This is a genomic window from Rhizobium sp. 1399 (assembly GCF_031455475.1).
Taxonomy (GTDB): Bacteria; Pseudomonadota; Alphaproteobacteria; order Rhizobiales; family Rhizobiaceae; genus Rhizobium.
Map to the genome: position 1 here is coordinate 833,931 of NZ_JAVDSU010000001.1, position 111,162 is coordinate 945,092.

The 111,162-nt window shown below is 60.7% G+C and carries 118 protein-coding genes (1 of these 118 cut by a window edge); 79 read left to right on the forward strand and 39 right to left on the reverse strand.

Going from position 1 to position 111,162, the window contains the following annotated elements; translation table 11 throughout:
• Positions 1 to 115: 115 nt before the first annotated feature.
• The 16 genes from J2X71_RS04310 (at position 116) to J2X71_RS04385 (ending at position 14,014) form a co-directional block, all read left to right on the forward strand.
• Positions 116 to 520 carry a VOC family protein gene (locus tag J2X71_RS04310; RefSeq protein ID WP_310379439.1) on the forward strand — a complete coding sequence of 135 codons (405 nt, stop codon included), beginning with the start codon at positions 116 to 118 and terminating at the stop codon, positions 518 to 520.
• Between the two features lie 91 nt (positions 521 to 611).
• On the forward strand, positions 612 to 1,676 hold the full coding sequence (trpS, locus tag J2X71_RS04315) for a tryptophan--tRNA ligase (protein ID WP_310379440.1): 1,065 nt from the start codon (positions 612 to 614) through the stop codon (positions 1,674 to 1,676).
• A gap of 75 nt (positions 1,677 to 1,751) precedes the next feature.
• Complete coding sequence (locus tag J2X71_RS04320; RefSeq protein ID WP_007814929.1) at positions 1,752 to 2,243, forward strand: universal stress protein; 492 nt, start codon at positions 1,752 to 1,754, stop codon at positions 2,241 to 2,243.
• Positions 2,244 to 2,350: 107 nt separating this feature from the next.
• Positions 2,351 to 2,917 (forward strand): NifU family protein, encoded by a 567-nt coding sequence (locus J2X71_RS04325; RefSeq protein ID WP_007814928.1) that lies wholly within the window; start codon positions 2,351 to 2,353, stop codon positions 2,915 to 2,917.
• Positions 2,918 to 3,004: 87 nt separating this feature from the next.
• Positions 3,005 to 3,664 carry a tRNA (adenosine(37)-N6)-threonylcarbamoyltransferase complex dimerization subunit type 1 TsaB gene (gene tsaB, locus J2X71_RS04330; protein WP_007814925.1) on the forward strand — a complete coding sequence of 220 codons (660 nt, stop codon included), beginning with the start codon at positions 3,005 to 3,007 and terminating at the stop codon, positions 3,662 to 3,664.
• The gene (locus J2X71_RS04335) at positions 3,661 to 4,161 is read left to right on the forward strand and encodes an N-acetyltransferase (RefSeq protein ID WP_310379445.1); all 501 of its coding nucleotides are present in this window, start codon (positions 3,661 to 3,663) and stop codon (positions 4,159 to 4,161) included. The genes tsaB and J2X71_RS04335 overlap by 4 nt, the downstream gene beginning before the upstream one ends.
• A 34-nt stretch (positions 4,162 to 4,195) precedes the next feature.
• Positions 4,196 to 4,624 carry a Fur family transcriptional regulator gene (locus J2X71_RS04340; protein ID WP_007814920.1) on the forward strand — a complete coding sequence of 143 codons (429 nt, stop codon included), beginning with the start codon at positions 4,196 to 4,198 and terminating at the stop codon, positions 4,622 to 4,624.
• 27 nt (positions 4,625 to 4,651) lie between these two features.
• Positions 4,652 to 5,449, forward strand: coding sequence for a lysophospholipid acyltransferase family protein (locus J2X71_RS04345; RefSeq protein ID WP_310379448.1), 798 nt, complete (start codon positions 4,652 to 4,654; stop codon positions 5,447 to 5,449).
• A 48-nt stretch (positions 5,450 to 5,497) separates the two neighbouring features.
• A complete protein-coding gene (gene miaB, locus J2X71_RS04350) occupies positions 5,498 to 6,907 on the forward strand; it encodes a tRNA (N6-isopentenyl adenosine(37)-C2)-methylthiotransferase MiaB (protein WP_310379451.1) in 1,410 nt (469 codons plus the stop codon).
• An 18-nt stretch (positions 6,908 to 6,925) separates the two neighbouring features.
• Positions 6,926 to 7,978 carry a PhoH family protein gene (locus J2X71_RS04355; protein WP_310379454.1) on the forward strand — a complete coding sequence of 351 codons (1,053 nt, stop codon included), beginning with the start codon at positions 6,926 to 6,928 and terminating at the stop codon, positions 7,976 to 7,978.
• Positions 7,978 to 8,493, forward strand: coding sequence for an rRNA maturation RNase YbeY (gene ybeY, locus J2X71_RS04360; protein WP_113323563.1), 516 nt, complete (start codon positions 7,978 to 7,980; stop codon positions 8,491 to 8,493). Before J2X71_RS04355 ends, ybeY begins: the two co-directional genes overlap by 1 nt.
• On the forward strand, positions 8,490 to 9,626 hold the full coding sequence (locus J2X71_RS04365; RefSeq protein ID WP_310379456.1) for a hemolysin family protein: 1,137 nt from the start codon (positions 8,490 to 8,492) through the stop codon (positions 9,624 to 9,626). The genes ybeY and J2X71_RS04365 overlap by 4 nt, the downstream gene beginning before the upstream one ends.
• Positions 9,627 to 9,704: 78 nt before the next feature.
• The gene (gene lnt, locus J2X71_RS04370; protein ID WP_310379460.1) at positions 9,705 to 11,309 is read left to right on the forward strand and encodes an apolipoprotein N-acyltransferase; all 1,605 of its coding nucleotides are present in this window, start codon (positions 9,705 to 9,707) and stop codon (positions 11,307 to 11,309) included.
• A 153-nt stretch (positions 11,310 to 11,462) separates the two neighbouring features.
• Entirely contained in the window at positions 11,463 to 11,882 is a 420-nt protein-coding gene (locus J2X71_RS04375) for a helix-turn-helix domain-containing protein (RefSeq protein ID WP_007814904.1), read from the forward strand.
• Between the two features lie 180 nt (positions 11,883 to 12,062).
• Positions 12,063 to 13,316, forward strand: coding sequence for a methionine adenosyltransferase (metK, locus tag J2X71_RS04380; RefSeq protein ID WP_310379463.1), 1,254 nt, complete (start codon positions 12,063 to 12,065; stop codon positions 13,314 to 13,316).
• Positions 13,313 to 14,014, forward strand: a complete 702-nt coding sequence (locus J2X71_RS04385) for a tRNA (guanosine(46)-N(7))-methyltransferase TrmB (RefSeq protein WP_310379465.1) — start codon at positions 13,313 to 13,315, stop codon at positions 14,012 to 14,014. The genes metK and J2X71_RS04385 overlap by 4 nt, the downstream gene beginning before the upstream one ends.
• Before the next feature lie 19 nt (positions 14,015 to 14,033).
• Here the strand turns inward: J2X71_RS04385 and J2X71_RS04390 are convergent, their stop codons facing one another.
• The 3 genes from J2X71_RS04390 to J2X71_RS04400 all read right to left on the reverse strand — a co-directional run bounded on the left by J2X71_RS04390 (position 14,034) and on the right by J2X71_RS04400 (position 15,585).
• Positions 14,034 to 14,696 carry a carbon-nitrogen hydrolase family protein gene (locus J2X71_RS04390; protein ID WP_405049680.1) on the reverse strand — a complete coding sequence of 221 codons (663 nt, stop codon included), beginning with the start codon at positions 14,694 to 14,696 and terminating at the stop codon, positions 14,034 to 14,036.
• A 158-nt stretch (positions 14,697 to 14,854) separates the two neighbouring features.
• Positions 14,855 to 15,112 carry a DUF1150 family protein gene (locus tag J2X71_RS04395; protein ID WP_007814896.1) on the reverse strand — a complete coding sequence of 86 codons (258 nt, stop codon included), beginning with the start codon at positions 15,110 to 15,112 and terminating at the stop codon, positions 14,855 to 14,857.
• A 47-nt stretch (positions 15,113 to 15,159) separates the two neighbouring features.
• Positions 15,160 to 15,585, reverse strand: coding sequence for an Hsp20 family protein (locus J2X71_RS04400; protein ID WP_310379471.1), 426 nt, complete (start codon positions 15,583 to 15,585; stop codon positions 15,160 to 15,162).
• 282 nt (positions 15,586 to 15,867) lie between these two features.
• Here J2X71_RS04400 and J2X71_RS04405 point away from each other — a divergent pair, with 282 nt between their 5' ends.
• Positions 15,868 to 16,812: a nucleoside hydrolase gene (locus tag J2X71_RS04405; RefSeq protein ID WP_310379473.1), complete on the forward strand. Its 945-nt coding sequence runs from the start codon at positions 15,868 to 15,870 to the stop codon at positions 16,810 to 16,812.
• Positions 16,813 to 16,868: 56 nt separating this feature from the next.
• Here the strand turns inward: J2X71_RS04405 and grpE are convergent, their stop codons facing one another.
• Positions 16,869 to 17,504, reverse strand: a complete 636-nt coding sequence (gene grpE / locus J2X71_RS04410) for a nucleotide exchange factor GrpE (RefSeq protein WP_113323556.1) — start codon at positions 17,502 to 17,504, stop codon at positions 16,869 to 16,871.
• Positions 17,505 to 17,615: 111 nt separating this feature from the next.
• On the reverse strand, positions 17,616 to 18,704 hold the full coding sequence (hrcA, locus tag J2X71_RS04415) for a heat-inducible transcriptional repressor HrcA (RefSeq protein ID WP_037070837.1): 1,089 nt from the start codon (positions 18,702 to 18,704) through the stop codon (positions 17,616 to 17,618).
• Between the two features lie 178 nt (positions 18,705 to 18,882).
• On the opposite strand from hrcA, the gene rph reads away from it, so the two are divergent.
• From rph to hemW, 4 genes are all read left to right on the forward strand, one after another.
• Positions 18,883 to 19,599 (forward strand): ribonuclease PH, encoded by a 717-nt coding sequence (rph, locus tag J2X71_RS04420; RefSeq protein ID WP_310379476.1) that lies wholly within the window; start codon positions 18,883 to 18,885, stop codon positions 19,597 to 19,599.
• A 72-nt stretch (positions 19,600 to 19,671) separates the two neighbouring features.
• Entirely contained in the window at positions 19,672 to 20,088 is a 417-nt protein-coding gene (locus J2X71_RS04425) for a VOC family protein (protein ID WP_113323555.1), read from the forward strand.
• Between the two features lie 9 nt (positions 20,089 to 20,097).
• Positions 20,098 to 20,742, forward strand: coding sequence for an RdgB/HAM1 family non-canonical purine NTP pyrophosphatase (gene rdgB / locus J2X71_RS04430; protein WP_310379479.1), 645 nt, complete (start codon positions 20,098 to 20,100; stop codon positions 20,740 to 20,742).
• 15 nt (positions 20,743 to 20,757) lie between these two features.
• The gene (gene hemW / locus J2X71_RS04435; RefSeq protein ID WP_310379482.1) at positions 20,758 to 21,954 is read left to right on the forward strand and encodes a radical SAM family heme chaperone HemW; all 1,197 of its coding nucleotides are present in this window, start codon (positions 20,758 to 20,760) and stop codon (positions 21,952 to 21,954) included.
• A gap of 106 nt (positions 21,955 to 22,060) precedes the next feature.
• Here hemW and J2X71_RS04440 read toward each other — a convergent pair whose 3' ends face one another.
• Entirely contained in the window at positions 22,061 to 22,981 is a 921-nt protein-coding gene (locus J2X71_RS04440) for a DMT family transporter (protein ID WP_310379484.1), read from the reverse strand.
• A 141-nt stretch (positions 22,982 to 23,122) separates the two neighbouring features.
• On the opposite strand from J2X71_RS04440, the gene gcvA reads away from it, so the two are divergent.
• Entirely contained in the window at positions 23,123 to 24,007 is an 885-nt protein-coding gene (gene gcvA, locus J2X71_RS04445) for a transcriptional regulator GcvA (protein ID WP_007814873.1), read from the forward strand.
• 98 nt (positions 24,008 to 24,105) lie between these two features.
• On the opposite strand, the gene J2X71_RS04450 is transcribed toward gcvA, so the two are convergent.
• The 5 genes from J2X71_RS04450 to mutM all read right to left on the reverse strand — a co-directional run bounded on the left by J2X71_RS04450 (position 24,106) and on the right by mutM (position 29,883).
• Positions 24,106 to 25,188 (reverse strand): saccharopine dehydrogenase C-terminal domain-containing protein, encoded by a 1,083-nt coding sequence (locus J2X71_RS04450; RefSeq protein WP_310379487.1) that lies wholly within the window; start codon positions 25,186 to 25,188, stop codon positions 24,106 to 24,108.
• Positions 25,189 to 25,321: 133 nt separating this feature from the next.
• Positions 25,322 to 26,875, reverse strand: coding sequence for a chromosomal replication initiator protein DnaA (dnaA, locus tag J2X71_RS04455; RefSeq protein WP_310379489.1), 1,554 nt, complete (start codon positions 26,873 to 26,875; stop codon positions 25,322 to 25,324).
• Positions 26,876 to 27,736: 861 nt separating this feature from the next.
• Entirely contained in the window at positions 27,737 to 28,015 is a 279-nt protein-coding gene (gene rpsT, locus J2X71_RS04460; protein ID WP_113324735.1) for a 30S ribosomal protein S20, read from the reverse strand.
• Positions 28,016 to 28,209: 194 nt separating this feature from the next.
• Positions 28,210 to 28,983 (reverse strand): enoyl-CoA hydratase, encoded by a 774-nt coding sequence (locus J2X71_RS04465; RefSeq protein WP_310379491.1) that lies wholly within the window; start codon positions 28,981 to 28,983, stop codon positions 28,210 to 28,212.
• 9 nt (positions 28,984 to 28,992) lie between these two features.
• A complete protein-coding gene (gene mutM, locus J2X71_RS04470) occupies positions 28,993 to 29,883 on the reverse strand; it encodes a bifunctional DNA-formamidopyrimidine glycosylase/DNA-(apurinic or apyrimidinic site) lyase (RefSeq protein WP_310379493.1) in 891 nt (296 codons plus the stop codon).
• Between the two features lie 153 nt (positions 29,884 to 30,036).
• On the opposite strand from mutM, the gene ubiE reads away from it, so the two are divergent.
• From ubiE to J2X71_RS04510, 8 genes are all read left to right on the forward strand, one after another.
• Positions 30,037 to 30,813, forward strand: a complete 777-nt coding sequence (gene ubiE / locus J2X71_RS04475; protein WP_310379495.1) for a bifunctional demethylmenaquinone methyltransferase/2-methoxy-6-polyprenyl-1,4-benzoquinol methylase UbiE — start codon at positions 30,037 to 30,039, stop codon at positions 30,811 to 30,813.
• Positions 30,814 to 30,818: 5 nt separating this feature from the next.
• Entirely contained in the window at positions 30,819 to 32,393 is a 1,575-nt protein-coding gene (ubiB, locus tag J2X71_RS04480) for a 2-polyprenylphenol 6-hydroxylase (protein ID WP_310379496.1), read from the forward strand.
• 92 nt (positions 32,394 to 32,485) lie between these two features.
• Positions 32,486 to 34,069 (forward strand): aromatic amino acid lyase, encoded by a 1,584-nt coding sequence (locus J2X71_RS04485; protein WP_113182162.1) that lies wholly within the window; start codon positions 32,486 to 32,488, stop codon positions 34,067 to 34,069.
• A 27-nt stretch (positions 34,070 to 34,096) separates the two neighbouring features.
• Positions 34,097 to 35,464: an amidohydrolase family protein gene (locus tag J2X71_RS04490; protein ID WP_310379499.1), complete on the forward strand. Its 1,368-nt coding sequence runs from the start codon at positions 34,097 to 34,099 to the stop codon at positions 35,462 to 35,464.
• Entirely contained in the window at positions 35,461 to 36,741 is a 1,281-nt protein-coding gene (locus J2X71_RS04495; RefSeq protein WP_310379501.1) for a Zn-dependent hydrolase, read from the forward strand. The genes J2X71_RS04490 and J2X71_RS04495 overlap by 4 nt, the downstream gene beginning before the upstream one ends.
• Positions 36,722 to 37,819, forward strand: coding sequence for a DUF917 domain-containing protein (locus J2X71_RS04500; RefSeq protein WP_113324742.1), 1,098 nt, complete (start codon positions 36,722 to 36,724; stop codon positions 37,817 to 37,819). Before J2X71_RS04495 ends, J2X71_RS04500 begins: the two co-directional genes overlap by 20 nt.
• Positions 37,820 to 37,822: 3 nt before the next feature.
• Complete coding sequence (locus J2X71_RS04505; RefSeq protein WP_310379502.1) at positions 37,823 to 38,152, forward strand: TfoX/Sxy family protein; 330 nt, start codon at positions 37,823 to 37,825, stop codon at positions 38,150 to 38,152.
• Positions 38,153 to 38,199: 47 nt separating this feature from the next.
• Positions 38,200 to 39,861, forward strand: a complete 1,662-nt coding sequence (locus J2X71_RS04510) for a urocanate hydratase (RefSeq protein ID WP_310379504.1) — start codon at positions 38,200 to 38,202, stop codon at positions 39,859 to 39,861.
• A gap of 9 nt (positions 39,862 to 39,870) precedes the next feature.
• On the opposite strand, the gene J2X71_RS04515 is transcribed toward J2X71_RS04510, so the two are convergent.
• Together J2X71_RS04515 and J2X71_RS04520 are read right to left on the reverse strand one after the other, a co-directional pair.
• On the reverse strand, positions 39,871 to 40,272 hold the full coding sequence (locus tag J2X71_RS04515; protein WP_310379506.1) for a GFA family protein: 402 nt from the start codon (positions 40,270 to 40,272) through the stop codon (positions 39,871 to 39,873).
• A 58-nt stretch (positions 40,273 to 40,330) separates the two neighbouring features.
• Positions 40,331 to 41,584, reverse strand: coding sequence for an MFS transporter (locus J2X71_RS04520; protein WP_310379508.1), 1,254 nt, complete (start codon positions 41,582 to 41,584; stop codon positions 40,331 to 40,333).
• 92 nt (positions 41,585 to 41,676) lie between these two features.
• Here J2X71_RS04520 and J2X71_RS04525 point away from each other — a divergent pair, with 92 nt between their 5' ends.
• Positions 41,677 to 42,552, forward strand: coding sequence for a LysR family transcriptional regulator (locus J2X71_RS04525; RefSeq protein ID WP_113324747.1), 876 nt, complete (start codon positions 41,677 to 41,679; stop codon positions 42,550 to 42,552).
• Here J2X71_RS04525 and J2X71_RS04530 read toward each other — a convergent pair.
• Positions 42,549 to 43,454 (reverse strand): LysR family transcriptional regulator, encoded by a 906-nt coding sequence (locus J2X71_RS04530; protein WP_113324748.1) that lies wholly within the window; start codon positions 43,452 to 43,454, stop codon positions 42,549 to 42,551. The genes J2X71_RS04525 and J2X71_RS04530 overlap by 4 nt on opposite strands.
• A 125-nt stretch (positions 43,455 to 43,579) precedes the next feature.
• Between J2X71_RS04530 and J2X71_RS04535 the strand changes: the two genes are divergently transcribed.
• Entirely contained in the window at positions 43,580 to 44,344 is a 765-nt protein-coding gene (locus J2X71_RS04535) for an SDR family oxidoreductase (RefSeq protein WP_310379512.1), read from the forward strand.
• 134 nt (positions 44,345 to 44,478) lie between these two features.
• Complete coding sequence (locus J2X71_RS04540; RefSeq protein ID WP_310379514.1) at positions 44,479 to 45,228, forward strand: SDR family oxidoreductase; 750 nt, start codon at positions 44,479 to 44,481, stop codon at positions 45,226 to 45,228.
• Between the two features lie 62 nt (positions 45,229 to 45,290).
• Here the strand turns inward: J2X71_RS04540 and J2X71_RS04545 are convergent, their stop codons facing one another.
• Positions 45,291 to 46,154, reverse strand: a complete 864-nt coding sequence (locus J2X71_RS04545) for an NmrA family NAD(P)-binding protein (protein ID WP_310379516.1) — start codon at positions 46,152 to 46,154, stop codon at positions 45,291 to 45,293.
• A 250-nt stretch (positions 46,155 to 46,404) separates the two neighbouring features.
• On the opposite strand from J2X71_RS04545, the gene J2X71_RS04550 reads away from it, so the two are divergent.
• Both J2X71_RS04550 and coaBC read left to right on the forward strand, forming a co-directional pair.
• A complete protein-coding gene (locus tag J2X71_RS04550) occupies positions 46,405 to 47,325 on the forward strand; it encodes a DMT family transporter (protein ID WP_310379518.1) in 921 nt (306 codons plus the stop codon).
• Between the two features lie 71 nt (positions 47,326 to 47,396).
• Positions 47,397 to 48,608 (forward strand): bifunctional phosphopantothenoylcysteine decarboxylase/phosphopantothenate--cysteine ligase CoaBC, encoded by a 1,212-nt coding sequence (gene coaBC, locus J2X71_RS04555; RefSeq protein ID WP_310379520.1) that lies wholly within the window; start codon positions 47,397 to 47,399, stop codon positions 48,606 to 48,608.
• Here coaBC and J2X71_RS04560 read toward each other — a convergent pair.
• A complete protein-coding gene (locus J2X71_RS04560) occupies positions 48,595 to 49,407 on the reverse strand; it encodes a class II glutamine amidotransferase (RefSeq protein ID WP_113325163.1) in 813 nt (270 codons plus the stop codon). The two genes, coaBC and J2X71_RS04560, sit on opposite strands and share 14 nt — an antisense overlap.
• A 549-nt stretch (positions 49,408 to 49,956) precedes the next feature.
• Here J2X71_RS04560 and J2X71_RS04565 point away from each other — a divergent pair.
• From J2X71_RS04565 to otsA, 5 genes are all read left to right on the forward strand, one after another.
• Positions 49,957 to 50,634: a FadR/GntR family transcriptional regulator gene (locus tag J2X71_RS04565; protein ID WP_310379523.1), complete on the forward strand. Its 678-nt coding sequence runs from the start codon at positions 49,957 to 49,959 to the stop codon at positions 50,632 to 50,634.
• The gene (locus J2X71_RS04570) at positions 50,631 to 51,923 is read left to right on the forward strand and encodes an MFS transporter (RefSeq protein WP_310379525.1); all 1,293 of its coding nucleotides are present in this window, start codon (positions 50,631 to 50,633) and stop codon (positions 51,921 to 51,923) included. The genes J2X71_RS04565 and J2X71_RS04570 overlap by 4 nt, the downstream gene beginning before the upstream one ends.
• Before the next feature lie 98 nt (positions 51,924 to 52,021).
• On the forward strand, positions 52,022 to 53,560 hold the full coding sequence (locus tag J2X71_RS04575; protein ID WP_310379528.1) for a S10 family serine carboxypeptidase-like protein: 1,539 nt from the start codon (positions 52,022 to 52,024) through the stop codon (positions 53,558 to 53,560).
• 47 nt (positions 53,561 to 53,607) lie between these two features.
• Positions 53,608 to 54,405 carry a trehalose-phosphatase gene (gene otsB / locus J2X71_RS04580; RefSeq protein WP_310380065.1) on the forward strand — a complete coding sequence of 266 codons (798 nt, stop codon included), beginning with the start codon at positions 53,608 to 53,610 and terminating at the stop codon, positions 54,403 to 54,405.
• 39 nt (positions 54,406 to 54,444) lie between these two features.
• Entirely contained in the window at positions 54,445 to 55,818 is a 1,374-nt protein-coding gene (gene otsA, locus J2X71_RS04585) for an alpha,alpha-trehalose-phosphate synthase (UDP-forming) (RefSeq protein WP_310379530.1), read from the forward strand.
• Positions 55,819 to 55,900: 82 nt separating this feature from the next.
• On the opposite strand, the gene J2X71_RS04590 is transcribed toward otsA, so the two are convergent.
• Positions 55,901 to 56,416 (reverse strand): Lrp/AsnC family transcriptional regulator, encoded by a 516-nt coding sequence (locus tag J2X71_RS04590; RefSeq protein ID WP_405049681.1) that lies wholly within the window; start codon positions 56,414 to 56,416, stop codon positions 55,901 to 55,903.
• Between the two features lie 93 nt (positions 56,417 to 56,509).
• On the opposite strand from J2X71_RS04590, the gene J2X71_RS04595 reads away from it, so the two are divergent.
• The gene (locus J2X71_RS04595; RefSeq protein WP_310379534.1) at positions 56,510 to 56,896 is read left to right on the forward strand and encodes a RidA family protein; all 387 of its coding nucleotides are present in this window, start codon (positions 56,510 to 56,512) and stop codon (positions 56,894 to 56,896) included.
• Between the two features lie 39 nt (positions 56,897 to 56,935).
• Here J2X71_RS04595 and J2X71_RS04600 read toward each other — a convergent pair whose 3' ends face one another.
• A complete protein-coding gene (locus tag J2X71_RS04600) occupies positions 56,936 to 57,643 on the reverse strand; it encodes a glutathione S-transferase family protein (RefSeq protein WP_310379535.1) in 708 nt (235 codons plus the stop codon).
• A 110-nt stretch (positions 57,644 to 57,753) separates the two neighbouring features.
• On the opposite strand from J2X71_RS04600, the gene J2X71_RS04605 reads away from it, so the two are divergent.
• The gene (locus tag J2X71_RS04605; protein WP_310379537.1) at positions 57,754 to 58,647 is read left to right on the forward strand and encodes a LysR substrate-binding domain-containing protein; all 894 of its coding nucleotides are present in this window, start codon (positions 57,754 to 57,756) and stop codon (positions 58,645 to 58,647) included.
• On the opposite strand, the gene J2X71_RS04610 is transcribed toward J2X71_RS04605, so the two are convergent.
• Positions 58,648 to 60,231, reverse strand: a complete 1,584-nt coding sequence (locus J2X71_RS04610; protein ID WP_310379539.1) for a peptide chain release factor 3 — start codon at positions 60,229 to 60,231, stop codon at positions 58,648 to 58,650.
• Positions 60,232 to 60,321: 90 nt separating this feature from the next.
• Here J2X71_RS04610 and dut point away from each other — a divergent pair, with 90 nt between their 5' ends.
• Entirely contained in the window at positions 60,322 to 60,792 is a 471-nt protein-coding gene (dut, locus tag J2X71_RS04615) for a dUTP diphosphatase (RefSeq protein ID WP_310379541.1), read from the forward strand.
• Positions 60,789 to 61,682, forward strand: coding sequence for a GNAT family N-acetyltransferase (locus tag J2X71_RS04620; RefSeq protein WP_310379543.1), 894 nt, complete (start codon positions 60,789 to 60,791; stop codon positions 61,680 to 61,682). Before dut ends, J2X71_RS04620 begins: the two co-directional genes overlap by 4 nt.
• A 2-nt stretch (positions 61,683 to 61,684) precedes the next feature.
• On the opposite strand, the gene J2X71_RS04625 is transcribed toward J2X71_RS04620, so the two are convergent.
• Positions 61,685 to 62,152 (reverse strand): Lrp/AsnC family transcriptional regulator, encoded by a 468-nt coding sequence (locus J2X71_RS04625; RefSeq protein ID WP_007813484.1) that lies wholly within the window; start codon positions 62,150 to 62,152, stop codon positions 61,685 to 61,687.
• A gap of 96 nt (positions 62,153 to 62,248) precedes the next feature.
• Between J2X71_RS04625 and J2X71_RS04630 the strand changes: the two genes are divergently transcribed.
• Entirely contained in the window at positions 62,249 to 63,163 is a 915-nt protein-coding gene (locus tag J2X71_RS04630) for a DMT family transporter (protein WP_310379545.1), read from the forward strand.
• A 21-nt stretch (positions 63,164 to 63,184) separates the two neighbouring features.
• Here the strand turns inward: J2X71_RS04630 and J2X71_RS04635 are convergent, their stop codons facing one another.
• Positions 63,185 to 63,703: a DNA starvation/stationary phase protection protein gene (locus J2X71_RS04635; protein WP_310379547.1), complete on the reverse strand. Its 519-nt coding sequence runs from the start codon at positions 63,701 to 63,703 to the stop codon at positions 63,185 to 63,187.
• 231 nt (positions 63,704 to 63,934) lie between these two features.
• Here J2X71_RS04635 and J2X71_RS04640 point away from each other — a divergent pair, with 231 nt between their 5' ends.
• Both J2X71_RS04640 and cysK read left to right on the forward strand, forming a co-directional pair.
• A complete protein-coding gene (locus tag J2X71_RS04640) occupies positions 63,935 to 64,552 on the forward strand; it encodes a LysE family translocator (RefSeq protein WP_310379549.1) in 618 nt (205 codons plus the stop codon).
• A gap of 142 nt (positions 64,553 to 64,694) precedes the next feature.
• On the forward strand, positions 64,695 to 65,657 hold the full coding sequence (gene cysK / locus J2X71_RS04645; protein WP_310379551.1) for a cysteine synthase A: 963 nt from the start codon (positions 64,695 to 64,697) through the stop codon (positions 65,655 to 65,657).
• 60 nt (positions 65,658 to 65,717) lie between these two features.
• Here the strand turns inward: cysK and J2X71_RS04650 are convergent, their stop codons facing one another.
• The 5 genes from J2X71_RS04650 to rsmI form a co-directional block, all read right to left on the reverse strand.
• Complete coding sequence (locus tag J2X71_RS04650; RefSeq protein ID WP_113324400.1) at positions 65,718 to 67,250, reverse strand: YifB family Mg chelatase-like AAA ATPase; 1,533 nt, start codon at positions 67,248 to 67,250, stop codon at positions 65,718 to 65,720.
• A 289-nt stretch (positions 67,251 to 67,539) separates the two neighbouring features.
• Positions 67,540 to 68,487, reverse strand: a complete 948-nt coding sequence (gene gshB / locus J2X71_RS04655; RefSeq protein WP_310379553.1) for a glutathione synthase — start codon at positions 68,485 to 68,487, stop codon at positions 67,540 to 67,542.
• Positions 68,488 to 68,583: 96 nt separating this feature from the next.
• Positions 68,584 to 69,087: a cupin domain-containing protein gene (locus J2X71_RS04660; RefSeq protein ID WP_113324397.1), complete on the reverse strand. Its 504-nt coding sequence runs from the start codon at positions 69,085 to 69,087 to the stop codon at positions 68,584 to 68,586.
• 136 nt (positions 69,088 to 69,223) lie between these two features.
• Complete coding sequence (locus tag J2X71_RS04665) at positions 69,224 to 69,592, reverse strand: YraN family protein (protein WP_113324396.1); 369 nt, start codon at positions 69,590 to 69,592, stop codon at positions 69,224 to 69,226.
• On the reverse strand, positions 69,585 to 70,499 hold the full coding sequence (gene rsmI / locus J2X71_RS04670; RefSeq protein WP_113324412.1) for a 16S rRNA (cytidine(1402)-2'-O)-methyltransferase: 915 nt from the start codon (positions 70,497 to 70,499) through the stop codon (positions 69,585 to 69,587). The genes J2X71_RS04665 and rsmI overlap by 8 nt, the downstream gene beginning before the upstream one ends.
• 248 nt (positions 70,500 to 70,747) lie before the next feature.
• On the opposite strand from rsmI, the gene dnaN reads away from it, so the two are divergent.
• From dnaN to J2X71_RS04705, 7 genes are all read left to right on the forward strand, one after another.
• The gene (gene dnaN, locus J2X71_RS04675) at positions 70,748 to 71,866 is read left to right on the forward strand and encodes a DNA polymerase III subunit beta (RefSeq protein ID WP_113324395.1); all 1,119 of its coding nucleotides are present in this window, start codon (positions 70,748 to 70,750) and stop codon (positions 71,864 to 71,866) included.
• A gap of 111 nt (positions 71,867 to 71,977) precedes the next feature.
• Positions 71,978 to 72,571 (forward strand): phospholipid N-methyltransferase PmtA, encoded by a 594-nt coding sequence (gene pmtA / locus J2X71_RS04680; RefSeq protein ID WP_310379558.1) that lies wholly within the window; start codon positions 71,978 to 71,980, stop codon positions 72,569 to 72,571.
• Positions 72,572 to 73,153 carry a histidine phosphatase family protein gene (locus tag J2X71_RS04685; protein ID WP_310379560.1) on the forward strand — a complete coding sequence of 194 codons (582 nt, stop codon included), beginning with the start codon at positions 72,572 to 72,574 and terminating at the stop codon, positions 73,151 to 73,153. It begins immediately after the preceding gene.
• 5 nt (positions 73,154 to 73,158) lie between these two features.
• The gene (pyrF, locus tag J2X71_RS04690) at positions 73,159 to 73,866 is read left to right on the forward strand and encodes an orotidine-5'-phosphate decarboxylase (RefSeq protein ID WP_310379562.1); all 708 of its coding nucleotides are present in this window, start codon (positions 73,159 to 73,161) and stop codon (positions 73,864 to 73,866) included.
• A 25-nt stretch (positions 73,867 to 73,891) separates the two neighbouring features.
• Positions 73,892 to 74,179 carry a DUF1330 domain-containing protein gene (locus J2X71_RS04695; protein ID WP_007813455.1) on the forward strand — a complete coding sequence of 96 codons (288 nt, stop codon included), beginning with the start codon at positions 73,892 to 73,894 and terminating at the stop codon, positions 74,177 to 74,179.
• A gap of 110 nt (positions 74,180 to 74,289) precedes the next feature.
• The gene (locus J2X71_RS04700) at positions 74,290 to 75,270 is read left to right on the forward strand and encodes a complex I NDUFA9 subunit family protein (protein ID WP_310379564.1); all 981 of its coding nucleotides are present in this window, start codon (positions 74,290 to 74,292) and stop codon (positions 75,268 to 75,270) included.
• 285 nt (positions 75,271 to 75,555) lie between these two features.
• Positions 75,556 to 75,708 (forward strand): hypothetical protein, encoded by a 153-nt coding sequence (locus tag J2X71_RS04705; RefSeq protein ID WP_165911864.1) that lies wholly within the window; start codon positions 75,556 to 75,558, stop codon positions 75,706 to 75,708.
• Between the two features lie 82 nt (positions 75,709 to 75,790).
• Here the strand turns inward: J2X71_RS04705 and J2X71_RS04710 are convergent, their stop codons facing one another.
• A complete protein-coding gene (locus J2X71_RS04710) occupies positions 75,791 to 76,588 on the reverse strand; it encodes an undecaprenyl-diphosphate phosphatase (RefSeq protein ID WP_310379569.1) in 798 nt (265 codons plus the stop codon).
• 278 nt (positions 76,589 to 76,866) lie between these two features.
• Between J2X71_RS04710 and J2X71_RS04715 the strand changes: the two genes are divergently transcribed.
• From J2X71_RS04715 to J2X71_RS04735, 5 genes are all read left to right on the forward strand, one after another.
• The gene (locus J2X71_RS04715; protein ID WP_192728435.1) at positions 76,867 to 77,559 is read left to right on the forward strand and encodes a glutathione S-transferase family protein; all 693 of its coding nucleotides are present in this window, start codon (positions 76,867 to 76,869) and stop codon (positions 77,557 to 77,559) included.
• 12 nt (positions 77,560 to 77,571) lie between these two features.
• The gene (gene queG, locus J2X71_RS04720) at positions 77,572 to 78,732 is read left to right on the forward strand and encodes a tRNA epoxyqueuosine(34) reductase QueG (protein ID WP_310379572.1); all 1,161 of its coding nucleotides are present in this window, start codon (positions 77,572 to 77,574) and stop codon (positions 78,730 to 78,732) included.
• Positions 78,732 to 79,601 (forward strand): SDR family oxidoreductase, encoded by an 870-nt coding sequence (locus tag J2X71_RS04725; RefSeq protein WP_310380070.1) that lies wholly within the window; start codon positions 78,732 to 78,734, stop codon positions 79,599 to 79,601. The genes queG and J2X71_RS04725 overlap by 1 nt, the downstream gene beginning before the upstream one ends.
• Before the next feature lie 409 nt (positions 79,602 to 80,010).
• Positions 80,011 to 80,373 carry a septal ring lytic transglycosylase RlpA family protein gene (locus J2X71_RS04730; protein ID WP_037070615.1) on the forward strand — a complete coding sequence of 121 codons (363 nt, stop codon included), beginning with the start codon at positions 80,011 to 80,013 and terminating at the stop codon, positions 80,371 to 80,373.
• Positions 80,374 to 80,540: 167 nt separating this feature from the next.
• On the forward strand, positions 80,541 to 81,830 hold the full coding sequence (locus J2X71_RS04735; protein ID WP_310379575.1) for an RsmB/NOP family class I SAM-dependent RNA methyltransferase: 1,290 nt from the start codon (positions 80,541 to 80,543) through the stop codon (positions 81,828 to 81,830).
• Positions 81,831 to 81,833: 3 nt separating this feature from the next.
• On the opposite strand, the gene J2X71_RS04740 is transcribed toward J2X71_RS04735, so the two are convergent.
• Complete coding sequence (locus tag J2X71_RS04740) at positions 81,834 to 82,343, reverse strand: HPP family protein (protein WP_113321750.1); 510 nt, start codon at positions 82,341 to 82,343, stop codon at positions 81,834 to 81,836.
• Between the two features lie 231 nt (positions 82,344 to 82,574).
• On the opposite strand from J2X71_RS04740, the gene J2X71_RS04745 reads away from it, so the two are divergent.
• From J2X71_RS04745 to J2X71_RS04760, 4 genes are read left to right on the forward strand one after another with little or no spacing between them, the layout of a single operon-like run.
• A complete protein-coding gene (locus J2X71_RS04745; RefSeq protein WP_310379577.1) occupies positions 82,575 to 83,852 on the forward strand; it encodes an imelysin family protein in 1,278 nt (425 codons plus the stop codon).
• 47 nt (positions 83,853 to 83,899) lie between these two features.
• Positions 83,900 to 85,438: a di-heme oxidoredictase family protein gene (locus J2X71_RS04750; protein ID WP_310379579.1), complete on the forward strand. Its 1,539-nt coding sequence runs from the start codon at positions 83,900 to 83,902 to the stop codon at positions 85,436 to 85,438.
• Positions 85,438 to 86,541: an imelysin family protein gene (locus J2X71_RS04755; protein WP_310379581.1), complete on the forward strand. Its 1,104-nt coding sequence runs from the start codon at positions 85,438 to 85,440 to the stop codon at positions 86,539 to 86,541. Before J2X71_RS04750 ends, J2X71_RS04755 begins: the two co-directional genes overlap by 1 nt.
• A 4-nt stretch (positions 86,542 to 86,545) precedes the next feature.
• Positions 86,546 to 87,646, forward strand: coding sequence for a DUF1513 domain-containing protein (locus J2X71_RS04760; protein ID WP_310379583.1), 1,101 nt, complete (start codon positions 86,546 to 86,548; stop codon positions 87,644 to 87,646).
• Here the strand turns inward: J2X71_RS04760 and J2X71_RS04765 are convergent.
• The 4 genes from J2X71_RS04765 to J2X71_RS04780 form a co-directional block, all read right to left on the reverse strand.
• On the reverse strand, positions 87,625 to 88,707 hold the full coding sequence (locus J2X71_RS04765; protein WP_310379585.1) for a DUF2252 family protein: 1,083 nt from the start codon (positions 88,705 to 88,707) through the stop codon (positions 87,625 to 87,627). The two genes, J2X71_RS04760 and J2X71_RS04765, sit on opposite strands and share 22 nt — an antisense overlap.
• Before the next feature lie 126 nt (positions 88,708 to 88,833).
• Positions 88,834 to 89,841 carry an aldo/keto reductase gene (locus J2X71_RS04770; protein ID WP_310379587.1) on the reverse strand — a complete coding sequence of 336 codons (1,008 nt, stop codon included), beginning with the start codon at positions 89,839 to 89,841 and terminating at the stop codon, positions 88,834 to 88,836.
• A gap of 40 nt (positions 89,842 to 89,881) precedes the next feature.
• Complete coding sequence (locus J2X71_RS04775; RefSeq protein ID WP_310379589.1) at positions 89,882 to 90,178, reverse strand: putative quinol monooxygenase; 297 nt, start codon at positions 90,176 to 90,178, stop codon at positions 89,882 to 89,884.
• A gap of 71 nt (positions 90,179 to 90,249) precedes the next feature.
• Positions 90,250 to 91,050 carry a type 1 glutamine amidotransferase domain-containing protein gene (locus tag J2X71_RS04780; RefSeq protein WP_310379591.1) on the reverse strand — a complete coding sequence of 267 codons (801 nt, stop codon included), beginning with the start codon at positions 91,048 to 91,050 and terminating at the stop codon, positions 90,250 to 90,252.
• A gap of 116 nt (positions 91,051 to 91,166) precedes the next feature.
• On the opposite strand from J2X71_RS04780, the gene J2X71_RS04785 reads away from it, so the two are divergent.
• The 4 genes from J2X71_RS04785 (at position 91,167) to guaA (ending at position 94,968) form a co-directional block, all read left to right on the forward strand.
• A complete protein-coding gene (locus J2X71_RS04785; RefSeq protein WP_310379593.1) occupies positions 91,167 to 92,075 on the forward strand; it encodes a LysR substrate-binding domain-containing protein in 909 nt (302 codons plus the stop codon).
• 153 nt (positions 92,076 to 92,228) lie between these two features.
• Positions 92,229 to 92,678, forward strand: coding sequence for a PaaI family thioesterase (locus tag J2X71_RS04790; RefSeq protein ID WP_113321776.1), 450 nt, complete (start codon positions 92,229 to 92,231; stop codon positions 92,676 to 92,678).
• Entirely contained in the window at positions 92,675 to 93,313 is a 639-nt protein-coding gene (locus tag J2X71_RS04795; RefSeq protein ID WP_310379595.1) for a 5'-methylthioadenosine/S-adenosylhomocysteine nucleosidase, read from the forward strand. The genes J2X71_RS04790 and J2X71_RS04795 overlap by 4 nt, the downstream gene beginning before the upstream one ends.
• A gap of 92 nt (positions 93,314 to 93,405) precedes the next feature.
• Entirely contained in the window at positions 93,406 to 94,968 is a 1,563-nt protein-coding gene (gene guaA / locus J2X71_RS04800) for a glutamine-hydrolyzing GMP synthase (RefSeq protein WP_310379596.1), read from the forward strand.
• Positions 94,969 to 95,194: 226 nt separating this feature from the next.
• Here guaA and J2X71_RS04805 read toward each other — a convergent pair whose 3' ends face one another.
• Both J2X71_RS04805 and J2X71_RS04810 read right to left on the reverse strand, forming a co-directional pair.
• On the reverse strand, positions 95,195 to 95,797 hold the full coding sequence (locus J2X71_RS04805; RefSeq protein ID WP_310379598.1) for an NAD(P)-binding domain-containing protein: 603 nt from the start codon (positions 95,795 to 95,797) through the stop codon (positions 95,195 to 95,197).
• 173 nt (positions 95,798 to 95,970) lie between these two features.
• Positions 95,971 to 96,705 (reverse strand): SDR family oxidoreductase, encoded by a 735-nt coding sequence (locus J2X71_RS04810; RefSeq protein WP_310379600.1) that lies wholly within the window; start codon positions 96,703 to 96,705, stop codon positions 95,971 to 95,973.
• Positions 96,706 to 96,991: 286 nt separating this feature from the next.
• On the opposite strand from J2X71_RS04810, the gene J2X71_RS04815 reads away from it, so the two are divergent.
• From J2X71_RS04815 to ybaK, 8 genes are all read left to right on the forward strand, one after another.
• Positions 96,992 to 97,888, forward strand: a complete 897-nt coding sequence (locus tag J2X71_RS04815; protein ID WP_310379602.1) for a LysR family transcriptional regulator — start codon at positions 96,992 to 96,994, stop codon at positions 97,886 to 97,888.
• Positions 97,889 to 98,223: 335 nt separating this feature from the next.
• Positions 98,224 to 98,943 carry a ParA family protein gene (locus tag J2X71_RS04820; RefSeq protein WP_310379604.1) on the forward strand — a complete coding sequence of 240 codons (720 nt, stop codon included), beginning with the start codon at positions 98,224 to 98,226 and terminating at the stop codon, positions 98,941 to 98,943.
• Positions 98,944 to 99,256: 313 nt separating this feature from the next.
• A complete protein-coding gene (locus J2X71_RS04825; RefSeq protein ID WP_310379606.1) occupies positions 99,257 to 99,727 on the forward strand; it encodes a 2'-5' RNA ligase family protein in 471 nt (156 codons plus the stop codon).
• A gap of 70 nt (positions 99,728 to 99,797) precedes the next feature.
• Positions 99,798 to 100,859: a succinylglutamate desuccinylase/aspartoacylase family protein gene (locus tag J2X71_RS04830; protein WP_310379608.1), complete on the forward strand. Its 1,062-nt coding sequence runs from the start codon at positions 99,798 to 99,800 to the stop codon at positions 100,857 to 100,859.
• A gap of 104 nt (positions 100,860 to 100,963) precedes the next feature.
• On the forward strand, positions 100,964 to 102,094 hold the full coding sequence (locus J2X71_RS04835) for a TIGR03364 family FAD-dependent oxidoreductase (RefSeq protein WP_310379610.1): 1,131 nt from the start codon (positions 100,964 to 100,966) through the stop codon (positions 102,092 to 102,094).
• Positions 102,091 to 102,870, forward strand: coding sequence for a phosphonoacetaldehyde hydrolase (gene phnX / locus J2X71_RS04840; RefSeq protein WP_310379613.1), 780 nt, complete (start codon positions 102,091 to 102,093; stop codon positions 102,868 to 102,870). Before J2X71_RS04835 ends, phnX begins: the two co-directional genes overlap by 4 nt.
• Positions 102,871 to 102,940: 70 nt before the next feature.
• Positions 102,941 to 103,291, forward strand: coding sequence for an ArsC family reductase (locus J2X71_RS04845; RefSeq protein WP_310379615.1), 351 nt, complete (start codon positions 102,941 to 102,943; stop codon positions 103,289 to 103,291).
• Positions 103,292 to 103,294: 3 nt separating this feature from the next.
• Entirely contained in the window at positions 103,295 to 103,768 is a 474-nt protein-coding gene (gene ybaK / locus J2X71_RS04850) for a Cys-tRNA(Pro) deacylase (RefSeq protein ID WP_310379617.1), read from the forward strand.
• On the opposite strand, the gene J2X71_RS04855 is transcribed toward ybaK, so the two are convergent.
• The gene (locus J2X71_RS04855) at positions 103,769 to 104,212 is read right to left on the reverse strand and encodes a helix-turn-helix domain-containing protein (RefSeq protein WP_310379619.1); all 444 of its coding nucleotides are present in this window, start codon (positions 104,210 to 104,212) and stop codon (positions 103,769 to 103,771) included.
• A gap of 101 nt (positions 104,213 to 104,313) precedes the next feature.
• Here J2X71_RS04855 and J2X71_RS04860 point away from each other — a divergent pair, with 101 nt between their 5' ends.
• Both J2X71_RS04860 and J2X71_RS04865 read left to right on the forward strand, forming a co-directional pair.
• Positions 104,314 to 104,997: a glutathione S-transferase family protein gene (locus J2X71_RS04860; protein WP_310379620.1), complete on the forward strand. Its 684-nt coding sequence runs from the start codon at positions 104,314 to 104,316 to the stop codon at positions 104,995 to 104,997.
• A gap of 128 nt (positions 104,998 to 105,125) precedes the next feature.
• Positions 105,126 to 106,379, forward strand: coding sequence for an aminopeptidase (locus J2X71_RS04865; RefSeq protein WP_310379622.1), 1,254 nt, complete (start codon positions 105,126 to 105,128; stop codon positions 106,377 to 106,379).
• On the opposite strand, the gene J2X71_RS04870 is transcribed toward J2X71_RS04865, so the two are convergent.
• A complete protein-coding gene (locus J2X71_RS04870; RefSeq protein WP_310379624.1) occupies positions 106,327 to 107,250 on the reverse strand; it encodes an EamA family transporter in 924 nt (307 codons plus the stop codon). The genes J2X71_RS04865 and J2X71_RS04870 overlap by 53 nt on opposite strands.
• Positions 107,251 to 107,331: 81 nt before the next feature.
• Between J2X71_RS04870 and J2X71_RS04875 the strand changes: the two genes are divergently transcribed.
• On the forward strand, positions 107,332 to 107,829 hold the full coding sequence (locus J2X71_RS04875) for a MarR family winged helix-turn-helix transcriptional regulator (RefSeq protein ID WP_007813326.1): 498 nt from the start codon (positions 107,332 to 107,334) through the stop codon (positions 107,827 to 107,829).
• Here the strand turns inward: J2X71_RS04875 and J2X71_RS04880 are convergent, their stop codons facing one another.
• Both J2X71_RS04880 and xseA read right to left on the reverse strand, forming a co-directional pair.
• Positions 107,830 to 108,420, reverse strand: coding sequence for an NAD(P)H-dependent oxidoreductase (locus J2X71_RS04880; RefSeq protein ID WP_310379628.1), 591 nt, complete (start codon positions 108,418 to 108,420; stop codon positions 107,830 to 107,832).
• 2 nt (positions 108,421 to 108,422) lie between these two features.
• A complete protein-coding gene (xseA, locus tag J2X71_RS04885) occupies positions 108,423 to 110,003 on the reverse strand; it encodes an exodeoxyribonuclease VII large subunit (protein ID WP_310379629.1) in 1,581 nt (526 codons plus the stop codon).
• Between the two features lie 577 nt (positions 110,004 to 110,580).
• Here xseA and J2X71_RS04890 point away from each other — a divergent pair.
• Positions 110,581 to 110,823: a hypothetical protein gene (locus J2X71_RS04890; protein WP_112541918.1), complete on the forward strand. Its 243-nt coding sequence runs from the start codon at positions 110,581 to 110,583 to the stop codon at positions 110,821 to 110,823.
• 11 nt (positions 110,824 to 110,834) lie between these two features.
• Here J2X71_RS04890 and J2X71_RS04895 read toward each other — a convergent pair whose 3' ends face one another.
• On the reverse strand, positions 110,835 to 111,162 hold the 3' end of the coding sequence (locus J2X71_RS04895; protein ID WP_310380074.1) for a hypothetical protein. Its footprint extends 1,520 nt past the window's final position; the window shows 328 of its 1,848 coding nt (coding positions 1,521-1,848); its start codon lies beyond the right edge, outside the window; its stop codon occupies positions 110,835 to 110,837.

Here is a 111,162-nt window from a genome sequence, read left to right on the forward strand (position 1 = left end):
AAGCTTTTCTGTGAAATTTTATACTCAGTTTTAGCTAAACACACTGATCAATTTGGCGTAAAACCGGGCACTTTTCTGCATATAAATGGAATAAACGTCCGAATCTGGAGATCTCATGATCCAATCTCTGTTTCTCGTCACCCTCGTTGTCGATGATTATGACCGCGCCAAGGCCTTCTATTGTGAGGCCCTCGGCTTCGAATGCCTTCAGGACGAAGTACAGCCGGAAGGCAAGCGCTGGGTCGTCGTCAAGCCAAAGGGCGGGGATGGCGCGGCCTTTCTACTGGCGCAGGCGGCAAATGAAGCGCAGCGAGCTGCTGTCGGAAATCAGACCGGCGGGCGTGTCGGCTTCTTCCTCAAGACCGACGATTTTGGGCGCGATCACACAGCGATGCTTGACGCCGGCGTTCACTTTCTGGAGGAACCGCGACATGAGGTTTACGGCACCGTTGCGGTCTTTTCGGATCCTTACGGCAACACCTTCGACCTCATTCAACACGCTGCGCCCACCGCCTCTTGATTGCGACCGGGAGCGCGTGCATAAGCGCCCGCGTTAGCAACATGGGCCTTTGGCCCTGGGGCCCTCCACCAGCCTAATCGAGGACAACATCATGGGCGAATTCAAGAAGCTCGTATTCTCCGGCGTTCAGCCGACGGGCAATCTGCATCTCGGCAATTATCTCGGCGCGATCCGCCGCTTCGTGCAGCTCCAGGACGGCAACGACTGCATCTATTGCGTCGTCGATCTTCATGCGCTGACCGCGCAGCTCGTCCACGAGGACATGCTGTCGCAGACGCGCTCGATCGCAGCCGCCTTCATCGCTTCCGGCATCGACGCTGAAAAGCATATCGTCTTCAATCAGTCCGCCGTACCGCAGCACGCCGAACTCGCCTGGATCTTCAATTGTGTCGCCCGCCTCGGCTGGATGAACCGCATGACGCAGTTCAAGGACAAGGCCGGCAAGGACCGCGAGCAGGCCTCGCTCGGTCTCTACGCCTATCCGAGCCTGATGGCTGCCGACATTCTCGTCTACCGCGCCACGCATGTGCCCGTCGGTGAGGATCAGAAGCAGCACCTCGAGCTGACGCGTGACATCGCGATGAAGTTCAATCTCGATTACGCCTCGCATATCCGCAAGACGAATTACGGGATCGACATCACCGTCGGCAACGAGCCGGTACATGCCTATTTCCCGATGGTCGAACCGCTGATCGGCGGACCGGCACCGCGCGTCATGTCGCTGCGCGACGGCACGAAGAAGATGTCGAAGTCCGATCCGTCGGATCTTTCGCGCATCAACCTGATGGACGATGAGGAGGCGATCTCCAAGAAAATCCGCAAGGCCAAGACCGATCCGGATGGCTTGCCGAGCGAAATCGCCGGTCTCGAAAACCGGCCGGAGGCTGAAAACCTCGTCTCGATCTATGCCGCACTCGCCGACAAGACGAGGGAACAGGTGCTCGCTGAATTTGGCGGCCAGCAGTTCTCCGTCTTCAAGCCGGCGCTGATCGATCTCGCTGTCCAGGTGCTGTCGCCGATAACAGGCGAAATGCGCCGCCTGATGAACGACACGAGCCATATCGACGCGATTCTGCGCAACGGCAATGAACGCGCAAGGGCACGCGCCGACGTGACGATGCGCGAACTTCGCGAGATCATCGGTTTCCTTTACTAGTCCGATCGACATGCAGAGCTCCCGTGCAAAACGGGGGCTTGCAAATTTTTGGTCTCAGGTGTCAGAGTTCGCATCATGGTATCAAAGCGACTCTCACGGCTCGAAGGTCATCGCCGCAAATTTATGGCGGTGATAGACGGGACACCCGAATGCCAACGCGCCGTCCATTATGCCGGACGGCGCGCCAAGAATTCCAATGGCGGCCTCGTTCTTCTCTATGTGATCCCGGAAGGCGATTTTCAGCAATGGCTTGGCGTCGAGGAGATTATGCGGGCGGAAGCCCGCGAGGAGGCGGAAGCCACTGTCGCCAAGATCGCACAAATCGTGCGCGAGACGATCGGCATCGAGCCTGAGATCGTCATCCGCGAGGGTAATTCGGCTGAGCAGATCAATGCGGTGATCGAGGAAGACAGGGACGTCGCCATCCTCGTGCTTGCCGCAGGCTCCGCCAAGGAGGGACCGGGACCGCTGGTTTCGTCCGTCGCAGGACGTGGAGCTGCCTTTCCCATTCCCGTCACCGTGCTTCCCGACACGCTGACGAATGAAGAAATCGACGCCCTCTGTTAAGCCATTTCTTGAGTATCAGTCTCTTGAATCGGCCGGACAATAGGCTTATTTTCTTTTGAAGAATTCTAAAGACGGCAGAGGCCACGGCCCGCCGCATGGAGAGCGAGATGTTCATTCAGACCGAAGCCACGCCGAACCCAGCAACGCAGAAGTTCCTTCCCGGCAAGGTCGTAATGGAAAACGGAACGGCCGAATTCCGCAATGCCGATGAAGCCCAGGCTTCGCCGCTCGCCGCCCGTCTTTTCGAGATTCCGGGCGTGACCGGCGTCTATTTCGGCTACGATTTCATCTCCGTCTCCAAGGACGATGCCGAGTGGCAGCATCTAAAGCCGGCCATTCTCGGCTCGATCATGGAGCATTTCATGTCCGGCAAGCCGGTCATGGGCGATGCCTCCATTCTCTCGGAAGACATCGATGCCGGCGATGAATTCTTCGATGAAGGTGACGAATCGATCGTGCTCACCATCAAGGAACTGCTGGAGACCCGTGTGCGTCCGGCTGTTGCCCAGGATGGCGGCGACATCACCTTCCGCGGCTTCAAGGACGGCAAGGTTTACCTGAATATGAAGGGTTCCTGCTCCGGCTGCCCGTCTTCGACGGCAACGCTGAAGCACGGCGTCCAGAACCTGCTGCGCCATTTCGTTCCGGAAGTGCAGGAAGTGATTGCCGCTTAAAATGTAAGATTCGTCCGGCCGTTCATCTAGGGTTCGGCCAGACGGAATTATGGATAGGCGACAATAGTTTATTCGGAAATTGATGGCATGATTGTTCTGGCGCTCGACACGGCAGGTGTGGATTGCGCTGCCGCCATTTATGATAGCGGCAGGAATACGGTGCTGGGGGAGGCATCGGACATGATCGGCAAGGGGCATGCTGAACATCTGATGGGTATCGTCGACCGCGCGCTGGATCAGGCGGGCGTCGCACTTTCGGATGTCGACCGCCTTGCGGTCACCATCGGCCCCGGCTCCTTTACCGGTATCCGCGTCGGTGTTGCCGCAGCCCGCGGCTTTGCGCTTTCCCTCAATATTCCCGCCGTCGGCATCACCACGCTGGAAGTGATGGCGGCCGCCCAGCGCGAAAAGACTCCTGGTCACGCAGTGCTCGCGGCGATGGATGCCAAGCGGGACGAAATCTATCTCCAGTCTTTTGCAGCCGACGGCTCACCGCTTGATGAGCCCCGTGCGGTCAGCGTTGCCGAAGCGCAGGTTTTCGCTGCCGGTTTCGACGGCGAGATCACCGGTTCGGCAACCCCGGTCCTGAAGCCGGATGCAACGGGCGAATACGCCAACTCCTTCCCGATCTCCATCGTGGCGCGTCTCGGTGCTGCCGCGAACCCGAATACCGGAAAGCCGAAGCCCCTTTATCTGCGCGGACCCGATGCCAAACCGCAGGCCGGGTATGCGATTGCAAGAGTATGACGATGCTGGAAGCCTATCTGACGCTGAAACCGGAATTCGAAATCGTCGCCATGGAGCCGGAGGATTGCCTCGACGTTTCCGTCCTGCATGGCGAGCGCTTCGCCCGCCCTTGGGGTGACGGCGAATTTCACAGCCTGCTTTCGCAGAACACCGTCTTCGGCTTTGTCGCCCGCCAGACCAATGCCATCCTGAAAAAGACGCTGCCGGGCTTCATCCTGGCACGCGAGGTGGCGGGCGAGGCGGAAATCCTGACGGTCGCCGTGCAGGCGAAGGTCGCGCGTTCCGGCCTCGGCTGGCGGCTGATGCAGGCCGCCATGCGCGAAGCACGCCTTCGTGGCGGCGAAAGCATGTTCCTGGAAGTCGATAACGGCAATACCGCCGCCCTCGGCCTTTACCGCAAGCTTGGCTTCGAGGTGGCTGGTGAGCGCAAGGGCTATTATAAGGATGCCAATGGGGCTACCTCCACGGCGCTTGTCATGAAGCGCGTTCTTCGGTAGTTCCCTTCTCGGCAGGAATAGCGAGAAGGCAGCCATGACTGAGGTAGCCAAAACCCTTGAGGAGCTTTGCGCTGAACGCGGCATGCGCATGACCGAGCAGCGCCGGGTGATCGCGCGCATTCTCGAGGACTCCGAAGATCACCCCGATGTCGAGGAACTCTATCGCCGCTCCGTCAAGGTCGATGCCAAGATTTCGATTTCGACGGTCTATCGTACGGTGAAGCTATTCGAAGATGCAGGTATCATCGCCCGCCACGATTTCCGTGACGGCCGTTCCCGCTACGAGACGGTGCCTGAAGAGCATCACGACCATCTGATCGATCTGAAGACAGGCGTCGTCATCGAGTTCCGTTCGCCGGAGATCGAGGCGCTGCAGGAGCGGATCGCCCGCGAGCATGGCTTCAAGCTGGTGGATCACCGCCTGGAACTCTACGGCATCCCGCTGAAGAAAGACGAAATCTGATATCATGGCAGTCCGGGAGCGCCGCATTTGATCGTCTGGCTGCGCATCGCCTTCGCCATTACCGTCATCATTGTCGTCAGCATCCTGCTCATGCCGCTACAGGTGCTGGCGCTGCGTTTCGACTGGAAACTCAGGCGTACCCTGCCCCGGCGCTGGCATCGTATCGTCTGCTATTGTCTCGGCATCCGCATTCAGGTGCGCGGCACGCTTGAGAGCCGCCGGCCGCTGATGCTCTGTTCCAACCATTCTTCGTGGATGGACATCATGGTCATGTCGGCCGTGGCCGACGTCGCCTTCATCGCCAAGATCGAGGTGCGCGACTGGCCGATTTTCGGCACGCTCGCCAAGCTGCAGAAAAGCGTCTTCGTGGTGCGGGAGGAAAAGCGCCGCACCGGCCATCAGGCGAGCGAGATCGCCGGCCGCATGGCAGACGGTGAAATCGTCGTGCTTTTTCCCGAGGGAACGACCTCGGATGGTAATCGACTGCTGGAGGTCAAATCGTCGCTCTTCGGCGCTGCCGCAATGGCCGTGCCCCATTCCCCGACCGGCGGCGTCATGGTCCAGCCGGTTTCTATCGCCTATACGCAGGTGCATGGTATCGCCATGGGCCGCTATCACCGCCCGCTTGCGGCATGGCCCGGCGATATCGAGCTCCTACCGCATCTGACCGACATCATGAAATGCGGCGCGATCGATGCCGAAGTCTCCTTCGGCGAGACGATCGAATATGGCGAAAAGACCAATCGCAAGGAAGTCAGCGCGACGATCGCTGCCCGCATCCGCAACCTGCTGAACCGCAGCCTGCGCGGCCGCGCGATCGACTGATCCGAGATACCCTTTTCTCCCGCGTCAAAAACCACTAGATAACGGGCCATGACCCAGGACAGCGCCCTTCTTCAGGCCCCGGAGGCTTCTCTCCGCGATGGCTCCAACAGCCGCAAGGTTTTCATCAAGACCTATGGCTGCCAGATGAACGTCTACGACTCGACGCGCATGAGCGATGCTCTTGCCCGCGACGGCTATGAGACGACCGAGGATATGGAAGAGGCCGACCTCGTCTTGCTCAACACCTGCCACATCCGCGAGAAGGCGGCTGAGAAGGTCTATTCCGCGCTTGGGCGCCTGCGCGAGATGAAGAAGCGCAAGGCCGCCGACGGCCGCGAGATGATGATCGGTGTTGCCGGTTGCGTAGCGCAGGCGGAAGGCGAGGAAATCCTGCGCCGTGCGCCGGCTGTCGATGTGGTCATCGGCCCACAGACCTATCACCGCCTGCCGGAGGCGCTGCGCCGCGCCAAGGAAGGCCACCGCGTCATCGATACGGAATATGCAATCGAGGACAAGTTCGAGCACCTGCCGATCGCCGAGGCACCGAAGATCCGTGCCCGTGGCGTGACCGCCTTCCTGACGGTTCAGGAAGGCTGCGACAAGTTCTGCACCTTCTGCGTCGTGCCCTATACGCGCGGCTCCGAAGTGTCGCGGCCAGTCGCACAAATCGTCGAGGAGGCGATGAAGCTCGTTGATGGCGGCGTGCGCGAAATCACCCTGCTTGGGCAGAACGTCAATGCCTGGCATGGCGTCGGCCCGAAGGGCGAAGAGTGGAGCCTTGGCGACCTGCTCTACCGGCTTGCCGAAATCCCGCGCCTTGCGCGGCTTCGCTACACGACCAGCCATCCGCGCGACATGGACGACCGGCTGATCGAGGCCCATCGCGACCTTCGCACGCTGATGCCTTATCTGCACCTTCCGGTTCAGGCCGGTTCGGACCGCATTCTAAAGGCCATGAACCGCCGGCACACGGCAGCCGAATATCTTTCCCTCATCGAGCGCATCCGCAAAGCCCGCCCCGATATCGCACTCTCAGGCGACTTCATTACCGGCTTTCCGGGGGAGACAGACCGGGAATTTGAGGATACACTAAAACTCGTTGAGGAGGTTCGTTATGCACAGGCCTTCTCGTTCAAATATTCGACGCGGCCCGGTACGCCCGGAGCGGAATTGAAGGACCAGGTGCCGGAAGACATCAAGGCAGAACGGCTGGAACGCCTGCAGGCGCTGCTTCTTAAGCAGACGCAGGAATTCAACGAGTCTTGCATCGGCAAGGAAATCGATCTTCTCCTGGAAAAGCCCGGCCGTATGCCCGGCCAACTTATTGGCCGCTCACCGTGGCTGCAGTCCGTGAATGTTGATGCAAAAGCATCGCAAATCGGTGACATTATTAAAGTGCGAATCACAGGAACCGGAACCAACAGCCTGTTTGCCGAACGCGCAGAGGCTGAGGTCTAACCCAAGGAGCTCGACCGCTTGAACGGACAGGAATTGGTTTCCACTTCACCGCGCCACCCACGCATTGCGAGCGACGCCAATCACTTCGTCCTGACGTTCGAGAACAACCGGTTCGCCAGCGAACTTTTCGGACAGTTCGATCAGAATCTGAAGCTGCTGGAACAGCGGCTCCATATCGATGCGCGGGCGCGCGGCAACTCCGTTGTCATCACCGGCGATGTGCTGGCCACCAATCAGGCGCGGCGCACACTCGATTACCTCTATGAAAAACTCCAGAAAGGCGGCAGTGTGGAGCGTTCAGACGTTGAAGGCGCAATTCGCATGGCGGTTGCCGCCGACGACCAGCTCACATTACCGACGATGGAGAAAAAAGCCAAATTGACGATGGCGCAGATTTCGACGCGCAAGAAGACGATCATCGCGCGCACGCCGACACAGGATGCCTATATGCGGGCGCTCGAGCGCTCAGAGATGGTGTTCGGCGTTGGTCCGGCCGGTACCGGCAAGACCTATCTCGCCGTCGCCCATGCGGCCCAGCTGCTGGAGCGCGGCGCGGTCGAAAAGATCATTCTCTCCAGACCGGCCGTCGAAGCCGGCGAACGCCTGGGCTTCCTGCCGGGTGATATGAAGGAGAAGGTCGATCCCTATCTGCGCCCGCTTTATGACGCGCTCTACGACATGATGCCCGGCGATAAGGTGGAACGGGCGATTACCGCCGGCGTCATCGAAATCGCGCCGCTTGCCTTCATGCGTGGACGAACGCTCGCCAATGCCGCTGTCATCCTCGACGAGGCTCAGAATACCACGGCGATGCAGATGAAGATGTTCCTGACGCGTCTCGGCGAAAATTCACGCATGATCATCACCGGCGACCCGAGCCAGATCGACCTGCCGCGTGGCGTCAAATCCGGCCTTGTGGAAGCGCTGCACCTCCTGAACGATGTCGAGGGTATTTCGATCGTGCGCTTCAAGGATGTCGACGTCGTTCGCCATCCGCTCGTCGGCCGCATCGTCAAGGCCTATGACGCGACCTATACCGCAGCAAACGAAGAGGCCATCCGGCAGGACTGATGGCCGAGCTCGACATACAGATCAGCATCGAGGACACGGGCTGGCCCGCCGAAGATGTATTGCATGCTCTTGGCGAACGCGTGTTGGGTGCGGCTGTCACTTACCTGCGGGAAGAGGAACAGCAACCCTTCCCGAAGATGCCGCCGGAAGTTTCGCTCGTCTTCACCGACGATGCCTCCATCCAGGACATCAATGCGGAATGGCGCGGCAAGGACAAGCCGACCAACGTGCTGTCGTTTCCGGCCTTTCCGGTCAAACCCGGCAAAATGCCCGGTCCGATGCTCGGCGACATCATCATTGCCCTGGAAACGGTCGAGCGCGAGGCGCAAGAGCTCGAAAAGAGCTTTGACGATCATCTGACCCATCTTATGGTGCATGGTTTCTTGCATCTGCTCGGCTACGACCATATGAATAATGACGAAGCCGAAATTATGGAGGGGCTGGAGACTCGCATTTTGGCAGTACTCGGCCTATCTGACCCCTACGAGGGTCAAGACCTTAAAATGGAACCATGAGCGACTTTTCAACGAAGCCGGCGTCAGACGCCAGGGACTCCGAGCAATCCTCCTCTTCCGATGAGGGTGGCAGTAGTCGACACCGACCGCAATCCTTCTGGTCACGCGCCGCGCGCATCTTGAGACCGCAACAAGGCTCGCGCCTGCGCGAAGACATCGCCGACGCGCTGATGACCGACCCGGCTGCAGCCGACGCCTTTTCGCCCGACGAGCGGGCGATGCTCCACAATATCCTGCGCTTCCGCGAAGTGCGCGTTGCCGACGTGATGGTGCCGCGCGCCGATATCGAGGCGGTCGACCAGAACATCACGATCGGCGAACTGATGATCCTCTTCGAGGAAAGCGGCCGTTCGCGCATGCCGGTCTATGCCGAAACGCTCGACGACCCACGCGGCATGGTGCATATCCGCGATCTTCTTTCCTACGTCGCCAAGCAGGCGCGCAACAAGCGCCGCAGCGGCACAAAGCCTGCGGCAAGCACGCCCGCAATCGAGGTCTCTCCGGAAAATATCCAGAAGGCGCCGCGCTCGGCCAAGCCGAACTTCGATCTCGGACGCGTCGACCTGCAGAAGACGCTCGCCGAAACCGGCATCATCAGACAGATCCTCTTCGTGCCGCCTTCCATGCTGGCATCCGATCTTCTGCGCCGCATGCAGGTGAACCGCACACAGATGGCGCTGGTCATCGACGAATATGGCGGCACTGACGGCCTCGCCTCGCACGAAGATATTGTGGAGATGGTGATCGGCGATATCGACGACGAACATGACGATGAGGAAGTCATGTTCAAACGCATTTCGGAGGACGTCTTCGTTGCCGACGCCCGCGTCGAGCTCGAGGAGATTGCCGAAGCCATTGGTCCGGATTTCGACATCAGTGAGCAGATCGATGAGGTCGATACGCTGGGCGGCCTGATCTTCTCGGCACTGGGGCGCATCCCCGTGCGCGGAGAAGTCGTTCAGGCCTTGTCGGATTTCGAATTCCACATCCTCGATGCCGATCCGCGCCGCATCAAGCGGGTGCGCATCACCCGCAAGCGCCAGGCAATCCGCCGCCGCGCCAAGGCGGATGGTGACGGGCCGCCCTTCGGCGACGGAAACGATGATCGGTCGGCGGAATCGACCGCAAACTGACCTTTCCGTAAGACGACAAGCGCGCGCTTTTTTGAAAGACTGCGATTGGATTGATTCGCGGCTTTGATGGGAGTGCGCATGGAGCGGCTTGCGGACAGGATTATCCTCGTCTGGGGTTTCAAACGGTCATTGCTTGCGATCGCAGCAGGCGCCTTTGGCGTCCTGGCGCTGCCTCCCATCGGCTTCTTCGCGGCAATGTTCGTTTCCTTCACGCTGCTCGTCTGGCTGATCGACGGAGCGGCCGCCTCGCCGGAAAGCAGCCTTCCCGGCAGGCTCTGGCCGGCATTTGCCACGGGCTGGCTGTTCGGCTTCGGCTATTTCGTTGCCGGGCTCTGGTGGCTTGGGCATGCACTGCTGATCGATTCAGAGGAGTTTGCCTGGGCTCTGCCGCTCGCGATCCTCGGCCTTCCGGCCTGCCTTGCAATCTTCTACGGCTTGGCTGCGGCGCTTGCCCGTATCTTCTGGTCCGATGGCCTGGGGCGGATCGCGGCACTTGCTGCCAGCTTCGGCCTGCTTGAGTGGGTACGCAGCTTCATCTTCACCGGTTTTCCGTGGAACGCCATCGGCTATGCCATGATGCCCATGCCTGTCATGATGCAGTCCGCGCATGTGATCGGCACCATGGGGGTGACGGCTCTGTCGGTCTTCGTCTTTGCTGCCCCTGCCCTGCTCGGAACGCGGCAGGGAGCGAAACTCGGTATCAGCCTTGCGGCAATCCTTTTTGCGGCGCATCTCGGTTACGGCGCCTATATCCTTTATCTCACCCCGAAGCCCGAGGCGTTACCCGAGGACAAGCGGCCTGTGGTTCGCCTGGTCCAGCCGGCGATCGATCAATCCGTCAAGATGGACAATGATGCGGATCGCGAGGCGATCTTCGAGACACATCTCAAACTTTCGACGGAGCCTCCCAAGGACGGTGGCAAGAAACCTGACATCATCGTCTGGCCGGAAACCTCGATCCCCTTCATCCTCACCGACAACAAGGATGCGCTGACGCGGATTGCCGATACGCTCAACGACGACCAGATCCTGATCGCAGGCGCGGTGCGCGCCGAAGAACTCGGCCCCGGCTATCCCACCCGCTATTATAATTCGATCTATGTGATCGACGGGCGGGGGCAGATCGTCGCCGCCTCCGACAAGGTGCATCTCGTTCCCTTCGGCGAATATCTTCCCTTCGAGGACATGCTCAACGAACTCGGCATCCAGAATGTGGTGGAGATGCCGGGCGGTTTTTCGGCGGCCGCCAGCCGTCATCTGCTCGAGCTTCCGAGCGGGCTGAAATTCTACCCGCTCGTCTGCTACGAGATCATCTTCCCAGACGAAATGACCGGCGACATCGGCCAAGCGAGCGCCATCCTCAACATCACGAATGACAGCTGGTTCGGCTCAACACCGGGTCCCTACCAGCATTTTCAGCAGGCTCGCGTACGGGCGGTTGAGACCGGTTTGCCGCTGATTCGCGATGCGAATAGTGGAATTTCGGCGGTTGTAGACGCGCGCGGCGAAATCGTTTCAGGTCTAAAATTAGACGAAATGGGCTTTATTGATGCAACCCTCGATGGATTCGGAAAAAACACGGGAAGCCCATACCCCCGCCAAACGTACTTCTGGTTGACTGAAACGTTACTGATGATCATTGCGCTAATTTCACGCAGGGGTTTTATTTTCAGGTTGAATTGACCGAAAACCCCTAAAATTGCATAGTGGTCGCAATCGGCGTTAGTAACGTATGCTTCAAGGTGGGTTATCGCGACTTGCAACGTGGCGTTACGGAATGAGGTCAGGGCATGCCGGTTAGAACAGAGTTGAATTTTTCTTTGCTAGGGCACGACCATGATTGAAAATAAGAAGAAGCCGAATCCTATCGACATCCATGTCGGTAGCCGCATCCGGCTTCGCCGTACCATGTTGGGCATGAGCCAGGAGAAGCTTGGCGAGAGCCTCGGCATCACCTTTCAGCAAATCCAGAAATACGAGAAAGGTACCAACCGCGTTGGTGCCAGCCGCCTCCAGAACATTTCAAGCATCCTCAACGTTCCCGTTTCCTTCTTCTTCGAAGACGCTCCCGGCGAACATTCCGGTGCCTTGACCGGCATGTCGGAAGCCTCGAGTTCGAACTACGTCGTCGATTTCCTCTCCTCTTCGGAAGGACTCCAGCTCAACCGCGCATTTGTGAAGATCACCGATCCCAAGGTTCGTCGCAAAGTCGTCGAACTGGTGAAGGCACTGGCGGCGGAAGCCGACTCCGACTGAGCGTCCCCCACGCTCGGAAAAGCTTAAGGCGGCTCAAAAGGCCGCCTTTTTGCGTTTTTGGGGCAAAATTTGTCATTTCGCCGCAGATATAAAGATATATTTATGTCCTTCTGTGCTTGTCATCGGGGCACGAAGTGAGTACCTACTAGACCGCTTTTATTCTTTGAGGGGAATCCCGGAATGCGCGCGAACTATCTCTTTACCAGCGAATCTGTTGCCGAAGGTCACCCGGACAAGGTGTGTGACCGCATCTCCGACGAGATCGTCGATCTGGTCTACCGCGAAGCGGCAAAGACCGGCATCAATCCGTGGGGCGTGCGCATTGCCTGCGAAACCCTCGCGACGACCAACCGCGTCGTCATCGCCGGTGAAGTTCGCCTGCCGCCGAGCCTGATGAAGAAGGACAAGGACGGCAAGGACGTCATCAACCCGTCGAAGTTCAAAGCTGCGGCTCGTCGCGCCATCAAGGACATCGGTTACGAACAGGACGGCTTCCACTGGAAGAAGGCCAAGATCGATGTGCTGCTGCATTCGCAGTCGGCCGACATCGCCCAGGGCGTGGACAGCGCCGCCGACCAGCAGGGCGACGAAGGCGCCGGCGACCAGGGCATCATGTTCGGCTACGCCTGCAAGGAAACGCCGGATCTCATGCCGGCGCCGATCTACTATTCCCACAAGATCCTTCAGCTGCTCGCTGTCGCCCGCAAGAAGGGTGAGGGCGAAGTCGCCAAGCTCGGCCCCGACGCCAAGAGCCAGGTGACCGTACGCTATGTCGACGGCAAGCCGGCTGAAGCCACCTCGATCGTTCTTTCCACTCAGCACCTGGACGACAGCTGGGATTCGAAGAAGGTTCGCAGCGTCGTCGAGCCCTATATCCGCGAAGCTCTCGGCGACCTGAAGATCGCCGACGATTGCAAGTGGTACATCAACCCCACCGGCAAGTTCGTCATCGGCGGCCCGGATGGTGACGCCGGCCTCACTGGCCGCAAGATCATCGTCGACACCTATGGCGGTGCTGCTCCGCATGGCGGTGGCGCATTCTCCGGCAAGGACACGACGAAGGTCGACCGTTCGGCTGCCTATGCTGCCCGCTACCTCGCCAAGAACGTCGTAGCTGCCGGCCTTGCCGACCGTTGCACGATCCAGCTCTCCTACGCCATCGGTGTTGCCCAGCCGCTGTCGATCTATGTCGACCTGCACGGCACCGGCAAGGGTGTGACCGAAGATCAGGTCGAAGCCGCGATCCGCCAGAACATGGACCTGTCGCCGTCGGGCATCCGCCGCCACCTCGACCTCAACAAGCCGATCTATGCCAAGACCTCCGCTTACGGCCATTTCGGCCGCAAGGCTGGCCGCGACGGCTCGTTCTCCTGGGAGCGCACGGATCTCGTGAAGGGTCTCAAGGACGCGGTCAAGACCAAGGCTGCTGCATGACGGATATGGAACGCCGGGGCCGGGCGACCGAAGCGTTTTTCGGTCGCCGCAAGGGAAAAGCCCTGCGTGAACAGCAGGCCGATCGGCTTGCTACACTGCTTCCGGCATTCATCATCGATCTCTCGGCGGCTCCCCCGAAGCCGCCGAAGGACATTTTCGCTGATCCGGTCGAGAAAATGCGGCTGGAGATCGGCTTCGGCGGTGGAGAACATCTCATCCACCGCGCGCTGGAAACGCCTTCGACGGGCTTTATCGGCGTCGAGCCTTTTGTAAACTCCATGCAGAAGCTGCTTGCACGCGTCGACGAAACGGGTGCGCGCAACGTGCGTGTCTATAACGATGACGCGACGCAGCTTCTCGACTGGCTTCCCGATCATTGCCTCGATCAGATCGACCTGCTCTATCCGGACCCCTGGCCGAAGCGGAAGCACTGGAAGCGTCGCTTCGTCTCCAAGACCAATCTCGACCGTTTTCACCGGGTGCTGAAGCCAGGCGGGCTGTTCTGCTTCGCCTCAGACATCGACACCTATGTGAACTGGACGCTGCTGAAATGCCGCGACCATGGCGGCTTCGAATGGATGGCGCAGAATGCCGCCGACTGGCTGACGCCCTATGAGGGCTGGCCGAGCACCCGCTATGAAGCCAAGGCTCGCCGCGAAGGTCGCTCCTCGGCCTATCTCACCTTCAAGCGTGTCTGACCTACCTAGGTGTGAGCTTTCAGGGCAGATCAGCCATCACGACATCCTCGACGCCTTCGACGGCTTGGCCGATGACGGAGCCGTCGGGCGCGATGATGGCTGTGCAGCCATAGCCGAACCACCGGTCTGGGCCTTCGTCGACTGCGCCTACGGCGTCGCAACACATGTACCAGCGCTTCGTCCGCCGCGCGCAGGAGCGCATATGCTCCAGTGATTCCTCGCGCCAGATCTCGGCCTTGAGGGGCCGCAGTACCATATTGATCGGGCAGCAGATCAGATCCGCGCCCTGTGCAACGAGCCTGTCAGCGGCATCGGGATAGTTGGTGTCGTTACAGATATTGATGCCGAAGGTGCGGCCGGCGCGGCTCCAGACAGGGAAGTCCGTTCCCGGAGCACAGCCGCTCTCGATGGGGTAAGCCTTGGCATAGGTGCCACGCAGCACGCCGGCTTCGATCACGACAGCACTGTTGAAGACCGCTTCGCCACGGCGTTCGAAACAGCCTATGACGGCGGTCGCCTTTGTCGGCGCGAGCTTTTCAAGGATCGAAAGGAATGCCGGACTGTCGAGCGATAGCGCACGGCCCTCAACCAGGCTCTGCCGGTAGCTATGTCCCTGGAGATAGGATTCGGAAAAGAGGACAAGATCGACGCCATGCGCATCGGCCCAGAGCAAATCGCTCAATATCGCATCGGCCGCGGCCTCCGCGTCGTCGAAAATAGGAAAACGCTGGAAGGCGGCTATACGCATGAGCAAGGGACTAGCATGAGTCCCTCGCATCGCCCATTATCATTCTTCACACATGCATTCTGACGGCCGGCCTTGCGGCAGCCCGGTCATGATCAATGCAGGCTGACTGTCTTCAGCTCGTCTTCGGCAGCCTTGAAGAAGGTGCTGGAGCGGTTATCCGTCAGCAGGATCGGTGTGCCATCAGCGCCGAACAATGCCCAGAGATCAACGCTTGGATCGATATCCGGCGCCTCGGGGAAGCACTTGGCAACCTCTTCATTGCGTATTTTCCGGATATAGGCGACCTCGCCATTGCCGATGCCGGCAAGTTCGGACTTGGTCAGACGCGACGTAGCTTCTTTCATCAACATTCCTGTTCCTCCGAGAGAAGGGACCAACGGTTCAACAAACCGTTGTGCTACTGTGAAACCGAAATGTTAATTTTCTTGATCATGCGCGCCGGTTCCGGGCGAATTAGATCTACCGAGAGCAGACCGTTCTTGAGGCTTGCGCCTAAGACCTGCATGCCATCCGCGAGAACGAAGGTCCGCTGGAACTGTCTCGCCGCAATGCCACGATAGAGATAATCGCGCTCGCCCTGATCGACCTGGCGGCCACGGATCAGAAGTTGGTTTTCCTCAGTCGACACATCGAGCTCTTCTTCACTGAAACCGGCGACTGCAAGCGTGATGCGAAGCCGCTCAGGCGCGTCGTGGCCTGCGGCGATGCGTTCGATATTATAGGGTGGATAACCATCGCTCGCCTTGGAAATCCGCTCGAGCGTCTTTTCCATGGCATCGAAGCCCAGAAGCAGTGGGCTGGCGAAAGGGGTGATGCGGCTCATCTTCCAAAGTCCTTGATGCAAGCGACCTCTCCGGACCTCAACATGCAGCATCCGGGTACCGTTAATATGGGAACGACGGTTGCCCCCTGCAAGGCGTGATGGCCGCCGGCCGGGCCTCCCATATTTTAAGGCAAAGCTTCGTAAGACCGTTTCCTTGACAAAGGACGCAGCGCCCCGCATCAAAACATGCCCCGGCGCACTGTGTTGATTTGCGACGGGAGCGTGAAGACAATGAAAAGGTGCATGCTAGAGCGACGCGCACCAGAGGATGGAACTACCCGGATGGCAGAACCGAGAAAGATCATTATCGACACCGACCCCGGCCAGGACGATGCCGCCACGATCATGCTGGCCTTCGGCAGCCCGGGAGAGCTTGATGTGTTGGGCATCACCACTGTCGCCGGTAACGTGCCGCTGTCTCTGACAAGCCGCAATGCGCGCATCATCTGCGAGCTTTGCGAGCGGACCGATATCAAGGTCTTTGCCGGGGCCGACCGGCCGATCGCCCGCAAGCTCGTCACCGCCGAGCACGTGCATGGCAAGACAGGTCTCGACGGCCCTACTCTTCCTGAGCCGACGATGCCGCTGCAGGCACAGCATTCCGTCGACTTCATCATCGAAACGCTGCGACACGAGCCGGAAGGCACAGTTACGCTCTGCACGCTCGGACCGCTGACCAATATCGGCCTGGCCTTCCAGAAAGCGCCCGACATCGTGCCGCGTATCCGCGAACTTGTCATGATGGGCGGCGGTTTCTTTGAAGGCGGCAACATCACGCCAGCTGCTGAATTCAACATCTATGTCGATCCGGAAGCCGCCGATATCGTGTTCCGCTCCGGCGTGCCCGTCGTCATGATGCCGCTCGACGTCACGCATCAGCTTCTGACCCGCAAGGACCGCGTGAAGCGCATGGCCGAAATCGGCACGGCGCCCGCCAAGGCGATGGTGGAGATGCTGGAATTCTTCGAGCGCTTCGACATCGAAAAATACGGTTCGGACGGCGGCCCGCTGCACGACCCGACGACAGTCGCCTACCTGCTGAAGCCTGAGCTCTTCAAGGGCCGGGACTGCAATGTCGAGATCGAGGTAGCTTCGGAGCTGACCGTCGGCATGACCGTTGTCGACTGGTGGCATGTGACCGAGCGCAAGCGCAATGCGAAGGTCATGCGCTACGTCGATGCCGACGGCTTTTTCGATCTGCTGATCGAGCGCTTCGCGCGGATTTAGCCCATCAAGTCAGACAGAAATAGAAAAGGCCGCTGACGCGGCCTTTTTCAATTCCCTCAGGCGTCCTTCTCGTCCAGCACCGAGTTGGCCTCGGCTTCCACGAGTTTTGGACCACCCTTGGCGACGCCGACCATGGCCGGGCGCAGCACGCGCTCACCGATGGAGAAACCGGCCTGTACGACCTGCACGACCGTATTGTTCGGCACTTCGGTATTCGGCACTTCGAACATCGCCTGATGGAAGTTCGGGTCGAACTTCTGGCCGACCGGCTCCAGCTTACGAACGCCGTGGCGCTCGAGAGCCGAGAGCATGGAACGCTCGGTCATCTCGACACCCTCGATCAGCGTCGTCAGGCCAGCGTCGGCAGCAGCCTTGACCTCGGGCGGAATGGCGTCGATCGCACGGCGCAGATTGTCCGAGACGGCCAGCATGTCGCGGGCGAAGCCTGCGACGGAATAGGACTTGGCGTCCTTGACCTCGCGCTCTGTACGGCGTCGCAGATTATCCATTTCAGCGGCAAGCCGCAGATAGCGGTCGCGCAATTCGGTATTCTCGGCCTTCAGAAGCTCAAGCGCATCCGGTTCGCCTGCAGCTGCTTCCTTCACGGCTTCATTCTCGACGTTTGCGGCGGCGTCGGCTGTGGCTTCCGCCGCAGCCGCGTCAGGTCCGTTCTTCGTCGTTTCATCAGTCATGACGGTCTCCGGTTCGTGTATTCTCAGATGCGCCCGATATCGATGTTTGGCCGGAAAAAATCAAGTCTGCGTGACGAAGAAGCTAAAATTCCGCCGGTTTCGCGCAAGGGATCAGAGAGATCCGCGCGAAAGGCGCGACACGAGCTGGGCCGTATAGTCCACCATCGGCACGATGCGGGAATAATTGAGCCGCGTAGGACCGATCACGCCCACCGCGCCGACGATGCGGTCGTCGTCATCGCGATAAGGAGCAACGATGAGCGAGGAGCCGGAAAGCGAGAAGAGCTTGTTTTCCGAACCGATGAAAATGCGCACACCCGGCCCGCTTTCGGCAAGGTTCAGGAGTTCGATCAAGCTGTCCTTTTTCTCGAGGTCATCGAAGAGCAGGCGCAGCCGGTCAAGATCTTCCGCCCCACCTACGCCTTCCAGCAGGTTTGCGCGGCCGCGGATGATGAGCTGTGCCGGCTTGGTCTCGTCCGAGCTACCGGCCCATACGGCGATGCCGCGCTCCACGAGATCCCGCGACAGCGCATCGAGCTCGTGGCGAACTTCATCTTTCAGCCGGCTCAATTGCAGGCGCAATTCCGGCAGCGTCTGGCCGGTCATGTGCGCGTTGAGAAAATTGGCGGCTTCGGTGAGCTGCGAGGAGGTAACGCCCGCAGGCAGTTCGATGATGCGGTTTTCTATCTGATCATGATCGCCGACAAGCACGGCCAGCGCCTTGGTAGGCTCCAGGCGGATGAACTCGACATGTTTCAGAACCGGGTCGCTCTTGGACGTGATAACGAGGCCAGCGCCGCGCGAAATGCCCGAGAGCATGCGGCTTGCCTCGTTCATCATTGATTCCACCGGATTGTCGCGGCTTCCGGCCCGGACCTGGCGGTCGATGCTGGCACGCTCCTCAACGGAGAGATCGCCGACCTGCATGAAGGCATCGACGAAGAAGCGCAGCCCGATCTGGGTCGGCAGGCGGCCGGCGCTGACATGCGGAGAATAGATAAGCCCGAGCTCTTCCAGATCGCTCATGACATTGCGAACGGAGGCAGGCGACAGAGACATGGGCAGAAGACGCGAGAGATTGCGGGAGCCTAAGGGCTCGCCATGCTCCAGGTAGCCTTCGACGATGCGCCGGAAAATTTCCTTCGACCGTTCATCCAGCGCAGCCACGGCATCCGAAATTGATGTCGACCTGTAGCTCATGAACTTTTCGCACCCGCACTGAATGATGTCAGGGAAATATAGCCATTCTGTCCCCCGTGGCAAAAGGGAATTTGCAAATGCACGCAGCCAATCGTAGAAGCGGGCGACGATACAATGCATGCATGACATTGCCCGAGACGCGCTTACGCTTTTCGGCATCATGTTTCAGGAGAAGAGAATGCGGCCTTCAGGCAGAAAAACAGACCAGATGCGCAAGGTCTCCTTCGAGCGCAATTTTTCCAAGCATGCGGAAGGTTCCTGCCTGGTAAAGTTCGGCGACACACACGTGCTCTGCACGGCAAGCCTCGAAGACAAGACCCCGCCGTGGCTGCGCAACACCGGCAAGGGCTGGGTCACCGCCGAATATGGCATGCTGCCGCGCGCAACCGGCGAACGCATGAAGCGCGAAGCTGCTGCCGGCAAGCAGGGCGGCCGCACGCAGGAAATCCAGCGCCTCATCGGCCGCTCGCTGCGTGCCGTGGTCGATCTGACCGCGCTCGGCGAACGCCAGATCACGCTCGACTGCGATGTCATCCAGGCGGATGGCGGCACGCGCACGGCCTCGATCACCGGCGGCTGGATTGCGCTGTACGACTGCCTGCGTTGGATGGAAACCCGCAACATGATCAAGGCCGACCGCGTGCTGAAGGATCATGTCGCGGCGATCTCCTGCGGTATCTTCGCCAACCAGCCGGTCATCGACCTCGATTATCTCGAGGATTCCTCGGCCGAGACCGATGCCAATTTCGTCATGACGGGCGCCGGCGGCATTGTGGAGATTCAAGGCACGGCAGAAGGCACGCCTTTCACCGAGGAAGAATTCTCCTCGCTGATGGGCCTTGCGAAAGCAGGCATTGCCGAACTGGTGGATCTGCAGAAGCAGGCGATCGCCTGAGGCCTATTCAAGCCTCGCTATTGAATTTCCTTGTCCCTGCTCCCGGGGGCAGGGCCGGACAAGGGGCGGGCAATGGCGCAACCCATCGAAGGCATTCTTGAGACCGCGCTCTACGCAACCGATCTTGATGCGGCCGAAGGCTTCTACGGAACTGTGCTGGGCCTTGAGAAGATCGCACGTTCGGGCAACCGCCATGTATTTTTCCGCTGCGGACCGGGCGTGCTCCTGATCTTCAACCCGGAGGAAACGGTGAAGCCACCGGCACCTGACAGCCTGCAGGTTCCGCCACATGGCACCATCGGAAAAGGCCACGCCTGCTTCAGGGTTTCGGGAGATAATCTCGATGCGATGGCGGAGAAGCTGAAAGCTGCCGGCATCGGCATCGAATCCGAGGTTCACTGGCCGCAGGGCGGCCGATCGATTTATTTCCGCGATCCTGATGGCAATAGCCTGGAATGCGCGGAGGCGAAAATCTGGGGCATGGGATAAGGATACTTTATGCGTAAGCTTGAAACCAAGACTATTGTCGTCGCCAGCCATAATCAGGGCAAGATCCGCGAAATCCAGGATCTGATCGGGCCGCTTGGCTTCACCGCCAAATCGGCTGCCGAGCTCAATTTCATCGAGCCCAAGGAAACAGGGACGACCTTCGAGGAAAATGCCACGATCAAGGCAATCGCCTCGGCCAAGGCCTCCGGCATGCCCGCGCTTTCTGACGATTCCGGACTCGTCGTCGATGCCCTCGGCGGTGATCCCGGCGTCTACACGGCCGACTGGGCGGAGACAGGCAACGGCCCCCGTGATTTCAACATGGCCATGGAAAAGGTCGAGAAGGCACTGGAAAAGGCAGGTGCCACGAAGCCGGAGCAGCGCAGCGCGCGTTTCGTCAGCGTGCTCTGCCTTGCCTGGCCGGATGGCCACACGGAGCTTTTCCGCGGCGAAGTGGAAGGCACCGTTGCCTGGCCGCCGCGTGGAACGCAGGGTTTCGGCTATGATCCGGTCTTCCAGCCAGAAGGCTATGATGTGACCTTCGGCGAGATGAGTGCGGAGGAAAAGCATGGCTGGAATATCGGCAAGCCGCAGGCGCTGTCGCACCGCGCTCGCGCCTTCAAGCTCTTTGTCGAAACCTGCCTGGAAGCATAAGGCCAAGCTTAGAACATGATCGATTCGCCTGCGCTGATGTCCGACGCAAAGCTTCTGCCTGATACCGGCGAACCCGGTTTCGGGATCTATGTGCATTGGCCTTTTTGTGCGGCGAAGTGTCCCTATTGCGATTTCAACAGCCATGTCCGCCATCAGCCGGTCGATCAGGAGCGCTACGTCGCAGCTTTCCTAAAGGAGATCGCCACGGCCCGCCAGATGAGCGGGCCGAAGACGGTGACCAGCGTATTCCTCGGCGGCGGCACGCCCTCGTTGATGAAGCCGGAAACGGTCGACGCGATCATGAACGGCATTTCTCGACACTGGCATGTGCCCGACGGTATCGAGATCACGATGGAAGCCAACCCCTCGAGCGTTGAGGCCGAACGCTTCCGCGGCTATCGCGCAGCCGGAGTCAACCGCGTCTCGCTCGGTGTGCAGGCGCTGAACGATCGCGATCTCAAATTCCTCGGACGACTGCATGACGTTGCCGACGCGCTGAAGGCGATCAGGCTGGCGCGCGACATCTTCCCGCGCATGTCCTTCGATCTGATCTATGCCAGGCCGAACCAGACGGTTGAGGAATGGGAGAGCGAGCTGAAAGAAGCGATCTCCTATGCAGTCGATCACCTTTCGCTCTACCAGCTTACCATCGAGGAAGGCACGCCCTTCTACGGCCTCCACAAGGCCGGAAAGCTGATCGTGCCCGATGGGGACCAGTCCGCCGCACTCTATGAGGCCACGCAGGAAATCACCGAGCGTGAAGGATTGCCGGCCTATGAGGTATCCAACCATGCCCGGCCCGGCGCCGAGAGCCGCCACAACCTCACCTACTGGCGCTATGGCGATTATGCCGGCATTGGCCCCGGCGCACATGGGCGCCTGACGCGCGGGCCAGAAAAGATCGCGACCGCTACGGAGCGCAAGCCGGAAGCCTGGCTGGACCTCGTCGAAAGCGACGGGCACGGTATCATCGAGCAAGAGCGCCTCGGTTTCGATGAGCAGGCCGATGAATTGCTGCTGATGGGTCTGCGCCTGAAGGAAGGCGTCGATCTCGCCCGCTGGCAGCAGCTTTCCGGCCGCGACCTCGATCCGAAGCGCGAAGAGTTTTTACTGGAACACCGCTTCATCGAACGGATCGGCAATTCGCGGCTGCGCTGCACTCCGTCAGGCATGTTGATCCTTGATTCCGTTGTCGCGGACCTCGCCTGCTAGAGCATTCCCGTTATTCTTCGAAACACGGGAATGCTCTATCTCTGTTTTTACGCAGTTCCGGGCACAAAACCGCAGCACAGTTTTGCTGAAATTGCTCTAGGCCGCGTCAAGCAGCGCGCCTCTTTCTGAAATTGAAGAGCCTTCCATCGATCGCCGCAAGGCCGATCGCGATTAAGGCCATGCCAATCAGATGCTTGAACTGCAGCTGCTCGCCGAGTGCTGCAGCGCCAAGCAGGATCGCGCTGACGGGGATCAGAAAGGTGACAAGCATCAGATTCGTAGCGCCCGCCGTCGCCAGGATGCGGAAGAAGAGCACATAGGCCACGGCAGTCGAAAGGATCGCAAGGCCTGATAGCGCCAGCCAAGTTTCGGCGGAGGGCATGACGAGCGTCCAGGGCTGGTCAACAATCAGCGCGATCGGCAGCATCAGCACGGTGGAAGCAGTCACCTGCCCGGCTGCCGGAATGAGTGGCGCAAGGCCCATCCGGCGGAACCGCCGTCCCCAGATGCCAGCCAGCGAATAGGAGAAGGCCGCACCGAGAACCGCGAGCTGGGCAAGCACGTTCGAGCCGAGATCCTTCAAGGCTTCAAAACCGATCATGTAGGCCACGCCGGCAAACCCGACGATCACGCCGAAGAGACGGTTTGCCGTCAGCTTTTCATCCGCCGTCAGCACATGGGCAACGACCACGGCAAAGAGCGGCGTCGTGGCGTTGAGGATCGAGGCGAGGCCGCTCGCAATATGTGTCTGGCCCCAGACGATCAGGCAGAAGGGAATCATATTGTTCAGAAGCCCCATGCCAAAGAAAGCGATCCAGCTCTGCCTGTCGCGCGGCATGGTGTGGCCCATGGCGCGCACGATCAGATTGAGTGCGATAGCGGCAAGCAGCACGCGCCCGGTCACGATGGTGAAAGGTGGCAGCGCCTTTACGAGAATGCCGTTGAAGAAGAAGGAGCCGCCCCAGAGAAGCGACAGCACGATCAGCATCGCCCATTCTGCAGCTCCCATGGACTTTTGAATGGACATGACAATCTCCTTTGTCGATTTTTGCTAAAGTGTTCTTCCCGACTCACCCGTCTCGATTTGCCAGATGTATCAGTTTTTATTAGTATTCCCTGCATCTGACAAACGAGCATTTCTGACTACATGATTGAGTTGAGCTAAAGCATGATCGATCCTCTGCCCTCACTGTCAGCCCTGCGCGCCTTTGAGGCGACGGCGCGTCATCTAAGCATGACGCAGGCGGCGCACGAGTTGCACGTCACGCCTGGCGCCGTCAGTCTGCAGATCCGCGATCTCGAAGCCTCGCTTGGCGTGTCGCTGTTCGAGCGGCGAACCCGGCAGATTCTGCTGACGGCGGAAGGCCGGGACTATTTCGCGACACTGCGCACCGCCTTCCAGCTCGTACGCGAGGCGACGGCATCGCTGACCGCACGGCGGCGCGGCAATGCGCTGACGCTCACCTGTACGGCAGGTTTTGCAACACACTGGCTACTGCCACGGCTTCAGCGGTTCGAGGACATGCATCCTGATATCGATGTGCGCATCAGCGCCTCCCATCGCATGTTCGATTTCGAGCGCGACGGGATCGATCTCGCCATCCGCCATGGGCTTGGGGGTTATGAGGGATTGATCAGCGAACGGCTGGTGGATGACGAACTGGTGCCGATCTGCACGCCGGCGCTCGCGGCGACCCTTGGCGCCGATCCTTCGCCCGATCTGCTCGCAGGATATCAGCTCATCCATGACGTCTACCGCCGCGACTGGCAGCTCTGGCTGGCCGCAGCGGGCGCCACCAAGGTGGATGCCTCCCGTGGCCCGATCTTCAGTGATGGCAACGGCGCCTTCGAGGCTATGAAATCGGGTTTCGGCGTGGCGCTGATGCGCCGTTCATTCATTGAGAAGGAACTTGCCGAAGGCCGACTCGTCGCTCCGTTTCCGCTGGGGCTGACAAGCAAGCTTGCCTACCATCTCGTCTATCCGGGCACAGCGCTGGAACGGCCGGCGGTCGCGGCCTTCCGGCGCTGGCTGCTTTCGGAGGCGAGAACTTAGAGCCTTTCCGTTTTTCTTCGAAATACGGAAAGGCTCTATCTTTTTGTTCTAACGCAATTCCGGACGCAAAACCGCTGCACACTTTTGCTGGAATTGCTCTAATCCCTGCTGGTAGCACCCGCCTTGAACAAGCTGCCCGTCGGTGTCTTAAGGAACATGTCCAGCGGAATGTGCTCCTGATGCAGGAAGCCATTGGCCGGCAGCAGCCCGTCGCGGACCATTTCAATGACCGCAACCACCGAGGCCGACGTCGTCCAGGCGATTGCCGTACGCCGGGCGCCGGCAATCTCGATCGGATAATAGGCGCGGACAAATTCCTTTCGGCGCAAGGAGCCGTTGATCGTGCCTTCGGCCGCGACATGCACATAGACGACATCATCATCGACCGGCGGCTTGGCGTTGGTCAGGATTTCGCCGGCGAGCTGGCGTTTGTCACGCATCAGAAGCTCATGGAAGAAGAAATTCATCAGTTCCATGTGGCCAGGATAACGCATCGTCTTGTAATCGAGATTATCGACCTTGCCGAGCATGGTGTCGCACATGGTGCCGAGGCCGCCCGAGGTCGTAAAGGCCTCCAGCTTGACGCCGCCGACATAGATCGTTTCGTGCCATTCCATCGGCGAGACGAGCTTACGAACCCCGCCCTCGATGACCTCGCAATCGTTCAGATATTCATTGACCACACCTTCCGGCGACCAGTTGAAGGCATAGCCCAGAAGCCCGGTCGGATGCTGTGGCAGAGCGCCGACGCGCATGCGGATCGAGCGGCAGCGGTCGAAGCCATCGGCAAGGCTTGCGCCGACGATGCCGACGAAGCCAGGCGCTAGGCCGCATTGCGGCGCCATCAGACCGCGAGCGGTTTTGGAAAGCTCGATGATGAAATTGGTGGCCGGCACGTCCTCGGTCAGATCGAAATAGTGGATGCCGGCAAGATGGGCAGCCCGCGCCAGCTCTATATTCAGATGATAGGGCAGGCAGGACAGGACCGCCTCGACGCTCGACAGCAGCTCGCCGATGACAGAGGTATCCGTGATATCGCCGGCCCGGCATTTGAAGGGCAGGTCGCCCACGGGCAGTTGTGCATCGACGCCGATGACCTCGAAGCCGCCCTCATGCAAAAGCGTCGCCGCCAGCCGTCCGACCTTGCCGAGGCCGATCACGGCAATCCGTTCAAAACTCATTGATGTCCTCCCGAGCGCCGACGTTCTTCACCGGCGCATTTTTCTCACGTTGGGGCTGTATAGAATAAAAAGCTTATAAAAGAAAACAGCCGGGATTGCTCCCGGCTGCTGAAACGCGATGGCTGCGCACCGCTTATTCGTTGATGAGGCGCTTCAAAAGCTCGATCTCATGCGACAGCTTCGTGTCTCCCGAGATCAGTTCCTCGATCTTGCGCACGGCATGCAGAACCGTTGTGTGATCGCGTCCACCGAAGCGGCGTCCGATCTCCGGGAAGGAACGCGGCGTCAATGTCTTCGCAAGATACATGGCGATCTGGCGTGGCTTGACGATGACACGCGTGCGGCGGTTCGAGACCAGTTCCTGTCGCGAGACGTTGTAGTGACGCGCGACGATACGCTGGATATCCTCGATACGCACACGGCGCGGCTCGCCGGAACCGACGAGATGGGCCAGAAGCTCATCCACGCGCTCGATCGAGAGGTTCGGCTCGAAGGAGCGGCGGAAGATCAACTGGTTGAAGGCGCCTTCCAGTTCGCGGCCGCTTGCCGTGATGTTGCGGGCAACATGCTGCAGCAGATCGGTCGAGATTTCCAGCGATGGATCCTCCAGACGGGCAACCGCAAGGCGACGATTCAGGATTTCGAGACGCATCTCGTAGTCGGGACCATCGAGTTCGATCGCAACACCACCCTGCAGACGCGAACGGACGCGTGGATCAAGCGATTCCAGCTCCCACGGCGCTCGGTCGCCGGCGACGACAACCTGCTTGGCGCTGTCGAGCAGCATGTTCAGCAGGTGGCAGAACTCGTGCTGTATCATCTTGCCCTGCAGGAACTGCATGTCGTCGATGATCAGAAGGTCGATGTTACGCAGCGAGTCCTTCAGTGTCAGTGCATCATTGTCGCGGATCGCTGTCGCGAAACGCCACATGAAGTATTCCGCTGTGAGATAGACAACGCGCAGGCCACGCGGGTTCTGCACCGCTGCATTGGCGATCGCCTGCAGCAGATGGGTCTTGCCGAGGCCGACGGTCGCATGGACGAAGAGCGGGTTGAAGCGCACAGCGCCCTGACCTGCTTCCGCAATGGTCTTTGCGGCGGCGAGCGCCACACGGTTGGAGCTGCCCTCAACGAACGTGTCGAAGGTGAAGCGAGAATCCAGCGGCGAGCCAAAGAGCGGCGAACCGACACTTGCCGGGCGTGCCGCAGCGGCGGCCGATACAGCCTGCTGGACGATCTGCCCCGCCGGCTGGGCAGATGCCGGGCGGCGAAGCTGGGTGGGCTGGGTGACCGGCTCGACGGAGACTGCATCGTCCAGCGCCTTCGTGCCGGCGCGCGTTGCCGTGCGCACAAGGATCTCGACTTTCAGGATTTCGGGGTCTTCAGCCTGGAACAGGCCAACAATGAGATCGAGATACCGGTTGTTGATCCACGACTTCAGAAAGGTCGTGGGAACGGTGAGACGGACGACACTCTTGGAAACCGAATGAAGCTTGAGCCGTGCAAACCAACTTGCATAAACGTCAGGACCAACTTGTGCCTTCAGACGCGCGCTGACGCGTTCGAAGAGAACACCATGCTTCATCTCGCCCTTTTCTTCCGTTGCGCTCAGGTGAATGGAACCGAAAGACTGCTGTGCAGCTTCCCCGTTATCCAGTGCACCCGTCGTCATCGAATTCATCTGCATAATGCCGCCTTTCATTTCCTCGGGCGGTCATTCGTTGACAGCCGCCCGATCATTCCCCGCTTTGACAAAGCCGGCGGCATCTTCATGAGCCGCTCTCGCATGCCGGTTCACTCAAACACTGTCCCTTTCGGGACTGACACAGAAACCCGGCGGTGGTCGCGGTCATGCGACAACCGTCTCAAAGCCTCTATGTCAGGCTGGCGGCCGATCCTCGTTTTTCGCCCGCAAGCCCGAACGCAATGCTACACTTTCCCCTGCCCTTCTCCTGGCCTCACGCAAAACGTGTAGCCGCGGAGCGCACAAAACGTCCCCGTCCCGTGACAGCCACGTCACGGTACAATGCCGTCGAGTGCGTGAGAAAACGGAAGCTGTCCGCTCCGTTGCAAATGACACAGAGCCATCATCCTGCCGACTTGGCAGTTTGGACTGACTTCTGCAGGTGATGTCCGCGCCCTTTGCTGGACGCCATTTAGGCAGGATCAAAAGGCAAGATCAACGATGAATTTTACGCAAAATTAAGACGCGGCCATTGACTCCGGCGGGGCCTTTAGGGCGTCACACCAACGTCAAAAAAGAATCGCTTTTGAATCAAGGAGATTCCCCGACCGGGTTATTTTGGACACGCATAAAAAGAAAAAAGAAAAAATCTTCTTGACTCATTTGAGGCCACGGGTTGCGTGACCAGAGTCGCAAGCCTTAAAAAGATCCTTGCGTAAGCTATTGTTTTAAAACAATTTTTCCTGTCATGCCCCTGACACGAAATCGTCGCAGGATTAACCATACCCACGGCGGGCGGCGGAATCGAAAAAGCCCGGTAAAATTACCGGGCTAATCATAACGAGCAATTCGTTAATGAGATATTTAGGCGTTCGCAGAAGCCGAAAGGGCCTTCACACGAGCAGCGAGGCGCGAGACCTTGCGGGATGCCGTGTTGGCATGCACGACGCCCTTGCTTGCGGCGCGCGCCAGCTCGGGCTCAGCGGCGATGAAGGCTTCCTTTGCCTTGGCGGCATCACCAGCGGCGAGTGCCTCTTCGACCTGGCGAACGTAGGTACGAACGCGCGAACGGCGAGCCTTGTTGACTGCGGTGCGGCGTGCGATCTTGCGGGTCGCCTTTTTCGCCGAAGTTGTATTGGCCATGGATGCCTCTCTCAAGAATTCGAACAAAACTCCGCCATTGCCGCGCTGGCCCTGCGGCCACTCAATTCAGCAATGCGGGAGCATTAGCGGAAAACCTGACCGGCTTTCCGAACCGTGGGCGGGCATATAACGCTAAAGCCGCGCCACGTCAACGCGCATTTTCAAGGAAAAGCCCCTTTCCCGCCGCCGTCCGCTCACCTGTTCTTGAAGGCCGGTTTGCGCTTCTCGATGAAGGCGGCCATGCCCTCTTTCTGGTCCTCGGTCGCAAAGAGGCTCTGGAACAGACGGCGCTCGAAACGCAGGCCCTCTTCCAGCGTCGTCTCGAAGGCGCGGCTGACCGCCTCCTTGGCCATCAGCACCGAGGGGCGCGACAGCGATGCGATCCTGGTAGCGGCCTCCATCGCTTCGTCCAGAAGCCGCTCAGGGGCCACCACACGCGAAACGAGTCCCGCGCGCTCGGCTTCCGCCGCATCCATCATCCGGCCGGTCAGGATCAGGTCCATCGCCTTGGCCTTGCCAACCGCCCGCGTCAGGCGCTGCGAGCCGCCGATGCCAGGAATGACGCCGAGTGTGATCTCCGGCTGGCCGAACTTTGCAGTCTCGGAAGCAATGATGAAGTCGCAGAGCATGGCAAGCTCGCACCCACCACCGAGCGCAAAGCCGCTGACGGCGGCGATGATCGGCTTGCGGGCCTTGGCGATCTCGTCCCAGCCGCTGATGAAATCGCTCTTATAGACTTCGGCGAAATCGAGCGGCTGCATTTCCTTGATATCGGCGCCCGCGGCAAAGGCTCGCTCGGAACCGGTCAGCACGATCGCGCCGATGGCATCATCCGCATGAAAGGCCGCATAGGCCAATTTCAATTCCTTGAGCACGGTCGAATTCAAGGCGTTCAGCGCCTGCGGCCGGTTCAGTGTGATCAGGCCGACATTGCCGCGGGTTTCGACAACAAGGGTTTCATAGGCCATGGCGCTCTCCTATTTCTGGCAGGTGGCGCAATAGAAGGTGGAACGGCCAGCCTGCACGATGCGCGAGACCGTACCGCCACAGCCCGGCGTGCGGCAAGCAAGACCTTCGCGATCATAGACGGAAAAGGAATGCTGGAAGTAGCCGAGCGAGCCATCCGTCTGGATATGGTCGCGCAGCGACGATCCGCCGGCGGCGATCGCATCGGCGATGACATCGCGGATGGAGGTCACAAGCAGGTTCAGCGCCTGCTTCGGCTTGCCCGTCTTCGTCACCAGCGTGCCGGCAGCGCGCACGGGCGACAGATGCGCCCGCCACAATGCCTCGCAGACATATATATTGCCGAGCCCGGCGATGGTCTTCTGGTCCAGGAGCGCGCTCTTTAGTGGCTGGGCCTTGCCGTCGAAACGCTTGGCCAGATAGGCGGCTGACAGTTCGTTGCCGGTCGGCTCCGGCCCCAGGCCGAACAGGAAAGGGTTGGCATCGAGCTCGGAACGGTCGGCAATATCCATGAAGCCGAAGCGGCGCGGGTCATTGTAGATAACGCGGCGCGGGCCACCCTCGCCGTCCAGATGGAAGATGGCGTGATCGTGTTTCTCGTCCTTGGAGCGCTCGTGGTGAAAATCGCCCGGCGTGGCAGTCAGTGGCCCCTGTTCGATCCGGAAGGAGCCGGACATGCCGAGATGGGAAATGATCGTCTTGCCGCTGTCGAGATCAATGAGCAGGTACTTGGCGCGCCGTCCGAGGCCGATGATCTTGCGGCCGGACACCTGCCGCTCGAAATCCTGAGGAAAGGGAAACCGCAGGTCGCCGCGGCGCAATTCCAGCCTCTGAATGCGCGCGCCTTCCATTGCCGGCGTCAGGCCACGCTTCACGGTTTCGACTTCTGGCAATTCCGGCATCTTAACCCATCTATATCTAACGTGTTTCAACCGCCCGCGATGTGCGCTATAGCGCCAACGTGCCGCGGGCGGACCGTGGCCCACAGATAGCGCCGCAGCCACGCTTTCGCTATGGTCGCCGCGCCGAATTCTTGATGTGAACGGAGTAGCTTGATGTCAGACAGCCGGACCTCCGCCGATGGCGGCATGGAAACGTCCTACGGCTTCCGCGAAGTACCGAACGGTGAAAAGCAGGGCCTCGTCAACGAGGTCTTCCACAAGGTCGCCAAACGCTACGACATCATGAACGACGTCATGTCCATGGGCATGCATCGCGCCTGGAAGGATGCGATGATTACGGCGCTGAACCCTCGCAAGGAGCCGGGCTACAAGGTGCTCGACGTGGCCGGTGGCACTGGCGACATCGCCTTCCGCATCGTTGAAGCCTCGAACCGCCAGGCACATGCGACCGTGCTCGACATCAACGGCTCGATGCTTGGCGTCGGCGCCGAGCGGGCGGAAAAGAAGAAGCTTTCGGACAATCTTACCTTCGTGGAAGCCAATGCCGAGGACCTTCCTTTCGAGGCAAACAGCTTCGATGCCTATACGATCGCCTTCGGCATCCGCAACGTGCCGCGGATCGAGGTGGCGCTCTCGGAAGCCTATCGCGTCTTGAAACGCGGCGGCCGTCTATTAGTACTCGAATTTTCGGAAGTGGAACTGCCGCTTCTCGACAAGGTCTATGAGGCCTGGTCGTTCAATGCCATTCCGAAGTTCGGCAAGGCGATCACCGGTGATGCCGAGCCTTACCAGTATCTCGTGGAATCGATCCGCAAGTTCCCGAACCAGGAGAATTTCGCGGCGATGATCCGCACCGCCGGCTTCTCGCGCGTGACCTATACCAATTATACCGGCGGCATAGCAGCGCTGCATTCCGGCTGGAAGCTCTGATCCGCATGAGTGCTTTCGGGGCATATTTCAGGCTCGTAAGGGTCGGCTGGATTCTGGTGCGTGAAGGCGTCATTTCGGCGCTGCCTTCGGAAGGCCTGCCGCCATCCGTGAGCCTGGCAAAATCCTTTGTCGGCATGTTTGCGCGCAATCGCAGCAAGTATCAGAAGCGCAGCGACCGGCTGGCGCAGGCCGTCGAGCGGCTTGGTCCATCCTATGTGAAGATCGGCCAGTTCCTTGCGACGCGCCCTGATGTCGTCGGCGTCGAGTTTGCAGACGACCTGTCACAGCTTCAAGACCGGATGGCCTTTTTCCCGGCGGCAGCCGCCAAGGCCAATATCGAAGGCTCGCTCGGGCGATCGATCACTGATCTCTACGCGAGCTTCGGCGATCCGATTGCAGCGGCCTCCATTGCGCAGGTGCATCCAGCCGAGGTCGATACGCCGAGAGGACCCAAGAAGGTCGCCGTAAAGGTCGTGCGGCCCGGTGTCCGGGCGCGGTTTGCCCATGATATCGAGGCGATGTATCTCGTCGCCCATATGCAGGAACGCTTCATGCCGGCCAGCCGACGCCTGCGGCCGGTCGAGGTGACGAAAACCCTGGAACAGACCACCAAGGTAGAGATGGACCTGCGCCTTGAGGCGGCTGCCCTTTCTGAGATTGCCGAGAATACCGAAAAGGATCCTGGCTTCCGCGTGCCGAAGGTTGACTGGGAGCGCACCGGCCGCGACGTCATCACCATGGAGTGGATCGACGGCGTCAAAATGTCCGATGTCGAAGGGCTGCGGGCTGCCGGCCACGATCTCAATGAGCTTGCGGACACGCTGATCCAGTCATTCCTGCGCCATACGCTGCGCGACGGCTTCTTCCATGCCGACATGCATCCGGGCAACCTCTTCGTCGATTCCGACGGCATGATCGTCGCTGTCGACATGGGCATTGTCGGGCGTCTCGGGAAGAAGGAGCGCCGCTTCCTTGCCGAAATCCTCTACGGCTTCATCACCCGCGACTATATCCGGGTGGCGGAAGTGCATTTTGAGGCGGGCTATGTGCCCGGTCACCACAATGTCGAGAGTTTTGCCCAGGCGATCCGGGCGATCGGCGAACCGATCCACGGTCAGCCTGCCGAGACGATCTCGATGGGCAAGCTGCTGACGCTGCTTTTCGAGGTCACCGAACTTTTCGACATGCAGACGCGGCCCGAGCTCGTCATGCTGCAGAAGACGATGGTCGTCGTCGAAGGCGTCTCGCGCATGCTCAATCCGCGCTTCAACATGTGGAAGGCGTCCGAGCCGGTCGTCGGCGACTGGATCAAGAACAATCTCGGCCCCAAGCGCATCGTCACCGATCTCAAGGATGGGCTGAAGGCGGCCGTGAAGCTCGCAGAAGCCGCGCCCGAAATCGCCGCCCAGACAGAAAAGTTCCACCATCAGCTTCTGCATATGAGCGAACACGGGTTGCGCTTCGATGAGCAGACGGCCGACGCCATCGGCAAGGCGGAAGCACGCCACAACCGCTCGGCCAAAGCGGCCCTCTGGATCATTGCGCTCACGCTTCTCTATATTGCCTGGATACTGAGCTGATCGGGAAGCAACAAAAGCATGATGTGTTCGGCATTTGGGATATCCCGCCAGACGTGAGGCTCGCTTAGTCTCGCCTCCATGGAGATGAGCACATGAAGCATGAACGCCCCGGAATCGAACTGAGCGGCCAGCCCTTCAGCTTTGCCGAGATGATGAGGATCGGCTCCGGCAAGGTTGCGCTTTCGGCCTCGGAGATCGGTATGCAGCGCGTGAAGATCGCGCGTTCGATCGTCGAGGATGCCATCGAATCCGGCATGCCGGTTTACGGCGCGACCACGGGCGTGGGCGCCATGAAGGATGTCGAATGGTCGCCCGAAGATCTCGAGGTCTTCAATCTCGGCCTCGTGCGCGCCCACCACTTCGGCACCGGCACACCTTTTTCCTGCAATGTCGTGCGCAATGCCATGGCGATGCGCGTCAACACGGCCCTGACCGGCCAGGTCGGCTGCACGCCCGATCTCATCGACGCCTATATGCGCATGCTGAAGGCAGATCTCATTCCGGTCGTGCGCCGCACTGGCTCGATCGGCTGTGCCGATATCGGCCTGATGGGCCAGATCGGCGCAGTGCTGACGGGCGTCGGCGAAGCGATCTATCGCGGCAACCGCATGCAGGCCGCTGAAGCCTTCCAGGCCGCCGGCATGGAGCCGGTGAGGATGGCGCCGCGCGACAGCCTCGCCTCGCTCAGCGTCAATGCCGTCAGTTTTGCCGCCGCCGCCGAAACGACACGCAATGCCGCCGCATCAATCCGTGTGCTGCTGGCAACCGGCATGATGGCCTCAGGTGCGCTTGGCGCATCGCGCGATCCCTGGCGGGCCGTGCGCCATGTCGGCACCGCACGAGAGGCGCTGATCGGCGCCTGGCTGTGCAATGCCTCGGACGAATGGGAATGGCCGGTCGCGACCCACGTGCAAGATGCGCTCAGTCTCCGCATGATCGCCCAAGTCTTTGGTGCCGTTATCGAGAACCTGCTTTCGACGGGCCATAAGATTCTCGCCGCCACCGGCCGCTCCGACGACAATCCCGTCGTCGTTGAGGGACGGGTGATGACATCTGGCGGATCGCTGCCGCTCGACGTGACCATCCTGCTGGAATCGGCGGCACTCTGCATGGCGCATGCAGCGCGCAACGCCTTCAACCGCTGTGTCCTGCTCGGCAACGGGCAGCGGCGCGGCCTGCCGGTCAATCTCGTGCCTCCGGGCCGCATCGCCACCGGCTTCGGACCAATCATCAAGCTTGCGGGCGAAATCTTTTCGCGCGTACTCTCCATGTCGAACCCGGTTTCGGCGCAATCGCTCGTCGTTGCGGCGGGCCTTGAGGACGAGGCAGCCTTCCTGCCACTCGTCATCGAACGCTTCGACCGGCAGATGCGGGCGCTGAAGCGTCTCGCCGCACTGGAAGCCCTGCTTTCGGCACAAGCGATCGATATTATCGGCGATACGCCGAAGGGCGTTGCTGGCATGCTCTATGAGGTCGTGCGCAAACATGCGGCCTTCTATACGGTCGACCGGCCGCTTTCGGCCGAGGTCGAGGCGATCGAAGAGGAACTCGGCTCGGATGCATTTCTCTCCAAGCTGATCGAGCAGGTACCGATTGCCTCCTTCGACGATTTCTTTGCACTTGGGTCGCTCGAGCGCATCGAGGAACGGCTGACGCGGGAACCGGCCATCATCTGAATTTCGACCTATCGAGGGAGACGCGGCATGGATTTCGATCTCGTTCTGCAGGGCACGGTGGTGCTGCCGGAGCGCATTGTCGAGGGCGGGTATGTCGCCGTTTACGACGGAAAGATCGCCGAAGTCGGTATCGGCGTTCCGCCTGCGGCCAAAGAACGGCACATGCTCGGCAAGGCACTGATCCTGCCGGGCGCCATCGATGCTCAGGTCCACTCGCTCTCCCAGAAGGACCAGGAGGATTTCATCTGGTCGACTCGCTCGGCCGCTGCCGGCGGCATCACCACCATCGTCGACATGCCTTATGATGAGGGCAATCTCGTCTGCTCGGCTGCTGCGGTGAAGAAGAAGGTCGATCATGCCGGCCCGCAGGCGCGGGTCGATTTCGCACTTTACGGTACCGTCGATCCCGAAGAAGGTGCTGCCCGCATCGCCGAGATGGTGGAGGCAGGCGTTGCCGCCTTCAAGTTCTCGACCTTCGGCACCGATCCCAAACGTTTCCCGCGCATTCCGCCCGCCCTGCTCGACGCCTGCTTTGCGGCCATCGCCCCGACCGGGCTAACGGCCGGCGTGCACAACGAGGATGACGAGGCGGTCCGCACCTATATGGAACAGGTGAAGGCAAGCGGCGTTACCGACTGGCGCGCCCATGGCCTGTCGCGCCCGCCGATCACCGAGCTGCTTGCCATGCACACGATCTTCGAGACCGGCGCCAATACCGGCTGCCCGTCCCATGTCGTGCATTGCTCGCTCGGGCGCGGTTACGACATCGCGCGGGCCTATCGCCGCGACGGCTTCGAAGCGACCGTGGAATGCTGCATTCATTACCTGACGCTCGATGAAGAAAACGATGTGAAGCGGCTCGGCGGCAAGGCGAAGATCAATCCGCCGGTGCGGCCGCGCGCCGAAGTGGAGACGCTCTGGCGCAGGGTCGCCGAAGGCAATGTCTGGCTGGTGTCGACCGATCACGTGAGCTGGTCGGAAAACCGCAAGACCAATCCCGACATGCTGGCGAATGCATCAGGTGTTCCGGGTCTGGAAGTCATGGTGCCGCTTTTCGTCAAGGGCGCGCTGGAACGTGGCATCCCCCTGACTTGGGCAGCGAAGCTTATGGCCGAAAATCCGGCGAAGCACTTCCGTCTCGACCATATCAAGGGCGCACTGACGCCGGGCAAGGATGCCGACATCGTCGTGCTGGAGCCGAAAGAGACGGTCTATGATGCTTCGGCCAGCGGCAACAATGTCGTTGGCTGGAGTCCCTACAATGGAATCCGCCTGCCGTGGACGGTTTCGGCCGCCTGGCTGCGGGGAGAGAAGATCACCGAGGAGGCCAAGGTTCTGGCCGAGCCCGGCGCCGGCCGCTTCGTGCGCCCGCTTGCGCGACAGGTGCTGGCATGAGCCGCAACCTGCCCGTCAACGCCGGCCGGATCTCCGCCGATATCGAAGCCCTCTCCACCATCACCGAGCCGGGGCATCCCTGGACACGACGGGCTTTTTCGCCGCTTTTCCTCGAAGGCCGCGCCTATCTTGAGGCACGCATGCGGGCGATCGGTCTCGATACCCGCATCGACCCATCAGGTAATCTGATCGGCCGGCGCGAAGGCGCAAAGCCAGGCTCGGGCATCATCATGCTCGGCTCGCATTCCGACACTGTCCCCGACGGTGGGCGATTCGATGGTATTGCCGGTGTTGCGGCGGCACTCGAAGTTGCGCGGGCGCTGCGCGAACAGGAGATCCATCTCGACCATGATCTGGAGATCGTCGATTTCCTGGCCGAGGAGGTCAGCATTTTCGGCGTTTCCTGCATCGGCAGCCGTGGCATGACCGGCCAATTGCCGCAAGCATGGCTCTCTCGCACAATCGAAGGTCGCGATCTCGCCGAAGCGATTGCCGAGGTCGGCGGATCGCCGGGTGTGCTTACTCATGAGAACAAGCCCGATATTGCCGGTTTTCTGGAACTGCATATCGAGCAAGGTCCTGTGCTTGAAAACGAGCGCAAGGATATAGGCATCGTCACGGCGATCTCGGGCATCACCCGCATCGAAATCACCGTCGAGGGTCGGGCCGACCATGCCGGCACGACGCCGATGGATACGCGTGCCGATGCGCTGGTTGCCGCTTCGCAGATCGTGCTCGATATCCGCAATGCCGCAAACGAGCTTGCCAAGACGCCCGGCCATTTTGCAGCGACCGTCGGCGAATTCCGCATCGAGCCGAATGCCGCCAATGTCGTGCCGTCGCGTGTCGTGTTGCTGATCGACGGGCGGGCCGAAATCCGCGCCGACATGGAAGCCTTCTGCCGCTGGCTGGACGGCCATACGGAAAAGCTCGCTCTGGCCTTTGGCGTGACGATCGCGCCCCCGAACCGCATCTCCGACAATTTTCCGACACCGAGCGACAAGGGCCTGCTCTCGACTCTGGAACGGGCCTGCGAGACTGTCGGCGCCAAACACCGCTTCATGGCCTCGGGTGCGGGTCACGATACGGCCTGGATCGCCCGCGTGGCGCCGGCTGCGATGATCTTCGTGCCTTGCCGGGAAGGCCGCAGCCACTCCCCGGATGAATGGGCTGAAAATGACGACATAGCGCTCGGGGCGGCCGTGCTTTTCGAGGCGGTGCGCGAGATGGACAGGACACTTACGACGGAGAAGGATAATGGGACGCATACTGGTTGAGAAGGACGTGGAAGCCGCCGTCAAGGGCGGTTCCGTCTATGCCGCCGGCGGTGGTGGCTGGGCCGATCACGGCCGCATGCTCGGTTATGCCGCCGTTAATGTCGGCAAGCCCGAACTCGTCTCCATTGAGGAACTCGGCGACAACGACTGGATCGCGACGGCCGCGGCTATCGGCGCACCGGCCTCGACCACGCCCTGGGAAATGCAGGGCATCGACTATGTGAAAGCCGTGCAGCTTCTGCAGGAGGCGCTCGGCGAAAAGCTCTCCGGTCTCATCATCGGCCAGAACGGCAAATCCTCGACACTGAACGGCTGGCTGCCTTCGGCCATCCTCGGCACCAAGGTCGTGGATGCCGTCGGCGATATCCGCGCCCATCCGACCGGCGACATGGGATCGATCGGCATGGCAGGGTCGCCGGAACAGATGATCCAGACCGCCGTTGGCGGCAACCGGGCTGAAAACCGCTATATCGAGCTGGTCGTCAAAGGCGCGACGGCGAAGATCTCGCCGGTGCTGCGGGCGGCGGCCGACCAGTCCGGCGGCTTCATTGCCAGCTGCCGCAATCCGTTGCGCGCCTCCTATGTCCGCAAGAATGCCGCGCTCGGCGGCATCTCGATGGCGCTGAAGCTCGGCGAAGCGATCATTGAAGCGGAAAAGAAAGGCGGATCGGCGATCATCGATGCGATCTGCAAGACGACGGGCGGCCATATCCTCGCCGAGGGTACAATCACCGAGAAGGATGTGGTCTATACCAAGGAGGCCTTCGACATCGGCACGATCACGGTCGGCGCCGGTGACAAGGCCGTGACCCTGCATGTGATGAACGAATATATGGCGGTCGACGATGCCGACGGCAGGCGCGTCGCAACCTTCCCCGCCGTCATCACCACGCTTTCCGAGGAGGGCGAGCCGCTCTCCGTCGGGCAGCTCAAGGGTGGCATGCATGTGTTTATCCTGCACGTGCCGAAGGACATCATTCCGCTGTCGGCCAGCGTGCTCGATCCGACCGTCTATCCGTCTGTCGAAAAGGCGATGGGCATCGAGATAGCACGCTATGCACTGGAGATGAGGGCCTGAGCCATGGCGCGCGATCCCGGCCTGGAAGAACTGATGCGCGAGGAACTCGGCGACCGACCGGGGCTTACCGAAAAATCCATGTTCGGCGGCTGGGCCTTTATGCTCAACGGCAACCTGCTCTGCTGCGCGCGTCAGGATGGCATGTTGCTGCGTCTCGGCAAGGGAAATGACGATTGGGCACTGGCTCTGCCGGGCGTGATCCAGATGCTGTCGGGCGAGCGGATCATGCATGGTTGGGTGCGGGCCAATGCCGATATCTATGGCGACGATGCCATGCGGCGGCGGCTCATCGACGCCGCACTTGCCTATGTGGGGCCGATGCCTGCCAAGTGAATGAACCGGTGCGCTTGCGCCGATGACGAAAAGACGAGGAACCCAAGATGCCGAAGGCCAATCCACGCCATCCGAAATTTCCAATTCCCGGTGGGCCGGAGCTGCGCGCCAAGGGCTGGCGGCAGGAAGCGCTGCTGCGGCTTCTGGAAAACGTGCTCTCGGTCGGTGAAGACCCCGACAATCTCGTGGTCTATGCTGCGCTCGGCAAGGCAGCGCGCAACTGGCCGGCGCATCGCGGCATCGTCAAGGCACTCACTGAAATGGATGAGGACCAGACGCTGCTCATCCAGTCCGGCAAGCCGATCGGTCTCGTGAAGACCCATGCCAAGGCGCCGCTCGTCATCATGGCGAACTGCAACATCGTCGGCCAGTGGGCGAAGGCCGAGGTCTTCTACGAGCTGCAGCGCAAGGGCCTGATCTGCTGGGGCGGTCTGACCGCTGGCGCCTGGCAATATATCGGCAGCCAGGGCGTCATTCAGGGTACCTATGAGATCTTCATGCGCATTGCCGAGCGCCGTTTCGGTGGCGACCTTCATGGCCGTTTCGTGCTGACGGCCGGGCTTGGCGGCATGGGCGGCGCGCAGCCGCTTGCCGGCCGTATGGCGGGTGCAGCAATCCTCTGCGTCGACATCGATCCGGAACGCGCCCGCAAGCGCCAGCAGATCGGTTACCTGCAGGAGATTGCGCCCGATCTCGACAGCGCGCTTGCGATGATCGATGCCGCGGTCAAGGAAAAGCGGGCGCTCTCCGTCGGTCTCGTCGGCAATGCGGCCGAGATCTATCCGGAAATTGCCCGACGCGGCATCGTGCCCGATGTCGTCACCGACCAGACCTCGGCGCATGATCTCGTCTATGGCTATGTACCGAAGGGCATGAGTATCGATCAGGTGAAGGGCCTGCGCGATGACGGCCAGGGCCAGCTGATGGCCGCCAGCCGCGCCTCGATCGTCGAACATGTCACCGCGATGCTGGAATTCCAGAAGCGCGGTGCCGAGGTCTTCGACAACGGCAATCTCATCCGCACCCAGGCGCGCGAGGGCGGCGTTGCCAATGCCTTCGACATTCCGATCTTCACGGAAGCCTATCTGCGACCGCTCTTTGCCCGTGCCATCGGCCCGTTCCGGTGGATGGCACTTTCGGGCGAGGAGAGCGATATCGCCCGCATCGACGATCTGCTGCTCGAGATGTTTCCCGACAACAAGATCATCACCAACTGGATCCGGCTGGCGCGCGAGCATATTCCCTTCGAGGGACTGCCGGCCCGTATCGCCTGGCTCGGCCACGGCGAGCGAACGGCGCTGGCGCGGCGAGTCAACGAACTGGTCGCCAATGGCGAGCTCAAGGGTCCAGTCGCCTTCTCGCGGGACCATCTCGATGCTGGCGCCATGGCGCATCCGAACATCATGACCGAGCGGATGAAGGATGGTTCGGATGCCATCGCCGACTGGCCGCTCATCGATGCGATGATGCTCTGCTCCTCGATGGCCGATCTCGTCGTCGTCCATTCCGGCGGCGGCGGTTACGCCGGTTACATGACGAGCTGCGGCGTCACGGTCGTGGCCGACGGCTCGGAAGCCGCCGACGAGCGCTTAGACCATGCGCTGACCAACGATACGGCGCTCGGCGTCATGCGTTATGCCGATGCCGGTTATGACGAAGCGCTGGACGAGGTGGCGAAGAAGGACGTGCCCTATATCCGGCTTGGCTGATCGCCGTCGTCACAGATGCCGCGTTTCGGCCGGCGCGGCGTCATAGCGATCGTGCATGCCATCAAAATAGGCGACCGGGGCGGCGGCAAGCTCTTCGGCACTGGCATCATCGAGGCAACTGAGGGCGATGGCGATGAAGGGGCCGATCGTCTCGTTGTCGTTACGGGCAAAGGAAGCCACGCCGCAATTCTCGCAGAAAAGGTGATGGATAGAGCCGGAGCCGAAAAGATATTCACGCAACCCATCCCTGCCCGAGACCAGCCGGAAGTCAGCGGGCTGAACGATTGCCAGCCAGCTGCGTTTCTTGCGGCAAACAGAGCAATTGCACTTGAAAGTGCCAGCCGAAAGGTCGAGCCCGGCCTCATAGGCGACGGCACCGCAATGGCAGCTTCCATGATAGATCTTCTTCACAATACTCCTCCGACTCTTATTTAACCTACAAGTTAAATTAATCGTCACAGGCCGGAAGTCAAGACGGCCGTCGAGCGAGCCGGCGTGCGGCGAGTGCTGACAGGAGAGCGAATGCCATCATGACCAGCGTGAAGATCACGATCGCCGCCCATCCCTCCATCGCCCAGAACCAGCCGCCGGCCGAGCCCATGACGCTGGAGCCAATGTAATAGGCAAGCATGTAAAGCGAGGAGGCGTGGCCCTTGGTGCCGGCGGCGAGTTTACCGACCAGACCACTTGCCACCGAATGGCTCATGAAGAAGCCGCTGGTCAGCACGACGATGCCGAGGATGATGAACGGCAGGGAGGCCGACAGCGTCAGAGCGCAGCCTGCGGAAGTGATGACGATGCCGGCCAGGAGCACGGTAAAATGGCCGAGCCGATCGCCCAGAATGCCACCGACGGAGGAGGCGCCGATACCGAACAAGTACACCGTGAAGATCAGGCCGAGTTCGGTCTGGTTCAGCTCGTAGGGCGGCGCGACGAGGCGGAAGCCGGCGTAATTGTAGATCGTCACGAAGGAGCCCATCGCAAAGAAGGCGATGGCGAAGATGAAGGGCAGAGCCGGATTGCTCAGATGCCCCATCCATGCCTTCAAATGGAATTGCGGATCGAAGCCGGCGCGGCGAACGAAATTGCGCGAGGGCGGCAGCAGCGCGATAAAGCCGATCGCGGCGGCAAGGCCGATGGTGCCGATCAGGAACAGAGCCGGCCGCCAGGAGAAATATTCGGCGAAAATGCCCGTCAGCACCCGCCCCGACATGCCGCCGAAGGCCGTGCCGCCGACATAGAGGCCCATGGTGGCGCCAAGGCCGCGCGGGTCGATTTCCTCCGCGAGATAGGCCATGGCAACGGCCGGAACACCGCCGAGCACGAAGCCCTGCAGCGCGCGAATGACCAACATCAGATGCCAGTTCGGCGCAAAGGCGGTGGCGATCGTCAATACGGCGGCGCCGATCAGCGAGATCGACATGAGGCTGCGTCGGCCAAGCCCTTCAGATACGGCAGCAGCGCAGACGATGGCGATCGCCAGGAAACCGGTGGAGAGCGACAGAGCCAGCGAACTTTCGGCAGGGCTGACGGAAAATTCCTGCGCGAAAATCGGCAACAGCGGCTGCACGCAATAGAGCAACGAGAAGGTGGCAAAGCCCGAGAGGAAGAGAGCCAGGCTGGCGCGGCGATAGGCCCCGGTGCCGCGGGTCAGATATTCCTTGGACTGTTTCCTGTCGGCCGTTTTCAGGTCGGCAACGTCTTGGATTGCAGTGTCGGACATTATCAATTCCTTCCTGCCCTCCGATCTAGCCAGGACGCCTCCATTTGTCCAATATATGAAACTGGCAATCCTGATAGGTTTTGGAGATAGCGATGGAGCTGCGGCATCTGAGGTATTTTCTGGCAGTGGCCGAAGAGGGTAATTTCACGCGGGCGGCCGCGCGCCTCGGCATCGGCCAGCCGCCGCTCAGTCAGCAGATCCGCGATCTCGAGACCGAAATCGGCGCCATGCTCTTCCATCGCGTGCCGCACGGGGCGGAGCTGACGGCAGCCGGTACGGCCTTCCTGCCGGAAGCCAAGGCGTCGCTTGCGGCTGCCGAAAAGGCGCGGATTGCGGCGCAGAGCGCCAATCGTGGCGAGACTGGCCGATTGTCGCTAGGCTTCACCGCCTCCTCCGCCTTCAATCCCATCGTCAGCACGACGATCCGTCGCTTTCAGGCCCGATGGCCGGATGTGCAGTTGTCGCTGACGGAGATGAATACGCTCGGCCTGATGCAGAAGCTGGAACGCGGCGAATTGGATGCGACCTTCATGCGACCCGGCCTCGACGATCCCGACGGCATCAGGCTGAAACGCCTGCCGGACGAGCCGATGGTCGTCGCCCTACCGGCCAGCCATCCGCTGGCCAAGCAGAAGGTGCTGCCGCTTGCCCTGCTGGCGAAGGAGCCTTTCATCCTGTTCCCGCGTCTTGTCGGCCTCAGTCTCTATGACGACGTGGTGCGCGCCTGCCGCGAGGCGGGTTTCGACTTGAAGGTCGCTCAGGAGGCGCCGCAGATCTCTTCGGTTGTCAACCTCGTTGCCGCCGATCTCGGTGTCTCGATCGTGCCTGCATCGATTTCGCAGATCAAACTTTCCGGTGTCGCCTATCGCCCGATCGAGGGGCCGCCGGCCGTGGCGCGGCTGGCGCTCGCGGTACTGCGCAGCCAGCGCTCTCCGGTGACCGAAAACCTGATGGGCCTTCTGAGTTAGCAGTCCGGATCCCAATAGGGCGGATCACCGAAGGTCTTTTTCAGATGATCGGCGATGGCGCGCAGCTTGGCGGAGGGGTTTCGGCCTTCGGGATGGGCCATGTAGATGAATTCCGGCTCCGGCTTTGCGCCGACATCGATCTCCATCAGGCGACCTGCGCGAACGGTGGGGCCGGCAATGAAGGCCGGCAGGAGTGCGATGCCGAGGCCTTCGATCGCCGCATCGTGCAGCATGTCGCCATTGTTGATGCCGAGGCCGAGCATCGCGCGGATGATGACGGTGCCCTCATCCGTCTGGAATCGCCAGTCGGCTGCGCCGCGGTTGGTATAGAAGACGCCACGATGATCGTTGAGGTCGGACAATGAGGCAGGCTTGCCATGACGCTCGATATAATCGGGCGAGGCGACCAGCAGCCTGCGGCTGCGAGCGAGCTTCCAGGCGACGAGCCTTGTATCGGCGATGGCGCCGTGGCGGATGATGGCATCATAGCCGTCCGAAGCCGGATCGACACGCCTGTCATCCATGCCGAGCGTCAGCGCGATCTGCGGATGCGCCTTTAAAAACGGATAGAGGGCAGGCCCGAGATGCAGGCGACCGAAGGTGACGGGGGCTGCAATGCGCAACGGGCCTGAAAGCGTGCCGCGGCGCTCGGCCATATCGGCCACGGCGTCTTCCATCTCGCGGACGATGCGCCCAGCGCGCTCCAAAAAGGCGGCTCCATCCTCCGTCAAGGTCAGCTTGCGTGTGGTGCGATGGACGAGCATGGCGCCCAATGTCTTTTCGAGCTCCGCCAGCCTTTCGCTGACGACCGATTTCGACAGACGCAGCCGCCGCGCGGCTTCGCTCACCGAGCCCGCCTCGACTACGGCAACAAAAGCCGCGATCCCTTCGATTTTCATCATCGTTCGGCTTTTCCGAATTCGAACTCCGCGATCAGGAGACTAATCCGAACGAAAGAAGAATGCCATCTTCCAGTCATCGAAACGGGACGGCAATGCCGATCCAACCCAAATTCAGGAGATGGACAATGAATCGTCTGATCAACAAAGTTGCAATCGTCACGGGCGCAAGCTCCGGCATCGGGCGCGTTACCGCCAAGCTCTTTGCCGCCGAAGGCGGCAAGGTCGTCGTCGGTGCCCGCCGCCAGGCCGAGCTTGAAAGCCTCGTTGCCGAAATCAAGGCTGCTGGTGGTGCCGCCGTTGCCGTTGCCGGCGATGTCCGCTCGGAAGACTATCACAAGGCACTGGTCGCAGCCGCCGTTGAAAATTACGGCAAGCTCGACATCGCCTTCAACAATGCCGGCACGCTCGGCGAAGCCGGCCCAAGCACGGAAGTCTCCGAGGCAGGCTTCAGCGATGCGCTGGCGATCAACCTGACGGCTTCCTTTCTTGCCGCCAAGCACCAGATCGCCGAAATGGTCAAGAATGGTGGTGGCTCGGTCGTCTTCACCTCGACCTTCGTCGGCTACAGCTTTGCCTTCCCCGGCGTTGCTGCCTATGCCGCCAGCAAGTCCGGCCTCATCGGCCTGACGCAGGCGCTCGCCGCCGAATACGGCCCGCAGAACGTCCGCGTCAACGCGATCCTGCCAGGTGCTGTCGATACGGACATGTATCGCGAAATGAATGATACGTCGGACAAGCAGGCCTTTATTACCAACCTGCATGCGCTGAAGCGCGTCGCAGCGCCGGAAGAGCTCGCTCGGTCGGTGCTGTACCTCGCCTCCGATGACGCAAGCTTTGTTACCGGCACTGCCACGCTGGTCGACGGCGGTGCCTCGATCACCCGCACCTGATGACTAAAGCGCGATTATCCGCCACAGATTGATGATCCCTCCTGAAACGAGCAGATTATCGCGCCGACCTGCTTCCTGCACTCGCTCAGCATCAAAAGCGCCCAGCGCCAAACGGACACAGAAGGAATACGACAATGACTCGTCTCGCAAACAAAACAGCCCTGATCACCGGCGGCACCAGCGGCATCGGCCTTGAAACCGCGCGCCAGTTCATCGCCGAAGGCGCACGTGTGGCCATTACCGGCAGCAGTGCAAAGAGCGTGGAAGCCGCTCGCGCCGAACTCGGCGACAAGGTTCTCGTCATCCAGGCCGATGCCGGCAATGTCGCCGGTCAGGCCGCCGTCGCCGAAACGGTGAGGAACGCCTTCGGCACGCTGGACATCCTCTTCGTCAATGCCGGCATTGCCGAATTCGGCCCCGTCGAGGGTTGGAGCGAAGCCGCTTTCGACAAGTCTTTCGCGATCAATGTCAAAGGGCCCTACTTCCTGATCCAGGCCTTGCTACCGATCTTCTCGAAGAAGGCTTCGATCGTGCTCAATACCTCGATCAATGCCCATATCGGTATGCCGAATTCGAGCGTCTACTCGCTGACGAAGGGTGCGCTGCTGACGCTTGCCAAGACGTTGTCTGGCGAACTGATCGGTCGCGGCATCCGTGTCAACGCCATCAGCCCCGGCCCGATCGCCACGCCGCTCTATGGCAAGCTCGGCATGTCGGAAGCCGATTCCAAGGCGATGGCCTCCCAGATTCAGTCGCAAATCCCGGTCGGCCGCTTCGGTGATGTCAGCGAAGTCGCCAAGACCATCGTCTTCTTCGCCTCGGATGAGGCTGCCTATATCGTCGGCAGCGAACTGATCATCGACGGCGGCATGAGCAACCTCTAAGCCCCCTTGATATCAGGGGTGTCGACCAATGGCCGCGGTTTCTTTTGACTGCGGCCTTTCGCTTACGCGCCGGCGACGAGGCGGCGGATCACTGTTTCGATGCTGGTCGTGCCCTTCAACGATTTCTCACGTCCGGCCTCAAAGTCGATCCAGCCTTCGTTGAAGCCGTCGAGCATGCGCATGCGAGGCTCGGGGTTCTTCATGCCCTGGGCACGGAACAGCTCTTCCCAGCTTTCCTTCGGCACGACTTCCGCCGTCACCGGCTTGCCGAGCACCTTGGCGAAGGCGGCGGCAATCATGGCCGGGCTGACGCGTTCCTGCGCTTCCAATTCCGCCACGCGCGCACCCTGCCAGTTCTCGCGGAGCATCTTCGTACCGAGCACGCCGATATCATCCACGGCAATCATCGGCACGGCACGGTCGAGCGGCTGAAGGAAGCTCGGGATGACGCCGGTTTCGCGTGCGGGCGCTACATCCCAGGCGGCGTTTTCCATGAACCAGGCGGCGCGCAGGAAAGCGACCGGGATGGAGAGTGTCGAAAGCTCCTTCTCGACGATGCCGAGTTGGCTCAACAGGTTCGGCTGCATGGCCTGTGCGCCGACCGTCGACAGGCAGACGAGCTTTCCGGGCCTTGCAGCCTCAAGCGCGGTCTTCAGTGTTGCCAGCATGCCTTTCGCCTCCGGGAAGCCCGGTGCGGGATCAAAAAGCGGTGGGATGACGAGAAAAACACCTTCCGCGCCTCTGAACGCTGATGTCAGCGATACAGCGTCGTTCATATCGGCGACAGCGATCTCGCAGCCCCGCTCTTTCCAGCCGGCGGCCTTTTCCGGATTTCTCACGACGGCACGGACCTTGGCGCCATTCTTCAGCAGATGATCGGCAACGGCGGCGCCGACCTGGCCTGTCATTCCGGTTACAGCAAACATGGGGTAACTCCTTTATTTGGGTTGGCCCACTATGCTGCCGCACAATCTTTGACTGAAGTGCGCTTACGTCATAGGATTGATGACATCAAAGCAGTAATTTCGACTCGTTTTGCCAAGCCCGTCTCCGCTATGTCGCAGGCAGGCTCTTGTTTCCGCCCGCGATAGGGCATATCGGCTAGGCGATATTTCTTCGCGACCGCTCCACATCCCTTTCCTGCCGGAGCCCAGTCCCATCTCTTCGGAGTTTCACATGCTGATCGGCATCCTCTGCGGTCTGGCCACCTGTGCGCTATGGGGGCTAAGCTTTGTCGCCCCGCGCGTCGTCGCGCCCTATACGGCGATCGACCTGACCGTGGCACGCTACGGGCTTTTTGCCGTCGTCAGCCTTATCCTGATGATCAATCCGCGCTTTCGTCCGGTGGGTTTGCGGCGGTCGCTTGTTCTGACCGGCATTGCGCTCGGCAGCATCGGTTATGTCGGTTATTTCATGAGTATTTCCTATGCCGTGCGTTACGCAGGCACTGCCATTCCACCGCTCGTCATCGGCACGATGCCCGTACTGCTTGCCATCATCGCCAATCTCAAGGACCGGTCCATCGACTGGAGAACACTGGCAATACCGCTGATCCTGATAGCTGCCGGCATCGGCTGGGTGAATGTCTCGATCTTCGCCACGACATCAGCCAGCGATCAGCCGGAGATCCTGCTCGGCATCGTCGCCGCGCTGATCGGCCTGGCGCTCTGGGTCGCCTATGGCATGATGAGCGCTGCGGTCATGCAGTCGCAGGATGCGCCAAGCGCCATACACTGGACCGCCTTGCAGGGGATCGGCGCCGGCATCGGCGCACTCGTCCTTCTGCCCTTCACCTCGCTCGGGGACACTGTCAGCTTCACCGGAACGCAGACCTTTCACTTCGTGCTATGGGCGACAATCATGGGCATTGCCGGCTCGTGGCTTGCCACGCTGTGCTGGATGATCGCCGCGCGCCTTCTGCCGCTGGCGCTTGCCGCCCAGCTGATCGTCGCGGAAACCGTCTTCGGGCTGTTTTACGGCTTTCTGTTCGAACAGCGCATGCCGACCGTGCCCGAAGCCGGCGGTGCGGCCCTCCAGCTGATCGGCGTCGGCATGGCGATTGCGATCTTCACGCCGAAGCGGGTCAAACAAGCCTGAGTGCCGCGATTGCATGTTTTCTGCCAAAGGCTTAGGGTTTTTCCCAGTCAAAGAAGCGGCGGGAAAAAACCATGGCTCTCAGCGGCAAACGCATCCTCCTCATCATCTCGGGCGGCATCGCCGCCTATAAGAGCCTCGATCTTATCCGACGCCTGCGGGAGCGCGGCGCTTCCGTGCGGCCGATCATGACGAAGGGTTCGCAGGAATTCGTGACCTCGCTTGCCGTCGGCGCGCTCGCGGCCGACCATGTCTTTACCGATCTCTTTTCGCGGCAGGACGAGCAGGATGTCGGCCATATCCGGCTGGCGCGCGACTGCGATTTGGTGCTGATCGCGCCCGCCACCGCCGATCTCATGGCGAAGATGGCGCATGGGCTTGCCGATGACCTCGCTTCCACGGTGCTGCTCGCCACCGACCGGCCGGTGCTTGCCGCCCCTGCCATGAACCCGAAAATGTGGGCGCATCCGGCGACGAAACGCAATATCGAGACATTGCGGCGTGACGGCATCCGCTTCATCGGTCCTGTCGCCGGCGAGATGGCGGAAAGCCGCGAGACCGGCACGGGCCGTATGGCCGAACCGCTGGAAATAGCCGCAGCTGCCGACGCCCTGCTCGATGATGGTCCGAAACCGCTTGCCGGCAAAAGAGCGATCGTCACCTCAGGTCCGACGCACGAGCCGATCGACCCGGTGCGCTACATCGCCAACCGCTCCTCCGGCCGGCAAGGTCATGCCATTGCCGCAGCGCTGGCGCAACTCGGCGCCGATGTGACGCTGGTGTCCGGCCCGGTAACCATTCCTGATCCTGCGAGCGTCAGGATGGTGCATGTCGAGCGAGCCGAAGAGATGCGCGATGCTGTGCTCGCTGCCCTTCCCGCCGATGTCGCCGTCATGGTGGCTGCGGTCGCCGACTGGCGGGTGGCTTCGGCCGCCGACCAGAAGCTCAAGAAGCATCCAGGCGAATCCATTCCGACGCTGGCGCTGACGGAGAACCCGGATATTCTCAAGACCGTCGGCCATCACACGACGCGGCCTAAACTGGTGATCGGCTTTGCAGCAGAGACGCAGGATGTCGAGGCCAATGCCAAGCTGAAGCTGGAGCGCAAGGGTGCTGACGTGATCGTCGCCAATGACGTATCGCCTTCAACCGGCATCATGGGGGGCACGCGCAACAGCGTAAAACTCATCCGCCGCGACGGCATCGAGCAATGGCCCGATCTTTCCAAGGACGAGGTGGCGGAACGGCTGGCGGCGATGATCGCCGAACGACTTAAGCAGGAATAGAGACAGGCTCTGGCCTTGCGGACGCGCGCTTTTCAGGCCGGAAGGACGTGATCTCAAGACCATCGGCGCTGACAATCACAGCACTGCCATCGGGTATTTCCTGCCAGGCATCACCATCGTCATTCAGCGGCTCGGACACGAGGCAATAGCCCTCGGCAAGCGGCGAGGCATAGAGTGTCGGCGCCTTGCGGTCGGTGGCATAGCGGACCGCGTAAAGAGACTTGCCGTCCGAGAAGGCCGCGGTGAAGCGCAGCAGCACGGAGCCGAGAATATTTTCCGCCAGGCCTTCGACGAAGGCGATGGTCTGGGCCACAGCGGCGATCGGCGCATCCCGCAGGCCGAACTGCAGAGCGAGCAGGAACAGAAGCTCGGAATCCGTCGTGCCACTGCGGGCATTGAAGAGCTCGTCATCCAGCATGGTCTCCATCGGCCGACGCAGCCGCTCGAAGCCGGAGATCTGGCCGTTATGCATAAAAGACCAGGTTTCATGCGTGAAAGGATGGCAGTTGTCGCGCCGTGTGCCGCCGCCGGTCGCTGCCCGCACATGGGCGAGGAACAGCGGTGAACGGATCTGCCGCGCCAGGCTCTTCAGATTGCAGTCGGACCATGCCGGTAAGATATCGCGATAGCGGCCCGGCTCAGGCCGGTCACCATACCAGGCGATGCCGAAACCATCGCCATTCGTCGCCGTCTTGGCGCGGGTGGCACAATGGGATTGCTCGATCAGGGAATGGGCGGGCGAAGACACCAGCTCCTCCAGATAGAGGGGGTCTCCGCGATAGGCAGCCCAGCGACACATGCTCTTGCTCCGGCCCACCGCCTGCTGCGGCAGGAATGCTGAAAACATCTTGGATAGTCTGATGCTACGGCTAACAACGACTTAACGCCCACCCGATTTGCAAGGCGAAGATGACAAATTCTTGACGCCGACCGAGATCACTTTCCGCAAAAACGATATGGATTTGCGTGATCGCAGCGGCAGAAAATCAGGTAATTGAATGAGATAACCAGACGTCGGCTAAAAAACAGCCATGCGTTTTCCTCTTGCATCTCGGAGGAATCGGGCTACTTTTGATCCATCGTCAACTTAACGAAAGGAAGGTGATCCAATGTCTAATGAGTTTTCGGACCTCGTAACAGGCATGGAAGTGGTGATGAAAGCGAGGCAGCCCTCGCTCTAAACCCCACCTTCCTAGGGCCGCATCAGACGGTCCGGGCCAGTCACAGGCCAAACCTCATGGAAAGGGTCGCGAAAGCGGCCCTTTTTTATTGCTTTCTTTGCCCCGTTGACGCTCGAGCGCATGAGCATTATTCATAAAGTCATCTGATGACTTTATGAATAATGCTCATGCAACCTCTCAACAAGACCAATCTTGCCGACACGGCCACCGAAGCGATCCGCAACGAGATACTCGCCAAACGCTGGGCTGTCGGCGAGAAACTGCCGAATGAGGCCTCGCTTTCGGCCATGCTGTCGGTCAGTCGCGGCACTGTGCGCGAGGCCGTGCGCGTTCTCGTCTCGCAAGGCTTTTTGGAAACACGGCAGGGCTCCGGCACCTACGTGCTTTCGACAACCGATAGCAGCCGACCGCTCACCATGGCGCGGCGCGCCAGCCTGCGCGACCAGTTCGAGGCGCGCTGCGCGCTCGATGTCGAAGGCGCGCGGCTCGTCGCCATCCGCAAGACACCCGGCATCATCGCCGGGCTTCGCACATTGCTTGACGAACGTGGCAATTATGAAGGCGGCGATCCGGCAGGCTTCATCGAACGCGACCTTGCCTTCCACAAGGCCGTCATCGCCGCCTCCAACAACCGGGCGATGATCGAGATCTATGATTTCTTCTCTACCTCGATCGCGGAGACGATTGCCGCCACACTCGACAAGGCGATTCCCGAGCCTGACATGCAGGCGCACCAGTCGATCGTCGACGCCATCGAAACCGGCAGCCCCGACAAGGCCGATGCAGCCGTGCGCGGCTTCATGGCACCCATCCTTTCCGCGCTCGACCGGATGCTTCTTTCATGAGGATGCCCATACAGAATGTCACATCCTCGTTCGACGCCGTCGACGAGACGATGATCGATGCCGAAATCGACAGCCTGCCTGTACCATTGCCGCCGCAGAAGCAGAGCCCGACGGCTCGCTTCCTGCTCGGTGCCAGCCTCGTACTGATCGCCTTCAATCTGCGACCCGTGTTTTCCAGCGCTTCCGCCCTGCTGCCGGAAATTCGTACCGAACTCGGCCTGTCGCCGCTCGGCGCCAGTCTGCTGACGACCCTGCCCGTCGTCTGCCTTGGCGCCTTCTCGCCGCTGGCGCCGCGACTTGCCCAGCGCATCGGCTCGGAGCGGACACTGCTCGGCGTGCTCCTGCTGCTGACGCTCGGTACGGCGCTGCGCGGTCTTTCCTCCGTTCCTTTGCTCTTTTTCGGCACCGCGCTTGCCGGTGCTGCGATCGCCGTCGGCAACGTGTTGCTGCCCGGACTGGTGAAGCGCGACTTCGCCGCGAATACGGCTCTGATGACCGGCTTCTATACGATGGCGCTCTGCGCGGGCGCTGCCAGTGCCGCCGGCCTGACACTACCGATCGAACATGCGCTCGGCAGCTCGCTGGAAGGCGCGCTCGCCATCTGGGCACTGCCTGCCCTCGTCGTCGGGCTGATCTGGCTGCCGCAGGTCTTTGCGAGCAGTCGACAGGCGCGGCGCAGCGGTTTCCGTGTCGAAGGTCTGTGGCGGGACAAGCTCGCCTGGCAGGTCACGCTTTTCATGGGCCTGCAATCGGCGCTCGCCTATTGCGTCTTCGGCTGGCTGGTGCCGATCCTGCGTGAACGCGGTCTTGACGGTGTTGTGGCCGGCGGCATCGTCTCGGTCTCCGTCATGGTACAGGCCGCCGCCTGTCTCATCGTGCCGCATATCGCGGTACGCGGTAGGGATCAGCGCCTCATCAACGTGACGCTCTGTGCCTTCGCCGTCGTCGCACTTCTCGGCCTGCTCTTTGCGCCGCTTTCCACCGTCTGGGTCTGGGCCGTGCTACAGGGTATCGGTCAGGGCGGGCTGATCGCCGCGGCGATGACAGCCATCGTGCTGCGTTCGCGCGATCCGCATGTCGCCGCTCACCTTTCCGGCATGGCGCAATGCGTGGGCTATCTGCTTGCCGCCATCGGCCCGTTCATCGTCGGTTTGATCCGCGGCTGGACGGGAAGCTTTGCCTGGTGCGCAGTGCTTTTCGTCGCGCTCGGGCTTGGTGCCGCCTTCAATGGGTGGCGGGCCGGTCGAGCGCTGCATGTGAATGCACGCACGATCGAGAAGGACGAATGAGCCAGGCTCACTTGCGTATCACCATCTCTTGATCTCCATCGAAGGAATGCGGCTGCTACCCTATCTCAGCCGCATTCTGGTCCACCGGAGGAAAATCCTTGCGCTTCCGATCCCTGCTTCTGTTCGCCGCGCTGACCGCTACGCTCGCACCCGCCTTCTCCTTTGCGCAGGAGGCTGGCGAACGCGGTGCCCCTGCAGCACAGGGTTCGTCCCGAGAGGGCGTCCTCAAGCTGCTGCCAGGCGATTCCGTTACCGAGCACGAGTTGACGACGGCCGATGGACGCAAGATCGTCTATACGGCCACGGCAGGCACACTTGATCTCTTCGGTCAGGATGGCGGGCAGAACGCTGCGATCTTCTACACCGCCTATGTTGCCAAGGATGCCGGGCCGGACCGGCCGGTCACCTTCGCCTTCAATGGCGGGCCTGGTGCGGCTTCCGCCTTCCTGCATCTCGGCCTTGTGGGGCCGAAGATACTCGACTTCGGGCCCGATGGCCGCGACGGCGCCAATGCGAAGCTCGTCGATAACACGCATAGCTGGCTCGATTTTACCGATCTCGTGCTGATCGATCCAATCGGCACCGGCTGGAGCCGCACGGTGAAGGCCGACGACGCCTCGAACTACTATAATGTCGGCGCCGACGCGCAGTCGATGGCGAAGACGATCGCCCTCTACGTGGCGCATAATAACCGCGGCAATTCACCGAAATATCTGCTCGGCGAAAGCTATGGCGGCTTCCGCGCCGCCAAGGTCGCTTCGGCCCTGCAGCAGAGCCAGGGCATCATCATCGCCGGCACCGTCATGCTCTCACCGCTGCTCGAAGGTCAGCTGATGTTCAATGCCGACCAGTTCGCGCTGGGTGCTGCGCTGGAATTTCCCTCATTGGCAGCCGCCGAAGCCGACCGGCGCAAAAGCTTCAGCGAATCCGGCCAGCGCGATGCCGAGAGTTTCGCGCTTGGCGAATATCTCACGACGCTTGCCGGCCCGACGCCGACGGGCGATGCGGCAACAGCCTTCTACAACAAGATCTCCGGTCTTACGGGCATTCCGCAGGATGTCGTTACCCGCAATCGCGGCTTCCTCGGCGATGCTTACGCCAAGCATTCCGGCAAGCAGGCGGGAGAGGTGATGAGCCCATACGACGCTGCCTTCGCCACGCCGGACCCTTATCCGGAATCCGATTACGACCGAGGCGACGATGCGATCCTTGACGGCTTTACCCGCGCCTATGGCGGCGCCTTCGCCGACTACGCCCGCAACGAGCTCGGCTTCAAGACCGAGATGACCTATACGCTGCTCGAAAATGATGTCAGCCAGCGCTGGGAGTGGGGCAGCGGCCGTGGCGGCGGTTCACGTTTCCAGGCGAGCGCCACCGATGATATCAGGCAGATGCTCGCCTCCAACCCATCTTTCCATCTGCTGATCGCTCATGGCTACAACGATCTCGTGACGCCCTACGGCGTCAGCCGTTATGTGGTGGATCACTTGCCGCCGTCCCTAGCGGGAAATCGTGTATCGCTGAAGCTCTATCGCGGCGGGCATATGTTCTACACGACCGCCGGCCAGCGCGCCGCATTCACGGCGGATGCAAAGGCCTTTTATGCCGAGCATCCCGCCAACCCGCCGGCGGATTGAAGACGATCAAGGGTTGCCGGAGGGGCGTGCTGACCTATTTCTCCGGCATGGCAAACAGCAATCAGCTACCAGAAGCTCCGCCATCCGGCAGCGCTTCCCGGCAGGACGAAACCCTCTCCACACTCTCTTCCTATCTTCAAAACGGCGCACTCTTCCTCGATATCGACGGCACGCTCCTCGATCTTGCGCCGACGCCGGATGAGATATTCGTGCCGCCGTCGCTTCCTGCGCAGCTCGACACGCTGTCGCAGAGGCTCGGCGGGGCACTGGCTCTGGTGACCGGGCGAGGTCTTACCTATGCCGACCGTCTCTTCACCCCCTATCAGTTTCCCATCGCCGGACTACACGGAGCCGAACGCCGCAACCCCGACGGCAGCATCTTCAAGGTGGAGCCAACGGCCGAGTTCGAGAGGCTGAAGATTGAACTTCGGGCAGAAACGGCGGGCTGGACCGGCATCCTCATCGAGGACAAGGGCGCGGCCGTCGCCGCCCATTTCCGTCTTGCGCCGGCGCGGCAGGCGGAACTGACGGAACTGATGCAGCGTTTCCTGAACCGTGCAGGACCGGATTGGGCCCTGCAGCACGGCAAGATGGTTCTCGAAATCCGGCCCGCCAGAGCCAACAAGGGCGATGCATTGGAAAGCTTTCTCGCAACTCCAGCCTTCCGCGGTCGTCATCCGATCGCCATCGGTGACGATGTCACAGATGAGGCGATGTTCGGCATGGCGAACCGGCTTGGCGGTTACTCCATCCGCGTCGGCCCGCCGTCTGCAGGCACTGCCGCCCGCGGCACTCTGCCTTCCGCGGAAGCGGTCCGCGAGATCGTCGCGCGTTTTGCCGGCTGATTGTTTTTTTGCAGTTATTTCTAATGAAAGGAATTTGCCATGAGCCGCCTTGTCGTCGTTTCAAACCGCGTGCCCGTTCCGGAGAAGAAAGGGGCGGCGTCTGCCGGCGGGCTCGCTGTGGCACTAGAGGCCGCCCTCGGGAAACGGGGGGGCGTCTGGATGGGCTGGTCGGGCAACGTCAACGACGAAGGCGAACCCGGTCCACTTGCGATCGAGCAGCGCGGCAACATCACCTATGCGCTGACCGACCTGACATCCAAGGATGTCGACGAATATTACTTCGGCTTCGCCAACCGCATGCTCTGGCCGATCTGTCATTACCGGCTGGATCTCGCAGAATACGGGCGCACGGAGATGGCCGGCTATTTCCGCGTCAACCGCTTCTTTGCCCATCGGCTGGCGCCGCTGATCAAGCCTGATGACATCATCTGGGTCCACGATTATCACCTGATCCCGCTTGCCGCCGAACTTCGGCAGATGGGCCTCAAGAACAAGATCGGCTTCTTCCTGCATATTCCCTGGCCGCCGGCCGACGTACTCTTCGCCATGCCCGTCCATGAGGAAATCATGCGGGGGCTTGCCGCCTACGATCTCGTCGGCTTTCAGACCGATCACGACCTTGAAAATTTTGCGGGCTGCCTGCGCCGCGAGGAGATGGGCGACATGATCAGCGAAGGGCGTTTTGTCGCCGGCGAGCGCACGTTCCGCGGTGGCGCCTATCCGATCGCCATCGAGACGGCCGCCTTCGCCGAATTCGCCAGGAAGGCCGGCACGCACAGCATGGTGCTGAAGGCACGCCATAGTATCGAAGACCGCAGCCTTATTATCGGCGTGGACAGACTGGATTATTCCAAGGGCATTACCCAGCGTATCGATGCCTTCGAGCATTTCGTCACCAACAATCCGGCACATCAGCGCCAGGTCACCTATCTGCAAATCACACCAAAATCGCGCTCTGAAGTGCCTGAATACGAGGCAATGCAGCGCACGGTCGCAGAACAGGCCGGCCGCGTGAACGGTGCACTCGGCACGGTCGACTGGGTGCCGATCCGCTATATCAACCGCTCGGTGAGCCGGCCGGTGCTTGCCGGCCTCTATCGGCTCGCCAAAGTCGGGCTCGTGACGCCGTTGCGCGACGGCATGAACCTCGTCGCCAAGGAATATGTTGCCGCACAGAACCCTGATGATCCGGGCGTGCTGGTCCTCTCCCGTTTTGCCGGCGCGGCGCGCGAGCTGAACGGCGCGCTGCTTGTCAATCCTTACGACATCGTCGGTACGTCCAATGCGCTGGCGCGCGGCCTCAACATGCCGCTCGAGGAGCGCCGCGACCGCTGGCAGCGGATGATGGACCATCTGCTGGAGCACGACGTCTCGCGCTGGTGCGATGACTTCCTCGGCGATCTCGCCGCCTGAGCAATTTGACGGGCGCGGCACCATGGGCCGCTCCCTCTGGAAGAACAGCACTATAGCAGTTGGGATGCAGCGCTTCGGCACTTCAGGCCGGCAACGGGTTCTCCGGCCAGTCCGCCGTCATGTTCGCCTGGACAGGCCGCTCCAGATAGGTGGAAAGCGCAACATAGCTTTTGGTAGCCGTCACGCCGGGAACGGCATGAACTTGCGAGAGAAAGGCTTCCAGTGCGCGCGGGCTTTCGGTCCGCACCTTGAAGATGACACTGGCGTCGCCGGCAACCGAATGCATCTCCTCTACCTCGGGAAAGCGGCAAAGCTGCATCAGCCTTTCGCTTTTGCCCCAGCCCACAGCCTCGACATGCACGAAGGCCAGCAGCGGCTTGCCAAGCGCCGTGCCATCGAGCGCAGCGTGCGCGCCTTTCATGACGCCGGACCGGCGCAGCCGCTTGACGCGCTCATGCACGGCGGGCGGCGACAGATTGACGGCTTTGCCAAGCGCCGCATAGCTCTGCAGGGCATCCTCTGCCAGCGCGCCTAATATTTTTCGGTCGAAAAGGTCCAGTTGCTCGGGCTCTCGCCTGCGGCGTCGAATGCCATTCATTTCTTTTATCATTCGGAAAACTCGCCTTATCGCCGAAGAATATTCGGTGATAATAGCGCCAAGCTTTCAGATACTCGAGGGAGGGACTTTCAAATGGAACTGGTGAAGCACAGTCCGAGCAGCGGCATCTACGCGGCAACGTCAGATTATGTCCATGCGATGGAGGTCAGGAATCCCGCCCGCTTTCTGTTCGTGAGCGGCACAATGGGCCTCCACGCGGAGGGTGCGCCGGGCAGAGATCTGTCGGCCCAGCTCGATCTCATCTGGTCGAACCTGCGGGCGATTCTTGCGGATGCAGATATGGACGTCGGCAATATCGTGCGGCTGACCAGCTATTTACGGGATGCTGACTATGCCGAAGCAAACCAAAATGCGCGGCTGGCCGCGCTCGGCGATCATATCGTACCGACCACCGCCATCGTCGTTCAAACGCTTCAGAAAGACTGGCTGGTGGAAATCGAAATCATCGCTGCCGCGTGAAATGCCGCCTTGTCTGGACAAGGCGGCACCATGGGATGTTCAGGCAGCCTGGCGCAGCAAGCCGAGCGCTTCTTCCAGATCGATTTCTCCCAGAAAGCGACCGGTGCTTTCCGCCTTTTCCTGATGCTCGATCGCATGCGCGAAGCGAACGGCCGGCTCCTGCAGCATGCGCTGATAGAGGTCATTCAGCGCAGGAAACTGGCTGATATCGACGACCTTGTGAAAGTCGTTCCAGCGGGCGATGCCAGTGAAATAGGCATCCGCAATGCCGGGCCTGTTGCCGAGCAGGCATTTCCGGCCGGCAAGCAGCCCCTCCAGCGTGCGGTGCGCCTTTTCCACCTTGGCCGTGCCGTAGGCGACGAGAACGCCTTTTTCGGCCGGTTCCAGTTCATGCTCGACAGCGTACCAAAGCGGGCTGAAAGCATTGAAGAAGCTGGTGTTCAAATAGGCGAGCATCTGGTTCAGGCGATCGAAATCGGCGGTGCCCTGCGCAAAGCCCAATCCTTTATCGATCGATTGCGCGCCTATGTAATTCAGGATCGCCATGCTTTCGCTGATCAACCGGCCATCGGGCAGCAGCAATGACGGCGTTTCGCCGACGGTGTTGATGCGCCTGTATTCGTCACAGGAGACGACTTCCGGCATCTGAACGCGGCAGAGACGGTACGGCAGGCCAGACCATTCCAGCGCAACGATCGAACCAAAGGAACAACCTTCCGGCACGCCGTAAAACAATATCAGGGACATTATCGGGTCCTTTCCATAGGAATTATTGACCCGGCCAATATGATTTCGTGGACGATGAGGCAGTAGATGGCGATAATGCATCTTAAAGTCCACAAGTATGGAAGATGAATGTGACCGCCTTCAACCTCAACGACCTCCATCTCTTCGTGCAAGCGGTGGAAAGCGGCAGCTTCACGGCGGCAGGACACCATCTCGGCATTCCGAAATCGACAATCAGCAAGCGCGTGGCGGAACTGGAGGAGAGGCTCGGCGTGCGGCTGATCCAGCGCACGTCGCGCAGCTTTGCGCTGACGGATATCGGCAGGGATTTCTTCGACCATGCGCAGGCGTCAATCATCGAAGCGGAAATGGCCGAGAGTATCGTGCGCAACCGCCTGGGAGAACCGAGCGGTATCGTCAGGCTGACCGCAGCGGTGCCGACGGCACAATTCACGCTTGCCGACCATATGGCCGAACTGACAGCACGCTATCCAAAGCTGAAGGTATCACTGCATGTAACGGATCGCTTTGTCGATATCGTTCAGGAAGGCTTCGACATTGCGCTGCGCAGCCACCGCTTTCCACTCGGGGATTCGACGCTCGTGCAGCGCCGGATCGCGGCTCACCCGTTCCTGCTCGTCGCTTCGCCCGATTACATAGCGCAATATGGGAAGCCCGAGCGGGCCGAGGACATCGCCGGCCACAGGGCAATCATGCCCAGTCTCTCCGAGGAGCAGTGGCGTCTCACCTCGGATAACGGCGCTGAGACTGTGGTAACGCCTCGGCCCATCATGGCGGCAGACGAGCCGATGGTGCTGCTGAAAGCGGCTGCGGCCGGCATGGGCATCACCATTCTGCCGACATCGGTCTGCAACGACGCTTTGAAGGACGGCCAACTCGTGCGTCTGCTTCCCGGCTGGACAGCAGGCAGTATCACCACGACGATCCTGATGCCGCACCGACGAGGGCAATTACCCTCCGTGCGCGCGGTCGTCGAGTTCCTTGCCGAACGGCTGGCGGGGTGATCAGGCGGCCTTGGCCGCGTGATATTCCTTGATCGCCACCATCTTGATCGCCGGATAGCGCTCCGCCTCGTAGCGCAGCGAGAAACCATCCTGCGCCAGGAAGACAGGGTCGCCATCGAGATCTCGGGCGATATCGCCGCGCTTGACGGTGAGGAACTTGTCGAGTTCAGCAACCTGGTCGGACGAAATCCAGCGGCAAACGGAGAAGCGCGACATTTCGAAGGAGACCGGCAGGCCATATTCGGCCATCAGGCGCTCCTTCAGGACGTCAAGCTGCAGCGCGCCGACGACACCGACGATGGCAGGCGAACCGTCCTCCGGCTGGAAGAGCTGAACGACACCTTCTTCAGCCATCTGCTGCAGGGCTTCCTTCAGCTTCTTGGCCTTCATGGCGTCTTCCAGGCGCACACGGCGCAGGATTTCCGGCGAGAAATTCGGCACGCCCTGGAAAACCAGGCTTTCGCCTTCCGTCAGCGTATCGCCGATGCGCAGCGTGCCATGGTTCGGAATGCCTACCACATCACCGGCAAAGGCCGTATCGGCGAGCTGGCGCTGCGAGGCGAAGAAGAACTGCGGCGCGGTGAGGCCAAGCTGCTTGCCGGTACGTGCTAGCCGCGCCTTCATGCCGCGCTCCAGTTTGCCGGAGCAGATGCGGGCGAAGGCGATACGGTCGCGATGGTTCGGGTCCATGTTCGCTTGAATCTTGAAGACGAAGGCCGTCATCCTGTCTTCGGCGGCATGCACGGTGCGGATATCGGCCACCTGGTCACGCGGTGGCGGAGCAAAATCACCGAGCGCGTTGATGAGGTCGCGCACACCGAAATTGCGCAGGGCCGAACCGAAGAAAACCGGCGTCATATGACCTTCGAGGAAAGATTCCCGATCGAAGGGACGGCAGGCCTCGATTGCCAACTCGACTTCTTCGATGAAGGCATCCCGCTCGTTTTCCGGCAGGCGATCGGCAACACTCTGCGGACCATTGACGGCGGTGACGGCGATTTCCGTATCGGAGCCGCGAACGGTGTTTTCCTTCAGGTGATAGGAACCGCAGAAGGTCTTGGCGCGACCGATCGGCCAGGTGACAGGGGCCGTATCAAGCGCCAGCTTTTCCTCGACCTCATCCAGGATCTCGAAGGGATCGCGGCTTTCGCGGTCCATCTTGTTGATGAAGGTGATGATCGGAATGTCGCGCATGCGGCAGACTTCGAAAAGCTTCAGCGTGCGCGGCTCGATACCCTTGGCGGCGTCGATGACCATGACGGCGGCATCGACTGCCGTGAGCGTACGGTAGGTATCGTCGGCGAAGTCTTCGTGACCGGGCGTGTCGAGAATGTTGAAGACATTGCCTTCATATTCGAAGGTCATGACCGAGGTGACGACCGAGATGCCGCGTTCGCGCTCGATCTTCATCCAGTCCGAGCGGGTCTGAATGCGGTCCTTCTTCGCCTTCACTTCACCGGCGAGCTGAATGGCGCCGCCGAACAGCAGCAGCTTTTCGGTGAGCGTCGTCTTACCCGCGTCCGGGTGCGCGATAATAGCGAATGTGCGGCGGCGGGAGACCGCCTCGGCGAGACTTTCGGCCATAATGTAAATCCTGTGGAATTGCCGCGTATCTAGCGATTAAAGCGCGCCATTGCAATTGACCTTGCGGCACGAGGCACGAAGTAATGCCGCATGACCATTCACACAGATACTCGCCCCACCCTCAATTTGATCCGCCTGCCGAACGGCCAGGGCCTGGATCTGCCCGCCTATGAAACGCGTGGTGCAGCCGGCATGGACCTGCGCGCGGCGATCGACGAGGACAAGCCGCTGGTGCTGGCGCCTGGCAAACGCGCGCTCGTTCCAACGGGCTTCGTCTTTGAAATCCCTGAGGGTTTCGAGGGCCAGGTGCGCCCGCGCTCCGGCCTTGCAGCCAAGAACGGCGTCACCTGCCTCAATGCGCCCGGCACCGTCGACTGCGACTATCGCGGCGAAGTGAAGGTCATTCTCATCAATCATGGCGAGGAGGATTTCACCATCACGCGCGGCATGCGCATCGCGCAGATGGTGATTGCACCATTCATCCAGATCCGCATCGCCGAAGTCTCGGAAACGACCGAAACCGCGCGCGGCGCCGGTGGCTTCGGCTCGACCGGGGTATGAGCGTCGCCGATTCAGACGGGCTTACCTTCCGACAGGATTATTTCAGCGATCCGGCGGCCTGGAGCGCTCTCGTTTCTCTTCTCGATGATACGTTCGGCATCGATATCGATCCGCTGCGCGAACTTGGCGGCCCAGACCCGGCCAGTATGCCGTTCGGCTGGTTTACGGATGAAGGCCTGCTCGCCGCCAATCTCTCCGCCTTCGCCATGCCTTTTGTCCTCAACGGCAGGCTCGTCAATGCCGCCGCCTTTCAGTCCGGCGCAGTCCGTCCGCCATGGCGCGGCCGCGGCCTTTACCGCGATGTGACGGGCAAGGCGCTTGCCTGGTGTGAGGCGCGGGATTTCGAGGCCATCATCCTCTACACGGACAAGCCGACGCTTTATGAGCCCTACGGCTTCCGCTCGCTTCCGCTTCACAAGTATGTCGGCGCTGCACCAATGTCTGAAGCTGCCGCCACCTCACGGCCTGTTCAGCCGCCCGATGCCGATGATCTCGCCCTGCTTCAGGGCCTGCTGAAGAACCGCAAGCCAGTTTCGGAGACGCTTGCTGTCGCCAGCAGCTCTGCGATGTTCCTCATCAACACGCAGCTCGATTCCGACGTCCGCTTGAGCTATCTGGAAGAGAGCGAGGCCGTCATCGCATGGAAGATGCCGGCACCCGGCCACGTCGTTCTCCTCGATGTGGTCGCGCGTGAAATCCCGTCCCTCGCCGCCATCCTTGCCGGTCTCGGCATCCAGGCAACGTCAGTCGAAACGCTGTTCCGGCCGGACAGGCTCGGCTGGTCCGGCGAGGCGACGCCTTACGGAGGCGGAACACGGCTCATGCTGCGTGGACTGGAGGAGATGAGCCTCGATCATCCCGCAATGCTGTCGCCAATGGCGGATTTCTGAGGCTATTTTTTCCGTATCAGGGGCGGCAGGCGTCGCTTGACCGGCGAGGATTTGATCATCGAGGTATTGGTTTCCGCGCGCTCGGCGACCTTGTCGAGAATGTTGTCAAGCTCTCCCATGGAGCGGACGACGAGGCGGGCGATGAAACAATCGTCTCCAGTCACCTTATCACATTCGATGAATTCCGGCGTGTCCTGGATAATACGCTCGACGATGTGGAGCTGGCCGGGCAGCGGGCGCACCCGCACGATCGCCTGCAAGGGATAACCGATCGCCGCCGGATCAAGATCGATGGTGAAGAGCGTCACGACGCCGCGATCCTCGAGCCGACGCAGACGCTCTGCCGCGCTCGGCGAAGAAAGTCCTACAGCCTGGGCGAGCTCTTTTAGGGAAATACGCGAATTTCCTGCCAACGCCTCTATCATTGCGCGGTCAATATCGTCGACTGCCTGCATCTCGTTAGCCAACATGGCAAAAACTCCTAACAAGATTAGGTTTATCCAGCCTTTCCCTTTTTCAGCTTATAGAAAATGCTGCGATGCCGCAATACAATTTCCCGCTAACGAATGGAGATGGCGATGCAGAGTGACATCAGAAGAGGCACAGCAGAGATGACGGCAGCGATGCTGATCTCGGGAACGATCGGCTGGTTCGTCGTCATGTCAGGTCAGCCGGTCAGTGGCGTGGTCTTCTGGCGCTGCTTCTTCGGCGCACTGACCCTGCTTGTGGTTTGCACTGCGCTCGGCCTCCTGAGGCCCGGCATCATCAGCCTGCGGTCGCTCGCTATCGCTGTCTTCGGCGGCATAGCGATCGTCTCCAACTGGCTGCTGCTGTTCGCCTCCTATTCGCACGCCTCGATCTCGATCGCCACGACGGTTTACAACACCCAGCCCTTCATGCTGCTTGCGCTCGGCGCACTCTTTCTGGGGGAGAAGATCACAGGCACCAAGCTCTTCTGGCTCGGGCTTTCCTTTGCCGGCATGGCCGCTATCGTCGAGGCGAAGCCAAATACCGACGCCGTCTCCGGCAGCTACGGTCTCGGCATCCTGATGGCGTTGGGTGCCGCCTTCTTCTATGCACTTGCCGCGCTTGCCGCCAAATGGCTGAAAGGCACGCCGCCGCATCTGATCGCGCTGATCCAGGTTTCCACCGGCATCGTCATGCTGGCACCGATGACCGATTTTTCGAACCTTCCCGCCAATACCAGTTCCTGGATGATCCTGGTCGCTGTCGGCGTCGTCCACACCGGTCTCATGTATGTGCTGCTTTATGGCGCGATCCAGAAGCTGCCGACGCATCTGACAGGCGCTTTGTCTTTCATCTATCCGGTCGCCGCGATCCTGGTCGACCGCTTCGCTTTCGGCCACACATTGCAGCCGATGCAGATTGCCGGGGCGGCAGTTATTCTGCTCGCCGCCGCCGGCATGAATCTGGGCTGGTCGCCGGCGAGACTTATTCGCCTGCCGGCGGCCGGACGCTGAGCCATTACTTCGGCTTACTTGTTACTTCGCTTGGCGCGTCGTTTCGAACAGGAACCAGGTACGGCGCTCGCTCTGGTCGATCCAGTTTTCGATCAGGCTTGCGGTCGCGACATCGTTATGCTCGTCGCAGACTTCGTGCACTTGGCGCAGGATTGAAACGAGGTGAAGGTTGTCTTCGCGCAGCTCGGAGAGCATATCCTCGGGGGTGACGTAGTCAGCATCATTGTCCGGAATGCGCTGCTGGCGGGCGATCTGGCCGATCGAGCGCAGCGTCGTGCCGCCGATCTTGCGGGCGCGCTCGGCAACCTCGTCCGTCATATCGAAGATCTGTTCCGCCTGCTCATCGAGCATCAGGTGGTAATCGCGGAAGTGCGGGCCAGACATGTGCCAATGGAAGTTCTTGGTCTTCACATAAAGCGCAAACACATCGGCGAGCAGCGCGGTCAACGCGGCCGAAATATCGGTGATCGCGTTGGTCGGCAGGTCGGAAGGGGTCTTGAGCGGTGAACGTCTGCGGGCTTCGGCTGAGGTAGTCGACATGCATTCTCTCCTTGGTGATGAAAACCTTCTGCGCCGACAGCCTCGGGAAGCCGCGGCGGGCCGTGTCTGCGGCCGCTTGCAAGGGGAAAATAGCAAGGCAGGATCGCTTTCCAAGTAGATCATGGTTCAGCCGACCTATTCTTTATGGTTATGGACAGATCAGCGCCAGGCGATTGATGAGGCCTGCCTTGCGCGCCTATAGAGAGGCTGCGCAAGTCAGTGGATACGAAGATGGGCCTTACCGTCCTGATCGCCTATGCTGGAGCCTTGTTCATCGCCGCCGCAATTCCCGGCCCGGGGATCACGGCAATCGTGGCGCGTGCACTCGGTTCGAACTTCCGCGAGACCTTCTTCATGGGTCTCGGCCTCGTGCTCGGCGACATGACCTATCTCACCGCTGTCATCCTCGGTCTTGCCTTCGTGGCGCAGACCTTCACTGAGATCTTCCTCGTCATCAAGATCGCCGGTGCTCTCTATCTCGGATACATCGCCTGGAAGCTCTGGACTGCCGGCCTGCTGCCGCAGGATATCGCCGCGAAGAAATCCAGCAGTGCCGGCATGTCCTTCCTGTCCGGCCTGCTTGTGACACTCGGCAATCCGAAGACCATGTTGTTCTACGTGGCGCTGGTGCCGACCTTGATCGATCTCGGCAGCATCGGCATGCGCGAGTATCTCATCCTGCTCGCCGTCACTTTCGTGGTGCTTATGATCGTGCTCATCCCCTACATGATGCTTGCGTCGCGCGCCCGCACGATGCTGAAGCAGCCGCGTGCATTGCAGGCGCTGAACCGCGTCGCCGCAAGCATCCTGGCGGGCACGGCAGCCTTCATCGCCACGCGTGCAGCCTGAAATAAACATTCGGCAACGGACGGTTCTCAAAGGATTTTTTCTCCGGCTCAAGCGGCCGGCGGGTGAAGCCACTCTGGTCTCATCACCACTTTGACCCTATTCTCTCCACAGATTTCAGAATGGATTTCAAAGGGAGAGCACCATGTCGCACAAACCGGGCCGCGGCCGCATCTATTCCTCGATAACGGACACAATCGGCGACACGCCGCTCGTTCGCCTCAATAAACTCGCCAAGGAAAAGGGCGTGGTGGCCAACATCCTTGCCAAGCTGGAATTCTTTAACCCAATCGCCTCGGTGAAGGACCGTATCGGCGTTGCTATGATCGATAGCCTGGAAACGCAGGGCAAGATCTCGCCCGGCAAGACCGTGCTGATCGAGCCGACCTCGGGCAATACGGGTATCGCGCTCGCTTTCGCCGCCGCCGCCAAGGGTTACCGGCTGATCCTTACCATGCCGGAAACCATGTCCGTCGAGCGCCGCAAGATGCTGGCGCTGCTCGGCGCCGAGTTGGTGCTGACCGAAGGACCGAAGGGCATGAAGGGGGCGATCGCCAAGGCGGAGGAACTCGCCGCCTCGCTGCCCGACGCCGTCATCCCACAGCAGTTCGAAAACCCGGCCAACCCGGAGATCCACCGCCAAACGACCGCTGAAGAAATCTGGAACGATACAGATGGCACGGTCGATATCTTCGTTGCCGGCATCGGCACCGGCGGCACGATTACCGGCGTCGGCCAGGTACTGAAGAGCCGCAAGCCGGATATCCGGGTTGTGGCCGTCGAGCCGGCGGACTCGCCGGTACTGTCAGGCGGCACGCCCGGCCCGCACAAGATCCAAGGCATCGGCGCCGGCTTCGCCCCAAAGATCCTCGACACGAGCATCTATGACGAGGTCGTCACCGTGAGCAATGACGAGGCCTTCCAGCAGGCGCGGCTGGTCGCCAAGCTCGAAGGCGTGCCGGTCGGCATCTCCTCGGGTGCAGCATTGACGGCCGCTATCGAGGTCGGCCGCCGTCCGGAAAACGCCGGCAAGAACATCGTCGTCATCATTCCGTCCTTCGCGGAACGGTATCTTTCGACGGCATTGTTTGAAGGCCTTGGAAGCTGATCGAACCTTCCCGGGTTCTTCCTCTCACCCGGTACCTGGGGCGCTTCGGCGCCCCTTTTATCATGCCGCAGCGGTAAGCCTCTCGCCGGCAACACGGTAGGAAATCGCCTCCGCGAGATGAATGCGGCCGACCATTTCCTTGCCGTCGAGATCGGCAAGCGTGCGGGCGACCTTGAGGACTCGGTGGTAGCCACGCGCCGAAAACTTCATCTTGTCCGCGGCATCTCGCAACAGCTGCAATCCTGCGGCATCCGGCTCTGCGAATTTCTCGATCATTGCGGTCGAACATCCGGCATTGGTGGAAATACCCACAGCGCCTGCAGCAGCATAGCGTTCACGCTGGATGTCACGGGCACGCGCAACGCGCCGGGCAACATCGGCACTCGCTTCGGCTACCGTCGGCCGGATGAGATCGGCGGCGGAAACGGCCGGCACGTCGATGCGGATATCGATGCGGTCCATCAGCGGGCCGGAGATGCGGGCCTGATAATCCGTCATGCAGCGCGGTCCTCGGGCACAGGTGTGGCCGGGCTCGCCCGCCATGCCGCAGCGGCACGGGTTCATGGCCGCAATGAGCTGGATCCGCGCCGGATAGGAGACGCGGTGATTGGCACGCGCGATGACGCATTCGCCGCTTTCGAGCGGCTGACGCAGGGCATCAAGTACCTGTGGTGCGAATTCCGGGAATTCATCGAGGAAAAGCACGCCATGATGGGCAAGCGAGGCTTCGCCCGGCCGGGCACGCAGGCCACCGCCGATGAGGGCGGCCATCGTCGCCGAATGGTGCGGCGTGCGGTAGGGCCGGCGGTCGGAGAGCTTGCCGCCCGACAACTGGCCGGCGATAGAATGGATCATCGAGACTTCCAGCAATTCCGCAGCCGAAAGCGGCGGCAGGATGGAGGGCAGTCTCGAAGCCAGCATCGACTTGCCAGAGCCGGGCGGCCCGACCATCAGAAGGTTATGGCCGCCGGCAGCAGCCACCTCCAGCGCCCGCTTGGCGCTTTCCTGTCCCTTGATCTCGGCGAGATCAGGCAGATTGGCGGCATTCGGGCGAATGGACGGTTCCGGGCGCGAAAGGATCTGCGTGCCGCGGAAATGATTGGCGAGTGCGATCAGGCTGCGCGGCGCCAGAATGTCGACCCCAGACCCTGCCCATGCGGCTTCCGAGCCACTCTCGGCCGGGCAGATCAGGCCTTTTCCACTCGCGTTGGCACCGATTGCGGCCGGCAGAGCGCCAGCGATTGCGGCAATTGTACCGTCGAGATTGAGTTCGCCGACGACGACATAGTCGGACAAAGCATCCGCCGGGATGGCGCCGAGCGCAGCCATCAGGCCAAGTGCGATGGGGAGATCGAAATGACTGCCTTCTTTGGGAAGATCGGCGGGCGCAAGATTGACCGTCACACGCTTGGATGGCAGCGCTAGGCCGGAAGCGTGCAAGGCTGCCTGCACCCGCTCGCGACTTTCCGCCACCGCTTTGTCAGGAAGCCCGACGATCTGGATTCCCATTTTACCGGGAGCGACCATGACCTGGACCTCGACCGGCACACCTTCAATGCCCTGAAATGCAACCGTGCTGACGCGCGCGACCATGCCCCTGCCCCGTAACCCTGAACCCCAACCTATGAAGGCGGTCACAATCTGGCATGGAATCTGGAATAAAACAAGAACGATAAGCGAACGAATTCAGCTATCCGCTGCAATCAAATTGCAGCAGGTTGCAAAGCCGGAACGAAGGCGATCAAAGGCGGAACACTTGGAGCATTTCCGCTTTTCTTCGAAACACGAAAATTCTCTATCTCTTTGTTTTTACAAAAAAATCTCTGCTTAGTTTTGCCGCAATTCCGAACGCAAACCACTATGCACTTTTGCTGGTATTGCTTTAGCCGCGCTTGCGCTCGATCGCATCCCACAACAGGCTTGCGATATCGGCGCCACCGAACTTCTTCACTTCCCGGATGCCTGTCGGCGAGGTTACGTTGATCTCTGTCATATAATCGCCGATCACATCGATACCGACGAGCAGGAAGCCGCGTTCGCGCAGAGCCGGGCCGATGCGTTCGCAGATTTCCTTTTCGCGCGCCGTCAGTTCGGTCGGCTCGGCGCGGCCGCCGACATGCATGTTGGAGCGACTGTCATGCTCGGCCGGGACGCGATTGATGGCGCCGGCAAATTCGCCGTCGACGAGGATGATGCGCTTGTCGCCCTTGCGCACGTCAGGCAGGTACTGCTGAGCGATGAAAGGCTCGCGGAAGAGCTGGCCGAACATTTCGAGCAGCGAGGACAGGTTGCGATCGTCTTTGGTGGAATGGAAAACGCCGGCGCCGCCATTGCCGTAGAGCGGCTTCAGGATGATATCGCCCATCTCGTCGCGGAAGCGGCGGATCTCGCCCGGATCCTTGGTGATCAGGGTCTTCGGCATCAGGTCGGAAAATTCGGTGACGAAGATCTTTTCCGGTGAGTTGCGCACCCAGGCCGGATCATTGACGACGAGCGTCTTCGGATGGATGCGCTCCAGCAGATGCGTCGAGGTGATGTAGGACATGTCGAAAGGCGGGTCCTGGCGCAGCAGGACAACGTCCATGGTCGACAGGTCGATGCGCTCAGGGGCGCCGAGTTCATAGTGATCGCCCTTGACCTCGCGCAGCACCATCGGCTCGACGGCGGCAAAGAGCTTGTCATCGCGGAAGCTCAGGCGATCGGGCGTGTAATGGAAGAGCTTGTAGCCACGCGCCTGAGCCTCAATGCTCATGGCGAAGGTGGAATCGCCCGCGATATTGATGCCGGAGACATGGTCCATCTGGACCGCTACGTTCTTGATCTTGGCCATTTCCGTCCCTTGAGCTGATGCCGCCCAGATGTAGGTCGGTCAGGCATCAAACGCAACGGCAATCAATGGCTTCGCGCGCCTCCGCCGGCGCAATTTTCAGGCCGCGATGCCGGTGCCACCCCCGTTGCGCAAGAGGTTGCGCAGGCGATAGGCAATGGCGAGCGGCTTCGGGAAAGGCTTGCGCAGGAAGGCGACCTTGCGGACATAATTGTCGACCCGCCAGTTCGCCCAGGTGCCGCCGGCAAAGAAAGCGACGTCGCCCACTTGCAGCGTGCGTTCCAGACCATCTTCGGTGGTGACGTGCACCTCGCCTTCGAGGATCATGACCGTCTCGTCCCAGCCGAAACGCCAGCGGAATTCGCCTGATGTGCAATCCCAGATCGCCGTCAGCGATGCTTCGTCATGGCCGCGGGAATGTTCTGCCGTGCGCGCCTGCGGATTGCCGCTGATGACCCAGTCCGGATTGATCGGCGTCGACTTCAGCACCATGCGGTCGCTTGCCTGTGCGACGAACGATTTGCCGGCCGTCTTCAACGCGGCGTAAGGCACGGACCGCGCAGCCATGGCGACGGCGGTTGCAAGCATCATCTTCAAGGCCATGAATTACCCCCAGTTTGCTACCCCTAGCTGAGCCGTGGATAACAAAAGAATCGTAAAAGCCCGTTCAAGCAGACGCTAAAATTTTAACGAAAGCTTATTCGTCAGTTTTTAGCCGCCTGCGGAATTTAGCGAACCCCTAGAAAGCATCGGGGAAATGACGAGGCAGTTTTCCCGGCAATATCGCAACGATATCATAACGCTGTGAGAGCCGGGCATAGTCCCGCTGGCGGGCGAGCCAGAGATCGCTCGCAGCCCGGATGCGTTTTTGCGAGGCGTAGGACACGGCATCCACCGCGCCCATTTCGTCAGCGCGCGCCTTGACCTCGACAAAGACGGCCAGGTCTCCCTTGCGAGCGATAATATCGATCTCGCCGAGCTTCGTTTTGTAGCGCATGGCGAGGATGCGATAGCCTTTCAGCATCAGGAAAATGGCGGCAATATATTCTGCCGCCGAGCCGCGACGCAGCGCCTTTCTCCTGCGGAGCGTGGCTTCGCCGTCAGCCATTCGCCGCCTTCATGTCGAGAAGCTTCTGATAGAGCACCTTGCGCGGCAGGCCGGTCAAGCGGGCAGCTTCGGTCGCGGCCCCGGCGGTTGGCAGCGATTTTGAGAGATCGGCGAGAATGGCGTCGACATCCGCCGCGGTTGCCGGCTCGTCCTTCGGCGGGCCGATGACGAGAACGATCTCACCCTTCACATTGTCATGCTCTTCATAATAAGTGGCGAGCTCGGAGAGCGTGCCGCGGCGGAATTCCTCGTAGGTCTTGGTCAGTTCGCGGCAGACCGACGCCTCGCGTTCAGCACCGAGCATATCGGCAGCGGCCACCAGCGTTGCGCCGATGCGATGGGGCGATTCAAAGAAGATCAGTGTGGCCGGTGCGTTTGCGAATTCTGCGAGACGGTCGCGACGGGCCTTGTCCTTGGTCGGCAGGAAACCGGCAAATAGAAAAGCATCGTTCGGCAGCCCTGAGCCGACGAGGGCCGCAAGCGGTGCGGAAGCGCCGGGAATGGGAATGACGCGGTAACCTGCTTCGATCGCCTGCTGCGCCAGGCGATAGCCGGGATCGGAGACGAGCGGCGTGCCGGCATCGGAAACCAGCGCCACCGACTTGCCGGCTTCGAGCGCCTGCAGGAGCCGCGGCCCGGCCTCATCGGCATTGTGTTCATGATAGGCAAAGGGGCGGTTCTGAATGCCGTAGCGATCGAGCAGGACGCGGGTAACGCGTGTATCCTCGCAGGCGAGGACATCCGCACCGGCAAGCGTTTCCAGCGCCCGCAGCGTGATATCGCCGAGATTGCCGATCGGCGTTGCGACGAGATAGAGAGCCGGTTCGAGCGGGCGCGCCGGCACCGCGATATTGTGCAGGCGAAAGCCGCGCCGGGCGCCAGTTTCCGCTGTCGTCTCTTCCGTCATGTCATTCGCTTTCATTCCGCCGGCCTCTTCCCTTTATGGGCGAGCGGTGTGGCTTCGACAAGGGCCGCAATTTCTGTGAGCATTGCACTGCAAAACGGCATTTGCGGGCTTGCGGGCAGCCATGCCTCTTGCAATCGCCGGCAAAGTTCTGCCATTTTGCCCGTCCACTCCCCTCTCCCAAAAGGGGAAAGCAGTGACGCGGCGCTTCCGGGCGCCCGGACAATAAAGGTCGAAAGCGGTAGCATCCCATGCGTATTACTATTGAGCGGTCAAACCTTTTGAAGTCGCTGAACCACGTGCACCGCGTGGTCGAACGCCGCAACACGATCCCGATCCTGTCCAACGTGCTGCTGAAGGCCGATGGGCAGAGCCTCGACATGAAGGCGACCGACCTCGATCTGGAAATCACCGAAGCGACGCCTGCCAATGTCGAGCAGGCCGGCGCCACCACCGTTCCCGCCCATCTTCTTTACGACATCGTCCGCAAGCTTCCCGATGGCGCGGAAGTGCTGCTTGCCACCTCCCAGGATGGCGGCTCGATGACCGTTCAGTCCGGACGTTCGAAGTTCTCGCTGCAGTGCCTGCCGGAATCCGACTTCCCGGATCTGACCGCCGGCACCTTCACGCATTCCTTCAAGCTGAAGGCAAGCGATCTGAAGATGCTGATCGACCGCACGCAGTTTGCGATTTCGACCGAGGAAACCCGCTACTATCTGAACGGCATCTTCTTCCACACGATCGAGAGCAGCGGCGACCTGAAGCTGCGCGCCGTTGCGACCGACGGCCACCGTCTGGCCCGCGCGGATGTCGATGCCCCCTCCGGCTCGGAAGGCATGCCCGGCATCATCATTCCGCGCAAGACGGTTGGCGAATTGCAGAAGCTGGTCGATACGCCTGACGCGATCGTCACCGTCGAAGTTTCCGATGCCAAGATCCGGGTCACCCTCAGTTCCATCGTCATGACCTCGAAGCTGATCGACGGCACCTTCCCGGACTATCAGCGCGTCATCCCGACCAATAACGACAAGGAAATGCGTGTCGACTGCACGAGCTTCGCCCAGGCCGTCGACCGCGTTTCGACCATTTCATCCGAGCGCGGTCGCGCCGTGAAGCTCGCGCTCTCCGATGGTCAGCTTCTGCTCACCGTCAACAATCCGGATTCCGGCAGCGCGACGGAAGAAGTTGCCGTCGGCTACGACACCGATCCAATGGAAATCGGCTTCAATGCCAAGTACCTGCTCGACATCACCGCGCAGCTTTCCGGCGACGAGGCGATCTTCCTTCTGGCCGATGCGGGTTCGCCGACACTTGTGCGTGACACCGCCGGCGATGACGCGCTTTACGTGCTGATGCCGATGCGCGTTTAAACGCGCGTCGCTTTTGCAGTTGAAACTTTCCTGATCGCGACATCGCCTCTTGTTTTTGCTTCACCCTCCTGCAATTAAGGGAAAGTTGACCGGCAGGCATGGGAGGACGGCATGGCATTACGGCTCAAGGAACGGCTCGGCAGGAAGTTTGACGAGGAGATCCGCTTCTTCAAGGGCATGATGCAGGGGCCGAAGACCGTCGGCTCCATCGTTCCGACTTCCTCGATCACTGCCCGCAAGATGGCAAGCGTCGCAAATCCGCATTCGGACCTGCCCGTGCTTGAACTTGGTCCCGGCACCGGCGCCATCACCAAGGCGATCCTTGCCCATGGCGTGAAGCCGGAAAAGCTCGTCGCTATCGAATATTCGACGGACTTCTACGAACACCTTATGCGGCTTTACCCCGGCGTGAGCTTCATCAACGGCGATGCCTTCGATCTCGACAAAACGCTCGGCTCACTCAAGGATCAGGAATTCGATTCCGTTATTTCGGGTATACCGCTCCTGAACTTCCCCATGCAGGCGCGTATTGCGCTCTTGGAAAGCCTGCTCGACCGCATGCCGGCTGGTCGGCCGATGGTGCAGATCTCTTATGGCGCAGTTTCGCCGATCGTTGCCAATGCCGATCGCTACAGCATTCATCATTTTGATTTCATCGTGCGCAATATTCCTCCTGCTCAACTCTGGATCTATCGGCGCGGATAAATGTTTGGACTTTATATCACCCACCCTCAGGTCAAGATCGACCCGCAGGTTCCCGTTCCCAAGTGGGGTCTTTCCGAGATCGGCGCCGAACGCGCCCGCAAGGCTGCCTCGAGCGACTGGGCGAAGCGGCTGACCCGCATCGTCTCCAGCGATGAGACGAAGGCGATCGAGACGGCGGAAATCCTTGCTGCGGCCTCAGGCGTGAAAATCGAGATCGTGCATGGCATGCACGAGAACGACCGCTCCGCCACTGGTTTCCTGCCGCCCGACAAATTCGAGGAGGCGGCCAACTGGTTCTTCGCCCACCCGCTGGAGAGCTTCAGAGGCTGGGAGCGGGCCGCCGATGCGCAGGCCCGCATCGTCTCCGCCGTCGAGACCGTCCTATCCTCGCATGAGGCAAATGCGCCGATCGCCTTCGTCGGGCATGGTGGCGTCGGAACGCTGCTCAAGTGCCATCTGATGGGCGCACCGATTGCGCGTGATCGCGACCAGCCAGGCGGTGGTGGCAATCTCTATGCTTTCGGCCTTGCGGATCGGCGCTTATCATGCGACTGGACACCCATTGAAGACTGGCGGGGATGATTGAGATGGACGCACGCGAGCGGTTGATCGTCGGGCTTGATGTTCCAACGATTGGCGAAGCGGAAAAGATTGTTTCCACGCTCGGCGACGACATTCTCTTCTACAAGATCGGCTACCAGCTTGTCTTTGCCGGCGGGCTGGAATTTGCCCGCGATCTCGCTGCCAGCGGTAAGAAGATCTTCCTCGACATGAAACTGCTCGACATCGACAATACGGTCGCGTCCGGCGTCGAGAACATCGTCAAGATGGGCATGTCGATGCTGACGCTGCATGCCTATCCGAAAGCGATGAAGGCCGCCGTCGAAGCGGCCAAGGGCTCCAGCCTCTGTCTGCTTGGCGTTACGGTGCTGACCTCGATGGACGCCGATGACCTCGTCGAGGCCGGCTATCAGTACGATCCGAAAACATTGGTCGCGCGGCGTGCTGAACAGGCGCGCATTGCCGGGATGGGCGGTATCGTCTGCTCTGCCGAGGAGTCAGCCAGCGTCCGCGAGATTGTCGGACCTGACATGGCGATCGTCACCCCGGGCATCCGCCCGACAGGCGCCGAGAAGGGCGATCAGAAGCGGGTGATGACGCCTTCGGATGCACTGAGGGCCGGTTCCACCCATCTCGTCGTCGCCCGGCCGATCGTCAAGGCGCCGGAGCCGCGGGAAGCGGCTCGCGCAATCCTCAATGAAATGGTCGCCGCGCTCTGGCCGGCGAACCGCTGACACATCCGCTGAAGGGGAGATAAAAATGCCCAAGGGATACTGGATTGCTCGCGTCGATGTGCGCGACCTCGAGCGCTACAAGGATTACGTTGCAACCGCAAAGCCTGCCTTCGAGAAGTACGGCGCGAACTTCCTCGCCCGCGGCGGCGCGATCACCGAGCTTGAAGGCAAGGCGCGCGCCCGCAACGTCGTTATCGAATTTCCCTCGATGCAGCATGCCGTCGACTGCTATAATTCGCCGGAATACCAGGCCGCCGCAAAAATCCGCCATGAGGTGGCTGATGCGGAAATGGTCGTGGTCGAAGGTGTCTGAGCCAGTTTCGAACGGGTAAGAACTGCGGCGCGATGGCCCTTTTCGTCGCGTCGGTATTCGGCTAAGACGAAAACAATCACAGCATTCCAAAGCCTTTCGAGGAGCCTGCCATGACCCTTGCCAACCTGCCGCCGCTCGTTACCGTGTTCGGAGGGTCCGGCTTCATCGGCAGACATGTCGTGCGTGTGCTCGCCAAGCGCGGCTATCGCATCCGCGTTGCCGTGCGCCGCCCTGACCTTGCCGGCTTCCTGCAGCCGCTCGGCAATGTCGGCCAGATCTCTTTGGTCCAGGCCAACCTGCGCTACCGCAACTCGATCGACCGGGCTGTCGAGGGCGCCGACCATGTCATCAACTGCGTTGGTATTCTCTTCGAGAGCGGCCGCAACACCTTCGACGCCGTGCAGGAGTTCGGCGGTCGTGCTGTGGCGGAAGCCGCCCGCAATGCCGGCGCAACGTTGACCCACATTTCCGCCATTGGCGCCAACGCCGGTTCAAACTCAAACTACGGCCGTACCAAAGGCCGCGCGGAAGCCGCCATCCTGTCGATCAAGCCGGACGCGGTGATCTTCCGTCCGTCGGTCGTCTTCGGCCCGGAGGACAGCTTCTTCAACAAGTTCGCCGATATGGCGCGTACGTTCCCGCTCCTTCCGCTCGTCGGCGGCGGCAAGACGAAGTTCCAGCCCGTGTATGTCGAGGATGTCGCCGAGGCCGTTGCCCGTGCCGTCGACGGCAAGGTCGAAGGCGGCAAGATCTATGAGCTCGGCGGTCCTGAGGTCCTGACCTTCCGCGAATGTCTCGAAACCATACTCAAGGTTACGGTACGCAAGAATCGGCTCGTTTCCCTGCCCTTCAGCATCGCATCGCTGATCGGCAGCATCGCCTCGCTCGTGCCGTTCATCGCGCCGCCGATCACGCCGGACCAGGTCAAGCTTCTCAAGCACGACAACGTCGTTTCCAAGGAAGCCGAAGCCGAGGGCCGCACGCTGAAGGGCCTTGGCATCACGCCGACGATGGCGACTTCGGTGCTCGACTCCTACCTCGTGCAGTATCGTCCCCACGGCCAGTATACCGGCTCCGGCAAGGCTGCCTGATCAATCGATAGAAGACAATTCAAACGCCGTTCGCGAGCTTTCGCGGGCGGCGTTTTCCATTTTCGCGAGGCGCCAATCCGACGCAAGCCTGGCGTGTTACGCTGCATCTCATGTTGTGTGACGTTGCATAAAAGACGCATAGGAAATTTAGTGAAGTTAACACCAAATTTAGCAGGAACATTTATTGCTATTTGCTATTCCACTGACTAAACACCCCCGCGCGTCTCCAGACAGACTCAAGGCGCCTCGCAGGCGTGCGGCAATCACTGTGAAAGGCTATTTCTGATGGGTAAGTCAATCGCGCTTCTTTTTGCGTGTGCGGCGCTGGTAATCCTCGCAGGCTCCTTCATTGCGCCGGGCTCCGTCGCAGCGGTGAAGGGCGGTTGCTCGCCAGCCTACGGCGTCGATCCCTGCTCGACGGCCTCCATTACCCACTAAAAGAAAGCCGGTCCTTTCGAACCGGCTTTAATTTTATCCCGGTGCGAGCGACAAATATTCGATGGCTCGCTGGTTTAGCGACTCAGGCGATCATGCCGGTCATCGCCATGCCGAGCAGCACAATACCCAAAATGATGCGATAGATTGCGAAGACCGTAAAACGGTTGCTCCTGATGTAGGCCAGCAACCACTTGACGGCGATGAAAGCGACGATCGTCGAAACGACGAAGGCAATGCCGAGCGCTGTCCAATCCTCATTCGCCGCACCGCCATCCTCGAAAGTTTTCAGCAGCGAGAAGGCGCTTGCCGCGTACATGGTCGGAATGCCGACGAGGAAGGCGAATTCAGTTGCCGCTGCGCGGTTAGCCGTGCCGGCCAGCATGGCGACGAAGATCGTGGCACCCGAGCGGGACGTTCCGGGGAAGACGCCGGCAACGACCTGGGCAATGCCCACAAGAATGGCGACGAGCCAGGTGATGTGAGTGCTCGGCGGGCGGCGGGCGGCAGCCCATTCGGCAAAGATCATCCAGATACCGCCGATGATCAGCGCCCAGGCAACCGGCGTTGCGTTCTCAGGCAGTTCGAAACCGAGCTTCTTGACCAACAGTCCGAGAACCGCCGTTATCAGAAAGGCGACAATCAGCTTAAAGGCATAATCGCGGTTTTGCGGATCGCGCCAGCCAAGCAGCAGATCGAGCAGACGACGCCAGTAGATAATCGTAACGGCGAGGATCGCTCCTGCCTGAATGACGATGTTGAAGGTGTCGCTACGGGCGCCGAGCCACTGCTCCGCAATGATCAGATGGCCGGTGCTCGAAATCGGCAGGAACTCTGTGATCCCTTCTATAATGCCCAGAATTATAGAGTTTATGTAGTCCATAAAGTGTCTCCGGTTTGGGGTTCGGTCGGACTGGAATGGCGGTCAGGCTATATTGCACTGCACAATCATCATTCGCCAGAGCGGGAGGCAAGAAAAGGCGAGCGGGGAGTTGCGATCGTTCAGGCAGCCATGTTTTGTCCCTTGTCAGGCAGGTGTGACCCGATTCGCTTGTATTGAAGGGGCCAAGCTCCTATAGCTTCAACTAATGAGTCATGACTAGGGCGGTATAATCGGCGCGCCCCTGAACCCATGCACAACAATCAAAAGTCCGAGTATCGATGCCCACGCTTTATCATCATCCCATGTCGTCCGCGTCTCGCTTCGTCAGGCTCATTCTCGCGGAATATGGCTATCAGGCAGAGCTGATCGAAGAACAGACCTGGGAGAAACGCCGCGACTTCCTGGCGCTCAACCCGGCTGGCACGCTGCCCGTCTATGTGGACGACAGCATGCGTGCACTCTGCGGCGCGACGGTGATTTCGGAATATCTCGACGAGACGCATGGCGTGCTGAAGCGCGACCGCAGGCTGCTCGCCGAGGATCCGTTCCAGCGCGCGGAAATCCGTCGCCTGACGGAATGGTTCATGCAAAAGATGGAAAACGACGTCACCAAGCCGCTGGCGCGCGAGCGCGTCTACAAGCTGCAAATGACGGCCGACCAGGGCGGCGGCGCCCCGGATTCCAAGATGTTACGCACGGCACGCGCGAATATCCGCCAACACATGCGTTATCTCACCTGGCTCGCCGGCTCGCGCCAATGGCTCGCCGGCGAGCGGATGAGCTATGCCGATCTTGCCGCTGCAGCCTCGATCTCTATTCTCGATTATCTCGGCGAGATCGACTGGTCGGAATCGCCGCTCGCCAAGGACTGGTACCAGCGGCTGAAATCGCGCCCCTCCTTCCGTCCGCTGCTCACCGAGCGCGTGCGCGGTCTGACGCCGGTTTCCCATTACGCCGACCTGGATTTCTGACGAGGGCGTTTGATGCCCGAACCGAAAACCGAAGATATTAAGGAGCGGAAGCGCCGCGACAATTTGACCGCCTTCCTGAAGAGGGAATCGGCCGCTCTCGGCTTCGATCTCTGTCGTGTCACCCGTCCGGATTCGATCCCTGACGCAAAGCAGCGACTCGGCCAATTCATCGATGCCGGCCGGCATGGAACAATGGAATGGATGGCGGAAACGCGCGAGCGCCGCGGCGATCCACGCACGCTCTGGAGCGATGTGCGCTCTGTTGCCGTCTTCGGCCTCAATTACGGGCCGGACGAGGATCCTCGCGGCATTCTCGACAGGAAGGATAGGGCGGCAATCTCCGTCTACGCCCGCAACCGCGACTATCATGACGTCATGAAGGGCCGACTGAAAGAGATCGCCACGCGCTTCGCAGCCAAGGCTGGCGCAGACGTGAAGGTCTTCGTCGATACCGCACCCGTCATGGAAAAGCCGCTGGCCGCGGCGGCCGGTCTCGGCTGGCAGGGCAAACACACCAATCTCGTCAGCCGCGAGCATGGCTCCTGGCTTTTCCTCGGCTCGATTTTCACGACTGCCGATCTCAATATAGATGCCTCGGAGGCCGATCATTGCGGCTCCTGCCGCGCCTGCCTCGATGCCTGCCCGACCGCTGCCTTTCCTGCGCCCTACCAGATCGATGCGCGCCGCTGCATTTCGTATCTGACGATCGAGCATAAGGGGCCGATCGATCCCGAGTTCAGGCCGCTGATCGGCAACCGCATCTACGGCTGCGACGATTGTCTTGCCGCATGCCCCTGGAACAAGTTCGCAAACGAAGCGTCGGAAATGAAGCTGAAGGCGCGTGAGGATCTGAAGGAACCTTCGATCGTCTTCCTTTTGACCCTCGACGACCCAACCTTCCGTACGTTCTTCAGCGGTTCTCCGGTCAAGCGCATCGGGCGTGACCGCTTCATTCGTAATGTGCTGATCGCTGCCGGCAATTCCGGCGATCGTAGCCTGATCGAGCAATGTCGTGCGCTCGCCGCCGATGCCTCTCCCGTCGTGCGCGGCATGGCAGTTTGGGCACTGTCGCGGCTCATGGAGGCTGGTGAATTCGAAGCCTTTGCCGCACAAAGGGAAAATGAGTCGGACGAAGAAGTCCTCAACGAATGGCGACTGGCGGGGGTAAGCTGATGCATGTGATGATCTTTGGCTGCGGTTATTCCGGTACGGCGATCGCCAAAGCCTTTGGTGACAGCGGCATGCGCATCTCCGGGACGACCCGTTCGGAGGAAAAAGCGGAAGAGCTGCAGAGATCCGGGATCGAAGCCTTCATCTTCGACGGCGAAACCCTGAGCGACGATCTGCGTGCGGCGATGGCCGGCGTTACGCATCTCGTGCAGTCGATAGCTCCGCGCGATGCCGATCCGCTGCTTGCATTGCTCGGCAAAGACAGCACGGTGCTTCTGCCGAAGCTGCAATGGATCGGCTATCTCTCCACGGTCGGCGTCTATGGCGACCACAAAGGCTCCTGGGTGACCGAGGAAACCCCTTGTGTGCCGGTCTCCGGCCGCTCCAAGGAACGTCTGGACGCTGAGGACGCCTGGCTTGCGCTCGGACATGCCCGCGACGTACCGGCCGCAATATTGCGTCTTTCCGGCATTTACGGACCAGGACGCAACGCCTTCATTAATCTGGATCGCGGCACGGCGCGCCGCATCATCAAGAAGGACCAGGTCTTCAACCGCATCCGCGTGGAGGACATCGGCGCTTCCACCCGCTTTTTGTCAGAGCATGCGCTCGGTGGCATCTATAATGTCACCGACGACCAGCCCGGCCCGCCGCAGGATGTCATCGTCGAAGCCGCCCGCCTGATGGGCGTCGCACCGCCGCCAGAGCAATCTTTCGAGACGGCCGAGATGACGCCCATGGCCCGCTCCTTTTATGGAGAGAACAAGCGGGTTTCCAATGCCAAACTGAAGGCCACGGGCTTCCGTTTTGCCTTCCCGAACTATCCGATGTCGCTCGCCCAGCTCTGGCAAAATGAGGGGTGGCGGGGCTGACGATACCCTCCCATTCGGGTGAGAGGGCTATAATTCAAAAAGAGTAGAAATTTCCTACTTTCTTATTTTAGCGACGCGAATTTCGCTCCGCATTATGGTTAACGGCCTCTAAATTTGCGCAAATGTGGCAGCAAATATGGCGGTGTGAGCAAAAAATTTTTGTGACTTCCAGCGGCCATCAAATGTTTACCGTTTTCCCGAAAAAATCGTTCGGATTTTAGCTGATTTCATTAGGTTTTTTCCGCAACTCGTCAAAGCGGTGTCCTGCTACCGCAATGTTACCGGAATCACAAATGTTACAAGCTGTAACGTTCCGTGATCGCGATCGGCACTTTTTCGCCACTTTTCCCCGGATTGAAGCCCCACCGCCTGTGAAGGCGCAAGTTCAATAGTTGAGGGACAATCCGTTTTGAAGAAAATCTGCCGTTCTCTAATCACTACCGCAGCCATTGCAGCCTGCTCTTTCATCCTCCCGGCGGAAGGATTTGCTGCTAACGGATGTGGCGGTGCTTCGTGGTACGCACTTCGCTCCAAAACTGCTTCCGGGGAACGCATGAACCCGGCCATCTATACTGCCGCCCATCGCTCTCTGGCGTTCGGCACCAAGGTGAAGGTCACCAACCGCAACAACGGCCGCAGCGTCGTCGTTCGCATCAATGATCGTGGCCCGTTCATCCGCGGTCGCGTACTCGACCTGTCACGCGCTGCTGCCCAGAATATCGGCATGGTCTCTACAGGTACTGCGAAGGTTTGCTACGAAGTCATGAGCTGAGGCTACGTCCTCCGCAAAATCCCTGCGCCGGATGCGGCGCTTGCTCTTGCCGTCAATCGCGGGTAACCACGCGGTTGAGACTTGTAAACAATCTGCCCCGCCATCAGGCTTCCTGAGGCTCTTTCCGCGCGGATCGTTCACTAGCCAAGGCAACAGGAGAAGTTTGAATGCGTTTGGGCGGCCGCCTCGAAGGGGCGATTTCGGTTCTGGCTGATATCGATGCCCGTAAAAGGCCTGTCGCCGATGCGCTGAAGGACTGGGGCCTCGCTCACCGTTTCGCCGGTTCCGGCGACAGGGCGGCGATCGGCAACATTGTCTACGATGCGCTGCGCATGCGACTGTCCCATGCCTATCTGATGGACGACGACAGCGCCGTTGCCATTGCCCATGCCGTCATGTTCCGCCAATGGGGTTTCACGCCGGAAACGCTGGCCGCCGAACTTGCTGACGACAAGTTCGCGCCGACGCCGCTTTCGGCCGACGCACTCGCGGCCTTTACGAGCCGCTCTCTTTCCGACGCAGCCCCGCATGTTCAGGGCGATATTCCAGAATGGGTGCAATCCTCCTTCGAACAGGCTTTCGGCGGCGAATGGCTTTCCGAGGCCCAGGCGCTCGCTGGACGCCCGACGCTTGATCTGCGTGCCAATATCCTGAAGGCCACCCGCGAAAAGGCCGTCAAGGCGCTGGAACGCGCCGGCGCCAATGAGGCGAAGATCGCACGCTACGGCATCCGGATTCCCGCCGGCGAGGGTGCCTCACGTTTGCCCAACGTGACGGCCGAGCTTTCATTCCAGAAAGGCTGGTTTGAAGTTCAGGACGAGGGATCGCAGATCGTTGCGGATCTGGTTTTGCCTGGGGATGGCGAGCAGGTGCTGGATTATTGTGCCGGCGGCGGCGGCAAGACGCTCGCCATGGCGGCTGCGATGCATAACAAGGGCCAGGTCCATGCCTATGATGCCGACCGCAAGCGGCTTGCGCCGATCATCGAGCGGCTGAAGCGCGCCGGAACACGCAATGTCCAGGTCCATGACGATATCAGAGGCCTGACCAGCCTGCGCGACCGCTGCGATAAGGTGCTGGTCGACGCGCCCTGCACCGGCACAGGCACGTGGCGCCGGCGCCCGGATACGAAATGGCGACTGACGGCCAAGAACCTCGACGAGCGCACTGCCCAGCAGCAGGACGCGCTGACGCAGGCGCGCAGCTTCGTGCGCCCCGGCGGCGAACTGATCTACGTTACCTGCTCGGTGCTACCGCAGGAGAACGAAGAACAGGTGCGGCGCTTTGCCACCGACAACAGCGACTTCGAAATCGTCAGCGCCCTGCCCGCCTGGGACAGCCTGTTCGGCAAGGATGGGACGCGCCCACGCTCTTCCGACGGCAAGACGATCACGCTGACGCCGGCCTCGACGGATACGGACGGCTTCTTCTTCTGCCGCCTCAAAAGAACAGGCTGAGCCTTACGGCGACGGCGCCCGCAGCGGATATTGATGCCGCGGTGGGATGAAGTGATGCACGACGGCGATCGCGACCAGCAGGACGCCGCCGAACAGGACGACTGCAAAAAGCGTCAATCCGCCGAGATGCGAGCCGAGAGCAACAAGCGGCACGGCGCCTGCCGGCGGATGCGTGACCCTCAGCGCCAGCATGCCGGCGATTGCGATACCGACGGCGATTGCCGCGACCCACCAGAGACCCGGAAAGAAGAAAGCGGCTGCGGCACCGACCGCCGCAGCAAGAACGTAACCACCAATGACATTTGCCGGCTGGGCGAGCGGGCTCTTCGGCTGCCCAAAGATCAGCACTGCCGTTGCGCCGAAGGGCGCAATCAGCAGCGGAATGCCTGTCGTAACAGCAAGGATGCCGACCGAAACCATGCCGATGACGGCACCAATTCCGGACTTCAGATGCGCATGGAACGCGCCCTTCGGCTCGTGGCGATGAATGAAATGCCTGATGTGATGACGCATGAAGGCCGGTCGGATGAGGTGTTCAGGAGGATCGGATGAAGGATTAAGCAGGGTGCGCAATTAATAGCGCGTGTCTTGCTGAATTTTCAAGCAAATGCTTTTCAGATAGACAGGCTGCTTGCGGAAATCCATCCTTAAAACCATTCCAAACTAGAGTGTTTGACACCAGTTTGCTTTTGGGCGAAGAGACGAATGCCGGATTCAGACGGAAATCCGTCACAGGAGAGGATTATGAAGCTCAACCGCACATTCCGAGCAGCTGCGCTGGCGATTGCCCCCGCCGCCCTGCTCGCCCTTCCCGCGTATGCGGCAACCGACGCAGCCGCTGTCGTGAAGCATTACGCCGAGGTCGCGCATGCCAAGTATGAAGATTCGCTGACAACAGCCAAGGCGCTCGACGCGGCCATCGACGCGTTTCTGAAGTCGCCTGATGATGCGACGCTGAAGGCCGCCAGGGATGCCTGGATCAAGGCACGCGTTCCCTATCAGCAGACCGAAGTCTATCGTTTCGGCAACCCTGTTGTCGACGACTGGGAAGGCAAGGTCAACGCATGGCCGCTCGACGAAGGCCTGATCGACTACGTCGATCCCTCCTATGGTACGGAAAGCGACGAGAACTCCCTCTATGTCGCAAACGTCATCGCCAACAAGACGATCAAGATTGACGGCAAGGATGTCGACGCCTCCAAGCTGACGCCGGAATTCCTCTCCGGTACGCTTGCCGAGGCCGGCGGTATCGAAGCCAACGTCGCGACCGGCTACCACGCCATAGAATTCCTGCTCTGGGGCCAGGATCTGCATGGCACGGGACCAGGCGCCGGCGAGCGTCCTGCTACTGACTATGATCTCAAGAATTGCACGCACGGCAATTGCGACCGTCGCGCCGAATATCTGAAGTCGGCTTCCACGCTGCTTGTTTCCGACCTGCAGGAAATGACCGATGACTGGGCGCCGGGTGGCGAAGCGACGAAGCACGTCGAAGCCGATCCGAAGGCTGGCCTCGTCGCCATCCTGACGGGTATGGGTTCGCTCTCCTATGGTGAACTGGCCGGCGAGCGCATGAAGCTCGGCCTGCTGCTGCACGATCCGGAAGAGGAGCATGATTGCTTCTCGGACAATACCTACAATTCGCATCTGAACGACGCGATCGGCATCGCTGCTGCCTATACGGGCGAATATACCCGCGTCGACGGCACCAAGCTGACCGGCCCGTCACTGCACGACCTCGTTGCCGCCAAGGATAAAGCTCTGGACGCCGAGATGACCGGCAAGCTCAACAAGACGCTGGATGCCATGCACGCCATGGCCAAGCGCGGCGAGACGGTCGAGAAGTACGATCAGATGATCGGCGAGGGCAACAAGGAAGGCAACGCCGTCGTTCAGGCCGCCATCGACGGTCTCATCGACCAGACGAAGTCGGTCCAGCGCGTTATTGCCGCACTTGACCTCGGCACCGTCGAGCTTGAAGGTTCTGACAGCCTGGATAATCCTAACGCTGTCTTCAAATAAGCAAAAAGGCGGGCCGCTCCGAAACCGGAGTGGCCCGGACCCTTGAAATGTCGCATAACCCGGCCAGACGTCTTTTTGTCAGCGCAGCTTTCTGCGCTCTGCTCGCCGGACTTCCCGTCGCTATTGCCGGTAGTTTCGATCTTCCGACTGGACGTACCGATCTTTCCGATGCGGATTTGAAGCGCGTCGTCGATGTCACGCGGCCGACCGGCGATTTCACCAAGGCCGAACCCTACGAGGCGATGCAGGCGGGTGCGGCAACCTCTATCGATCCGGTCACCGAAGACAGTTTCTCGCACATCTCGGCCAATATCCCTTTCGAGGAAGAGCAGAATTTTCGGCTCGGCAATGCGCTCTTCCGCAAGCTCTGGGTTTCCGCGCCCTCCTCGACGCAGGCATCCGATGGGCTTGGTCCGCTCTTCAATGCCCGCTCCTGCATGAGTTGTCATGCCAATGACGGCCGCGGCAAGCCGCCTGAGAGAGGTCCGAGCGCTACCTCGATGGTCCTGCGCGTGGCCCGTGCGGCAAAGACACTTGAGGAAGAAAAAGCGATCGCCGACGCCGATGTCGTCAATTTCCCCGATCCTGTTTACGGCCACCAGCTTCAGGATCTCGCCGTTCCAGGACTTGCCGCCGAGGGCAAGGTCGCGGTCACCTACACCGAAGAGACGATCACGCTTGCCGGCGGCGAAACGGTGAAGCTGCGCAAGCCGGCCTATTCCGTCAGAGACCTCGCCTACGGCCCGCTCGACCCGGCGACAACGATCTCGGCGCGCGTCGCCCCGCCGATGATCGGCCTCGGGCTGATCGAAGCAATTTCCGAGGCCGATATTCTGGCCCATGCCGACCCTGATGATCTCGATCATGATGGCATTTCCGGTAGGGCCGCGATCGTGCGCGATCATCGCACCGGCCAGATCGCACTCGGCCGTTTCGGTTGGAAAGCGCAAAATGCCACAGTTCGAGACCAGAGTGCGGATGCCTTCTCCACCGATATCGGCATCTCGACGCCGGATGCGCCGAACGCTGATGGCGACTGCACCGCGGCCGAGACAAAGTGCCTCGCCATGCCTGATGGCGTGCAAAAACGGCTCGGCAATGAGGAGGCACCAGGACCGGTGCTCGATCTCGTTACCTTCTATTCCGAGAACCTCACCGTGCCGTCGCGCCGCAAAGCAAGTTTTGCCGGGACCCTGCGCGGCAAGCAGCTTTTCTACGAATCCGGCTGTATTTCCTGCCACGTGCCGAAGTTCGTCACCCGCCGCGATACGGCTGAGAAGGCCCAATCCTTCCAGCTCATCTGGCCCTATTCCGATTTCCTGCTGCACGACATGGGCGATGGCCTGGCCGACGGACAGCAAGTAGGACTGGCCGGCGGACGTGAATGGCGCACGCCGCCGCTATGGGGTATAGGACTGACCCGGACTGTCAGCGGACACAGCTTCTTCCTGCATGACGGCCGCGCCAGAAATCTCACCGAAGCAATTCTCTGGCATGGCGGCGAAGCTGAAAAAGCCCGTAGCGCATTCTCCTCGCTGTCAAAAGACGATAGAGAGGCCCTGATTACATTCCTGGAGTCACTTTGATGCGCCCCTGGCACACCCTGCTTTGCCTCGCTTTGACCGGCCTTGCCACATCGGCTGCCGCCCAGAGCGCCGCACCGCCCGCTTCGGGCCTCAACGAGGATGCTGTGCCTTCAGTCATGCAGCGCGCTGTCGACGAGGTCATCCGCCCCGGCTATCGCAATATGCAGCAATCATCCGCGCGCCTGACGACGGCCATGAACGATCTCTGCGCCTCCGGGACGCAGCAGACGCTCGACCGCGCCAAGTCAGCATTCGACGATGTGATCCGTTACTGGTCGACGATTGAGATCGTGCAGACCGGCCCGGTCATCCAAGACAATCTCTTCGAACACATCCTCTTCTATCCCGATCGCAAGGGCGTCGGCCTCAAGCAGGTTCAGGCGCTGATCGCCAAGGCCGATCCGAAGGACGCGACCGTCGATGCCATTGCCGGCAAGAGTGTGGCGCTGCAGGGCCTGACCGCACTCGAATATGTGCTATATGGCAACGGGTCCGACGACCTCATCAAGCAGAAGGGCGGCTTCCGCTGCCTCTACGGCCAGGCCGTCGCCGGTAATATCCAGCGCGAGGCCGGCGAGGTGGTCGCAGCCTGGGAGAAGCCTGACGGTGTGCAGGCGAGCTGGAAACATCCCGGCCCGCAGAGTGACGATTTCATGGACAACAAGGAAGCCGTCACCGCGCTGCTCGGCATCCTTGTCCACGGCGCCGAGAATGTCCGCGACCAGCGGCTGGAGCAGTTCTACAAGGGCAAGGATTCGCCCGCTCGCCCGCGCATGGCGATCTACTGGCGTTCGAAGAACACCTGGAAATCGATGGCCGCCAATCTCGAGGGCATCCGTACGCTCTGGCAGAAGGCCGGCATGGCGGAACTGCTGCCGCCGGAGAAGAAGGCGGTTGCCGATTCAATCGACGCTAAGCTGAAGACGATCATCGACGGCGTCTCGAAGCTGAACCCGGATATCGAAGTCGCGGTCAGCGATGCGGAAAGGACCAAGCTCGATACGTTGCTGACCGAAAGCCGCGATCTCATCACCACGATCAGCGATCAGTATGGAGCGGCAATCGGCCTTTCAGCCGGCTTCTCCTTCTCGGACGGAGACTGAGCCGATGTGGCGCAGCGCCGCCATCGACCGTCGTGGCTTCATCAAGGCCGCCGGTATCGGCTTTCTGGCTGCGCTGAAACCTGAAGCGCTGCTGGCGCTCACCCGCGCCGATGCTGTGTACGCCTCCGGTATCCGCGCCGCCAACGGCTCCTTTGCCGTGGCGACGGTCACCGAGCGCGGGGAGATCGTCGATCAGGTGCCGCTGCCCGCCCGCGCCCATGGCATGGCCCATAGCAGCGCAACCGGGCGCACTGTCGCCTTCGCCCGCCGGCCGGGCACGTTCGCGATGATCTTCGATCCCTGGAACAAGGGCGAACCCGTCGTCATCACCTCGCCGGAGGGCCGGCATTTCTACGGCCACGGCGCTTTTTCCCCGGATGGCCGGCTGCTCTATGCCAGCGAGAACGACTTCGACAATGGTAGGGGCATGATCGGCCTCTATGATGCGACGAACCGCTTTGTCCGTATCGGCGAATATGAGACCTATGGTGTCGGCCCGCACGACATGACGATTTCCGATGACGGTCGCATGCTCATCGTCGCCAATGGCGGCATCGAGACACATCCGGATTTCGGCCGCACAAAGCTCAATCTCGGCAATATGCAGCCGTCGCTGGCGCTTATCGATGCGGCAACCGGCGCGCTGATCGAAAAACATACCCTGCCGCCGCAATGGTCATCCGTCTCGACACGCCATGTCGATGTCGATGCCGGTGGCCGCATCTGGTTCGCCTGCCAATATGAAGGCCACCGCAAGGACCTGCCGCCACTCGTCGGCCATTTCGCCAAGGGCGAAGACTTGAGCTTCATCGACCTGCCCGAGGAGACGACCCGACGACTTGCCAATTATGTCGGAGCGATCGCAGTCAACCGAAAGGAAGGTCTGGTCGGCGTCACCTCGCCGATCGGCGGCGCATCTGTCACCATCGATGCGAAAACGGGCAAGGTGCTGCGTGAGGACAGCGTTCGCGATGCCGCAGGCATTGCGCCTGCTCCCGGCGGCTTTGCCGTTTCCTCCTATGATGGCGATTTCCTGTCGGCTCATAGCGATGTCGCCTGGGATCAGCATATCGTGCGGATCACTCAGTCGGTGCTGATGCGGTAGTCTTTCCATTCCTTTTCAATGACTTCGGCGGCTGCCCGCGCCGCTTCATAGAGCCAGTCCTCACTGCGGGAGTGCAGGTCATTGCGAATTGCCGCAGCACCTGCCGCGTCGTCTGAATGGCAGTTGGCGATCTCAAAACCCATCAGTTCCAGCATTGCGCCGTCCAGGAGCGTCTTCGCATCGGTCTCGATCTCGATCTTGCGGCTGTTCGGTGAAAGCCGGCGAACAAGAATGCGGCCCGACACTGCGAAATGAGGATCTGGGCTGCGCATCCGCCCGGCGGCGATGACACCGGTTCTGATGACGCGATCTCCTGATCTTGCCAGCGACCAGGCCGAGGGCACAAGCGCCTTTGCTTCACGCAGCACAGGCCCACCGCGCCACTCCTTCACATAGGCGACGAAACGTGGCCGCCCGAGGCTGCCCGTTCCCTTCTTTTTGACTGGTAGGGGCGTAAAACTTCCTGCACCCCTCGGCAGGGCATTCCTCAGAGCATCAACGAAACGGCCGGGAGCCGGCTTTTCATCGGGTTTACGCTTCTCCCATTTCTTCCAGAACTCCTTCCGCTCATCCTCCGAAAGCAGCAGCTTGTCGCGCAGCCAGGGATGATCACGCTCCAGGACGATGGGATTCGCATGCTCAAGGCCGCGCACATATCCTGCGAGAATGAGCTCGGCGATCGCCCTGCCAGAAACCCCGGCGTCCGGCTGAGCCAGAATGGCGCTTGCCACCAGCCGCACGAGATCCAGCCCGTAGGGCATGATCACTGCATCGTCGAAATCATTGGCGCCCCAGACGAGCCGCCCCTCGATATCCCGCCAGGTGCCGAAGTTCTCCAGATGCGTATCGCCGATCGACAGCACTTGCGGCATGTCCGCAAGCTCCGGCCTGACGTCGTAGATGATCTCCGCCCAGCGCCAGTAGGTAGCGCGCAAGAAGGAGAATGCCTCCTCGCGCATCTTCCGGTGTTTCTCGTCGATACCCTCCTGTACGAGCTCGCCCTGCAGCTCGTGTGCCAGCCACGCCTCGTAGTCGCTCATAGATTGAGAAAATCTCTTCATCGGCTCGCCCTCAGGTTTGATTGATCATAATCCTGCGGAGCCTTATTCAGAAGAGGTTTTAGGATGATCCCAAGACGGATGCGACACGGCTCACCATGCTGAGATGAACCGCGCCGATCAATGTGATCATACGGGAAGCGGAGCTTCGGCGTTTACGAGATCCGCCTTGCGAAGCTCTCGCCAGAAATCACCTGGGACCACCTCGTCGAGTGCGGCCCGATCCTCCGCTATGCGGTCCGGTTTGCTTGCGCCGGGGATGACGGCGGCGACTGCAGGATTGGCGAGCGAGAATTGCAGCCCGGCCGCTTTCATGCTGATGCCGTAACGATCGGCGATTGACTTGATACGCGCGACCTTGTCGAGGATCGTCGGTGTGGCGGGCGCGTATTCGAAGTTCGGACCGCCGACCAAAGCGCCGGAACTGTAGGGGCCGCCGACGACGATGCCGAGACCACGTTCGGCAACCATCGGCATCACGCGCTGCAACGCCCGCTCATGATCAAGCAGCGTGTAGCGGCCGGCCAGCAGAAAACCATCCGGCCGCGGTTCTTGCAGGGCCAGCAGCAGTTCGATCGGTTCCACGCGATTGACGCCAAGACCCCAGGCCTTGATGACCCCTTCGTCGCGCAGACGATCCAGTGCCTTGAAGGCGCCCTTGCGTGCGCTTTCGAAGATAGCCAGCCACTCGTCACCGTAAAAATCCTGTGCCACATCGTGGACCCAGGCGATTTCGATATGGTCGGTCTTCAAGCGTTTCAGGCTGTCCTCGATCGAGCGCAGGGTCGCATCTTCCGAGTAATCGTTGACGATCTTGTTGGGGCGGCCGTATTTGAAGACTTCGCCCTTCTCGCCGAGATCGCGGGTGCTGACGTCTTCGATCTCATCAAGGATCACACGCCCAACCTTGGTGCTGATCGCATATTGATCCCTGGGCTTACCAGCGAGCGCCTCGCCCATGCGGAGCTCGGCAAGTCCTGCGCCATAGAAGGGCGCGTTGTCGAAATAGCGGATACCATCGTTCCAGGCGGCTTCCACGGTTGCCAGTGCTTCCTGCTCCGGAATATCACGGAACATGTTGCCAAGCGGAGCGGCGCCGAAGCCGAGCTTGCCCGGGAGAATGTCTTTGAGTGCCATTGTCTAGTCCTCGAGATAGTTGTGAACGTTCATCGACCTGTCAGGCAATCTGTACGGGATCGAGCACCAGCGCCCTGCGTTCGGCGAGGTCATTGATGACAGCGAAATAATCCCGGAAATGCGGCGTCTCGCGATGGGCGGCCACGGCGGCGTTGTCCGCGTAAAGCTCATCCAAGATCAAGATGTCAGCATTGGCCTGATCTTGCCAGATATCCCAGCGCATATTACCGGGTTCTGCCCTGCTGGGGCCGATCATGCCGGTGAGAAGCGCCTTCAATTCATCGGTCTTGCCCGGTCGGGCGGTCAGGATCGCCACGATCTTTATGGGATTGGACATGATTGCTTTTCCTTCCTCAGATCGGGTTCCCGCGGGATACGGAATGGTCGCACCCCACGGATTTCTTCAGATCATGCCATGGCTAGCGAACGTTCGAGCGCTGCCACGAATTTTCCTGCGAGCGCACGGTCCGAGCGCGGATTCTGGCCGGTTATGAGCTCACGGTCTTCAACCACATGCGGCTCGAAGTCGGTCGCTGTCGTGATGACCTTGCCGCCGGCGGTCTGCAGCGCGTCGGCCACGTTGAAATAGAGCTTGGCGTGCAGGATGTAGTCCTCGACGACCTTTTCTTCGCTGTTGGAAAAGACGGTCATCCTGTATCCAACGTATTGCCAGTCTTTGGCCCATTCCGCGGCCTTGGCGGGTACTCCGGCAATCAGAGCGGCACGGAACTCGCGGGCATGCGGCATCGCGGCTGCGACAGCTATCGGGCCGTGGCAGAGAAGTGCGGTCGGCTTCGAGCGCTCATGGAAATGGCGCAGGACTTCACCCATATCCGGATCCTGCATCAGATCGACTACCGGCGCCTGACCGCCCGGCACAAAGACACCGGCGTAATTGTCGAGACCCTCTTCAACGATGGAACGCAGCGTGCGAACCTCATTCATGGCAGGGTCATTTGCATAGAAGGTCTTGGCGCGTTCGTAGGCAGCCTTGTCGCCGCCGAAATGATCCGGCGTGTCCGAGGCCTCGTCGATATGGGGCTTGGTGCCGTCAGGCGTTGCCAGAACGATTTTGTAGCCAGCCTCGACGATTGCCAGTGCCGGCACGACAGTCTCGTTGAGATACTGGCCAGTGGCTCCCGTGCGGCCGCCCTGGATTTCGATGCGGGTAGCGTTGGAGCCGATCAGAAGTACTTTTGCCTTGCTCATTGTCATCTCCGTTTGCCGTGGTTGGCATCCTTTTGGATGGCCTGATCATGCTCCGGGACGACATATTCCAGAAGTTTATTTCTATGATCTTAGATATTCATGTGACATTATAAGTCATGCGATATGACCTCAATCTGCTACCCGTCTTCATCACGCTGATGGAGGAGCGCAGCGTCACCCGCGCCGCCGATCGGCTGGGAATTACGCAGCCGGCGCTCTCCAATGCTTTGGCCCGTCTGCGCGAGGTGATGCAGGATCAGCTCTTCATCCGTGAGCGATACGGCATTCAGCCGACGCCTATGGCGTTGGAACTGGCGCCAGTCATTGCCGCGGCATTGGCAAGGATCGATGACGCCATCCTCGGCCAACAGGATTTTGATCCAAGGCAGGCCGAACGGCTGATGACGATTGCGCCGAACAGCTATGTGGAGTTCGTGCTGGTGCCGGCGATCGTCGCGCGGCTTCGCGAGGTTGCGCCGGGCATCCGGCTTCGCCTCACGCCTTTCGGCACAGATCTCGGCGAGACAGGTGTGATGTCCGGCACCACGGCAATGGTCTTCGGCCGCATCATCGATCCGCCTGACAATCTGGTCGTGCAGCATCTGATGGACGAAGGCCTTGCCTGCGTGGTGCGTGCCGATCACCCTGAGATCGGGGGCAGCATTTCCCTAGAGCAGTATGAGCACATGCGGCACGTCAACGTACTTCCGCCCGGGCGGCTGCGCGTCGGCCTGTTTACAGCACTGGAACAACAGGGGATCAAGCGCGAGGTTGCAGTCTCCGTTACCCATTTTCTGGCGGTGCCGGAAATGATTGCGGTGACGGATTATTGCGCGACACTGCCGAACAGGATCTGCCAGCGTCTCGCCGCAGACCCTCGTCTGAAAGTCCTACCGACGCCTGTCGATCTCGGCACATTCCCGGTCGAGATGGCCTGGCATGTCCGCTACCGCAACGATCCCGCGCATCGCTGGCTGCGGACACTGATCAGCGACATCGTCAAAGAAGCCCCGGACGCGAAGTAGTTGGGACGAATAATTCCTTATTCCCGCAAGCAACACAGCTCGGCGCCGCGTGATCGAAAACTTGTATCGAGAGACAAAACCGTCGTCAGCCGGATTGAAACCTTGTCGAATCCAGCCGGCCATGCCACTTTCGCGATCGCAAGAGGGACCATGATGAACGACACCGACAGGGGCGATTTCCGCGAGCGGATCAGCCAGAGTTTTTCCCGCCAAGCGGCCATGCACACCATCGGCGCGGAGTTGACGCGTGTCGAGCACGGCATGGTGGAAATCGAGCTTCCCTTCGACGTCAAACTGACACAGCAGCACGGCATTTTGCACGCGGGCATCATTTCCGCAGCGCTCGATTCGGCCTGCGGTTTTGCGGCCTATAGTGTCATCGATGCCGAAGCCTCGATCCTCACGATCGAGTTCAAGGTCAACCTCATGTCGCCGGGGCGCGGCGAACGCTTCCTCTTCAGAGGCGAGATCACCAAGCCCGGCTCCAACATCATCGTCGCCGATGGGCGAGGTTATGCGATCAGCGACGGGCCTGCCAAGCTCATCGCGTCCATGACCGGGACGATGATGGTCATTCGCGGAAGAGAGGGAATTACGGGATGAAATTCGAACTGAAGTCGGTCGCAGGCAAGTCCATCCTGTTCGTCATGGCCGCGGAGGCCGAATATGGCCCGTTCCTGCGCTCGCGCATCGAACCGCTGATGACCGGCGTCGGCCCGGTCGAGGCGGCAATCGCGATCACCAAGTCGCTCTCCCGTCTCGATGCATCAGACGACCTGCCCGATCTCGTGGTTTCGCTCGGCTCGGCCGGTTCGGCACGCCTGCAGCAGACCGAAGTCTATCAGGTCACCTCCGTTTCCTACCGTGACATGGATGCCTCGCCGCTCGGCTTCGAAAAGGGCAAGACGCCCTTCCTCGACCTGCCGGCGGACCTCGACCTGCCGCTGCGCATTCCCGGCATTCCCGAAGCCACACTTTCGACCGGCGGCAATGTCGTTTCCGGTACCGCCTATGCCAATATCTCAGCCGACATGGTCGACATGGAAACCTATGCGGTGCTGCGCGCCTGCCAAGGCTACAAACTGCCGCTGATCGGCCTTCGCGGCATTTCCGACGGTGCGGTCGAGCTGCAGCATATTTCCGGCTGGACCGAATATCTGCATATCGTCGACCGCAAGCTTTCCTATGCCGTGGACAGCCTTTTCACCGCCCTGGAGGACGGCGTTTTCTGGTTCTGAGGGCTGAAAACAGGGACAATCGGGACAATAAAACCCGGCTGCGGCCGAATTCCCGCATTGCAAGAAGAGGCGCTTTTCATTAAAGGCTCGCCATGACCCAGACAGCACATCCCGACAGCGTTCTCATCGTCGATTTCGGCAGCCAGGTGACCCAGCTCATCGCACGACGCGTGCGTGAAGCCGGCGTCTATTGCGAGATCGTTCCCTTCCAGTCCGCCGAAGAAGGCTTCAAGCGCCTCCAGCCGAAAGCCGTGATCCTGTCCGGCAGCCCGGCTTCGACGGTCGATGAAGAATCGCCGAGGGCACCGCAGATCATCTTCGACAGCGGCCTTCCGGTGTTCGGCATCTGCTACGGCCAGCAGACGATGTGCATGCAGCTGGGCGGCTTGGTGGAAAGCGGTCATCACCGCGAATTCGGCCGCGCCTTCCTGGAAGTCGACGAGGACTGCGTCCTCTTCGAAGACCTCTGGTCCAAGGGTTCGCGCCATCAGGTCTGGATGAGCCATGGCGACCGCGTGACGAAGCTGCCCGACGGTTTCAAAGTCGTGGCGACATCCTCCAACGCGCCTTACGCCTTCATCGCCGACGAGAAGCGCAAATATTACGGCGTGCAGTTCCATCCTGAGGTCGTGCATACGCCCGATGGCGCCAAGCTGATCGCGAACTTCATCCACAACATCGCCGGTATCAAGGGCGATTGGACCATGTCGGCGTACCGTCAGAAGGCGGTCGAGGACATTCGCCGCCAAGTCGGTGACAAGCGCGTCATCTGCGCCCTTTCGGGCGGCGTCGACTCCTCAGTCGCGGCTCTGCTCATTCACGAGGCTGTTGGTGACCAGCTAACCTGCATACTCGTCGACCATGGCCTGATGCGTAAGGACGAGGCCGCAGGCGTGGTCGCAATGTTCCGCGAGCACTACAACCTGCACCTGATCCACGTCGATGCCTCCGACCGCTTCATCGGCGAGCTCGAAGGCGTTTCCGACCCGGAAACCAAGCGCAAGATCATCGGACGCCTGTTCATCGAGACATTCGAGGACGAGGCAAAGAAGCTCGGCGGCGCTGATTTCCTCGGCCAGGGCACACTCTATCCCGATGTGATCGAGTCCGTTTCCTTCACCGGCGGCCCCTCGGTCACCATCAAGTCGCACCACAATGTCGGCGGTCTGCCGGAGCGCATGAAGATGCAGCTCGTCGAGCCGCTGCGCGAACTCTTCAAGGATGAAGTGCGCGCGCTCGGCAAGGAACTCGGCCTGCCAGACAGCTTCATCGGTCGCCATCCCTTCCCGGGGCCGGGCCTTGCCATCCGCTGCCCGGGCGGCATCACGCGTGAAAAGCTCGAGATCCTGCGCGAAGCCGATGCGATCTATCTCGACGAGATCCGCAAGGCTGGCCTCTACGACGCGATCTGGCAGGCCTTTGCCGTGCTGCTGCCCGTCCAGACCGTCGGCGTCATGGGCGACGGCCGCACCTACGAATTCGTCTGTGCGCTGCGCGCCGTCACCTCGGTCGACGGCATGACCGCGGATTTCTATCACTACGACATGGAATTCCTCGGCCGCGCCGCGACCCGCATCATCAATGAAGTGCGCGGTATCAACCGTGTCGTTTATGATGTGACGAGCAAGCCGCCCGGCACGATCGAGTGGGAGTGACGGAAAGTACCGTGGAGTAGTATCGGATAGCGCAGTCGATAGATTCTAGGCGACCCCGAGATCTGCAGCTCTGTCGGGCGTCTCCTCGCTCTTCGAGCGGCGGTCATACGCCGTCAGGCCCGGCCCAACCTCGCGAGTTTTTGGCCCTCAAATATTTGGCCACGCGCCGCTCGAAGAAGTTAGCGCGCGACCAGTCGTCGGCGTCGATCACACGGTCGTAGATCGACTACTGCTCCTTCTTGAACAAATCCTGGAAGATGAGCTGGCCCCAGGTGCGGCCGCGTGCGTGCACCAGCGCGCCACCCTCTTTGAGCTTTCCCAGCTTGACGGGTGCGAACCCGAGTTGTTTGGCCAAGGCCGCCACGGGAGCGATCGCGTCCTCGTCGTCGCTCGACAGAAAGACCACCCGATGACCGCCGCCCTGGACGATCGGATCGGCAGCCAGGGTGGCCGCAATCAGGTGATTGAAACCTTTCACGAACTTGGCGCCGGTGAACGCCTTCGCAGCGAAGGCGGAGGACAGGAGACCGTCCAGCTCCTCAAGGGGAACCAAGGCGTTCATCGCGTCGATGACCGTCTTGCCTTTCCAGCTCGGCAGGATCTTCGCAACCTCGCGATGTTCCCCAAACGGGACCGCCAAGATGATCGTGTCGGCCTCGAGTGCATCCCGCAGCGACTTGGCGACGACCGTGGGTCCAATCGCCCGAGCCTGCGGCGCCAACGCCTCAGGCGTCCGGCGGCTCGCGACTGCCACCTCGATGTTTTTACGGGCGAAGGCCCGGGCGAGGGCCTGGCCTATCTTACCGAATCCTACAATCGCATAGCTCATAATGTTTCTCCGATCTGTGTTGACATCGATTCCCCGGCCCTCAACGGCACTGGGTTATCCGTTTGGCTGCATGGCGACCTTCGCGTAGGCGTCCCGCGGTGAACGACTTCGTGCGGCCGGCCCGGCCGTTCAGCGCCGAAGTCGTTCCACAATTCCCGCGATCCGGCGCGATTTCAGATGGCCGAGAAGCCGCCGTCGACAGACAACTCCACCCCATTCACGAAGCTTGAATCGTCTGAAGCAAGAAACAGCGCGACCGCCGCAATTTCCTCAGGACGACCCATCTTTCCCCGCGGGATCAGAGATTCGAACATCTGCTTCGCCTCCTCTGTGAGAACTTGGTCCTGCATCGGTGTGGCGATCGGCCCGGGGCTCAGCACGTTCACCCGGATATTCCTGCCCTTCAGTTCGTTGAGCCAAGTGCGTGCGAATGAGCGCAACGCCGCTTTGCTCGCCGAATACACGCCGTAACCAGGAAAACCTTTCACCGAAGCAACTGACCCGGTCATGAAGATCGATCCGCCATCGTTGAACAGCGGCAAGGCCTTCTGAACCGTAAACAGCGTGCCGCGCGTATTCAGGCCGAAGGCCGCATCGAAATGCTGCTCGGTAATCTCGCCCAGTGGGACGGCTTCGCCCATGCCGGCGCTCGCGTATAGGACGTCGATCCTGCCCTTTTCCCGCTTGACCGTGTCGAACAGACGGTCGAGGTCGTCGAGATTGGACGCGTCGCCGCGCACGCCGGTCATGTTCCGGCCGATCAGCTTGACGGCCTCGTCCAGCGACTCCTGTCTCCGGCCCGTGATGAAAACATAGGCGCCTTCTTCAACGAACCGCTTGGCGCTCGCCAGCGCCATGCCGCTCGATCCACCCGTGATGACTGCAACCTTACCCTCAAGCTTTCCCATGACTTTTCCTTTCAGACTCCGTATTTGGTCCTTCGGGGAGACCCCCGAGACCCTCGAAATGGGTCTGCGGTCGTCGGGGGTTGAGTGCGGAAGCGCGCATATCGGTGGTGCGAAATCGATCCGGCTGGATGACTGACGCCAGCCCGCATATCGGTGTCCGCCGTTCGGAATTGCGCCCCGCTTGCATGGGCTATGATGACCGCCCGTGCTACTCACATACGAGATGCTGTTCGACGTATTGGACACGGGCTTTGGAAGGCGCACCCCAGCGGTGCTGGATTGCACCATGATCGACTGGGATGACGTTCGCTACTTTCTTGCCGTCGCGCGCGGAGGCTCGGTGCGGGCCGCCGCCGAGCGCCTCGGGGTGAACCACTCGACCGTGCTGCGGCGCGTCGCCCAACTGGAGGAACGGCTCGGAGCCCAGATGTTCGAAAAGCTGCCTTCGGGCTACCGCCTGACGGCTGCAGGGGAGGAGGTCCTCGAGCTCGCTGACCAGATGGAGGCGTCGTCGCACCAGTTGGAGACGCGCGTCTTTGGCCGCGACCAGAGCGTGCGTGGGCTTCTGCGCGTGACACTGGCACCGCCCCTCGCGACACACCTGCTCATGCCGGACTTCTCCGATTTCGCGCGTCTGTATCCGGACATCGAGATGGAAATCTTATCGTCCGGCGAGCTGGTAAATCTGACCAACCGAGAAGCCGACGTCGCGATCCGCGTCGTCTACGACCGCAAAACTCTGCCGCTCAATCTCCATGGCCTGAAGGGACCGGATATATTCGGCGGTATCTATATGTCCCGCGATCTGCTAGCCGCGTGGCGTGCAGGCGCGCCTGATCCCATCCGGTGGATCGTTATAAGCATTCATGGAATTCCGGATTGGGCCAGCGAGGGTGAGGTTCGCACCACGGAGGTTCCGTTCAGGACCACGGACGGCGAGGCGCAGATCGTTGCTGTACGGCAGGGGCTCGGGATCACGACACTGCCGTGCTTCGTCGGAGATGCCGACCCGCTACTGGTGAGGGTGCCGGGTACCGACCTGCACATGTACGGAACGCTCTTCCTTCTCACACAGGGGGAGACACGCAAGACGAAGCGCGTGCGGCTCTTCACGGAGTTCGTATCCCGCAGGCTTGCCGCGTACGCTTCGCTTCTCGCCGGGCTGTCCCTATCGCGCGACTGACGCGCGGCGGGTCGCCGGCGACGCTTGAAGCGGCGTCGTTCAATCCGCGAATGTTACGCCGTATCGCAACCGACGCGAGGGCACACTGCCGACGGCGACGGATTTCACCATCGCTGACGGTCTTTTTGGCAGGCTGGAGGCGCGGCTGACCTATTGCCCGCCCCTCAATGATTGCACCCAAAAAAATCAACCTCAGACGGCATGGCTAAACAGCGCCACGCAAGGTTGCTGTTTGACCTTTTCATCTCATCACTGCGAAAGTCGCGGTTCCTTAAAGCCCGAGACGCGTCTCTCCGAGGGATGACTGCCGCCAACTCATCAACCCGAGGTAATCGATGCCAATCATTACATTTGCCAATACGAAAGGAGGGGCCGGCAAGACGACGGTCGCTCTCGTTCTTGCCACAGAACTGGCTCGCCGTGGCCATCGCGTTTCCGTTCTGGATGCCGATCCCCAGCAGTGGGCCAGCCGCTGGCACCGTCTGACCGGTGACGCAGCCGAATTCGCCGTCATCTCCGGTGTCAGCGAAGATACGATCGAACAGCAGATCAAGGACCTCAAGAAGCGCGGCGGTTATATCGTTATCGACTTGCCAGCCGGTCTGAGCCCGCTGATGGCGAAGGCCATCGGCTTTTCCGATCATGTAATGGTTCCGGTGCAGGGCTGCGCCATGGACGCCGTCGGCGGCGCGCAGGTGCTTGAGATCATGAAGCAGCTTGCTGCCCAGCATGATATCCGCATCCCGCATTCGGTCGTGCTGACGCGCATCAGTTCGATCATCACCACGCGTGCATTGCTGGCGGTCAAGGGTCTGCTCGCAAAGCAGCATGTCAATGTCATCGACACGGCGCTGATCGAGCGCGCCGCCTATCGCGACATGTTCGTTTCAGGCGGCAGCCTCTATACCATGGATCCTGCCCGTGTCAGCAATCTCGACAAGGCGCAAGACAATGCCCGCTTGTTGGCAGACGATGTTCTTCGTCTCGCACCGCCGAAAGCAGCCCGCGCCAAGTCTTCCAAAAAGGCGGCTGAGGTCCTTAAGAACGCCGCGTAAGGCATTCCTCAGCGCTTGATTGACGCCAGCAAACGGCTGCCGCAAAGGTAGCCGTTTCTGTTTTGAATATCCTCACAAAGCTCTTTGTTCATGTTTTGTTCTTGACTGAAATGCCAATCTTGGTATGCTCCTCCTTGTCGAAACAAGGAGGCGGGCGATGTAGTCCGTAGTTCAAATGCCTCATTTTCCACTCGATCCGAATAGCGCAGGCCCCCAGAAGAAATCCAATCTTGGCGGGGAATTTCACGACAGGATTTTCTTCGCGCTTCGCCCAACCATCGAAGCTGCATCCGAGGCGCTGGACATCGCGCAAGTGTATCGCAATAGACATGCTCTGACCGGACCCTCGCGGCCGAACGCAGTGCTTCATGTCACGCTGAACGGCATCGGCGCCTACCGTCGGCTCCCGGATGATATCGTGTTCGGCGCTGAACAAGTTGCCGCGGCAGTGCGTGCCCAGCCGTTCGAAATTGTGCTCGACGAAGCCATGAGCTTCAAGCACCCCGGCCAGCCGCAAGCCTTCGTCATCTGCGGCAGGCAAGAAAACGAAGGCCTGCTGGATCTTCGCAACCAAATTCAAGAAGGTCTCTACGAGGCTGGACTACCCTATAATGTCGGCGGACATCTGACGCCGCACATGACAATGCTCTATGATCGCAAGACTGTTCTGCCTGAAAAGCTTGACCGACCCGTACGCTGGACAGTCCAGGAGTTCCTGTTGATCCACAGCATCTACGGGAAGAGCGAGCATCACGTCATCAACCGCTGGCCTCTGCTCGGCTGAGCTGCGCTTGCACCGCGGGTGGGGATTCGCATAAAACTCCCCACTCAATATGTACATGCGGAGCAAGACAGTGGACCTTTCAGAGATCATCATCCCGGGCGATACGCCCGGCATCGAATGGCGGTTGCCCGTCATGCGTTTCAAGGGAAGCGATCCGGCGGCGCCCAAGGTCTATATCCAGGCCGCATTGCATTCCAATGAACTGCCGGGAACCGCGCTTGCGCATTTTCTCTGCCTTCAACTCAGGCAAGCCGAAAACGAAGGACGGATCGCCGGCGATATCACGCTCGTGCCGCAGGCAAATCCGATCGGGGCGGCGCAATCGCATTTCGGCGAGCTGCAGGGCCGGTTCGATTTGGGATCGCGGACCAATTTCAATCGGGACTTCCCGCTGATCTCGGTTCGCGACCGGGAGGAGTTGCTTGACGGTCTTGATTATTATCCGGCTACGGATCGATTGAAGCGAGAGCTGATTCATATGGCGCTCGGAGCCGATCTGGTGCTCGATCTGCATTGCGATGATGAATCGCTGCAATATGCCTATATCGACGAAGCCTTCTGGCCGGAAGCAGCGGACCTTGCCAATGCGCTCGACATGGAAGCGGTGCTGCTTTCGGATGGCGAAAGCTCCGCCTTCGAGGAAGCCGTCGGTTTTGCCTGGAAATATGAGGTGCCGGGCGAGCGCAAGGCCAAGCTTCCGGGCAAGCTTTCGGTGACGGTGGAACTGCGCGGTCGCCGCGAAGTCTATCCCGATATGGCCGAGAAAGATGCCGAAGGCCTGCTGCAGTTCCTGATCGGGCGCGGTGTTGTCAACGGCGGGGCAGCCGGAGACAAGACCTTCTCCGGACCAGCCGTGCCGCTCGACAATGTCGAGATCGTGCGTGCGCCGCAGGGCGGTACCGTGCTCTTCCACCGCAATATCGGCGAGCGTGTCTCGGAAGGAGAGCTTCTGGCGACGATCGTCACCCGGCCCGGTTTTGCCGAGGGCGATATCGACATCCGGGCGCCGCAGGACGGGCTATTTCTTACCCGCACTTCCGACCGGCTGGTGCGCCGGCGCGGTGACCTGATGAAGATTGCCGCCGACAAGCCGAGCAAGGCAACGCGAAAGGCCGGCACGCTGGAAGACTGAACCAGCGTTCTTTTCCACACGCGGATGTAAGGCTCCGGGCAACTGTCACACAGGCTTCAAGAAAATCCGCCAAGCCGTTGCAGACATGTTGCGAAGGAGCTTTCATGCCGCATTACGACATTGCGATCGTCGGCGCGGGAATTGTCGGGCTGGCGCATGCGCTGGCGGCGGCAAAGCGCGGCAAACGGGTCGTCGTTGTTGACCGCGACGCACAGGCAAATGGCGCCTCGGTGCGCAATTTCGGCTTTGTGACGGTGACCGGCCAGCAGGCCGGCGACTGCTGGGACAAGGCACGCCGGGCACGCGATATCTGGGCCGATATTGTCGATGACGCAGGCGTCGACGTCCTGCAGCGCGGGCTGCTCCTTGCCGCAAGGCTCGACGAATCCGAAGCCGTGATCGACGCCTTCCTGCGCACAGAGATGGGCGAAGGCTGCGAAAGACTGACGATCGAGGAGGCACGGCGGCTTGTGCCGGCACTGCGACCGGAAGCGGGGCGCTTCACACTCTATAGCCCCCATGAACTGCGGGTCGAATCCCGCACGGCCGTTCCACTGCTCGCCCGCTATCTCGAAATCAAATATGGCATCGAGTTCCGCCGCTCGACAGCAGTGAGCGCCGTCGAGCCGCCGCGGATCGAGACGTCAACCGGCCTGATCGAGGCGGAGACGGTGGTTGTTTGCCCCGGCGACGATTTCAAGAGCCTGTTTGCGGATCGGATCGCTGCATATAACGTCACACGCTGCAAGCTGCAGATGATGCGTGTCGTGCCGGCGCAACGGGTCTCGCTTAGCACCGCCGTCATGTCCGATCTCGGGCTCGGGCGTTATCTCGGTTATGCCGAGTTGCCTGAAGCGACTGCCCTGAAGGCGCGGCTTGACCGGGAGTTCAAGCCGGAGCGGGAAAACGGCATCCACCTGATTGTTACGCAATCGGAAGACGGATCGCTGATCGTCGGAGACAGCCACCATTACTCCGAAACGCCCGATCCCTTTGGGCTGGAGCGCATCGACCGGCTGACCCTCGACGAGATGGATGCCGTGCTCAATCTGCCGGGTCGCTTCATTACCGAACGCTGGATCGGCACCTATGCCTCCGCCCCGGACCGTTGGCGGTTCACCGACAAGCCTTCCGATGCGCTGCGTATCGTCGTGGTGACGGCAGGCTGCGGTGCCTCGACCGCCTTCGGCATCGGCGAGGAAACCATCGAGGATCTTTACGGGAGCGCAGCATGACGCAATTCAAGGCAGTGGTCTTCGACTGGGCCGGCACAGTCATCGATTTCGGCTCCTTCGCACCGATGGGCGCCTTTGTGGATACCTTCGGCAAGTTCGGCGTCGAGGTGACGATCGCCGACGCACGCAAGCCGATGGGGCTTCCGAAGCGTGCGCATATCGCCGCGATGCTGGCCGAACCGCATATCGCCGCCCGCTGGCAGGCGGTGCAAGGCGCGCTTCCGGACGAGGCGGCCATCGACCGCGTTTACGAACTCTTCGTGCCGCTCAACGAAGCTGTCGTGACCGATTACTGCGCGCTGGTGCCTGGCGCGATCAAGACGATCGAATACCTGCGCGAGCGGCAGATGAAGATCGGCTCGACGACAGGCTATACGCGCTCGATCATGGAGCGCGTGCTGCCGCTTGCCGCTGAACAGGGTTATGCACCCGACAATCTGATCTGTGCCGACGATCTGCCGCTTGGCCGACCGACGCCGATCGGCATGTATAAATGCTTCCTCGACCTGATGGTCTATCCGGCCTCTGCGGTCCTGAAGGTCGATGATACTGAACCCGGCATTGCCGAGGGTGCCGCGGCAGGCTGCGTTACCGTTGGCGTGACGCTCTCCGGCAACGAGGCGGGTCTGACGCCTGAAGAGGTGGATGCACTTTCGCCGGAGGCGCGAGCCGAGTTGCACAAGCGGATCGGCGAGAAGCTGATTGCTGCCGGCGCCGACTACGTCATCGAGACCGTGGCCGACCTGCCAGCACTCATCGAAGAGCTCGAGGGATAAAGGCCAGACGGCGTTTGCAGCGCTTATCCAGCGTGATATCTCCCTTGGAAAACAGGGAGATCGAACCGGCATGGCCATCACCATCTACGGTATCAAGAACTGCGACACGATGAAGAAGGCCCGTAGCTGGCTGGACGAACGCGGCGTCGCCTACGACTTTCACGATTACAAGGCCGTCGGCATCGACCGGGCGCACCTGGAACGATGGATCGACGATGCAGGCTGGGAAACGGTGCTGAACCGCGCCGGCACGACCTTCCGCAAGCTGCCGGACGCCGCGCGCGAAAATCTCGACCGTGAAAAAGCGATCGCCCTGATGCTCGACCAACCATCAATGATCAAGCGGCCGGTACTGGAAACCGGCGACAAACTGCTGATCGGCTTCAAGCCAGAGATTTACGCGCGGACATTCGAGGGCTGAGCCATGTCCAAGACCACCCGCGCCACCCAGTTTCTCACGCAGGCTGGCGTCACCTTTACGGTTCATGCCTATGACTATGATCCAAACGCCGAGCGCGTCGGGCTGCAGGCGGCCGAAGCGCTGGGCGAGGAGCCGCACCGCGTGTTGAAGACGCTGATGGCTGAGGTGGACGGAAAGCCGGTCTGTGTGGTCGTGCCCTCCGACCGCGAGGTCAGCATGAAGAAGCTCGCCAGTGCCTTCCATGGCAAATCGGCCAATATGATGAAGCCGGCCGACGCCGAGCGGCTGACGGGATATCATGTCGGCGGCATCAGCCCTTTCGGGCAGAAGAAGATCGTACCAACGGCGATCGAGGAAGCCGCCCTTGCCGAACCGCTCGTCTATATCAATGGCGGGCAACGCGGGCTGCAGGTACGGCTCGATCCGACGGAGGCGTTGACGGCACTGAAGGCCGCCGCCGCACCGCTGATCGCCTGATCAGAGGAAGCGGTCCAGCAAGACGGCAATCGTCTTCGCCTCGCCTTCGGCAAGCTTGCAGCCGATATGAGTTTCGATCGCTTTGCCATAGACGGTCCACATGCGCTCCCGAAGCTGCCGGCCGGCATCAGTGATCACCACCCAGCGGCCGCGCCCATCCTGTGCGAAGACCTCGCGACCGACTAGGCCCTCTCTTTCCAGCCGGTCGATCAGGCGGGAAAGATTATACTGCGCCAACAATGTCCGCTCCTCGATCTCATAGGGGCGCAGCTTTCCTGATTGCGAGCGTGCCAATTCCCAAAGCACATCGTACCAGGCAAGCGGCGGCATGCCGGCCGCCTTAAGATCGGCTTCGATCACGCCAAGCAGCCGCTCGCGGGCGCGCATGAGGCGCGTCCAGGCTGAGACGACGGCTTCGCTCGGCTTCTTCATATTCGCAGACATAAATGCAATTACATCTATCTTGAATCTCATCGCAAGCGATATTAGATGCATTTACATGCATATTAACCGACCGATCCTTTGCAAACCACCAGGAGACTTTCATGAGCAGGCTCACCCTCATCAGTCATCACCTCTGCCCCTACGTGCAGCGCGCCGCGATCACGCTCCTCGAAAAGGGCGTGCCATTCGAGCGCATCAACATCGATCTTGCCGACAAGCCGGATTGGTTCCTGAAAATCTCACCCCTCGGCAAGGTGCCACTGCTCCGGATACAAGAGGACGATGGCCGCGAAGAGGTGTTGTTCGAAAGCAGCGTCATCTGCGAATATCTGGAGGAAACGCAGGCGGGTGCTGCCCTGCATCCCACCGACGCGCTGACCCGCGCCCGCCATCGCGGATGGATGGAATTCGGCTCTTCCGTACTTTCCGATCTCTGGGGCTATGAGACGGCGCAGGATGCTGCGCAACTGGAGGCCAAGCACAAGGCGCTTGTCGCCAAATTCGCGACGCTCGAGGGCGCGCTGGCGGACGGACCCTATTTCGCCGGGGCTAACTTCGGCCTCGTCGACGCGGTCTTTGGGCCGATCTTTCGGTACTTCGATCTGTTCGATACGCTCGGCGACAGCCCCATCTTTGACGGGCTCGAGCGGGTCAAGCGCTGGCGCAAGGCGCTGTCCGAGCGGGCAAGCGTCCGGGGCGCCGTTGGCGAAGACTATCCGCAGCGCCTGATGGAATTCCTCGAGAAGCATGACTCGATCCTGCTCAGGCTGCCCGCCGCTGCTTGACGCGCACGCACAAGCGGCCGGACATGCATCCGGCCGCTTTCAAATCGGATTCGGCGCGCTTCATTTTCGCCGTAAAGGGGTCTAAGTCTTTCACCTCCCGTCGCAGATATCAGAAGGCAGGTTGACCCATGACGTTTATGCCCCAGAGCCACAGCTCCGTCGATCCCGGCAAACTCGAGAAACTTGCGGAAGTCGCCATCAAGGTGGGCCTGCAGCTTCAGCAAGGGCAGGATCTCGTCATTACCGCACCCGTCGTGGCGCTGCCGCTGGTGCGATTGATCACCAAACACGCCTATCTCTCGGGTGCTGGCTTGGTTTCGACCTTCTATTCCGACGAGGAGACGACGCTTGCCCGTTACCAGTATGGCAGCGACGAAAGCTTCGATCGGGCTTCCGGCTGGCTTTATGACGGCATGGCGAAAGCCTACGAAAAGGGTGCCGCCCGCCTCGCCATTGCTGGCGACAATCCGATGTTGCTCTCGGAGCAGGATCCCAGCAAGGTCGGCCGCGCGAATCGCGCCAATTCCACGGCCTATAAGCCGGCGCTGGAGAAGATCTCCAACTTCGACATCAACTGGAACATCGTCTCCTACCCCAACCCCTCCTGGGCGAAAGTCGTCTTCCCCGACGATCCGGAAGCGATCGCCGTTGCCAAACTCGCCAAGGCGATCTTTGCGGCGTCGCGCGTCGACGTGCCTGATCCGATTGCCGCCTGGTCCGAGCACAATGCCAATCTGCGCAAGCGCTCGTCCTGGCTGAACGGAGAGCGTTTCGCCTCGCTGCATTTCACCGGGCCAGGCACGGATCTGACCGTCGGCCTCGCAGACGGCCATGAATGGCATGGCGGCGCCTCGACGGCGAAGAACGGCATTACCTGCAATCCGAATATCCCGACCGAGGAAGTCTTCACCACGCCGCATGCACTGCGCGTGGAAGGCCACGTGTCCAGCACCAAACCGCTCTCACATCAGGGCACGCTGATCGACAATATCCGGGTCCGCTTCGAAAGCGGCCGTATCATCGAGGCCAAGGCCTCGCGCGGCGAGGAAGTGTTGAACAAGGTACTCGATACGGATGAAGGCGCGCGCCGGCTCGGTGAAGTTGCGCTGGTGCCGCATTCCTCGCCGATCTCGGCAAGCGGCATCCTCTTCTACAACACACTGTTCGACGAGAATGCCTCCTGCCATATCGCACTCGGCCAGTGCTATTCGAAGTGCTTCCTCGACGGCGCTTCGCTGAGCCAGGAGCAGATCAAGGCGCAGGGTGGCAATTCGAGCCTGATCCACATCGACTGGATGATCGGCTCCGACAAGGTCGATATTGACGGCATCAAGCCTGATGGCTCGCGGGTGCCGGTAATGCGACAGGGCGAGTGGGCGTAACAACGCCCGCCTTCGGCATCAGGCTGCGCTGGCTGAGCCAGACGCTGACCAGCACCATGGCAAAGCCTGAAAGCTGGGTTGGTGTAAGGCTCTGGCCGAGTGCCAGCCAACCGAGCAGGGTGGCGACAACGGGGCTCAGGAAGCCGAGCGACGCTGCGGCCGATGGCTCTATGCGCGAGAGGCCGCGGAACCACAGCAGATAGGTGAAGGCAGCACCGATGAGGCCAAGATAGGCAATGCCGAGGATATTGGCTGTCGTCGGCACAGGAAGCGCTGGTTCCAGGAAAAAGGCCACGGGCACGAGCAGAATGCCACCTGCGGTCAATTGCCAGGACGTAAAGGTGAGGCTGGAAACTGGCGGCTGCCAATGCCGGCTCAGCACCGTGCCGAAGGCCATGGAGACCGCACCGGCGAGACCTGCGGTAACACCAACGGGATCAAGCGCTGCCTTCGGTGTCAGCACCAGAAGTGCCACACCTACCATTCCGATCAGGCCGGCAATAACGGCAATGAAGCGGATCGGCTTGCCGAGAAAGAGACGCGAGAGCGCAATGACGATCAGCGGCTGCACGGCGCCGACCGTTGCGGCCACGCCGCCCGGCAGGCGATAGGCCGAAACGAAGAGCATCGCCCAGAAGAACGAAAAGTTCAGTGCGCCGAGAATGAAGGCGCGGCCCCACCAGATGCCGGTCGGCAATTTCCGGACAATCAGCAGCAGAAGCAGCCCTGCCGGCAGCGCCCGTAGCATCGCGACCGTCAGCGGGTAGCCCTGCGGAAGGAAGGATGTGGTGACGAAATAGGTGCTGCCCCAGATGGCGGGCGCAATCGCAGTCATCAGCACATCGGCGACGTATCGGGTATTTGTCTTCATTTCAAGAATCTCTACTTCAAGATAAAATCAGGATAGCGTGTTTTATCTTGACGTCAAGATACCTGCTGATATCGATGCAGCATGGACAAGGAGAAATCAGATCACGTCGACAGGATCCTGGCTCAGTGGCGGCGCGAGCGGCCGGAGCTGGATGTCGAACCCATGGGGATCTTCGGCCGGCTGAAGCGGCTGACGACGCATATCGGCCGCGAAGTAGAAGCGGTTCTGCTCAAGCACGGCCTCTCCTCCTCCGCTTTCGATGTGCTGGCCACGCTTCGCCGCTCCGGCGCGCCCTACCGGCTGTCGCCCGGAGAGCTGCTCGGCATGACGATGGTGAGTTCCGGCACGATGACGAACCGGATCGATCAGCTGGAGAAGGCCGGCTTCGTGGAGCGCCTGTTTAACCCCGAAGACCGGCGCAGCGTGCTGATTGCGCTGACCGAGAAGGGTCTGGCAACGGTGGAAGAAGCGGTCGGCGCGCATGTCGCAAACCAGCAACGGCTGACGCGCAACCTGACGGCCGATGACAAAGCCGAGCTCGACCGGCTGCTCAAAAAATTCCTGTCGGATTTCGAATAATCAGACGGCGGCGAGCGCCTTGCAGACGCGCTCCAGATACGCCTTGCGCCTGGCATCCGTCGCGCGGTCCATGTCGTGCAGGCTCAGCATCCGGAACTTCAACCGCTTGGCGCAGAAATTGGCGATGCCGCGCTTCAGCAGACGACGGACGGGATTGCCCATGTAGACATGCACCAGCCACCAGGGCGAACCAGTTGTCGTCAGCGCGTAGAGCAGCTTGATATTGGTGAGCCGCGGCACGATACGGCCGCCGGCAGCATCATGGGTGAAGGCGACGCCCGGCGCAAAGACGCGATCGATGAAACCCTTCAATATGGCCGGGAAGTTGAACCACCACTGCGGAAAAACCAGGATGAGACCGTCAGCCGCTTTCAGCCGTGCAACGATACCGGCGACGGCGGACGTATCGTAAGGCACATCGAAATAGCCGCCCCGCTCTGCCTTGGACAGCCGCGGGTCAAAATCCTCTGCATAGAGATCCAGAAGATCGACAGTATGGCCCGAGGCTTCGAGTGCCTCGCGGGCGGTCCGCGCCACAGAAGCGGCGAAGCTTTCCGGCAGGGGATGGGCGAGAACCAGCAGAATATGCATTGCTAGAACAGGCTTCCCTGCTTCGGTGGCTCGCCTGCCCTGACCGTGCGCTTCCTGGCTCCTGATGGCGCAGCGCCGCCTTCCGTCGTCATGGCGCCGACGCGGCCGTCGGCGAACTCAATGGCGATGCCCATGCCGGCGGAGAGTGCTGATGCCTGCGAGACCGGCCTGTTATCCTCATCGCGGATGACGGCATAGCCGCGCTTCAGCACGTTCTTGTAGGAGAGAGACTGAAGAACGCGGTCCTGCGCGGAAAGCTCGGCGCGGGCACGCGTCAGCTGATGGCGGATTGCCGTATCGGCATGACGCGACAGATTGCCGAGGCGCTCACGACCGCGGTCGGTCTGTGTCTTCAGCCGGGCCGGAAGCGAGGCGAGGATGGCCTCTGCGCGTTCGATGCGGGACTTCGAGCGATCGAGCAGGCGCTCGACGGTGCGTTCGGCCCGGGCCATACGTTCGTTCAGGAGCTGCCGACGCTCTGTGATGCGGTTGGACAGCACGTCCGGCCGCAGATGTGAGGCGACACGCTCGAAACCGCGGCGCTTGTTAATGGTGTTGAGCTCCAGCCCGCGGCCAAGGCCAGCGGCCGCCTCATCAAAGCGGCGGCGGGGCAGCGCCAGAAGCTGATCGAGCGACGGCAGGGCGCGCATCAGAGCACGGACGGACTGGCGTCGCTGGTCCATCTGTCGGCTCATGCAGCCCTGCAGGCGGGCAGTGAGACCTGCAACCTGGGCCTCAAGCTCGGCCTTGACGGGCACGGCCATTTCGGCAGCACCGGTCGGTGTCGGGGCGCGGACATCGGCGGCGTAATCGATCAGCGTCCAGTCGGTCTCGTGGCCGACAGCCGAGATCAACGGAATCCAGCTATCGGCTGCGGCCCGCACGACGATTTCGTCGTTGAAGCTCCAGAGATCTTCGAGACTGCCGCCGCCGCGGGCGACGATCAGCACATCTGGGCGTGGAACATCGCCGCCAGGCTCCAGGGCGTTGAAGCCGTTGATAGCGTTTGCCACCTCCTCGCCAGAGCCTTCGCCCTGAACCTTGACCGGCCAGACGATGACATGGACGGGGAAACGATCGGAGATACGATGCAGGATATCGCGGATGACGGCGCCCGTCGGCGAGGTCACGACGCCGATTACCTTAGGCATGAAAGGCAGGCGCTTCTTGCGTGAGGGATCGAAAAGGCCCTCGGCGCCCAACCTACGCTTGCGCTCCTCGATCAGCGCCATCAATGCGCCGGCACCGGCAGGCTCCAGCGTCTCGATGACGATCTGGTATTTGGATGAGCCGGGGAAGGTCGTGACCTTGCCGGTCGCGATCACCTCCATGCCCTCTTCCGGGCGGAACTTCAGGCGAGAAAAAGTGCCTTTCCAGATGACTGCATCGATACGCGCACGGTCGTCCTTCAGCGAGAAGTAAGCGTGGCCCGAGGAATGCGGGCCGCGGTAACCCGAAATCTCGCCGCGTACACGCACCTGATCGAAGGCCGTCTCGACGGTCCGCTTGATGGAACCGGAGAGCTCCGAGACCGAATATTCCGCAAGGTTAGTAGGCGAATCGCCGTCAAAGACATTGCTCATCCCCCTTTCTATTTTGATCGCCCCTAAACGGAAAGGTCGGGGTAGGAGAAGGGCGAATTTTTATACAAAAATCGGTGGGAGACCCAAGAAATAGGGATATCGCTACTTCAAAAAAAATCTTAGTATCATTCACGTTCGTAGGGAGTGGCGAACACCGACCCGAAAAATGAGCATGCTGGTGACAGTGAGTATTCCCCGCCGATGGAAGGCGCGGGAGGGATCGCTTCTTTCATCGTCGCTATGTTCAACCATTATAGGTATCGGCTCGCCCTCTTTCCGAACAACCAGTCGATCAGGCGCCGATCGAATTGTCAGCGTGATGCTGCTTCGCTCTACGTCGTTGCCGTTGAGGGGGAGTTCCGTTTACGTAAATGAGAAAGTAACGGAACTTTTCAGCCTGTAACAGAGTTGACTTATATCGAAACGCATGCCCGGCGCAAGCCGGAGGAAATGCCGTCAGGTGAACGCATCCGTAACCATGGCTGCAATTGCAGCTTTCATTAAGGGTGGCCAATAAACTTTTGTTAGCGGAGGGCCCCTAGGCTCCTCGCAAACGACCTGAAGAAGAGGTGACGACATGATCATCCTGACAGCAACCACCCTGGGCCTCACCGCTGGCCTTATGCGCTCAGCCGGCGTCATTGCAATCGTCGCCATGCTGATCGCCGTAACCTTTGCCATCGCCGCGATTGTCTCGGGCGGTGCGGTTTCATTCCTGGCGCTTTTCTACACGATCATCGGTTACAATGCCGGCCTGCTGCTTTATCTCGGCGGCCTCTTTACCACCGATCGCCTGCGGGCTGTGCTTGTCCACTCCTGAAAGACAGAACGTCAGTCCGACGCCGGCCGGTAACGGAAGAACTGGACGCCGCTGCCCGCAGCTTTTGGCAACGGGTCGAGATACGCAGGGATACTGCCCTTCCCCAGCTGCGCATAGAGCCCGTCGGGCTTCAATCTGGCGATTTCACTTGTCTGCAGATCATCCGGGCAGAAGGCAAGCACAGTGACGCCCGCTCCCTTCAGAAATGCCTCTGCTTCCTGCGGCTCGGCCAGACCGATATGCATCTCGGTCAGCATGCCGCCCTGGTTGCGATGATAGGGCGCCGACAAAACACGGTTGGCGGTGTAGCGCAGGATTGGCACACCCATCTCCGACGGC

Coding starts and splice junctions, on each gene's coding strand:
- J2X71_RS04310 (WP_310379439.1), top strand. CDS start 116: ATGATCCAATCTCTGTTTCTCGTCACCCTCGTTGTCGATGATTATGAC.
- trpS (WP_310379440.1), top strand. CDS start 612: ATGGGCGAATTCAAGAAGCTCGTATTCTCCGGCGTTCAGCCGACGGGC.
- J2X71_RS04320 (WP_007814929.1), top strand. CDS start 1,752: ATGGTATCAAAGCGACTCTCACGGCTCGAAGGTCATCGCCGCAAATTT.
- J2X71_RS04325 (WP_007814928.1), top strand. CDS start 2,351: ATGTTCATTCAGACCGAAGCCACGCCGAACCCAGCAACGCAGAAGTTC.
- tsaB (WP_007814925.1), top strand. CDS start 3,005: ATGATTGTTCTGGCGCTCGACACGGCAGGTGTGGATTGCGCTGCCGCC.
- J2X71_RS04335 (WP_310379445.1), top strand. CDS start 3,661: ATGACGATGCTGGAAGCCTATCTGACGCTGAAACCGGAATTCGAAATC.
- J2X71_RS04340 (WP_007814920.1), top strand. CDS start 4,196: ATGACTGAGGTAGCCAAAACCCTTGAGGAGCTTTGCGCTGAACGCGGC.
- miaB (WP_310379451.1), top strand. CDS start 5,498: ATGACCCAGGACAGCGCCCTTCTTCAGGCCCCGGAGGCTTCTCTCCGC.
- ybeY (WP_113323563.1), top strand. CDS start 7,978: ATGGCCGAGCTCGACATACAGATCAGCATCGAGGACACGGGCTGGCCC.
- J2X71_RS04365 (WP_310379456.1), top strand. CDS start 8,490: ATGAGCGACTTTTCAACGAAGCCGGCGTCAGACGCCAGGGACTCCGAG.
- lnt (WP_310379460.1), top strand. CDS start 9,705: ATGGAGCGGCTTGCGGACAGGATTATCCTCGTCTGGGGTTTCAAACGG.
- J2X71_RS04375 (WP_007814904.1), top strand. CDS start 11,463: ATGATTGAAAATAAGAAGAAGCCGAATCCTATCGACATCCATGTCGGT.
- metK (WP_310379463.1), top strand. CDS start 12,063: ATGCGCGCGAACTATCTCTTTACCAGCGAATCTGTTGCCGAAGGTCAC.
- J2X71_RS04385 (WP_310379465.1), top strand. CDS start 13,313: ATGACGGATATGGAACGCCGGGGCCGGGCGACCGAAGCGTTTTTCGGT.
- J2X71_RS04395 (WP_007814896.1), bottom strand. CDS start 15,112: ATGTTGATGAAAGAAGCTACGTCGCGTCTGACCAAGTCCGAACTTGCC.
- J2X71_RS04400 (WP_310379471.1), bottom strand. CDS start 15,585: ATGAGCCGCATCACCCCTTTCGCCAGCCCACTGCTTCTGGGCTTCGAT.
- J2X71_RS04405 (WP_310379473.1), top strand. CDS start 15,868: ATGGCAGAACCGAGAAAGATCATTATCGACACCGACCCCGGCCAGGAC.
- grpE (WP_113323556.1), bottom strand. CDS start 17,504: ATGACTGATGAAACGACGAAGAACGGACCTGACGCGGCTGCGGCGGAA.
- hrcA (WP_037070837.1), bottom strand. CDS start 18,704: ATGAGCTACAGGTCGACATCAATTTCGGATGCCGTGGCTGCGCTGGAT.
- rph (WP_310379476.1), top strand. CDS start 18,883: ATGCGGCCTTCAGGCAGAAAAACAGACCAGATGCGCAAGGTCTCCTTC.
- J2X71_RS04425 (WP_113323555.1), top strand. CDS start 19,672: ATGGCGCAACCCATCGAAGGCATTCTTGAGACCGCGCTCTACGCAACC.
- rdgB (WP_310379479.1), top strand. CDS start 20,098: ATGCGTAAGCTTGAAACCAAGACTATTGTCGTCGCCAGCCATAATCAG.
- hemW (WP_310379482.1), top strand. CDS start 20,758: ATGATCGATTCGCCTGCGCTGATGTCCGACGCAAAGCTTCTGCCTGAT.
- J2X71_RS04440 (WP_310379484.1), bottom strand. CDS start 22,981: ATGTCCATTCAAAAGTCCATGGGAGCTGCAGAATGGGCGATGCTGATC.
- gcvA (WP_007814873.1), top strand. CDS start 23,123: ATGATCGATCCTCTGCCCTCACTGTCAGCCCTGCGCGCCTTTGAGGCG.
- J2X71_RS04450 (WP_310379487.1), bottom strand. CDS start 25,188: ATGAGTTTTGAACGGATTGCCGTGATCGGCCTCGGCAAGGTCGGACGG.
- dnaA (WP_310379489.1), bottom strand. CDS start 26,875: ATGCAGATGAATTCGATGACGACGGGTGCACTGGATAACGGGGAAGCT.
- rpsT (WP_113324735.1), bottom strand. CDS start 28,015: ATGGCCAATACAACTTCGGCGAAAAAGGCGACCCGCAAGATCGCACGC.
- J2X71_RS04465 (WP_310379491.1), bottom strand. CDS start 28,983: ATGGCCTATGAAACCCTTGTTGTCGAAACCCGCGGCAATGTCGGCCTG.
- mutM (WP_310379493.1), bottom strand. CDS start 29,883: ATGCCGGAATTGCCAGAAGTCGAAACCGTGAAGCGTGGCCTGACGCCG.
- ubiE (WP_310379495.1), top strand. CDS start 30,037: ATGTCAGACAGCCGGACCTCCGCCGATGGCGGCATGGAAACGTCCTAC.
- ubiB (WP_310379496.1), top strand. CDS start 30,819: ATGAGTGCTTTCGGGGCATATTTCAGGCTCGTAAGGGTCGGCTGGATT.
- J2X71_RS04485 (WP_113182162.1), top strand. CDS start 32,486: ATGAAGCATGAACGCCCCGGAATCGAACTGAGCGGCCAGCCCTTCAGC.
- J2X71_RS04490 (WP_310379499.1), top strand. CDS start 34,097: ATGGATTTCGATCTCGTTCTGCAGGGCACGGTGGTGCTGCCGGAGCGC.
- J2X71_RS04495 (WP_310379501.1), top strand. CDS start 35,461: ATGAGCCGCAACCTGCCCGTCAACGCCGGCCGGATCTCCGCCGATATC.
- J2X71_RS04500 (WP_113324742.1), top strand. CDS start 36,722: ATGGGACGCATACTGGTTGAGAAGGACGTGGAAGCCGCCGTCAAGGGC.
- J2X71_RS04505 (WP_310379502.1), top strand. CDS start 37,823: ATGGCGCGCGATCCCGGCCTGGAAGAACTGATGCGCGAGGAACTCGGC.
- J2X71_RS04510 (WP_310379504.1), top strand. CDS start 38,200: ATGCCGAAGGCCAATCCACGCCATCCGAAATTTCCAATTCCCGGTGGG.
- J2X71_RS04520 (WP_310379508.1), bottom strand. CDS start 41,584: ATGTCCGACACTGCAATCCAAGACGTTGCCGACCTGAAAACGGCCGAC.
- J2X71_RS04525 (WP_113324747.1), top strand. CDS start 41,677: ATGGAGCTGCGGCATCTGAGGTATTTTCTGGCAGTGGCCGAAGAGGGT.
- J2X71_RS04530 (WP_113324748.1), bottom strand. CDS start 43,454: ATGATGAAAATCGAAGGGATCGCGGCTTTTGTTGCCGTAGTCGAGGCG.
- J2X71_RS04535 (WP_310379512.1), top strand. CDS start 43,580: ATGAATCGTCTGATCAACAAAGTTGCAATCGTCACGGGCGCAAGCTCC.
- J2X71_RS04540 (WP_310379514.1), top strand. CDS start 44,479: ATGACTCGTCTCGCAAACAAAACAGCCCTGATCACCGGCGGCACCAGC.
- J2X71_RS04545 (WP_310379516.1), bottom strand. CDS start 46,154: ATGTTTGCTGTAACCGGAATGACAGGCCAGGTCGGCGCCGCCGTTGCC.
- J2X71_RS04550 (WP_310379518.1), top strand. CDS start 46,405: ATGCTGATCGGCATCCTCTGCGGTCTGGCCACCTGTGCGCTATGGGGG.
- coaBC (WP_310379520.1), top strand. CDS start 47,397: ATGGCTCTCAGCGGCAAACGCATCCTCCTCATCATCTCGGGCGGCATC.
- J2X71_RS04560 (WP_113325163.1), bottom strand. CDS start 49,407: ATGTGTCGCTGGGCTGCCTATCGCGGAGACCCCCTCTATCTGGAGGAG.
- J2X71_RS04565 (WP_310379523.1), top strand. CDS start 49,957: ATGCAACCTCTCAACAAGACCAATCTTGCCGACACGGCCACCGAAGCG.
- J2X71_RS04570 (WP_310379525.1), top strand. CDS start 50,631: ATGAGGATGCCCATACAGAATGTCACATCCTCGTTCGACGCCGTCGAC.
- otsB (WP_310380065.1), top strand. CDS start 53,608: ATGGCAAACAGCAATCAGCTACCAGAAGCTCCGCCATCCGGCAGCGCT.
- otsA (WP_310379530.1), top strand. CDS start 54,445: ATGAGCCGCCTTGTCGTCGTTTCAAACCGCGTGCCCGTTCCGGAGAAG.
- J2X71_RS04590 (WP_405049681.1), bottom strand. CDS start 56,416: ATGAATGGCATTCGACGCCGCAGGCGAGAGCCCGAGCAACTGGACCTT.
- J2X71_RS04595 (WP_310379534.1), top strand. CDS start 56,510: ATGGAACTGGTGAAGCACAGTCCGAGCAGCGGCATCTACGCGGCAACG.
- J2X71_RS04600 (WP_310379535.1), bottom strand. CDS start 57,643: ATGTCCCTGATATTGTTTTACGGCGTGCCGGAAGGTTGTTCCTTTGGT.
- J2X71_RS04610 (WP_310379539.1), bottom strand. CDS start 60,231: ATGGCCGAAAGTCTCGCCGAGGCGGTCTCCCGCCGCCGCACATTCGCT.
- dut (WP_310379541.1), top strand. CDS start 60,322: ATGACCATTCACACAGATACTCGCCCCACCCTCAATTTGATCCGCCTG.
- J2X71_RS04620 (WP_310379543.1), top strand. CDS start 60,789: ATGAGCGTCGCCGATTCAGACGGGCTTACCTTCCGACAGGATTATTTC.
- J2X71_RS04625 (WP_007813484.1), bottom strand. CDS start 62,152: ATGTTGGCTAACGAGATGCAGGCAGTCGACGATATTGACCGCGCAATG.
- J2X71_RS04630 (WP_310379545.1), top strand. CDS start 62,249: ATGGAGATGGCGATGCAGAGTGACATCAGAAGAGGCACAGCAGAGATG.
- J2X71_RS04635 (WP_310379547.1), bottom strand. CDS start 63,703: ATGTCGACTACCTCAGCCGAAGCCCGCAGACGTTCACCGCTCAAGACC.
- J2X71_RS04640 (WP_310379549.1), top strand. CDS start 63,935: ATGGGCCTTACCGTCCTGATCGCCTATGCTGGAGCCTTGTTCATCGCC.
- cysK (WP_310379551.1), top strand. CDS start 64,695: ATGTCGCACAAACCGGGCCGCGGCCGCATCTATTCCTCGATAACGGAC.
- J2X71_RS04650 (WP_113324400.1), bottom strand. CDS start 67,250: ATGGTCGCGCGCGTCAGCACGGTTGCATTTCAGGGCATTGAAGGTGTG.
- gshB (WP_310379553.1), bottom strand. CDS start 68,487: ATGGCCAAGATCAAGAACGTAGCGGTCCAGATGGACCATGTCTCCGGC.
- J2X71_RS04660 (WP_113324397.1), bottom strand. CDS start 69,087: ATGGCCTTGAAGATGATGCTTGCAACCGCCGTCGCCATGGCTGCGCGG.
- J2X71_RS04665 (WP_113324396.1), bottom strand. CDS start 69,592: ATGGCTGACGGCGAAGCCACGCTCCGCAGGAGAAAGGCGCTGCGTCGC.
- rsmI (WP_113324412.1), bottom strand. CDS start 70,499: ATGACGGAAGAGACGACAGCGGAAACTGGCGCCCGGCGCGGCTTTCGC.
- dnaN (WP_113324395.1), top strand. CDS start 70,748: ATGCGTATTACTATTGAGCGGTCAAACCTTTTGAAGTCGCTGAACCAC.
- pmtA (WP_310379558.1), top strand. CDS start 71,978: ATGGCATTACGGCTCAAGGAACGGCTCGGCAGGAAGTTTGACGAGGAG.
- J2X71_RS04685 (WP_310379560.1), top strand. CDS start 72,572: ATGTTTGGACTTTATATCACCCACCCTCAGGTCAAGATCGACCCGCAG.
- pyrF (WP_310379562.1), top strand. CDS start 73,159: ATGGACGCACGCGAGCGGTTGATCGTCGGGCTTGATGTTCCAACGATT.
- J2X71_RS04695 (WP_007813455.1), top strand. CDS start 73,892: ATGCCCAAGGGATACTGGATTGCTCGCGTCGATGTGCGCGACCTCGAG.
- J2X71_RS04700 (WP_310379564.1), top strand. CDS start 74,290: ATGACCCTTGCCAACCTGCCGCCGCTCGTTACCGTGTTCGGAGGGTCC.
- J2X71_RS04705 (WP_165911864.1), top strand. CDS start 75,556: ATGGGTAAGTCAATCGCGCTTCTTTTTGCGTGTGCGGCGCTGGTAATC.
- J2X71_RS04710 (WP_310379569.1), bottom strand. CDS start 76,588: ATGGACTACATAAACTCTATAATTCTGGGCATTATAGAAGGGATCACA.
- J2X71_RS04715 (WP_192728435.1), top strand. CDS start 76,867: ATGCCCACGCTTTATCATCATCCCATGTCGTCCGCGTCTCGCTTCGTC.
- queG (WP_310379572.1), top strand. CDS start 77,572: ATGCCCGAACCGAAAACCGAAGATATTAAGGAGCGGAAGCGCCGCGAC.
- J2X71_RS04725 (WP_310380070.1), top strand. CDS start 78,732: ATGCATGTGATGATCTTTGGCTGCGGTTATTCCGGTACGGCGATCGCC.
- J2X71_RS04735 (WP_310379575.1), top strand. CDS start 80,541: ATGCGTTTGGGCGGCCGCCTCGAAGGGGCGATTTCGGTTCTGGCTGAT.
- J2X71_RS04740 (WP_113321750.1), bottom strand. CDS start 82,343: ATGCGTCATCACATCAGGCATTTCATTCATCGCCACGAGCCGAAGGGC.
- J2X71_RS04745 (WP_310379577.1), top strand. CDS start 82,575: ATGAAGCTCAACCGCACATTCCGAGCAGCTGCGCTGGCGATTGCCCCC.
- J2X71_RS04750 (WP_310379579.1), top strand. CDS start 83,900: ATGTCGCATAACCCGGCCAGACGTCTTTTTGTCAGCGCAGCTTTCTGC.
- J2X71_RS04755 (WP_310379581.1), top strand. CDS start 85,438: ATGCGCCCCTGGCACACCCTGCTTTGCCTCGCTTTGACCGGCCTTGCC.
- J2X71_RS04760 (WP_310379583.1), top strand. CDS start 86,546: ATGTGGCGCAGCGCCGCCATCGACCGTCGTGGCTTCATCAAGGCCGCC.
- J2X71_RS04765 (WP_310379585.1), bottom strand. CDS start 88,707: ATGAAGAGATTTTCTCAATCTATGAGCGACTACGAGGCGTGGCTGGCA.
- J2X71_RS04770 (WP_310379587.1), bottom strand. CDS start 89,841: ATGGCACTCAAAGACATTCTCCCGGGCAAGCTCGGCTTCGGCGCCGCT.
- J2X71_RS04775 (WP_310379589.1), bottom strand. CDS start 90,178: ATGTCCAATCCCATAAAGATCGTGGCGATCCTGACCGCCCGACCGGGC.
- J2X71_RS04780 (WP_310379591.1), bottom strand. CDS start 91,050: ATGAGCAAGGCAAAAGTACTTCTGATCGGCTCCAACGCTACCCGCATC.
- J2X71_RS04785 (WP_310379593.1), top strand. CDS start 91,167: ATGCGATATGACCTCAATCTGCTACCCGTCTTCATCACGCTGATGGAG.
- J2X71_RS04790 (WP_113321776.1), top strand. CDS start 92,229: ATGAACGACACCGACAGGGGCGATTTCCGCGAGCGGATCAGCCAGAGT.
- J2X71_RS04795 (WP_310379595.1), top strand. CDS start 92,675: ATGAAATTCGAACTGAAGTCGGTCGCAGGCAAGTCCATCCTGTTCGTC.
- guaA (WP_310379596.1), top strand. CDS start 93,406: ATGACCCAGACAGCACATCCCGACAGCGTTCTCATCGTCGATTTCGGC.
- J2X71_RS04805 (WP_310379598.1), bottom strand. CDS start 95,797: ATGAGCTATGCGATTGTAGGATTCGGTAAGATAGGCCAGGCCCTCGCC.
- J2X71_RS04810 (WP_310379600.1), bottom strand. CDS start 96,705: ATGGGAAAGCTTGAGGGTAAGGTTGCAGTCATCACGGGTGGATCGAGC.
- J2X71_RS04815 (WP_310379602.1), top strand. CDS start 96,992: ATGATCGACTGGGATGACGTTCGCTACTTTCTTGCCGTCGCGCGCGGA.
- J2X71_RS04820 (WP_310379604.1), top strand. CDS start 98,224: ATGCCAATCATTACATTTGCCAATACGAAAGGAGGGGCCGGCAAGACG.
- J2X71_RS04835 (WP_310379610.1), top strand. CDS start 100,964: ATGCCGCATTACGACATTGCGATCGTCGGCGCGGGAATTGTCGGGCTG.
- phnX (WP_310379613.1), top strand. CDS start 102,091: ATGACGCAATTCAAGGCAGTGGTCTTCGACTGGGCCGGCACAGTCATC.
- J2X71_RS04845 (WP_310379615.1), top strand. CDS start 102,941: ATGGCCATCACCATCTACGGTATCAAGAACTGCGACACGATGAAGAAG.
- ybaK (WP_310379617.1), top strand. CDS start 103,295: ATGTCCAAGACCACCCGCGCCACCCAGTTTCTCACGCAGGCTGGCGTC.
- J2X71_RS04855 (WP_310379619.1), bottom strand. CDS start 104,212: ATGTCTGCGAATATGAAGAAGCCGAGCGAAGCCGTCGTCTCAGCCTGG.
- J2X71_RS04860 (WP_310379620.1), top strand. CDS start 104,314: ATGAGCAGGCTCACCCTCATCAGTCATCACCTCTGCCCCTACGTGCAG.
- J2X71_RS04865 (WP_310379622.1), top strand. CDS start 105,126: ATGACGTTTATGCCCCAGAGCCACAGCTCCGTCGATCCCGGCAAACTC.
- J2X71_RS04870 (WP_310379624.1), bottom strand. CDS start 107,250: ATGAAGACAAATACCCGATACGTCGCCGATGTGCTGATGACTGCGATT.
- J2X71_RS04875 (WP_007813326.1), top strand. CDS start 107,332: ATGGACAAGGAGAAATCAGATCACGTCGACAGGATCCTGGCTCAGTGG.
- J2X71_RS04880 (WP_310379628.1), bottom strand. CDS start 108,420: ATGCATATTCTGCTGGTTCTCGCCCATCCCCTGCCGGAAAGCTTCGCC.
- xseA (WP_310379629.1), bottom strand. CDS start 110,003: ATGAGCAATGTCTTTGACGGCGATTCGCCTACTAACCTTGCGGAATAT.
- J2X71_RS04890 (WP_112541918.1), top strand. CDS start 110,581: ATGATCATCCTGACAGCAACCACCCTGGGCCTCACCGCTGGCCTTATG.